The sequence below is a fragment of the Scytonema sp. NUACC21 genome (assembly GCF_054684315.1).
In genome coordinates this window covers 1-115,343 of sequence record NZ_BAAFZH010000080.1, presented here as the reverse complement: position 1 = coordinate 115,343, position 115,343 = coordinate 1, and the positions used below count along the sequence as shown (strand labels likewise).

Annotated in this window: 99 protein-coding genes and 14 pseudogenes (1 of these 113 running past the window's edge); 58 read left to right on the top strand and 55 right to left on the bottom strand. The window is 41.8% G+C overall.

Features of this window, described 5'->3' with window-relative positions; translation table 11 throughout:
* Positions 1–748, top strand: the end of a protein-coding gene (locus tag ACYRY3_RS18250; protein ID WP_460203024.1) for an FAD-dependent oxidoreductase. It extends 1,049 nt beyond the left edge of the window; 748 of the gene's 1,797 nt are visible here — the last part of the coding sequence; the start codon falls outside the window, past its left edge; its stop codon occupies positions 746–748.
* A gap of 108 nt (positions 749–856) precedes the next feature.
* Positions 857–1,093, top strand: coding sequence for a heterocyst-inhibiting protein PatX (patX, locus tag ACYRY3_RS18245; protein WP_460203023.1), 237 nt, complete (start codon positions 857–859; stop codon positions 1,091–1,093).
* A gap of 562 nt (positions 1,094–1,655) precedes the next feature.
* Here patX and ACYRY3_RS18240 read toward each other — a convergent pair.
* Positions 1,656–2,711, bottom strand: a complete 1,056-nt coding sequence (locus ACYRY3_RS18240; RefSeq protein ID WP_460203022.1) for a class I SAM-dependent methyltransferase — start codon at positions 2,709–2,711, stop codon at positions 1,656–1,658.
* Between the two features lie 820 nt (positions 2,712–3,531).
* Here ACYRY3_RS18240 and gifA point away from each other — a divergent pair.
* Entirely contained in the window at positions 3,532–3,732 is a 201-nt protein-coding gene (gene gifA / locus ACYRY3_RS18235) for a glutamine synthetase inactivation factor IF7A (RefSeq protein WP_460203021.1), read from the top strand.
* A 106-nt stretch (positions 3,733–3,838) separates the two neighbouring features.
* Here gifA and glnA read toward each other — a convergent pair.
* Positions 3,839–5,053 (bottom strand): annotated as a pseudogene (gene glnA / locus ACYRY3_RS18230) (type I glutamate--ammonia ligase); the annotation flags it as partial.
* On the opposite strand from glnA, the pseudogene ACYRY3_RS18225 reads away from it, so the two are divergent.
* The 3 genes and pseudogenes from ACYRY3_RS18225 to ACYRY3_RS18215 all read left to right on the top strand — a co-directional run.
* A pseudogene (locus ACYRY3_RS18225) lies at positions 5,052–5,615 on the top strand (AAA family ATPase); the annotation flags it as partial. The pseudogenes glnA and ACYRY3_RS18225 sit on opposite strands and share 2 nt — an antisense overlap.
* Positions 5,616–5,825: 210 nt before the next feature.
* Entirely contained in the window at positions 5,826–6,242 is a 417-nt protein-coding gene (locus ACYRY3_RS18220) for a XisH family protein (RefSeq protein WP_460203020.1), read from the top strand.
* Positions 6,230–6,571, top strand: a complete 342-nt coding sequence (locus ACYRY3_RS18215) for an element excision factor XisI family protein (RefSeq protein WP_460203019.1) — start codon at positions 6,230–6,232, stop codon at positions 6,569–6,571. Before ACYRY3_RS18220 ends, ACYRY3_RS18215 begins: the two co-directional genes overlap by 13 nt.
* A 21-nt stretch (positions 6,572–6,592) precedes the next feature.
* Here ACYRY3_RS18215 and ACYRY3_RS18210 read toward each other — a convergent pair whose 3' ends face one another.
* Positions 6,593–7,447, bottom strand: coding sequence for a phosphate/phosphite/phosphonate ABC transporter substrate-binding protein (locus ACYRY3_RS18210; protein ID WP_460203018.1), 855 nt, complete (start codon positions 7,445–7,447; stop codon positions 6,593–6,595).
* 427 nt (positions 7,448–7,874) lie between these two features.
* On the opposite strand from ACYRY3_RS18210, the gene ACYRY3_RS18205 reads away from it, so the two are divergent.
* From ACYRY3_RS18205 to ACYRY3_RS18195, 3 genes are all read left to right on the top strand, one after another.
* Positions 7,875–8,792 (top strand): Tll0287-like domain-containing protein, encoded by a 918-nt coding sequence (locus ACYRY3_RS18205; RefSeq protein ID WP_460203017.1) that lies wholly within the window; start codon positions 7,875–7,877, stop codon positions 8,790–8,792.
* Positions 8,793–8,991: 199 nt separating this feature from the next.
* On the top strand, positions 8,992–9,321 hold the full coding sequence (locus ACYRY3_RS18200) for a flavoredoxin (protein ID WP_460203016.1): 330 nt from the start codon (positions 8,992–8,994) through the stop codon (positions 9,319–9,321).
* A 13-nt stretch (positions 9,322–9,334) separates the two neighbouring features.
* Positions 9,335–9,595: a hypothetical protein gene (locus ACYRY3_RS18195; protein WP_460203015.1), complete on the top strand. Its 261-nt coding sequence runs from the start codon at positions 9,335–9,337 to the stop codon at positions 9,593–9,595.
* A gap of 44 nt (positions 9,596–9,639) precedes the next feature.
* Here ACYRY3_RS18195 and ACYRY3_RS18190 read toward each other — a convergent pair whose 3' ends face one another.
* Complete coding sequence (locus tag ACYRY3_RS18190) at positions 9,640–11,100, bottom strand: protein kinase domain-containing protein (RefSeq protein ID WP_460203014.1); 1,461 nt, start codon at positions 11,098–11,100, stop codon at positions 9,640–9,642.
* Positions 11,054–12,367: an NB-ARC domain-containing protein gene (locus ACYRY3_RS18185; protein WP_460203013.1), complete on the bottom strand. Its 1,314-nt coding sequence runs from the start codon at positions 12,365–12,367 to the stop codon at positions 11,054–11,056. The genes ACYRY3_RS18190 and ACYRY3_RS18185 overlap by 47 nt, the downstream gene beginning before the upstream one ends.
* Positions 12,368–13,013: 646 nt before the next feature.
* On the opposite strand from ACYRY3_RS18185, the gene lepB reads away from it, so the two are divergent.
* Positions 13,014–13,586 carry a signal peptidase I gene (lepB, locus tag ACYRY3_RS18180; RefSeq protein ID WP_460203012.1) on the top strand — a complete coding sequence of 191 codons (573 nt, stop codon included), beginning with the start codon at positions 13,014–13,016 and terminating at the stop codon, positions 13,584–13,586.
* Positions 13,587–13,646: 60 nt separating this feature from the next.
* On the opposite strand, the gene ACYRY3_RS18175 is transcribed toward lepB, so the two are convergent.
* From ACYRY3_RS18175 to ACYRY3_RS18165, 3 genes and pseudogenes are all read right to left on the bottom strand, one after another.
* A complete protein-coding gene (locus ACYRY3_RS18175; protein WP_460203011.1) occupies positions 13,647–14,183 on the bottom strand; it encodes a helix-hairpin-helix domain-containing protein in 537 nt (178 codons plus the stop codon).
* Positions 14,184–14,197: 14 nt separating this feature from the next.
* On the bottom strand, positions 14,198–14,569 hold the full coding sequence (locus ACYRY3_RS18170; RefSeq protein WP_460203010.1) for an NINE protein: 372 nt from the start codon (positions 14,567–14,569) through the stop codon (positions 14,198–14,200).
* A gap of 5 nt (positions 14,570–14,574) precedes the next feature.
* Positions 14,575–15,835 (bottom strand): annotated as a pseudogene (locus ACYRY3_RS18165) (RNA-guided endonuclease InsQ/TnpB family protein).
* Positions 15,836–16,283: 448 nt separating this feature from the next.
* On the opposite strand from ACYRY3_RS18165, the gene ACYRY3_RS18160 reads away from it, so the two are divergent.
* The 3 genes from ACYRY3_RS18160 to ACYRY3_RS18150 all read left to right on the top strand — a co-directional run bounded on the left by ACYRY3_RS18160 (position 16,284) and on the right by ACYRY3_RS18150 (position 19,677).
* Positions 16,284–17,213 (top strand): J domain-containing protein, encoded by a 930-nt coding sequence (locus tag ACYRY3_RS18160; RefSeq protein WP_460203009.1) that lies wholly within the window; start codon positions 16,284–16,286, stop codon positions 17,211–17,213.
* 686 nt (positions 17,214–17,899) lie between these two features.
* A complete protein-coding gene (locus ACYRY3_RS18155; protein WP_460203008.1) occupies positions 17,900–18,649 on the top strand; it encodes a transmembrane-type terpene cyclase in 750 nt (249 codons plus the stop codon).
* A 131-nt stretch (positions 18,650–18,780) separates the two neighbouring features.
* Positions 18,781–19,677, top strand: a complete 897-nt coding sequence (locus tag ACYRY3_RS18150) for a dimethylarginine dimethylaminohydrolase family protein (protein ID WP_460203007.1) — start codon at positions 18,781–18,783, stop codon at positions 19,675–19,677.
* Positions 19,678–20,072: 395 nt separating this feature from the next.
* On the opposite strand, the gene ispF is transcribed toward ACYRY3_RS18150, so the two are convergent.
* The 10 genes and pseudogenes from ispF to ACYRY3_RS18100 form a co-directional block, all read right to left on the bottom strand.
* Positions 20,073–20,555 carry a 2-C-methyl-D-erythritol 2,4-cyclodiphosphate synthase gene (gene ispF / locus ACYRY3_RS18145; protein WP_460203006.1) on the bottom strand — a complete coding sequence of 161 codons (483 nt, stop codon included), beginning with the start codon at positions 20,553–20,555 and terminating at the stop codon, positions 20,073–20,075.
* Between the two features lie 21 nt (positions 20,556–20,576).
* Entirely contained in the window at positions 20,577–21,764 is a 1,188-nt protein-coding gene (gene dxr, locus ACYRY3_RS18140) for a 1-deoxy-D-xylulose-5-phosphate reductoisomerase (RefSeq protein WP_460203005.1), read from the bottom strand.
* Between the two features lie 164 nt (positions 21,765–21,928).
* Complete coding sequence (locus tag ACYRY3_RS18135; protein ID WP_460203004.1) at positions 21,929–22,507, bottom strand: AAA family ATPase; 579 nt, start codon at positions 22,505–22,507, stop codon at positions 21,929–21,931.
* Positions 22,508–22,547: 40 nt separating this feature from the next.
* Complete coding sequence (gene ispE / locus ACYRY3_RS18130; protein WP_460203003.1) at positions 22,548–23,498, bottom strand: 4-(cytidine 5'-diphospho)-2-C-methyl-D-erythritol kinase; 951 nt, start codon at positions 23,496–23,498, stop codon at positions 22,548–22,550.
* 100 nt (positions 23,499–23,598) lie between these two features.
* On the bottom strand, positions 23,599–24,870 hold the full coding sequence (locus ACYRY3_RS18125; protein ID WP_460203002.1) for a 4-hydroxy-3-methylbut-2-enyl diphosphate reductase: 1,272 nt from the start codon (positions 24,868–24,870) through the stop codon (positions 23,599–23,601).
* A gap of 126 nt (positions 24,871–24,996) precedes the next feature.
* Positions 24,997–26,061, bottom strand: a complete 1,065-nt coding sequence (locus ACYRY3_RS18120) for a Rieske 2Fe-2S domain-containing protein (protein WP_460203001.1) — start codon at positions 26,059–26,061, stop codon at positions 24,997–24,999.
* 260 nt (positions 26,062–26,321) lie between these two features.
* Positions 26,322–27,347 carry a geranylgeranyl diphosphate synthase CrtE gene (crtE, locus tag ACYRY3_RS18115; protein ID WP_460203000.1) on the bottom strand — a complete coding sequence of 342 codons (1,026 nt, stop codon included), beginning with the start codon at positions 27,345–27,347 and terminating at the stop codon, positions 26,322–26,324.
* Between the two features lie 78 nt (positions 27,348–27,425).
* Positions 27,426–28,670 carry a (E)-4-hydroxy-3-methylbut-2-enyl-diphosphate synthase gene (gene ispG / locus ACYRY3_RS18110; protein WP_460202999.1) on the bottom strand — a complete coding sequence of 415 codons (1,245 nt, stop codon included), beginning with the start codon at positions 28,668–28,670 and terminating at the stop codon, positions 27,426–27,428.
* A gap of 278 nt (positions 28,671–28,948) precedes the next feature.
* A pseudogene (locus ACYRY3_RS18105) lies at positions 28,949–29,764 on the bottom strand (transketolase C-terminal domain-containing protein); the annotation flags it as partial.
* Between the two features lie 258 nt (positions 29,765–30,022).
* Entirely contained in the window at positions 30,023–30,190 is a 168-nt protein-coding gene (locus tag ACYRY3_RS18100) for a hypothetical protein (RefSeq protein WP_460202998.1), read from the bottom strand.
* A 529-nt stretch (positions 30,191–30,719) separates the two neighbouring features.
* On the opposite strand from ACYRY3_RS18100, the gene ACYRY3_RS18095 reads away from it, so the two are divergent.
* Together ACYRY3_RS18095 and ACYRY3_RS18090 are read left to right on the top strand one after the other, a co-directional pair.
* Positions 30,720–32,717, top strand: coding sequence for an AMP-dependent synthetase/ligase (locus ACYRY3_RS18095; protein ID WP_460202997.1), 1,998 nt, complete (start codon positions 30,720–30,722; stop codon positions 32,715–32,717).
* 40 nt (positions 32,718–32,757) lie between these two features.
* Positions 32,758–33,207, top strand: a complete 450-nt coding sequence (locus ACYRY3_RS18090) for a YlqD family protein (RefSeq protein WP_460202996.1) — start codon at positions 32,758–32,760, stop codon at positions 33,205–33,207.
* Between the two features lie 48 nt (positions 33,208–33,255).
* On the opposite strand, the gene ACYRY3_RS18085 is transcribed toward ACYRY3_RS18090, so the two are convergent.
* On the bottom strand, positions 33,256–33,783 hold the full coding sequence (locus ACYRY3_RS18085; protein ID WP_460202995.1) for a hypothetical protein: 528 nt from the start codon (positions 33,781–33,783) through the stop codon (positions 33,256–33,258).
* A gap of 244 nt (positions 33,784–34,027) precedes the next feature.
* Between ACYRY3_RS18085 and ACYRY3_RS18080 the strand changes: the two genes are divergently transcribed.
* Positions 34,028–35,359 (top strand): dihydrolipoamide acetyltransferase family protein, encoded by a 1,332-nt coding sequence (locus tag ACYRY3_RS18080; protein ID WP_460202994.1) that lies wholly within the window; start codon positions 34,028–34,030, stop codon positions 35,357–35,359.
* Between the two features lie 145 nt (positions 35,360–35,504).
* Here ACYRY3_RS18080 and ACYRY3_RS18075 read toward each other — a convergent pair whose 3' ends face one another.
* The 5 genes from ACYRY3_RS18075 to ACYRY3_RS18055 all read right to left on the bottom strand — a co-directional run bounded on the left by ACYRY3_RS18075 (position 35,505) and on the right by ACYRY3_RS18055 (position 39,629).
* Positions 35,505–35,906 (bottom strand): helix-turn-helix domain-containing protein, encoded by a 402-nt coding sequence (locus ACYRY3_RS18075; RefSeq protein WP_460202993.1) that lies wholly within the window; start codon positions 35,904–35,906, stop codon positions 35,505–35,507.
* Positions 35,907–35,946: 40 nt separating this feature from the next.
* Positions 35,947–36,537 carry a DUF4178 domain-containing protein gene (locus ACYRY3_RS18070; RefSeq protein WP_460202992.1) on the bottom strand — a complete coding sequence of 197 codons (591 nt, stop codon included), beginning with the start codon at positions 36,535–36,537 and terminating at the stop codon, positions 35,947–35,949.
* Between the two features lie 150 nt (positions 36,538–36,687).
* Positions 36,688–38,280 (bottom strand): polyamine aminopropyltransferase, encoded by a 1,593-nt coding sequence (locus tag ACYRY3_RS18065; protein WP_460202991.1) that lies wholly within the window; start codon positions 38,278–38,280, stop codon positions 36,688–36,690.
* 51 nt (positions 38,281–38,331) lie between these two features.
* Complete coding sequence (locus ACYRY3_RS18060) at positions 38,332–38,568, bottom strand: hypothetical protein (protein WP_460202990.1); 237 nt, start codon at positions 38,566–38,568, stop codon at positions 38,332–38,334.
* A gap of 71 nt (positions 38,569–38,639) precedes the next feature.
* Complete coding sequence (locus ACYRY3_RS18055) at positions 38,640–39,629, bottom strand: hypothetical protein (protein WP_460202989.1); 990 nt, start codon at positions 39,627–39,629, stop codon at positions 38,640–38,642.
* 537 nt (positions 39,630–40,166) lie between these two features.
* Between ACYRY3_RS18055 and ACYRY3_RS18050 the strand changes: the two genes are divergently transcribed.
* A complete protein-coding gene (locus ACYRY3_RS18050; RefSeq protein ID WP_460202988.1) occupies positions 40,167–40,757 on the top strand; it encodes an SMI1/KNR4 family protein in 591 nt (196 codons plus the stop codon).
* Between the two features lie 387 nt (positions 40,758–41,144).
* On the opposite strand, the gene ACYRY3_RS18045 is transcribed toward ACYRY3_RS18050, so the two are convergent.
* The 4 genes and pseudogenes from ACYRY3_RS18045 to ACYRY3_RS18030 form a co-directional block, all read right to left on the bottom strand.
* The gene (locus ACYRY3_RS18045) at positions 41,145–41,240 is read right to left on the bottom strand and encodes a hypothetical protein (RefSeq protein ID WP_460203032.1); all 96 of its coding nucleotides are present in this window, start codon (positions 41,238–41,240) and stop codon (positions 41,145–41,147) included.
* A gap of 32 nt (positions 41,241–41,272) precedes the next feature.
* Positions 41,273–41,989, bottom strand: a pseudogene (locus ACYRY3_RS18040) (ISAzo13-like element transposase-related protein); the annotation flags it as partial.
* Positions 41,990–42,073: 84 nt separating this feature from the next.
* Positions 42,074–43,045: pseudogene (locus ACYRY3_RS18035) on the bottom strand (DUF2330 domain-containing protein); the annotation flags it as partial.
* A complete protein-coding gene (locus tag ACYRY3_RS18030; protein WP_460202987.1) occupies positions 43,042–43,902 on the bottom strand; it encodes an RnfABCDGE type electron transport complex subunit D in 861 nt (286 codons plus the stop codon). The gene ACYRY3_RS18030 and the pseudogene ACYRY3_RS18035, both read right to left, overlap by 4 nt.
* Positions 43,903–44,069: 167 nt before the next feature.
* Here ACYRY3_RS18030 and ACYRY3_RS18025 point away from each other — a divergent pair, with 167 nt between their 5' ends.
* Positions 44,070–44,432 carry an ArsR/SmtB family transcription factor gene (locus ACYRY3_RS18025; protein WP_460202986.1) on the top strand — a complete coding sequence of 121 codons (363 nt, stop codon included), beginning with the start codon at positions 44,070–44,072 and terminating at the stop codon, positions 44,430–44,432.
* 329 nt (positions 44,433–44,761) lie between these two features.
* Positions 44,762–45,971 (top strand): annotated as a pseudogene (locus tag ACYRY3_RS18020) (RNA-guided endonuclease InsQ/TnpB family protein).
* Positions 45,972–46,110: 139 nt separating this feature from the next.
* Here the strand turns inward: ACYRY3_RS18020 and ACYRY3_RS18015 are convergent.
* The 6 genes and pseudogenes from ACYRY3_RS18015 to ACYRY3_RS17990 form a co-directional block, all read right to left on the bottom strand.
* Complete coding sequence (locus ACYRY3_RS18015; protein WP_460202985.1) at positions 46,111–46,935, bottom strand: class I SAM-dependent methyltransferase; 825 nt, start codon at positions 46,933–46,935, stop codon at positions 46,111–46,113.
* Positions 46,936–47,135: 200 nt separating this feature from the next.
* Positions 47,136–47,390, bottom strand: coding sequence for a hypothetical protein (locus tag ACYRY3_RS18010; protein ID WP_460202984.1), 255 nt, complete (start codon positions 47,388–47,390; stop codon positions 47,136–47,138).
* 111 nt (positions 47,391–47,501) lie between these two features.
* Positions 47,502–48,518 carry an iron-containing redox enzyme family protein gene (locus tag ACYRY3_RS18005; protein WP_460202983.1) on the bottom strand — a complete coding sequence of 339 codons (1,017 nt, stop codon included), beginning with the start codon at positions 48,516–48,518 and terminating at the stop codon, positions 47,502–47,504.
* Between the two features lie 279 nt (positions 48,519–48,797).
* On the bottom strand, positions 48,798–49,115 hold the full coding sequence (locus ACYRY3_RS18000; protein WP_460202982.1) for a hypothetical protein: 318 nt from the start codon (positions 49,113–49,115) through the stop codon (positions 48,798–48,800).
* Positions 49,116–49,249: 134 nt separating this feature from the next.
* Positions 49,250–49,408 (bottom strand): annotated as a pseudogene (locus ACYRY3_RS17995) (IS701 family transposase); the annotation flags it as partial.
* A gap of 248 nt (positions 49,409–49,656) precedes the next feature.
* A complete protein-coding gene (locus tag ACYRY3_RS17990; RefSeq protein ID WP_460202981.1) occupies positions 49,657–50,811 on the bottom strand; it encodes an RNA-guided endonuclease InsQ/TnpB family protein in 1,155 nt (384 codons plus the stop codon).
* Between the two features lie 63 nt (positions 50,812–50,874).
* Here ACYRY3_RS17990 and ACYRY3_RS17985 point away from each other — a divergent pair, with 63 nt between their 5' ends.
* On the top strand, positions 50,875–51,078 hold the full coding sequence (locus ACYRY3_RS17985) for a hypothetical protein (RefSeq protein WP_460202980.1): 204 nt from the start codon (positions 50,875–50,877) through the stop codon (positions 51,076–51,078).
* 576 nt (positions 51,079–51,654) lie between these two features.
* On the opposite strand, the gene dnaB is transcribed toward ACYRY3_RS17985, so the two are convergent.
* The 7 genes and pseudogenes from dnaB to ACYRY3_RS17950 form a co-directional block, all read right to left on the bottom strand.
* Positions 51,655–52,998 carry a replicative DNA helicase gene (dnaB, locus tag ACYRY3_RS17980; protein WP_460202979.1) on the bottom strand — a complete coding sequence of 448 codons (1,344 nt, stop codon included), beginning with the start codon at positions 52,996–52,998 and terminating at the stop codon, positions 51,655–51,657.
* The gene (locus ACYRY3_RS17975) at positions 52,991–53,629 is read right to left on the bottom strand and encodes a hypothetical protein (protein ID WP_460202978.1); all 639 of its coding nucleotides are present in this window, start codon (positions 53,627–53,629) and stop codon (positions 52,991–52,993) included. Before ACYRY3_RS17975 ends, dnaB begins: the two co-directional genes overlap by 8 nt.
* Before the next feature lie 167 nt (positions 53,630–53,796).
* Complete coding sequence (locus tag ACYRY3_RS17970) at positions 53,797–54,009, bottom strand: hypothetical protein (protein WP_460202977.1); 213 nt, start codon at positions 54,007–54,009, stop codon at positions 53,797–53,799.
* Positions 54,010–54,379: 370 nt separating this feature from the next.
* Positions 54,380–54,697 (bottom strand): annotated as a pseudogene (locus tag ACYRY3_RS17965) (IS630 family transposase); the annotation flags it as partial.
* A gap of 155 nt (positions 54,698–54,852) precedes the next feature.
* Positions 54,853–58,380 carry a WD40 domain-containing protein gene (locus ACYRY3_RS17960; RefSeq protein ID WP_460202976.1) on the bottom strand — a complete coding sequence of 1,176 codons (3,528 nt, stop codon included), beginning with the start codon at positions 58,378–58,380 and terminating at the stop codon, positions 54,853–54,855.
* 786 nt (positions 58,381–59,166) lie between these two features.
* Positions 59,167–59,520 carry a hypothetical protein gene (locus ACYRY3_RS17955; RefSeq protein ID WP_460202975.1) on the bottom strand — a complete coding sequence of 118 codons (354 nt, stop codon included), beginning with the start codon at positions 59,518–59,520 and terminating at the stop codon, positions 59,167–59,169.
* 39 nt (positions 59,521–59,559) lie between these two features.
* Entirely contained in the window at positions 59,560–59,832 is a 273-nt protein-coding gene (locus ACYRY3_RS17950; protein WP_460202974.1) for a hypothetical protein, read from the bottom strand.
* Positions 59,833–61,158: 1,326 nt separating this feature from the next.
* Here ACYRY3_RS17950 and ACYRY3_RS17945 point away from each other — a divergent pair.
* From ACYRY3_RS17945 to ACYRY3_RS17905, 9 genes and pseudogenes are all read left to right on the top strand, one after another.
* On the top strand, positions 61,159–61,575 hold the full coding sequence (locus ACYRY3_RS17945) for a carboxymuconolactone decarboxylase family protein (protein WP_460202973.1): 417 nt from the start codon (positions 61,159–61,161) through the stop codon (positions 61,573–61,575).
* Between the two features lie 569 nt (positions 61,576–62,144).
* The gene (locus tag ACYRY3_RS17940) at positions 62,145–62,711 is read left to right on the top strand and encodes a hypothetical protein (protein ID WP_460202972.1); all 567 of its coding nucleotides are present in this window, start codon (positions 62,145–62,147) and stop codon (positions 62,709–62,711) included.
* Positions 62,712–62,784: 73 nt separating this feature from the next.
* Positions 62,785–63,414, top strand: coding sequence for a DJ-1/PfpI family protein (locus ACYRY3_RS17935; protein WP_460202971.1), 630 nt, complete (start codon positions 62,785–62,787; stop codon positions 63,412–63,414).
* A 150-nt stretch (positions 63,415–63,564) separates the two neighbouring features.
* Positions 63,565–63,816, top strand: a pseudogene (locus tag ACYRY3_RS17930) (DUF1830 domain-containing protein); the annotation flags it as partial.
* Positions 63,817–63,923: 107 nt separating this feature from the next.
* A complete protein-coding gene (gene glgX / locus ACYRY3_RS17925) occupies positions 63,924–66,044 on the top strand; it encodes a glycogen debranching protein GlgX (RefSeq protein WP_460202970.1) in 2,121 nt (706 codons plus the stop codon).
* 37 nt (positions 66,045–66,081) lie between these two features.
* Complete coding sequence (locus ACYRY3_RS17920) at positions 66,082–66,624, top strand: hypothetical protein (RefSeq protein WP_460202969.1); 543 nt, start codon at positions 66,082–66,084, stop codon at positions 66,622–66,624.
* Positions 66,608–66,850 (top strand): zinc ribbon domain-containing protein, encoded by a 243-nt coding sequence (locus tag ACYRY3_RS17915; protein WP_460202968.1) that lies wholly within the window; start codon positions 66,608–66,610, stop codon positions 66,848–66,850. The genes ACYRY3_RS17920 and ACYRY3_RS17915 overlap by 17 nt, the downstream gene beginning before the upstream one ends.
* A gap of 346 nt (positions 66,851–67,196) precedes the next feature.
* A pseudogene (locus ACYRY3_RS17910) lies at positions 67,197–67,661 on the top strand (patatin-like phospholipase family protein); the annotation flags it as partial.
* Between the two features lie 21 nt (positions 67,662–67,682).
* Positions 67,683–67,886 (top strand): hypothetical protein, encoded by a 204-nt coding sequence (locus tag ACYRY3_RS17905; RefSeq protein ID WP_460203033.1) that lies wholly within the window; start codon positions 67,683–67,685, stop codon positions 67,884–67,886.
* Between the two features lie 372 nt (positions 67,887–68,258).
* Here the strand turns inward: ACYRY3_RS17905 and ACYRY3_RS17900 are convergent, their stop codons facing one another.
* Positions 68,259–68,990, bottom strand: a complete 732-nt coding sequence (locus tag ACYRY3_RS17900; RefSeq protein WP_460202967.1) for a carbonic anhydrase — start codon at positions 68,988–68,990, stop codon at positions 68,259–68,261.
* Between the two features lie 549 nt (positions 68,991–69,539).
* Entirely contained in the window at positions 69,540–70,529 is a 990-nt protein-coding gene (locus ACYRY3_RS17895) for an aspartate carbamoyltransferase catalytic subunit (RefSeq protein ID WP_460202966.1), read from the bottom strand.
* Positions 70,530–70,830: 301 nt separating this feature from the next.
* Here ACYRY3_RS17895 and ACYRY3_RS17890 point away from each other — a divergent pair, with 301 nt between their 5' ends.
* Positions 70,831–71,760 (top strand): CBS domain-containing protein, encoded by a 930-nt coding sequence (locus tag ACYRY3_RS17890; protein ID WP_460202965.1) that lies wholly within the window; start codon positions 70,831–70,833, stop codon positions 71,758–71,760.
* 91 nt (positions 71,761–71,851) lie between these two features.
* Here the strand turns inward: ACYRY3_RS17890 and ACYRY3_RS17885 are convergent, their stop codons facing one another.
* Positions 71,852–72,055: a hypothetical protein gene (locus ACYRY3_RS17885; protein ID WP_460202964.1), complete on the bottom strand. Its 204-nt coding sequence runs from the start codon at positions 72,053–72,055 to the stop codon at positions 71,852–71,854.
* Positions 72,056–72,206: 151 nt separating this feature from the next.
* Here ACYRY3_RS17885 and mnmE point away from each other — a divergent pair, with 151 nt between their 5' ends.
* The 4 genes from mnmE to ACYRY3_RS17865 all read left to right on the top strand — a co-directional run bounded on the left by mnmE (position 72,207) and on the right by ACYRY3_RS17865 (position 77,235).
* Complete coding sequence (mnmE, locus tag ACYRY3_RS17880) at positions 72,207–73,589, top strand: tRNA uridine-5-carboxymethylaminomethyl(34) synthesis GTPase MnmE (RefSeq protein ID WP_460202963.1); 1,383 nt, start codon at positions 72,207–72,209, stop codon at positions 73,587–73,589.
* A 125-nt stretch (positions 73,590–73,714) separates the two neighbouring features.
* Positions 73,715–74,485: an SDR family NAD(P)-dependent oxidoreductase gene (locus ACYRY3_RS17875; protein WP_460202962.1), complete on the top strand. Its 771-nt coding sequence runs from the start codon at positions 73,715–73,717 to the stop codon at positions 74,483–74,485.
* 847 nt (positions 74,486–75,332) lie between these two features.
* The gene (locus ACYRY3_RS17870) at positions 75,333–76,919 is read left to right on the top strand and encodes an alkaline phosphatase D family protein (protein ID WP_460202961.1); all 1,587 of its coding nucleotides are present in this window, start codon (positions 75,333–75,335) and stop codon (positions 76,917–76,919) included.
* 154 nt (positions 76,920–77,073) lie between these two features.
* Positions 77,074–77,235, top strand: a complete 162-nt coding sequence (locus ACYRY3_RS17865) for a hypothetical protein (RefSeq protein WP_460202960.1) — start codon at positions 77,074–77,076, stop codon at positions 77,233–77,235.
* Between the two features lie 139 nt (positions 77,236–77,374).
* On the opposite strand, the gene ACYRY3_RS17860 is transcribed toward ACYRY3_RS17865, so the two are convergent.
* Positions 77,375–78,628 carry a COR domain-containing protein gene (locus ACYRY3_RS17860; RefSeq protein WP_460203031.1) on the bottom strand — a complete coding sequence of 418 codons (1,254 nt, stop codon included), beginning with the start codon at positions 78,626–78,628 and terminating at the stop codon, positions 77,375–77,377.
* 197 nt (positions 78,629–78,825) lie between these two features.
* Here ACYRY3_RS17860 and radA point away from each other — a divergent pair.
* The 4 genes and pseudogenes from radA to ACYRY3_RS17840 form a co-directional block, all read left to right on the top strand.
* A pseudogene (gene radA / locus ACYRY3_RS17855) lies at positions 78,826–80,040 on the top strand (DNA repair protein RadA); the annotation flags it as partial.
* A 44-nt stretch (positions 80,041–80,084) separates the two neighbouring features.
* Entirely contained in the window at positions 80,085–80,813 is a 729-nt protein-coding gene (locus ACYRY3_RS17850) for a Uma2 family endonuclease (RefSeq protein ID WP_460203030.1), read from the top strand.
* Between the two features lie 105 nt (positions 80,814–80,918).
* The gene (locus ACYRY3_RS17845) at positions 80,919–81,812 is read left to right on the top strand and encodes a phosphate/phosphite/phosphonate ABC transporter substrate-binding protein (protein ID WP_460202959.1); all 894 of its coding nucleotides are present in this window, start codon (positions 80,919–80,921) and stop codon (positions 81,810–81,812) included.
* Positions 81,813–82,123: 311 nt separating this feature from the next.
* Positions 82,124–83,395: a protein kinase domain-containing protein gene (locus ACYRY3_RS17840; RefSeq protein WP_460202958.1), complete on the top strand. Its 1,272-nt coding sequence runs from the start codon at positions 82,124–82,126 to the stop codon at positions 83,393–83,395.
* Between the two features lie 104 nt (positions 83,396–83,499).
* Here ACYRY3_RS17840 and ACYRY3_RS17835 read toward each other — a convergent pair whose 3' ends face one another.
* Entirely contained in the window at positions 83,500–84,414 is a 915-nt protein-coding gene (locus ACYRY3_RS17835; protein WP_460202957.1) for a c-type heme family protein, read from the bottom strand.
* A 492-nt stretch (positions 84,415–84,906) separates the two neighbouring features.
* Here ACYRY3_RS17835 and ACYRY3_RS17830 point away from each other — a divergent pair, with 492 nt between their 5' ends.
* Complete coding sequence (locus ACYRY3_RS17830; protein ID WP_460202956.1) at positions 84,907–86,874, top strand: protein kinase domain-containing protein; 1,968 nt, start codon at positions 84,907–84,909, stop codon at positions 86,872–86,874.
* Positions 86,875–87,075: 201 nt separating this feature from the next.
* A complete protein-coding gene (locus tag ACYRY3_RS17825; RefSeq protein WP_460202955.1) occupies positions 87,076–87,972 on the top strand; it encodes an SDH family Clp fold serine proteinase in 897 nt (298 codons plus the stop codon).
* 146 nt (positions 87,973–88,118) lie between these two features.
* On the opposite strand, the gene ACYRY3_RS17820 is transcribed toward ACYRY3_RS17825, so the two are convergent.
* Positions 88,119–88,856, bottom strand: coding sequence for a peptidoglycan-binding domain-containing protein (locus ACYRY3_RS17820; protein WP_460203029.1), 738 nt, complete (start codon positions 88,854–88,856; stop codon positions 88,119–88,121).
* A 342-nt stretch (positions 88,857–89,198) separates the two neighbouring features.
* Here ACYRY3_RS17820 and ACYRY3_RS17815 point away from each other — a divergent pair, with 342 nt between their 5' ends.
* The 3 genes and pseudogenes from ACYRY3_RS17815 to ACYRY3_RS17805 all read left to right on the top strand — a co-directional run bounded on the left by ACYRY3_RS17815 (position 89,199) and on the right by ACYRY3_RS17805 (position 92,348).
* The gene (locus tag ACYRY3_RS17815) at positions 89,199–90,662 is read left to right on the top strand and encodes a hypothetical protein (RefSeq protein WP_460202954.1); all 1,464 of its coding nucleotides are present in this window, start codon (positions 89,199–89,201) and stop codon (positions 90,660–90,662) included.
* A gap of 362 nt (positions 90,663–91,024) precedes the next feature.
* A pseudogene (locus ACYRY3_RS17810) lies at positions 91,025–91,666 on the top strand (galactokinase); the annotation flags it as partial.
* 541 nt (positions 91,667–92,207) lie between these two features.
* Positions 92,208–92,348, top strand: coding sequence for a hypothetical protein (locus ACYRY3_RS17805; RefSeq protein WP_460202953.1), 141 nt, complete (start codon positions 92,208–92,210; stop codon positions 92,346–92,348).
* A 41-nt stretch (positions 92,349–92,389) separates the two neighbouring features.
* Here the strand turns inward: ACYRY3_RS17805 and ACYRY3_RS17800 are convergent, their stop codons facing one another.
* Positions 92,390–92,599 (bottom strand): hypothetical protein, encoded by a 210-nt coding sequence (locus ACYRY3_RS17800; protein WP_460202952.1) that lies wholly within the window; start codon positions 92,597–92,599, stop codon positions 92,390–92,392.
* A gap of 945 nt (positions 92,600–93,544) precedes the next feature.
* On the opposite strand from ACYRY3_RS17800, the gene ACYRY3_RS17795 reads away from it, so the two are divergent.
* The 6 genes from ACYRY3_RS17795 to ACYRY3_RS17770 all read left to right on the top strand — a co-directional run bounded on the left by ACYRY3_RS17795 (position 93,545) and on the right by ACYRY3_RS17770 (position 99,424).
* The gene (locus tag ACYRY3_RS17795; RefSeq protein WP_460202951.1) at positions 93,545–95,428 is read left to right on the top strand and encodes a glycoside hydrolase family 2 protein; all 1,884 of its coding nucleotides are present in this window, start codon (positions 93,545–93,547) and stop codon (positions 95,426–95,428) included.
* 139 nt (positions 95,429–95,567) lie between these two features.
* Complete coding sequence (locus tag ACYRY3_RS17790) at positions 95,568–95,870, top strand: hypothetical protein (protein WP_460202950.1); 303 nt, start codon at positions 95,568–95,570, stop codon at positions 95,868–95,870.
* Between the two features lie 133 nt (positions 95,871–96,003).
* Positions 96,004–96,867 (top strand): MBL fold metallo-hydrolase, encoded by an 864-nt coding sequence (locus tag ACYRY3_RS17785; RefSeq protein ID WP_460202949.1) that lies wholly within the window; start codon positions 96,004–96,006, stop codon positions 96,865–96,867.
* 202 nt (positions 96,868–97,069) lie between these two features.
* Positions 97,070–97,540, top strand: coding sequence for a hypothetical protein (locus ACYRY3_RS17780; protein WP_460202948.1), 471 nt, complete (start codon positions 97,070–97,072; stop codon positions 97,538–97,540).
* A gap of 246 nt (positions 97,541–97,786) precedes the next feature.
* Complete coding sequence (locus tag ACYRY3_RS17775; protein ID WP_460202947.1) at positions 97,787–98,179, top strand: hypothetical protein; 393 nt, start codon at positions 97,787–97,789, stop codon at positions 98,177–98,179.
* Positions 98,180–98,389: 210 nt separating this feature from the next.
* Complete coding sequence (locus ACYRY3_RS17770; protein WP_460202946.1) at positions 98,390–99,424, top strand: NADP-dependent oxidoreductase; 1,035 nt, start codon at positions 98,390–98,392, stop codon at positions 99,422–99,424.
* Here ACYRY3_RS17770 and ACYRY3_RS17765 read toward each other — a convergent pair.
* Positions 99,387–99,659, bottom strand: a complete 273-nt coding sequence (locus ACYRY3_RS17765) for a D-glutamate cyclase family protein (RefSeq protein WP_460202945.1) — start codon at positions 99,657–99,659, stop codon at positions 99,387–99,389. The genes ACYRY3_RS17770 and ACYRY3_RS17765 overlap by 38 nt on opposite strands.
* Before the next feature lie 641 nt (positions 99,660–100,300).
* Here ACYRY3_RS17765 and ACYRY3_RS17760 point away from each other — a divergent pair.
* Positions 100,301–101,260 carry an aldo/keto reductase family protein gene (locus tag ACYRY3_RS17760; protein WP_460202944.1) on the top strand — a complete coding sequence of 320 codons (960 nt, stop codon included), beginning with the start codon at positions 100,301–100,303 and terminating at the stop codon, positions 101,258–101,260.
* Positions 101,261–101,661: 401 nt separating this feature from the next.
* On the opposite strand, the gene ACYRY3_RS17755 is transcribed toward ACYRY3_RS17760, so the two are convergent.
* Together ACYRY3_RS17755 and ACYRY3_RS17750 are read right to left on the bottom strand one after the other, a co-directional pair.
* Positions 101,662–102,036 carry a hypothetical protein gene (locus ACYRY3_RS17755; RefSeq protein WP_460202943.1) on the bottom strand — a complete coding sequence of 125 codons (375 nt, stop codon included), beginning with the start codon at positions 102,034–102,036 and terminating at the stop codon, positions 101,662–101,664.
* Positions 102,037–102,155: 119 nt separating this feature from the next.
* Positions 102,156–103,199 (bottom strand): annotated as a pseudogene (locus ACYRY3_RS17750) (ABC1 kinase family protein); the annotation flags it as partial.
* 373 nt (positions 103,200–103,572) lie between these two features.
* Between ACYRY3_RS17750 and ACYRY3_RS17745 the strand changes: the two are divergent.
* Together ACYRY3_RS17745 and ACYRY3_RS17740 are read left to right on the top strand one after the other, a co-directional pair.
* On the top strand, positions 103,573–103,710 hold the full coding sequence (locus ACYRY3_RS17745) for a hypothetical protein (RefSeq protein ID WP_460202942.1): 138 nt from the start codon (positions 103,573–103,575) through the stop codon (positions 103,708–103,710).
* Positions 103,701–104,810, top strand: coding sequence for an RNA-guided endonuclease InsQ/TnpB family protein (locus ACYRY3_RS17740; protein ID WP_460202941.1), 1,110 nt, complete (start codon positions 103,701–103,703; stop codon positions 104,808–104,810). Before ACYRY3_RS17745 ends, ACYRY3_RS17740 begins: the two co-directional genes overlap by 10 nt.
* Before the next feature lie 178 nt (positions 104,811–104,988).
* Here ACYRY3_RS17740 and ACYRY3_RS17735 read toward each other — a convergent pair whose 3' ends face one another.
* From ACYRY3_RS17735 to ACYRY3_RS17725, 3 genes are all read right to left on the bottom strand, one after another.
* Complete coding sequence (locus ACYRY3_RS17735; RefSeq protein WP_460202940.1) at positions 104,989–105,291, bottom strand: hypothetical protein; 303 nt, start codon at positions 105,289–105,291, stop codon at positions 104,989–104,991.
* Positions 105,292–105,308: 17 nt separating this feature from the next.
* The gene (locus ACYRY3_RS17730; RefSeq protein WP_460202939.1) at positions 105,309–105,878 is read right to left on the bottom strand and encodes a helix-turn-helix domain-containing protein; all 570 of its coding nucleotides are present in this window, start codon (positions 105,876–105,878) and stop codon (positions 105,309–105,311) included.
* A 225-nt stretch (positions 105,879–106,103) separates the two neighbouring features.
* Positions 106,104–106,670: a hypothetical protein gene (locus tag ACYRY3_RS17725; protein ID WP_460202938.1), complete on the bottom strand. Its 567-nt coding sequence runs from the start codon at positions 106,668–106,670 to the stop codon at positions 106,104–106,106.
* A gap of 1,762 nt (positions 106,671–108,432) precedes the next feature.
* On the opposite strand from ACYRY3_RS17725, the gene ACYRY3_RS17720 reads away from it, so the two are divergent.
* The 3 genes from ACYRY3_RS17720 (at position 108,433) to ACYRY3_RS17710 (ending at position 112,022) form a co-directional block, all read left to right on the top strand.
* The gene (locus ACYRY3_RS17720; protein ID WP_460202937.1) at positions 108,433–110,328 is read left to right on the top strand and encodes a ScyA-related TPP-binding enzyme; all 1,896 of its coding nucleotides are present in this window, start codon (positions 108,433–108,435) and stop codon (positions 110,326–110,328) included.
* A gap of 13 nt (positions 110,329–110,341) precedes the next feature.
* On the top strand, positions 110,342–111,481 hold the full coding sequence (locus tag ACYRY3_RS17715) for a 3-oxoacyl-ACP synthase III family protein (RefSeq protein ID WP_460202936.1): 1,140 nt from the start codon (positions 110,342–110,344) through the stop codon (positions 111,479–111,481).
* 85 nt (positions 111,482–111,566) lie between these two features.
* Complete coding sequence (locus tag ACYRY3_RS17710) at positions 111,567–112,022, top strand: SGNH/GDSL hydrolase family protein (RefSeq protein WP_460202935.1); 456 nt, start codon at positions 111,567–111,569, stop codon at positions 112,020–112,022.
* A gap of 405 nt (positions 112,023–112,427) precedes the next feature.
* Here ACYRY3_RS17710 and ACYRY3_RS17705 read toward each other — a convergent pair whose 3' ends face one another.
* Positions 112,428–112,613 (bottom strand): ribbon-helix-helix domain-containing protein, encoded by a 186-nt coding sequence (locus ACYRY3_RS17705; RefSeq protein ID WP_460202934.1) that lies wholly within the window; start codon positions 112,611–112,613, stop codon positions 112,428–112,430.
* 307 nt (positions 112,614–112,920) lie between these two features.
* On the opposite strand from ACYRY3_RS17705, the gene ACYRY3_RS17700 reads away from it, so the two are divergent.
* The 3 genes from ACYRY3_RS17700 to ACYRY3_RS17690 are packed head-to-tail and all read left to right on the top strand — an operon-like array spanning position 112,921 to position 115,341.
* Positions 112,921–114,576: a hypothetical protein gene (locus tag ACYRY3_RS17700; RefSeq protein WP_460202933.1), complete on the top strand. Its 1,656-nt coding sequence runs from the start codon at positions 112,921–112,923 to the stop codon at positions 114,574–114,576.
* A gap of 20 nt (positions 114,577–114,596) precedes the next feature.
* Positions 114,597–114,899 (top strand): hypothetical protein, encoded by a 303-nt coding sequence (locus tag ACYRY3_RS17695; protein WP_460202932.1) that lies wholly within the window; start codon positions 114,597–114,599, stop codon positions 114,897–114,899.
* Complete coding sequence (locus ACYRY3_RS17690) at positions 114,862–115,341, top strand: TniQ family protein (protein WP_460202931.1); 480 nt, start codon at positions 114,862–114,864, stop codon at positions 115,339–115,341. Before ACYRY3_RS17695 ends, ACYRY3_RS17690 begins: the two co-directional genes overlap by 38 nt.
* Positions 115,342–115,343 lie beyond the last annotated feature (2 nt).

Below are 115,343 nucleotides of genomic sequence, written 5' to 3'. Positions count from 1 at the left end.
TGCACCGTTAAATGAGGATGCAATTGCTATTGGTAACTATGCCAACGATCATCATTATCCTGGTGTGAAATTTCAACTGCAACCCAAATCTATTCGTTGGGGAGGACGTTGGACGGGAACTCCTTTCACAATTCCCTATCGTTGTCTTATTCCTACAGAAACAGATGGTTTGTTGGTTTGTGAAAAAAATATTTCTGTTTCTCATATTGCAAATGGAGCTACTAGATTGCAACCTGTGGTGATGGGTATTGGTCAAGCAGCGGGTATGGCTGCTGCTTTGTGTGTGGAGTTGAATTTAAGCCCTCGACATTTACCTGTCAGAATTTTGCAAGAAGCACTACTCAACGATCGCTCCCCCGCAGCGCTCGTTCCTTTATTTAATTTGTTACCCAACTCTCCGGATTGGTTGCGTTGGCAACTGTATCATTTAGATGATCCAGAAACATATCCTTCCTGCGGGAATTGCCCTTACTTATCGCCTCCTCAGAACTATAACTGTTATGGCGGTACTGTAAGTTTGAAAAACATTAATTGTTTTACCGGGGTTTTTCACCGCATATCCGAGCAGGATTATCAATTCACCATCACTGAGCCAAGAGATCGTCAGGGGGAGACTTGGCAGATTGTGACATTGCGATCGCAAATTGACGAGCAGTTGCAAGCATCTTCTCACGGTCAACTGCTTAAAATTTGGGGTCGTTTTAACATTGCAGGACATTGGTTACTTGTTGAATATATTGACAGCTAACCAAGTATTTTTTTGCGGTAAAAAACAATACTATTCAACAAATTATCCGGATACACAAAAGAAAACTCAGTATCAGTGAAATGGAGAGTTCAAAAATAAACATTCACTATGCGTGCAGCTGTTTCACTTTTAATCGTGGGTTTTCTATGTGGCTCCTTTGCTATCAACAACCAAGCACCCAACATTTTCCTATCCAAATATGATTCACCACAATTGACTTTGGCGAAAACCAAGCAGCCAAAACCCGGAACTGGGAAGCCTGGTGGTCCCAAGAATCCTCCATATCGGGGTAGTGGACGTAGACTGTTGATGGAATATATTAGCACTACACAATCTGATGTCTAACAACTGCAAGTTCATGCCACTTCCTGGGGCGGCAGTGGTTCGTAGCAAGGGAATATAAGTACGGTAACCAGGGTGTTACATTAAATATCCGATACGCACCCTCCCATGCAAAAAACTTAACAGTTGAAATACAAGGCATTTAAGTAATAGTAGGGTATTCCATTAGTGATTCTGTATACGTAGCCAACAGTAAATCTTGCATTATATATCAAGTTAGTTGGCTGTCAGTATTGCAAGTATTGAAAGCTCCTCAAATAAGGATAGAAATCCCCATTGCAACTTTTTGGTTATATGGGAAGGTTGTCACCTAAACTATAAGTTGAGGTAAAAACATCCCCATAGGATTGTTAGTTCTGGTTTAAGAAATAGCTTGATAACCCTTTTCTACACATTTGGAGTTGACGCTATTTAGGTTGACCTTATTGAGATTTTTGAAAAAAAATAGGGTGGTTTACCACCCTAAGTCACAACAAGTAAAACGCAAACACTATAGTATCTTGCGATTATTTTCCATGCCTTTTAAACCAAGCAGCTTTAAGCCTATGAGTGAGAACTATGGTAGTTATGCAGCTTTACGAGCAATCAAATATTTGCTCATGAAGTGAACTTGCATATCAATACTCACAAAACCAGCTTTCTCCAAGCGCTCTACCAAATCATCAGTCATGTAATGCTTGTAGTAAGGTTCGTGGAAAGTTTCGTGGAAGCCTTCCATTAAAGTTTCCAGTTCTGGTGAATCGCTCATTTGAATAGAGTCACAGATTATGAAAACTCCACCTGGCTTTGTTACCCTAAAGCACTCTTCAATAACCCGTTGACGCACTGTCCCAGGTAACTCGTGGAAAAGAAAAACGGAGGTCACAGCATGGAAATAATTATCTACATAAGGTAACTCTTCGGCATTTGCCTGCAACAGTTGGGGCAATTCCCCTGGTATTTCAGACAAAAGCTCATTTGCTTTACGCAGATATGCTGGTGACAAATCTGTACCAAACAGAGATACCTGAGGTAAAGCGGCTCGAATCATCCTCAAAGTGCGAGCAGTACCGCAAGCTACATCTAAAACCCGTATTTGGCGTGGTGGGATGTCGCTGAAAACTTCTAGCCCCTTCTTCAAAGGAGCGAGAATACGACGTCGCATGGCATCTGCTGTACCGTTAAAAAGAATTTCCACCTGCAAATCATATAGATTGGCTGACAAATCGCTTAAGTAGCCATTTGTTTGGTGATGGAAATTCTGAACGTAGTAGCTGGGATAACCATTAATTTCCACCTCTGTGGAAAAATCTTGGTATTTCTTCTGTTTAGCTCGACCCCAAAGCTCAGGTAAATCAAGCCATACAAGAGGATAGTACCGGAAAACGTCTTCCCAAGGGTTATCGAACAACAAGCTCGTAGGGTACACACCTCTTTCTGCGTCTTGCCAATCCACTTCCTGCAGATTCTTCACCCTTTCTTGTATTTTCAGTAGAGCCTCAGGTGGTATGTTTCGAGATTGTGGTTCTCTAGGAAAGAGCATCTCCATGAGACGCGTACTTAGAATTTTGTGAGCAAGACCAAAATAACCTTTGCCTTGTTGAAAAGTTTCATAGGTCAGCTTAGTTAATGCGTCAGTCATGAGAGTTCCCTTTAATTATTTTTTAAAATATATCTTTACATATCTTAAGGATTTGTCACTATACAATTATTAATCTTAAGTAAGGTCTATTGCCTGCGGAGAGACAAAACTTGGGAAAGATGACATTGCTCTGTCTTTTCCATGTCTGACACACGCGTTCTGAAAAAAACTGTAGAAATACCTATTTGGTTTGTACATAGCTTGTCACAAATCAAGTTAACTAGTCACGGTTGTCCTTTGTCAGTTGTCATCTGTCTTTAGTCATACGTCAATTGTTGTTTACACGAGTTGAGTAGAATTTTGGCATTTCCCCACTTACGTGATTTTGTCTACGTGCTTTTTTGTTTATCTTGTGGAACCTTGTGGAACGGGCGTCCTCGCCCGTCCTGTATGAATGGTGTCCTGTATAAGTTGTGTCTTATATAAGCGGTGTCTTATATAAGCGGTGCCCTCTATGAGTGATGCCCTGTGTGAATGGTGGGCATTTTGTATGAAGTGCGGGCTAAAAGCGCGCACCACAAGAAATTTTGGGAGGTTTTTTTATTTGAAAGCGCCCCACAGGCGGCACACTACCCGTTATGAATGGAAGAAACACTTCCCTCCCTCACTCAGACACTCCCTCCCTCCAGAGTGTTTTTTAAGAGTCCCTGAGGGCGGAAAGGGAGTACTAGCAGTCTCATTTTCGGTTCCCATTATTAAGTTATATTAAAATTATTCATTCCGTAACTTAAGATACAGAATCTGTGTTATCTTAAAATTAATGAAATATGTCAGACAATATTGACATTAATAAATAAAAACCATTAAGGAGGATTTAGGTATGTCTACACAAGAAAAAGCACGTGCTCTAATGATGCGTCACTATCAGTTGATCAAGAATCGTCAACAATCCATGCTGGAGCGTGCAGGCGAAGAACTAGGTCTTCCTGGAGAAGTATCCCACTATTGGAACCCTACCCAAGGCAAAATTGACCCCAGTGCTCGCACGACCTACGATCGCAGCAATGCGTCTATGAGCTAGGGGTAAGAGATTGAGGGCTAAAAAAAGCCACCCATATTGGGTGGCTTAACTTATGTTCTTCCAATTAATGAATGATGAACCAGTAACCGATTATCATTGGTAACTGTTACACATCGTAATAAAGGGAAAATTCGTAGGGATGAGGACGTAACCGCATTGGGTTGACTTCGTTATCCAACTTGTAGGAGATCCAAGTGTTGATCAAGTCTTCAGTGAATACGCCAGGTTCAGTTAAGAACGCGTGGTCTTTCTCCAGTGCTTCCAAGGCGAGTTCAAGAGAACCTGGAGTTGAAGGAACTTTCGCCAATTCTTCAGGAGAAAGTTCGTAAATATTCCTATCCAAAGGTTGACCGGGGTCAATTTTGTTCTTGATACCATCTAGCCCAGCGCATAACATAGCAGCGAATGCCAGATATGGGTTGGAAGTCGCATCAGGACAGCGGAACTCCAAGCGCTTGGCTTTGGGATTGGTACCAGACAGAGGAATACGGATAGAAGCAGAACGGTTTCCTTGGGAGTAAGCCAAGTTAACTGGTGCTTCATAACCGGGAACCAAACGCTTGTAAGAGTTGGTTGTAGGATTGGTAATTGCTAGCAGTGCGGGTGCGTGCTTGAGAATACCCCCAATGTAGTGCAACGCCATTTCACTCAAGCCAGCATACTTGTCTCCAGCAAATAGCGGTTGACCATCCTTCCAAATGGATTGGTGGGTGTGCATACCAGATCCATTGTCTTGGAAGACTGGCTTGGGCATGAAGGTAACGGTTTTACCGTACTTCTTAGCAACGTTCTTGATGACGTACTTATAAGTCAACAACCAATCAGCTGCTTCAATCAACTTTCCGAAACGGAAACCCAATTCACACTGACCGCCAGTAGCAACTTCGTGGTGGTGTTTTTCAATAGGTACCCCACACTTTGCCATCGTCAGCAGCATTTCCGTCCGCATATCTTGCGAGGTATCCGTAGGAGCAACTGGGAAGTAACCCTCTTTTTAGCGGGGTTTGTAACCCAGGTTGGGTCCTTCCTCTTTGCCGGAATTCCAACGACCTTCAACGGAGTCTACGTAGTAGTAGCCTGAGTGTTGGTTTTGGTCAAAGCGGACATCATCAAAAATGAAAAATTCAGCTTCCGGACCAAAGAACGCTGTATCGCCAATACCAGTTTTAACAAGATAGTCAATTGCTTTCTGGGCGATAACGCGAGGACAACGGCTGTACCATTCACCCGTGCGAGGTTCCTTAATGCTGCAAATAATGCTTAGCGTTGGTTCTTGCATGAAAGGGTCGATCCAGGCAGTGTTTGGATCGAGTACCATAGATGGTCGCTTAACCGATGCCAAGGGTCGCACGGTAGACTTCAAGAATACTTTGCTGATTTTGACATCTAACATCGGTTCTAAGGTGATTGAGAAGAGCGGTAGCGGTTTCGGCTTCGACGTTGCTGAAGATGTATCTGAAGCACAGTACAACCGAATCAAGTCTTTGGTGAACGAAGAACTGAAACAATACTTCCGTCCAGAATTCCTCAACCGTCTGGATGAAATCATTGTCTTCCGTCAACTATCCAAAGAAGAGGTGTCGCAAATCTCCGACATCATGCTCAAGGAAGTCTTTGGTCGCCTTGGCGAAAAAGGCATCGCAATGGAAGTTACCCAACGCTTCAAAGACCGTCTCATCCAAGAAGGTTACAGCCCCAGCTACGGTGCAAGACCGTTACGTCGGGCTATTATGCGCCTGTTGGAAGACAGCCTTGCAGAAGAAATTCTCTCCGGTCGCATCAAGGAAGGCGATACAGCCATTGTTGATGTTGATGACAACGGTAATGTCACCGTTCGAGGCGAACAGCGTCGGGAATTGTTGACCCCCGTAGCTGATTCCTAAGTAGAAATACACAACTACACCTCCCACGCCCATGTGTGGGGTTATACCACCGAAGCCCGCCCACGCGGGCTTTTTTATTGAAATTAAAAACGTAGGTAGGGCTAAAGCCCACCAATTTTGATTCCTCAATTGATATAAAAATTTTTCTCTAAAATGAACTACTCTAGTTGTTATGTAATATAAACATTACAAAATTTATTTAGACTCACCGTGTCAGCCAAAGACATCTTCCACGATACAGTAAAAGCAGCCCTACAAAAGGATGGCTGGACAATTACTAACGACCCATTATACCTACGACTAGGTGATGACCAATTACGGATTGATTTAGGTGCTGAACGGCTGATTGTAGCAAACCGAGATAAAGAGCAAATTGCAGTAGAGGTTAAAAGTTTTCTTGCGCCTTCAGTAATATCAGAGTTTCATACAGCTTTAGGGCAATTTCTCAATTATCGAGCAGTTTTACAGTTGCAACAGCCACAGCGAAAGTTATATTTGGCAGTACCAGCAGATATTTATCGAGTTTTTTTCCGTCGAGATTTACCTCAACTAAGCATCCAAACCTATCAACTTAAGCTAATTGTATTTGACCAACTTGCTGAGGTGATTGTGCAATGGATAAATTAAATCACTACCGTCAACTTATTCGCCAGATACTTAACGAATATTCTCAAATGAAACCAAGCGCTACTAATGGAGAGATTGAAGTTTATACTTTCTGCGATCTCGAAGGCGACCATTACCAGATTTTCCATGCTGGTTGGGATGGTTTTCAACGAATATTTGGAGCATTAATTCATATGGACATTATAGGAGAAAAAATTTGGGTTCAGTATGATGGTACTGAGATAGGAGTTGCCAATGATTTAGTATCATTGGGTGTACCTAAAGAAGATATTGTTTTGGCTTATCATTCACCATATATGAGGCAATTTGATGGTTTTGCTGTTGGGTAAGTAGCAAAAAAATTGCCCTAATTAAAATAGGCGAACGGGTTTTTCATTAAGCTGTTTAGCGATGTTTCTAACTCTTTCTACGACAGAAATAATGTACTGGTAATCCGGTACTGATGCATTGGGAATGTAACCTGCATCTTGGGTGAGATTGCTTGAGGCAGCATTCATAATTTTATGAATTTGCTCTTGGCGATTGCGCTCTACAGTAGGTGAAATCAAAACCACGCCAAGTGGAACATTATGAGGGTCAGTATATAACACGCGGAATTGTGTCTGGTTTAATTGCGGGCTATAGAGATAGAATTCTGCCAACGAAAGAGCACCTGCAGAAGCCTTGCCTTGAGAAACCAATTCTAGAACAGTTTTGGGTGTAGGAGCAAAAAGTATTTCCGCTAGGGTTATGCCGTAAAGGTTGTAAATAGGAAAATAATATCCTGTCGCTGAGCCTACTTGACCTAAAGCGACTGTTTGCCCCTCTAACTGTTTCAACTCTTGGATGGGGCTGTCGTTACGAACAACTAAGATAGAACGTAAATGATTTAAACCTTGTAGGGGGAACAGGGGAAGGTATTGGTAGTCAGCAATTGCGATCGCGGCTATTCCTGGAGGAGCAAACACCAATGACCAAGCTTGGTTCTGAATACGCTCAAGAGCTTTCTTTTCATTAAAAGCAGGTTCTAGCTCAATCCGCATCCCTGTTTTTTCTGCTAAATATTTATTAAAATTGGCATATCGATTGATAATCTGTTGTCCTTCATCATAGCTAATTAAGCCGATGAGCAAATGACCGTCTAAACTTGGTTTTTGTCGGCATGCATTAGCTATCATATAAAGTAGTTGTACCATAAAAAACCGACGTGAAAACCTTAAGTACATAACTAGTTTTAGTTATCGGAATAAATGAGCTAAGAGGTTGTTTATAAAGGAAATCTCAAATTGCTGAATGTGTTGTATAGGTTGGATTTCGTTATTCAAACTAACATTGAATTGAATTGTTGGGTTTCGTTATTCAAACCAACATTGAATTGAATTGTTGGGTTTCGTTATTCAAACCAACATTGAATTGAATTGTTAGGTTGAGGAACGAAACCCAACCTACTAAGGTGACTTTTCGTAAAATAGGCTAATATCTAGCTAAGACTAGATTTAAACAGAATTACCTTGGAAAAAAGTTAATATTATTTACAATATTTAACATAATTGCCAAGTATTTACAGCATTTTTTAGGTAAAGGACGTACATGGGTAAAGGCGAAACGCCTTCCACCCTTACAACTGTTTCCGCAAAAAGTTGATTTAAAGTAATGTTTTTAACTAACTATTTTACAAATATCAAAATCGGTACTAAGTTTAATTGGTTTTTGGTGACTGTTTTTATAATTGGCATTTCATTAAGTGGTGCTGCTCTATCAAAAGTACTTGAGCAGAGAGCCGAACATGAAGTGACATTTCAAGCCCAGATCCTGATGGCAACGATAAACTCAGTGAGAAACTATACACAAGAACGTGTAAATCCACTGTTATTACCCAGATTGGAAACCGAATCAGCATTTATTCCAGAAGCCATACCAACCTTTTCCGTGAGAGAAGTGTTTGAGGATTTGCGTAAAAATGAAGAGTACAAAAATTTCTTTTTTAAAGATGCAGCACCAAATCCAACGAATTTACGGGATAAAGCTGACTACTTTGAAACCGAGCTTGTAAACTATTTTCGCACGCATCCAGACATTAAAGAACGTTCTGGTTTCCGCGACCTTCCCGAAGGCTCAGTATTTTACATTGCCAAACCATTTACTATTAAAGAACAAAAATGTCTACAATGCCATTCAACGCCAGAAATAGCTCCAAAAAGTTTACTAACTACTTATGGAGCCAACAATGGTTTTGGATGGAAACTTAATGACATTGTTGCTGTCCAAATTGTTTCTCTTCCTGCTGAAGAAGTTTTTGCTAGTGCTCGTCGCTCTTTTTCTTTAGTAATGGGGATTTTAATCGTTATCTTTACGATAGTTATTCTTTTAATTAATTTTTTGTTGAGGAAAACCGTACTTGAGCGAATCAAAAAAATAGCTAAGACTGCTCAAAAAGTTAGTACTGGGGATATGGATGCTAGTTTTGAAGAAAAATCTAACGATGAAATTGGTGCTCTAGCAACAGCATTCAGTCGGATGAAGTCTAGTTTGGAAATATCAATGAAGTTTCTTAACAAGCATAAAAAGTAATGCTTTTTCAGTACTTGTTATTTTAGTATAACAAGTACTGAAAAATCAAAGTAATTAGGTCGGTACGAATATTAATTTACTGATATCTTGCACGCCCGGAAGTGGGAGGTCTGGTGGATAATGCCCTGCTATAGCTCGTAGTTAGGCACTAATTTCTAGTAAAATATAGCGATAATTGGAGATAGATAAGCATACACTTGTGGAAAAAATTCCAGACGAAGCCTTAGTGGTTCGAGGAGGTCGCAATCGTCCAGAAGATATTAAACGTGCAACCGGAACCCACCCCAGTGGTATAACAGGAATTTCGGTTGAGTGTGCAGTAGAATTGTCAGTAGCACAGTTGGCAGTAAGCATTCCTCATGGACAGGTTGGAGTAACAACGGTGGGTGAAATTCGATCTCTAGGTGGAGATGTAGTTAGAACATCCGGCAGAAGTCCAAATCATGCCACCTTGACTGGTCTAACTCCAGAACAAATTAGCAGTGTCCTTACGCCCACAATTACTAATCCAGCAAGGCAAAAGTCATAATCGGAGGAATTACATGAGCAACCCCAAAGTTTTTGCAGATTTTCATAATGCTGATGTCCAAGGTCGGTTACGTCTAAACTGCATTGGCACTATTGAAGACTTGGCTAGCCAAAGTATTGAGTTGCAAGACGGTCAGTTACTCACGTTGTACAGCGAAGATTTGGAAGTAGATGGAGTCGTGAAATATTCTAATGAGGAAAGTATGTGGGTTGCTGTTATAGACTGGAATCAAATCAGGCAAGTGGAAGAGTTGGCAATTCAGACAAAGAGCTAAAGACTTTTTGAATGTTGAGAAGGAAACTAGAGAAACGAGTTTACCTATTCAATAGCAAGGCGTCGTTGAAATTCATCAGCCTTTTGTGGATCGGGAATTTCTGCTGCCAAGGCTTTCACCAATTCCTGTGGGGAAATTTGCGGACAAGATTCCAGAGTGTCTTGCACAATAAAAGCAGCTATTGGACCAATTAAATCAGTTAGCTCTTGCTGGCATAGCTGGACAAAGCTTTCGGTAACAACTGGGTTTTTGCCGTTCAATAAACTAGGTGGCGTTGGTGAAGGTTTTGCAGTTTCTTCTTGTAAAAGGAAGGTAACTTTTTTTTTGAACTCAAACCGTTTTTGGGGAGGCAGAAAAAGCAGCACATTCTCTACTAATTCCTTTGCGCTATGCACTTGTTCCCCCAATTGCTCTAAAAAAACAGGAGCTATAGGACCAATAAATTCCATAAGAATGACTTCTAGGCGTTCATAATCTTCTGGTGAAAGAATCCACCGGGTAGAAGTTTCTGTTCTAGATATAACAGGGTTTCTCAATTCAGAATTTTCTGATTTTTCCACCTGGGAAAAGGATTGTGGCGGCAAAAATTCAATTTTCTTGAGCCTTTGTAGTGTTATGTGCAACATAATTTGCTCTATCCTGCGTAGGATTTCTTTTGGATTTTGAGGTCTCATCGCTAAAGAAGGAGACATCAATTCATCAATAAAATCTGCTAGAGCCTCAGAGATGTGCGGTGCTTTGTCATGCCAAATCAATTCACCTGTTTGTAGGTCTCTATCCAAGGTGGTGGGATGCTGACCTGTTAGTAAATGGACTAGGGTACGTCCTAAAGAAAAAAAATCAGATTGAGGAATTGCTCTCCCTTCAAATTGTTCTGGAGCTGTATAGCCATGTGAGTAAACAACCGTAACTGTCTTACCATTCATGACTGTTTCCGTAATTTCCCTGGCTGTGCCAAAGTCAATTAATACAAGTTGTCCATTGGGCTTTTGTATAATATTAGACGGTTTTATATCCCGATGAAATAACCCATTTTGATGCAGATACAGCAGAATTTCTGCAATTTGTCTGAGCCAATCAATGGCTAGGTCTTGAGATATGGGTTCGCTGTCACTTTCATACAACAACTGCTCTAAATTATGCCCCCTAACTCTCTCCATAACCAAGCAATGCAATTCCCGACCATTGCTGGAGACAAAAGTGAAGAATTCATTGGGTTCTGCTTTTGGAATTCCCGGATGTCTTAAATGAGTTAATATATAAGCTTCTTGTTGAAAGAGTTCAATTAATTTAAGTCTGTTTTTTTTTAAAGACTTTAGAACCTTTATTTTCCCTCGATCGCTTACCTCAAAAATTTCAGTAGAATGTTCTGGTGATAATTGACGCAGAGGTTTGATTAATTGGTAGTAATTATTAATAAGCAACTCAGTACCGCAGGCTTGACAATATTGCAAGTCATCAGGGTTTTGACGCTTTGAGCAGTTGGGATTGATGCAATAGCTCATTTAAATTGACATCTAGCGGTAAATGATACTTGGTAACATATTTCATTACCACAGGCTGTAACGTGAAAAGAACTTCATTTTCATCTTTGTATTCATTTTTAGTTGTTTCAATTAACGAGCGATTTAATAAAGATTCCAAAACATTTATTAAGTCTGATTTTGATAATGATGATGGCAATTTATTTTGTAATTCTATAAATGAAACGGGTTGACGTTTTAATGCAATCCAACACATCACTTGATTTTCTAATTTAGACAAGCGTTCAAACTGTTCTTCTAAAACATCGTAAAACTTGCCAAGAACTAATGTTTGATACTGAATATATTCAGACACGCTGCCGTTAAATAACTCTTGAATTGTTGAAGAAATAAGTTTTAAGGCTAAGGGATTGCCTCTATACCTTTTAATCAATACTTCCCATGTATTCTCACCTGACAAACCTTTTGACATTAAGATTTTTCGTGCTTCTACCTCCTGTAAACCATTTACTTGTAAAGTACGAACAAGTGACGTTTGTGCTTGCAATAAGGCAATTTCTCCTGGATTTTCTTGACCAATTAACACCAAGCAACTCTGATGGCGCTCCTCTCCTATACGTCTAAAGAGTTCACCATAATCCTTGTATGCTTCTCGATAATATCCAGCGAAGTTACCGCTACTTAAAATCGCCTCCACGTTGTCTAAAATCAATAAACAGCGGTGGGCACGTAAATAGTCTAGCAGTATTGATATCTTATCGCCTACATCTTCTGGTAAATAACTCTCCTTAGAAGGGTTTTGCAAAGACAACAATTGAAACAAATTAGCCAATAGTTGATTCACAGATGGTCCATTACGGAGAGATCGCCAAATAAAATGCTCAAACTCGTTCTTAATTTGTTCTACACACTTTACCGCCAGAGCAGTTTTGCCAATTCCCGCCATCCCTGGTAGTGCTACCAAACGACAACGGTCTTTGACAATCCATTGTTCTAGCGTACTTAGTTCCTGAGTACGTCCGTAGAAAGCAGAAACTTCAGGTGCTTCGCCCCAATCTTCGCTTTTCAAGTTATCAACAATTTCTTGCCAATCAACTCCAAGAGCATGACAAATATCTATAAAAAATTGTGCTTGGATATTCTTTTTTTGCCAAAAACGCTTCAAAGTTGCTACCGAAACTTTTGCAGCATCAGCCCAAGCAATAGATTGACGATCCCAACCCTTCCTAATTCTTGCTCGCTCAACTATTTTCAGCCCTTCGGTAGAGGCTTTTAGTGAATTTGTCATCTTTGCCCTTTGGGGTGCATCTTAACCTTTACACCAAACACGTTTAACTACAAACTAAAACCGCAGTATTTCGGATTGAGATGCTTCGGTTATTTTGCAGCATTCTTTCTATATTTTGACACAACGGTAAAGGGAGTGAGCCGATAACTGAGCCAGCGCTACGCTGCCATTGATTGTAATAATAATTTACATATAAAGCATGGCGTAATTTCTCTTACAACCTTAAAACTGGAAGTGCATTATAAACAACTGAAAAATCATGCTCTCTTTTCTTGAAAAAAATGCCCTTCAATTTTTGACGTAAATCATAAATTTTTATATATAAAAAACCGACTGATTGTATGTCAATAGCAGTCGGCAACTAGCTTTCTTTTTTAGGAGGAGGAAGCAAAATAATACAAGTATTTTAGAACCTTGTTTTGAAATTTCTGTAACTTCGATGACTTTATTGAATCATTTTTCTCTTCTAAAGAAATTTTTTTTGAACTTATATGTTTGATATTTTTTGCTTATATTATAAGTGTTGCCAGACACTATACCAGTAGATTTACGGGGAAGTAACAGTAGTAAAAACTTTGCTTGCTTCTAAAGCTACTTTTAGCGTCACAATAGTCAAGGTATTTGTCTAATATCTTCATCCAACTCTATGACCCATCAGGAAAGTGATGCAAAAGAAACTCCACCGTCATCGCGAGTATGGCGCGGTTTGCAGGAAAATGTCACTCTGGTTGCAATAGCCTTATGTTTGGCAATCCTCATCCGAACCTTTGTTGCAGAACCTCGCTACATTCCCTCAGATTCCATGTTGCCCACCTTGCATAGGGGCGATCGCTTGGTGGTGGAAAAGATTTCTTACCTTTTTCACCTCCCAGAATTTCGTGATATCGTAGTCTTTCAGCCACCAGAAGAATTACAGCGTCGCGGGTATCCTAAAGACCAAGCTTTTATTAAACGTATCATTGGCAGACCGGAAGAGGTCGTGAGCATTGCTGGTGGCAAAGTCTATCTCAACGGTAAACCTTTACAAGAAGACTATATTGCTGAACCACCAGACCTACCAATGGAAAAACGGCAAGTTCCTGCAAATGAATTTTTTGTTATGGGAGATAATCGTAACGATAGTAACGATTCCCGTTATTGGGGTTTCTTGCCTAAAAAAAATATCATAGGTCGGGCAGTATTTCGCTTTTGGCCCCTTGACCGAATCGGGTTGATCTAAAATTGGATAGTGGTTATTAGTTAGTGGTTTTACTCTCTGCTAACTACTAACTACCAACTACTAACTAAACCTTAAATAGTACATCAGCTGGGCGATCGCATCACCGGCTAGATTCAGCCTTTGCTGGAAATCAGCCAAATTGCGGTAAGGTCCAGATGATAAGCGATTTTGTACAACTGCTTGCGCGAGAGATAAATCAATAAAAGGTACTTTCGCTAGAATCTCAACTGTTGCTGTGTTAGGGTTAACCATTTCACACCCAAGAGCTAGAGCTTCCCCGTCATAATAACTAAAATTCAAAATAGGCTTAAGCGGTTCAAGTCTCTGTACTGATAAACAAAGAGCTGCTGCAATATCTTCGATACAATAAAATTTCACTCCAGCACGAGAAAGTTCCACAAGCGATCGCGCTTGGTGAATGGATAAACCAGGTAGACGCAACCAATCATCTACAATTGCTTGATTGGCATCAATACGAATACCTAGGGACGCTGCGATCGCAATTTCTTCTCCTGATTGCAGTCGGTAGTAAGGGTCATTCATTAATTTTGAACGCAGTTTTTGCAGCCTGGGATTCCAAGATAACCAGTTTTCCATAAGTTTTTCTTAATTTACATTTGGTCTAGCAACTGACGGCGCTTTTGCTCAAATTCATACTCAGAAATCAGTCCTTCCTGACGCAAACGTTCCAACTCTCGCAAGCCTTCAGCAATTGCGCCTACCTGGTTGGTGACGTACTGAGAACTTTTAAGAGCTGATTTACCCATATTGAAATTACGGTCAAAAGCCTCTTCATCTTGAGCTAGGAACCAAACTCCTTCAATGGCGCAAGCAACTTTGGGGATAGGTGTCCAAGAAAGCAGTACGTACAACAGCCCCCACAGTGGTTGTCCCAAATAAAACTTGTGTAATCCTGAAATTGTCAACGTGCCAGAAAAAGCTAGTATTGCGGCGACACTTCTGCTTTTGCGTTGATTAAACATAGTTCTTATAACTTTACTACTCTTGACACTCTCCGTCCGTGCATGAGCGGAGATTCTTGGTTCAATGACTCGCCGTTAGACGACAGGGTTGCCCCAATCGCCCAAGAGGGCAAATCACGCCTGCGCGTAAGTTCCCGTGTGCCCCACGGTACTTAATCCCCATTTCAGGATATTGATGCTGGCATTGATATCTCTGTCTTCTACATACCCACAATGAGTACAAACATGGGTTCTTGTAGATAGAGACTTTTGAACTTTCTTGCCACAATTAGAACAATTCTGGCTGGTGTTGTGGGGAGGTACAGCAATTGTGACCTTCTTGTATTTATGACCAAAATATTCCAACCATGACCGGAAAGTTGACCAGCCAGCATCAGAGATAGATTTAGCTAGATGTCGATTGCGTACCATGCCTTTGACATTTAAGTCTTCATAGGCGACCAAATCATGAGATTGGATGACGGAATATGCTAACTTCTTGCAATACTCTTTTCGTTGCCTACTTACTCTTAAATGCTTGCGGGCATACCTATTTCTAGCTTTGTGGTAGTTGTTGGATTGCCGTTGTTTGTCCTTTTTCCTTTGTCGGCTGAACTTCTTGGATTTTTTCCGATTGGCTCGGTTTAATTGCTTTTCAGATTGGCGGTAGAACTTGGGTGGTTCTTCTACATTGCCTTTGCTATCGGCAATGAAATACTTCAACCCTAAGTCTAAACCTACTACTTGAAGAGTGGGTTGGATTTCAATCCGCAAGTCAACGTCAATAGCAAATTGAGCGTAATATCCATCGGCACGACGTACCAACCGGACACGCTTAATTTGTTTTAGTTGATAGGAATTTAAGTCATAGGTTTCTTTTAACTTAAGAGTTCCAATGCCTTTCTTGTCTAAAAAAGTAATGGCTTTCCGATTGAAAGAAAGTTTCCACCCCGATGTTTTATATTCAACGGAACGGCAATTTTTCTTAAATTTTGGAAACCCTTTTTTCCCTTTAACTTTCTGCTTGCAATTATCGTAAAACCGAGCTATCGCGCTCCAAGCACGTTCGGCGGCAGACTGTCTTGCCATTGAGTTGAGTTCCGAGGCAAAAGGAAATACGTCCGCTAATATAGCGCAATACTTGTTTAAGTCATACTTGCTGACTTTTTTGTTATCCATCCAAAACCTAATGCATTTGTTTTGAACAAACTGACTGGTACGAATAGCATCATCTATTGCACTATATTGCAAGTCTTTCCCTTTAACTTTGAACTCGTAAATTATCATTGGCTCGACCTAACCCACGCCATTTTTATGCTAACACGTTTTACATAAAGTCCCCCTAGAAGGGCGAGGTTTTTCACCCAAATTTCTGATAATAGCAATACAGCTTCACATTTTCTGAATTGCTGTTGAAGCTAACAAAAAGAAATTCTTTTTTAGGTTCGTAGTTGCGCTGTCTAGCCTGCGGCACGCAAGAGCGGCGAACGCATGCACCCCAACTACGAACCATCGTAGATTTTTTGAGTATAATTACTTATCATTTCCTCGATCCATACAAGGATTTATATTGTTATATTTATATCTTAAAAAGCCCAGTGTATATACATAAATTCAAGACTTCTTGTTCTCATATTAAAGATTATGTTAGGTAGCACTGACTGATTACCTAGTCTCTGGAATGAGATGATATAAGAAGCAATTATATAGTATTTTTATTGATGCTCTATTTACTGTGTCACAGACTTTATTACCACCAGAATGGTTAAAACAACTGTCAGATCCCTATGCTGTGCTGGGAATTTCTGTGACTGCTAGCGAACATCAGATTCTCAAACGCTACCACTCATTAGCTAAGCAACTCCATCCCGACCGTTTTATCAGAAGCAACGGTGCGGGTAAAGAATTAGCGAGGGCTGTGTTTACCTGCTTGATCAACCCAGCTTACGAACTCTTAAAACAAACCAATTCTCGTCAGCAGACAGTAGCAAGGCTGCGCTTAGAAGCAAGAGTCCCGCGATTACTGAAAGATTCGTCCTTACAAACTCCCTTAGCGCAAGAACTCATAGAAGTATCAGGGAGCGTGGCAGATATTTTTTACGAGCAGGCGATCGCTTCTCTAGGAGAAGGGCAATATAGATTGCTGACTGAATCTTATCAAATCACTCAGCAGTTAAGCGAACTCAATTTAGTTTATTGTTCTTTGCCTTCAGCTGATGCTCCAGTTCAACAAAACGCTACAGATTTTGTTAAGATTCCTGATGTTAAGTCAGTTGAATTGACAATATATGAAACTAAACCAGTTATGGTAAGCTATGCTCAACGGCACTACCAACGGGGAGTTGAGTATGTCAAACAAGCTAACTGGAAACTAGCCGTACAAGAATTGCGAGATGCCATCCAATTAGAACCGAATAACAGCAATTATCTTGCTTTACTGGGATTCGTATATCTCAAACAGAATCTTCTAGGTATGGCAAAAGTTTATCTACGTCAAGCATTAAGACTTAACCCAAAACAACCACTAGCTTTAAAATATGCTTCATCGCTCAAACTAGAACTGACGACGGCTGCAAATCCCAAATCAATGGCAAAAGCTCTTAGTATTGCTGCTTTACTAGGTTGGTTATCAGCCAAGAAACGTTCTGGGATCGAGCTCGGGTAAAGAGCCAAAAGTCAAGAGTCTAGAGGCAAGAGTTTTTACTATTGACCGTTGACCATTGACTTCGGGCAGGTCAAGTGTTGAAATTGCGGTAGAAAACTGCGATCTAACCGAAGCCTGTTTTTTAGATGAGTTACGTAGATTAGAATAAAGCTAAAATCACAAGTATAAGAGCTACTGGGTGTTATTGCTCGGTGGAGAGTGGGCAAGATGGGATTTTTTGACTCTGAGATGAAGATGGTTATCTCCAAAACAATTTTACAGATGCTGCCTCAAAGGTGCATTAGACCAAAAGGTAAGCAGAAGTTTGAACAAAAATGTTGAGTTCAGTCCCCACCTAAATGGCAAAAAGAGGTGGGTTCTTACTTTACCACCCCTCTCGGTTTTTGTAACACAACCGCACTTTGTGGTTAGTGAAGGGTAGAAAAGCTTAACTTCATTCTCATTCCCTCGAATTTCACTGGTGATAACGGTTTTGAATTGGCAAGCTAAACAAAGAAAGACAAATATTTAATTTCTTCTTAAAAGTCTTTCCCTGCAAGTCAACTTTTTCTAACGCAGAAACAAGGCAACGGCAAGTTCATAAATTGAAATCAAATGAACTTCTTAAGACATTTGATTTAGCAGATGTTGTTGAAAGATTTTTTCAACAATTTTGGTTTTAGTTGTTTATTTCATTGGTGGAAATTATGAATACAAATGAAATTATGAACTCTTTGTGGAGTATATGTGCCATTGGTAGTGGAGTGTTTTGGGTGTTAACATATGTCGCTATTATCTGGCGTGGTTTTAAAGATCGTTCATTTGGAATGCCCATAGTTGCTCTAAGTGCAAATATTTCATGGGAAGCCATTTATTCATTTATTTACATTCCTCCGGGTCAACTTTTACACTTTTCTAGTATTGCATGGTTTTTCTTTGATTTACCAATTGCTTTACAGTGTTTTCTTTATGGAGCAAATGATTTTAAATCCCCAATTATCAAGAAAAACTTTCATGCCATTTTTTTAGCAACGATAGCCATTTGTTTTGCTATCATTTTGGCAATTGTTTACGAATTCAACGATACAAGGGGAGTATACACTGGCTTTGGTCAAAACTTGATAATGTCAATCCTTTTTATTTGTATGCTTATCCGGCGTGATGACCTTTCCGGTCAATCTCTTTACATTGCATTCTTCAAATTTATGGGGACTCTTTTTGCCTTTTTATCATTGTTGTTTGTGTTTCCTGCAGATATTAATACCCCTTTAAGTCTTCAGGCAGCAATAACACAAATTATATCTAGCAATACCTATCCGTTAACCCCTCTAATCAAAATTGTGTATCTGGCTACGTTAATGTTTGATGTTCTTTATATCGTCCTTTTGTATCGCAATTGTAGGGAAAGAAAAATAAATCCTTGGACAAGGTTCTTATTAACTTCCAATCCTGCTTAAGACTACGTATTAGGAGTAGAGTGACTTTGCATTACATAAAGCAGTAAGTCACTACACCTCCTAACCGATTTAACTCAGCAGTAGCAGTTTTCTTCACTCATTCTAATGAAATTTTAAGAGATACCAAGAAAATGAATCAAGTTATAACTGATACAATTACAGTTAAGATTCCATCTGAAACAGCAACACTGAAAAAAGTGATAATGTGTTTCGCCAATCCTATGTCTGTCTTCTCTTTGGTACGATATGGAGCAATCGACAAAGCAGCAATTTATCAATTTTGGTACAATAAAGCTTCCTTATTTTATAACATAGAAAAAGTGCGCCAGCAACAACAAGCGTTTATGGAAGTCATGAAAGCGAATGGAGTTGAAGTGCTATTGGCAGATGAAATACCAGATTGTGCTTCACAACATTACACGCGGGATATAGGTTTTGCAATTGACAACACTTTTTTTTGTGCAAATCCAAGACGCTACTATAGGAAGCGAGAAATGGAAGGATTGCGAAATCTTCTCCCTCTCTTCTCCAAAGTAGTTCACTTAGAAAGTGGAACAATTGAAGGCGGCGATGTGATAGTAGATGAGCAATATATTATTGTTGGTCTTGGTGAAGAAACTGACCAAGAGGGAGTTGATTGTTTGCGAAAGAAACTAAAAGAATTAAAAATAGAGCGCGAAGTCGTCACCTTAGAGTTTACTCATAGGGGAATCATTCATTTGGATACAAAGTTCAACACTCCAGCCAAAGGAATTGGATTGATCCACCCTAAAAGTTTCAAACCAAAAAGTTTGAAATGGCTCGAGAATCATTTTGATTTGATAGAAGCAACAGATGAGGAAGCAGCCAACATTGAAATTAACACTTTTACAATTTCACCTCAAAAAGTCGTTATGCTTGAGCGAAGTAAACGCTTAGCTTCATTACTAGAGTCTAAAGGCATTGAGACTATTTTGGTTGATTATTCGGAAGTAACCAAACTACCTGGCTCATTTCGCTGCACTACTCTACCAATTGAAAGGATTTGACCGAATAATTCGTAATTCGTAATTAGAAAGCCATGAATTACGGATTAATTAATAATAGCGTGACTGTGCCAAAAGACAATTTTTGTACGAATCGCGAAAAACTTGAAATCCTGAAACGAGTTTCAGGGATTGTTAAAAGAAGGAAAAATTTTCGCATTCAGATCCTAATGTGGGGTGAAAAATCAAACAGAACTTTAAGCTGAAAATCTTTCCTGGCAGTACTTTTAACGATTAGTTGAAATTTTTAGCGTACAAAAATTCTTTTTCGGTACAGTCCTGTTGGGAGAACGTCATCGCCCCAAAATTCATCCTACACTGCCACTTCGCGGTCAGATGTGGGATAAATTTTGGTTTTAGCTAAAGCCAAACTTACCTTCTGGCAACGATTAGAAGATTCAGTTGGAAGATACCAACAAAACTACGGCGTAGGCAGCGATTCCCTCTTCTCGTCCGACAGGACCAAGCTTTTCATTGGTAGTTGCTTTAATACTTACTTGCGATGGTTCCAGTTCCAAAACATTTGCAATTTGGGCGCACATCGTCTGAATATGGGGCTTGAGTTTCGGTCGCTCTGCCACCACTACAGAGTCTATATTGCCGATTTGCCACCCCCGATCCCGTACCAAAGCCCGCACCTTAGCCAGCAAATCTAGACTTGATGCACCTGCCCACTGAGGGTCGGTGGGCGGAAAGTAATGACCAATATCTCCCAAGCTTAGGGCTCCCAGCATTGCATCCATAATCGCATGAGTTAGCACATCAGCATCACTGTGACCCAATAATCCAAATTCATGAGAAATTTCTAGCCCTGCTAAAATCAAAGGGCGGTTCACAACTAAGCGGTGTATATCGTAACCGTTGCCAATCCTAATATTCATAAAATTTGTTGAGAAAACTCCTCAAAAGCTTTTGCAATACAGTTCCAAGCTCTGACTCGCAGCTACCACTTCTTGTCTTGCCCATTTGTCTGCTGCAATGATATCATCGAGGGTTGGGGTAGAACAGTTATGAATATGGTAGCGATCGCATGCCCGTTCAATCAAACGCGGAATATCTAAAAACTGAATTCTTTCTTCCAAGAATAAAGCTACAGCCTGCTCGTTTGCAGCATTAAGCACTGCAGGCATGCAGCCTCCAGCTCGACCTGCAGCATACGCCAGCTGCATACAAGGATACTTCTGGTGGTTTGGGGCAAAAAAAGTTAGTTCTCCCACTTTCACCAAATCTAACTGTTGCCAATCAGTATAAATGCGCTCCGGCCAGGATAGAGCGTAGAGTAATGGTAGACGCATATCAGGCCAGCCTAATTGCGCTAGCACTGAAGTGTCTTGCAACTCAATAAGAGAATGGATAATGCTCTGGGGATGTATGACAATTTCGATATGGTCATAGTCAACACCGAAGAGCCAGTGAGCTTCGATAACCTCCAACCCTTTGTTCATAAGAGTGGCTGAATCTACCGTTATTTTGCGACCCATTGACCAGTTTGGGTGTCTCAAAGCATCCTTAACAGTGACTGTTGATAATTTCTCAACTGGCAAAGACCGGAATGCTCCCCCAGAAGCGGTCAATATCAGACGCCGCAGACCCCCACTAGGGACTCCCTGCAAACATTGAAAAATAGCCGAATGTTCTGAATCGGCGGGCAAAATCTTCACTCCATGCTTCTGCACCAAGGGCAAGACAACTGCTCCACCAGCAATCAGGGTTTCCTTATTTGCCAAAGCAATGTCTTTACCTGCTTCAATGGCAGCAATTGTGGGTAGTAGACCCGCACAACCTACAATACCAGTGACCACAACATCGGCGTCAGCGTAGCGGGCAACCTCAATTACCCCAGTTTCCCCCGCTAGTAGAATTGGTTGGGGGTCAAGGTCGGAGATCGCAGCTTGCAACTCGGGCAACTTCTGTGCATCGCCGATTGCTGCGATCTCAGGTCGAAACTCACGGATCTGTTGAGCCAGCAAGTCTACACTTCGCAGAGCTGCTAACCCCACAATCCGAAACTCATTCGGGCACTGGCTAACAATATCGAGAGTTTGGATACCGATAGAGCCTGTTGAGCCAAGGAGAGATATTGCTTTCATAATAATCGAATTCCAAATGCAATAATTGATGCGTATTTCTAACCAAATTTAACCTTTGCTTTTTTTATGAACTGCAACATAATATTATTTTTTAGTTGCAGTTTCATATTTTTTTAGTGTTCCCCTCTGCCTTTAAAAATTCACACCACAACTCCTAATCTTTATCACCTAGCTGCTGTAAGAGAAGGAACTTTTGGTAAGATTTCAGCCAGTAATGCTTCTAGTTTTCTATATAATACATACTGGTTTTCATCATTAATGAGAGTTACATCTGCTATAGCAATTGGCCCTCCTTTTTCAATTCTTTCAATTTCCATGAAATCTCTTTTCTCTGCTTCTGCAATTGTCAAAGGTCTTTCCTGTCTGAAAGTGAGCCGTTCATACCTAAGAGCCTTGGGAGTGAAAATTGCTAAAGTCAGCAATTCATCTTGAAACTCTTTTTTAAGAGTTTTATACTCACTAAAGCTATATAAACCATCAATTACAACTAATTCATTCTCCAATAACGTTGATTTAATAATTGGTAAGGACAATTTGCTACATACATCCATACCATATTTTTGGCGAATTTCTTCCCTGACAATTTGCTCGTTTTGTGGTGTGATAGCCAAACCACGTTTCTCTACTTCTCTGATAATAATTTCCCCGAAACGAATGATAGGAAAGCCATGATTTTTGAAATATTTAGCTACCACACTCTTTCCCGAACCGGGCATACCAACAATCGCAATTACCCTAACCATATGTTCTCCGCCTCAAAAGTGAAAATTTAAAGCTTAGTGCTCAGTTGTCAAAAGATAAAACACGAATACTGGCATTTGTAAATTGCGAAACCCATAGATCTAAATCGGGGTCAGGAATAGCATCTCTCATAGCTTCAAGAACTCGCTGCGCTTCAGCTTGAGATTTTGTTAAAGCAAACACGGTTGGACCAGAACCCGACATGATTCCAGGGCATCCCAAGCGTTGGAATTCCTCTCGCAGTTGCTGCACTTGAGGATATGTTGGCAGTACGACCCGTTCCAAATCATTGTGGAGCAATTGATAAATTTGCTTCTCATTCTGACAGGTGATAGCAGACACTAGTTGTCCTGCGTATGCTTGTTCCTCTCGATCTCCTACTGTAGAAGCATTAGACACATTGGAACACAGGTATTGATGACGGTATGTCTGGTAAGCCCAAGCTGTTGAAACCGAGAGACTGCGGTACTTTGCCAACACTACATAAAAATTATCTACTGCGGGCAAAGGAGTGAGGAATTCGCCCCGTCCTGTTGCCAACATTGTACCACCAGCAATACAGAAGGGGATATCCGATCCGAGTAAAGACCCCAAGTATTGCAATTGTTTTTGGTGCAATCCCAGATTCCACATCAAATTTAGCCCGACTAAAACTGCCGCAGCATTTGTAGAACCCCCAGCGAGCCCCGCTCCAACGGGAATCCGCTTGTGAATTTTAATATCAACACCGCCATATTTGGCAAAAGCGCTCGGAAAGTGCTTTGCCATGAGTGCTGCTGCTTTATAAGCAAGGTTACGATAGTCTTGAGGCACCTCTGGATGGTCGCAATATATGTGGAAAGTATCAGTTCCAATAGGGCGCAGGTCAATGCGATCTGCCAGGTCAATGCTTTGGAGTACCATTAACAGATCGTGGTATCCATCTGGGCGATCGCGAATAATTTCCAAATACAAATTGATTTTTGCTGATGCAATCAAAGAGTAAGAGCGCATAAGTTTGTCTTGTTATAGTTGTGATAACTGTGTTGTTAATGGGTGAAGAGGTCGTGCGGTGGGCAGGTAGAGTATTCACCGCACAAGCTCCTACACAAAATTACTGAGTTACCAAGCCTCTTAGTTGTATCAAATCTAGCTGAATTCCAGAACTCTCCTTAATTTCACACGTCATAGCCGCTTTGATGGCAAAAATCTTTTCAATCACATCAGAAACGACTTTGTCCGGTGTTGAAGCTCCAGAAGTAATTCCTACAACAATTGGGCCTGTCGGTAACCAATCTTCAAGCACTTCTATGTCTTGATGCAACTTTTTGTGTTGAATGCGGTTACCCGGTCCCAAACGCTCTGCACTGTCAATGTGGTAGGAGGGAATCCCGCGAGCGCTAGAAATTTCGGACAAGTGAGTTGTGTTAGAAGAGTTAAATCCACCAACAACTACCATCAGATCCAGCTTTTCTTTTACAAGCTTAAACATCGCATCCTGACGTTCTTGAGTGGCATCGCAGATTGTGTTGAAGCTGAGAAAACGATCGTTGATTTGGGCAGGACCATACTTACGCATGAGAGTGCGCTCAAAAAGCTTACCAATTTGCTCGGTTTCACCCTTTAGCATAGTAGTTTGATTGGCAATACCAACCCTTTCTAAATCTATGTCTGGATCAAACCCAAGAGAATAGGCATGAGCAAATTTGGCTAAAAATTCTTCACGGTCTCCACCATTGAGGATATAATTGCAAACGTACTCAGCTTCTGCCAAATTCAAAACTACCAAATACTTGTTTGCAAATGAATTGGTGGCTATAGTCTCTTCATGGTTGTACTTTCCGTGGATGATTGAAGTATAATTTCGTTTCTTGTGCTTTTCTACGCTATTCCATACTTTGGAAACCCACGGGCAAGTTGTATCCATAATTTTGCAGCCTTTTTTGTTTAATAACTGCATTTCCTGAACGCTGGCTCCAAAAGCGGGCAAAATTACCACATCTTCCCTTGCAACGACAGAAAAATCCTTTTGTTTGTGCTCATTAATCGGGATAAATTCAATTTGCATTTCCCTCAGATTTTGATTAACCGAGGGGTTGTGAATGATTTCGTTGGTAATCCAAATGCGTTCTGTGGGAAACTGCTGACGTGTTTCATAGGCTAGGGCTATTGCCCTCTCCACCCCCCAGCAAAATCCAAATGCTTCTGCCAGCCGAATTGTTACGTTGCCCTGTTTCAATATGTAGCCGTTTTCTCGGATCTGCTGAATTAAACCGCTCTGATACTTAGAATACAGCATTTCCGTCACTTCTGCTTCACGCCCAAATCCTTTGCGATAGTAGCCCTTAGAACTATGAAGTGAGCGTTTAAAGGCTTTTGTATCCATTTATCATTCCCCATGTTATAAGTGCAAGTACAATTGGCTTTTAGCTTTGAAAGAAACAATCAGCTAAGTGACACCTTTGGACTGTCAAACAATATGACAAACGAACTACTGAAATCGCCGTACATATCATCTTCGCTCAACTTTGTCAACCCATCTTTGATAGAATTCTCTAAACTTTAAGACTCCTAGATCGTTCTTGACGTAAGCCACTCCAAAGTTTTGATTTGAGTTGTCATAGATCGGCATATCATCCTTTGTACCAAGTCTGTTTTGTAAACTAAAAACAACATAATGAAATATGTCCAGCCAGAAATTGCCAGTTTTCTTTACCATGACCAAGATGTGCTGGATTGATTTTTTTTCAGCAATCGGAGTCATTCCTACCAACAACTTATACACTTCTTTACTATCTACGAAGGCCGTAACCCTCATTCCTGCAGGCCAACTATCTAACAGTATCGTAAAGTTTTTAGCATTAAACCCAAGCGCCCGAGCAGTTGGATCTAAAGCATGGATTGGGCATTCAACTTTGGCTAAAAACCTGGCTTCTTTTTGAATAGGTGGTTCAATCAGTTCTGCTGGATACTGGTCAGTAAGCAGAGTGAACTTTATGGGATCGGCAACTTTCATATCGTGTACTGTAACAATATGATAGTTGTCAAACCCGTTTTCAATCACGTGTCGCACCGTTGTTTTGGTTAAGTCTGCAAAACGGAAAGGCATATAGTTATGTTTCTCGTCTTCAGCTGCAGGAAACTCGGGCAAAGGGAACATAGGAGTCTCAGAGCCATACCATACCCAAATATAGCCATATCTTTCAACGGTGGGATAGTTAGCCTGACGAGCCTTTGGGGGAATTGTGTCTACTTCTGGTATGAAAACACATTGCCCAGAGCTATCAAAGTGCCAGTGATGGAAAGGACATTGAATACAACCGTTTACCACTTTACCAATCGCCAGACTAGCACCCATGTGTGAACAATAACGCTGCATGATTGCTGGGTAACCCCTTTGATCTCGCCAGGCAACTAAAGGCAGACCAAATAACTCTATCGCTTTTGGCTTGTTACCCAAAGCTTTAGAGGGCATAGCAACGTACCAACTGGCAGGAAAATTTATTACCCCTCTATCGACTTCCATTTCCAGTTGAGCTAACTCTGGTTTTTTGACTATTTCAAATTTGGTGTTCATTTGTTCCCTTTGGATACTTCATCTCATGTATTGTGTTCTAAAACTTTTTAAAAAATGTCCCACATTACGGCGGAAAAATTTTTTCCATACCACATTTAATTACTTCTCTGGCTAGCTACTTCCTACTTGGATGACTTGTGGGACATTTAGATGCTAAGGGGATTTTGTAGATTTTATCCTGCTTATCCCGCTATTTATGCTACCTGTTTGGCATTAAAAAAGTTAGCGAACGCACAACGCAAACTTTCTGTCAAGTATGCCTAGTAAGTTCGATCTGTGATGAAATCAGCTATTGCTATTAAAGGGATAGCTCTCTCCCCAAAAGGAGCCAGTTCAGCCTTTGCTGCTTCAACTAATTTTTTTGCCTTGTTTCTGGATTCTTCAATACCCCATAAACTGGGATAAGTTGCTTTCTGCGCCTTTTCATCTTTGCCAACAGTTTTACCTAAATCTTCCTTAGTTGCAGTAATGTCAAGCACATCATCAACTATTTGAAAGGCTAGACCAATATTGCGAGCATAACTAGAAAGCCGTTGCAAAACTTCATCATTGCCTCCCGCTAAAAGCGCTCCTGAGGTAACTGAAGCATTTAACAAAGTCCCGGTTTTGTGATAATGAATAAAATTGATGGTTTCTACATTAATATTCTGCGATCCCTCAGATTCAAGATCGGCAACTTGACCACCGACTAAACCCGTTGCTGCAATCGCATGGCCTAACTTGGCAACTATTTGCAACAACCTCTCAGCCGGAACTTTTTCTGTCTTTTTCACAATAAACTCAAAAGCATAGGCTAAAAGCGCATCACCTGCCAAAATAGCAATTTCTTCGCCATAAACCTTATGGTTCGTCAGCTTACCTCTCCGATAGTCATCGTTATCCATTGCAGGCAGGTCATCATGAATGAGAGACATGGTGTGAATCATTTCCAGGGCACAGGCAGTAGGCATAGCCATCTCTACTGTGCCTCCACATAACTCACAACTGGCGAGACAGAGAATTGGGCGTAAGCGTTTTCCCCCAGCCAGCAGGGAATACCGCATCGACTCATAGATTTTTTCTGGATAAACCACAGAAATCGAGCGATCGAGCGCTGCTTCAACTAGGGCTTTCCGTTCTGATAAATAGCTTGACAAGTCAAAGACAGTTTCTGTAAAACTGGTGTTAGCCTTAACCAAATGTAATGGTTGCTTCCAGGTGTTTACCACTTTGGTTTCACAAGCGAATTTTTGGCGCTCTTCTTGTTCGGAATGCTGAAATGACGGTTCAAAGACTTTAGTACTCATTTAACACTTGCCCTTAAGATTATAATGTTTATGTGTCATTAAAAAAGCTGGCTTATAGGAACTCTCAAGCAATCTGACTTAAGGATCGACCCAACGCCCATCTGCCTTAATCAGGTTAATCAACTCTTCGACACCTTGAGACTCAGGCACTTTTTTGATTTCTTCTTTGCCGCGATACAAAGAGATATAACCGGGCTGCTTACCAACATAACCGTAATCAGCATCTGCCATTTCTCCTGGTCCGTTAACAATGCACCCCATGACGGCAATATCTAAACCAGTAAGGTGCTTGGTTGCTTCCCGCACTTTATGCAGCACTTCTTCTAAATTAAACAAAGTACGACCGCAGGAAGGGCAAGCAACATACTCCACCATCGTTTTCCTTAAACCCAGTGCTTGCAGAATGCTGTAGCACACGGGAATTTCTTTTTCTGGTGCTTCCGTAAGCGATACCCGAATCGTATCCCCAATTCCTTCTGCAAGGAGTGTGGCAATCCCGGCTGTGGACTTGATACGTCCGTATTCGCCATCACCGGCTTCAGTTACACCTAAGTGTAGGGGATAATCCATACCCAGCTCATCCATGCGCTGTGCCATTAAGCGATAGGCAGCTAGCATCACTGGCACCCGTGACGCCTTGAGAGAGATGACTAGGTTGCGGAAGTCTAAAGATTCACAAATACGTATGAATTCTAGAGCAGATTCTACCATACCCTCTGGAGTATCGCCATATGTAAAAAGCATCCGCTCGGCAAGAGAACCGTGGTTAACACCAATCCGCATTGCTTTGCCCTGATCTCGCAGAGAAACCACGAGGGGTTCGAGGGTTTCACGAATTTTTTTACCAATTTCGTCAAACTCGGCTTGGGTGTAGTGGGTTCTGTCGGGTTTTGGCTTTTCAAATACATACAAACCCGGATTAATCCGCACGCTATCAACGTGCTTTGCCACTTCCAAAGCAATTTTCAAACCATTATGATGCACATCAGCCACCAGTGGCACGGGCAAGTAAGTTTCGGCTAATTTCTGTTTAATTTCAGCCAATGCTTTTGCATGAGCCAGACTGGGAACGGTAACACGGACAATTTCACAGCCAACTTTGTGAAGGCGAATAATAGCAGCGACTGAGGCTTCTACATCCAAAGTGTCCTCATTAATCATGGATTGTACCACTACAGGATAACCACCGCCAATAGTGGCATGACCAACACGAACAGGACGGGTTTTACGACGTTGGATAGTGGTATCAGTGGAAAACTGATAAGAAGGGACATTCAAAGTGTTGTTCGTATCGTGAGTAGCAGGAGATGGAATAGTATACATAGGTTATTGCCCTTGTGTATCAAAGTTTAGTTTTAAGGAACATGCAAAAAACAAGAAAGAATATTTGCCTCTCAGAAAATTTGAACTTGTTGCTTTATTAGAATTCACCAAACAAAGGGGTAAAAAGGATTAAGAAAAGTGCCCCTGAATGCGATCGCATTGCAGAAAGAAAAATTTGCGCTCGGAATACTTTAAGTGAACCAAAATTCTCTAAGTGGCAATCAAGAGGGGATTGTTTCCTGCTCCCCTTCTACCCCTACCTTTTGAAAACAGGATGATTAAGCGACAAGCCTTGTTTGCAATGGAAAGGTAAAAGCGCCTTGTATTTGCTCGGCAATTTGCGGACCTGTTAAGCCTAATTGTGCCTTAGATTCCTCCGGAGTTGCGTGTTCAACCAATTCATCGGGCACTCCAATCCGCTTTACTGGCACCAATACGCCACGATCTGACAATGCTTCTGTAACAGCCGCTCCAAAGCCCCCTATTAAGCAGCCCTCTTCTAAGGTAACGACACGACCAATTTGCTTGGCTAGAGGCACAATCAAATCAGTATCCAGAGGCTTAGCAAAACGGGCATTTATCACAGTTGCTTCAATGCCGTACTCGCTCAAAATCTCAGCTGCTTGCAAAGCTGGGTAAACCATTGAGCCAAAACCAATCATCAGGACGTCGTAACCGTACCGCAGGATTTCGCCTTTCCCAATAGGCAGAGGTTCCCACCCTTCTTCCATCAAGGGAACACCGTAGCCATTACCTCGCGGATACCGCATGGCGATTGGCCCATCTGTGTGTTTTATGCCAGTGACAAGCATTTGCTGAAGTTCTGCTTCATCTTTAGGAGCCATCAAAACCATGTTGGGAAGACAACGCAGATATGCTATGTCGTACATTCCCTGATGGGTGGGACCATCAGCACCGACGATTCCAGCTCTATCCAGACAGAAGAAGACAGGCAAGTTTTGAATGCAGACATCATGAGCGATCTGGTCATAAGCACGTTGCAAGAAGGTGGAATAGATGGTAGCAACAGGTCGCATACCTTCACAAGCAAGTCCGGCAGCAAGGGTAACGGCATGTTGTTCGGCGATGCCTGGCTGGCAGTGCCTACCCTACTACCGTGTCTGATGTTGGGTTTCGTTCCTCAACCCAACCTACGTAAATAATACGTAAATAAAAATTTATTCTATTGATAGGAAGTTTAGATGGTTTATGAAAAGACAATTTGGCTGCTAATGGCTTATTGCTTTCCGGCTGGGTAAGGTAGGCAATTAGCTATTAGCAGCCATGAGGTAACCTTTACAATTCAAAGAGATTTGCCCTTGCTGCATCTGTATTTCCTTTAAGCGGAAGATTTAAGACAGACTGGGTACTTGGGAACCTGTTTTATTTGCAGCTAATTTAGTCTGAGTTGATACAGTAGCTTTTGCTTTGGGAGCCGTAATCAAAGACAGTAGCTTGGGAAAAGCGATGCAGGCTACTGTATTGATAAGTGTTAGGAGTAAACCATCCATTAAGCTCATCGGTCATCTCTCCTTTTTGTTAGTGACGCATAATTTCTTATTGTGAAGCACAATTGCTCTGCATGAGGCAAAATAATAATTTGAATTTCTTTTGGTCTCTATAAGACTAATTTAATATAAGTATTTTTGAATATAACCATAGAAAGAATCTAGTCTAATTTCAGTATGAAGTAGGTTGCTAAATTCTTGAAATACCCCTATTTAAAATGGAGAGTTATTCCTTATTATTTCTGAGGTAGGGCTCTGCCCCACTATCCTCGGACTTCTGAACTTGCAAGATGTCAGGTTCTGCATTTCGCTAGCCGATCGCTGTTAAAAACACACTTTATGTTACAAAACATTATATATCTTTACTTTGCTTGTTCTTTAAATTTCTTAAAATAACTATAAAAAATTCAATATATTATATCTTTTAAATCTATAACCTGTTTGCAATAGACAGAAGTGAATGTGTCCCTAAAAGTAGGCAACTTAAGGCAAGTATCGGAATATGCTGTAAGTACTACAAATTTGTTATGGGTGATGTGCTATGTCAAAAAAATACGATAACTCTTGTTTCCTATCTAACATTACTGAGAAAGAACGTCAGGAATTAAAGGCTGTAGCAGATTATTTCAACGTAGAATCAATACCAGAAATTTGGCCCTTAGCAGCAAAGCAATTTGGTGATATTGTTGCCCTCCGCAATCCCCACGCTAAACCAGAACAAGTGTTTACTTACACTCAACTATCACAACAAATCCAACGTTTTGCATCTGGGTTGCAAGCGTTGGGGGTGAAAGCAGGCGATCGCGTGTCCCTAATAGCAGATAATTGTCCTCAGTGGTTAATTGCAGACCAAGGTATCATGGCTGCTGGGGCTGTAAATGCAGTGCGTAGTTCCCAGGCAGAACGGGAAGAAATTGTATACATTTTGACCAATAGTGGTAGTATAGCCCTAGTTGCCGAAGATGTCAAAACATTCAATAAACTCCGAGACCGAATTCAGGATTTGCCAATTCAACTGGTCGTTTTACTTACAGAGGAAACACCACCAACAGACACAAACCTGAAAATACTTAACTTTTCCCAATTGATGGAAATTGGGTCAAAGCACACCCTGACGCCAACAAAGCAAACTAGGGAAACTCTGGCGACTTTAATTTACACCTCAGGAACTACAGGTAAACCCAAAGGGGTGATGCTGACTCACGGTAATTTGCTACATCAAGTTTTAGTGCTGAGGTCAGTCGTGCAACCACAACCGGGAGACAGTGTACTGAGCATTTTACCTACTTGGCACAGTTACGAACGCAGTGGTGAGTACTTTTTACTTTCTCAAGGTTGCACTCAAGTTTATACAAACCTCCGGTCTGTCAAAGGGGATTTAAAAAAATTTCAACCCCGCTACATGATAGGCGTACCTCGGTTGTGGGAATCAATTTATGAAGCGGTGCAAAAACAGTTTCGCGAACAACCAGAGAACAAGCAACGCCTGATTAAGTTCTTTTTTGGAATGAGCGAGAAATATATTAAAGCACGGCGAATTGCCCGAGGGCTGGATTTGGAAAATTTGAACCCCTCCATATTTGAGCAACTAGCAGCTAACGCCCAAGCAATAGCCTTGTTTCCCCTTCATGCATTGGGTGAACGTATCGTTTATTCCAAAGTCCGGGAAGCAACGGGAGGTCATGTCAAGCAGATGATTAGCGGCGGTGGTGCGCTTCCGAAGCATATTGATGACTTTTTTGAGATTATCGGTGTGGAAATTTTGGTAGGTTATGGCTTGACGGAAACTGCTCCTGTCACCCATGCGCGTCGTCCCTGGAGTAATTTACGCGGTTCTGCTGGGTTGCCAATACCGGGAACAGAAGCAAAAATAGTCGATCCAGAAACTCGCAAGCCATTACCTAGAGGTGCAAGAGGGTTGGTGATGTTGCGGGGACCACAAGTGATGGAAGGGTATTACCAAAATCCCGAAGCCACTGCAAAGGCAATTGACGCTGAAGGTTGGTTTGATAGTGGGGATTTGGGGTGGATAACACCACAAAATGACTTGGTACTCACCGGACGGGCAAAAGATACTATTGTATTAACAAATGGAGAAAATATCGAGCCGCAACCGATAGAAGATGCGTGCTTGCGATCGCCCTACATAGATCAGATTATGCTGGTTGGGCAAGACCAACGCAGTCTCGGCGCGTTGATTGTGCCAAATTTGGAAGCCCTGGAAAAGTGGGCTAACCTTGAGAATCTGCATCTACGTTTACCGAATGAACTCGCCAAGGAAAACAGTACAACTCAAAATTCTGTATCTAAGACGGAAGTAAATCTAGAGAGTAAAATAGTTCAGGATTTATTTCGGCGAGAATTGAATCGGGAAGTGCAAAACCGTCCTGGCTATAGACCAGATGACCGCATTGGTCCATTCAAGCTGATTCTAGAGCCGTTTTCTATTGAAAATGGCATGATGACGCAAACACTAAAAACTAAGCGACACGTCGTGATGGAACGCTATCGCGATATTATTAACGGGATGTTTGCCTGATAATTCCAACTAAAAATGACAGAGTGAACGTGCAACATTTATGGATGTCTCCAAACCTCAATTGCTTCTAAAACGCGTTATTAACGTAAAAGCCATCGTGACTCCCCTTTGGAAAGACGAGGTTCAGCAGCAACTGCAAACTCAAATCAATCAAATTGACCAGCAGTTGCAACAGTTGGACGTTCAAGGACAAAGGGCAGTCGCAGAAATTCAAAAGCAGAGTCTACAACCCCCAGGTCCCCAGACACTGCAACAAATTGATAATATCCAAGGTCAGGTCAACCAAAAGAAGAGCGAGCTGCTAGAGCAGAAAAATCAAAGCCTGCAAAATCTCCAGCAAGTGCAATTTTTAGAACTGGACCAGGAAGTCAACCAATTCCAAATGGAAGGTTTTTTCCGTGTGGAACCTGGTGATAACCTGATTAGCAAATTGCAAGTGGAAATCGTGTTACGTGACGGCATTGTCGAAGAAATTCGCGGTGATATTTAAATTTGTCTGCTGTCCTTTGTCCTTTGTTTTACAGACAATGACAAATGACTACTGACAGTTTTGCTTCGAGGGTTGTTTGTGGCTACTCCCAGGAATGCATTTTTCCTGGGAACCAGCCCAAACGATTTGCCAGACACGGGGTGAACTTACAAAAAGCGATCGCCCGAAGGTAGTCAGTTCAACGCGGTACTTCATAGTCTTGACCGAAGCACTACCTTGACTTGTTTGGGCGATCGTCACTAGTGCTTGGTTGGGTTGAGGGTAAGAAACTTCTACCTTTCTAAGTCCTCTGCGTAACTCAGTGTCCCCTTCCAAGACATTGAGAGCGAGGTCTGCGGGGTCACTACCTTGCAGGGGAGAAGCGATGCTGTCCAACGGTATTGATTGATACTTGGCTCGTTCGGGGTTTGCTAGCATCTCCTCTTGGGGGTTCGCTGTAAAAAACAGCTGTGGTTGCCCATTGTTCATCTGAGGAGCCGCTGCTGATGGCTGACGTTGGGTCATATAAATTCCAGTAGCAGCAGTGGCAAAGATACTAGTAAGCACAATTAACAACAATTTCAACTTTGCCGACATAAAAGTTAAAGGTGGATACAAACAAGCGATCGGTCAATCTTGAATTTTAGATTGAGGTGCCACGATCCTTCGTCTAGCTACTGAAGTGGATCTTCAGATTTTGACTCTTCAGTGATAAGAAATACAAATTAATAGACATAATGGTCTTAATATAGTTCCTCACGTCCGAGGTCAAGATACAATTCGATCTGGCAATAGCTGTAATAAGTATTCAACAATAAGTATCAACTCGCCAAACCTCACTATGAGCATTTACGAAGTATTCATGCCGGCGCTTAGTTCCACGATGACCGAGGGAAAAATCGTCTCTTGGGTAAAATCACCAGGTGATAAAGTGGAAAAAGGCGAAACAGTGGTGGTTGTCGAGTCAGATAAGGCTGATATGGATGTAGAATCCTTTTATGAAGGATATCTGGCACATATCATAGTGCAAGCTGGTGATGCTGCTCCCGTAGGGGCGGCAATTGCCTTGTTAGCAGAAACCGAAGCTGAAATCGAAACTGTCATTGCTCAAGCTCAAGCCTCTGGCACCCAAAGCAAGGAAACAGTCACTGCGAGCATTTCTAGCAACCAAACAGCAGATGTAACCACAGTTGCAGCATCCACAACTGAATATCAAAATGGTAGCCCTTCCCGTCAGAATGGGCGGATTGTCGTCTCACCTCGCGCTCGTAAATTAGCGAAGGAACTGAAAGTTGATTTGAGCAATATTTCTGGCAGTGGTCCCCACGGTCGCATTGTGGCTGAGGATGTGGAAGCAGCTGCTGGAAAATCCAGTAAACAACCTACCACAGTTACCCCTGTAGTAGCGACTCCATCAGTACCAGCACCCACCCCAGTTACACCAGCACCAACAAGAACCGCACCAACACCAGCGCCTGTGCCAGTTGTGGCTGCGGTTCCGGGTCAGATAACTCCTTTGACCACTTTGCAAAAAGCTGTGGTGCGGAATATGGAAGCCAGCCTTTCCGTGCCGGTGTTCCGCGTTGGTTATACAATCACCACTGATGCACTCGACAAGCTATACAAACAAATTAAGTCTAAAGGCGTAACGATGACAGCCCTACTGGCAAAAGCTGTGGCTGTGACATTACAAAAACACCCACTACTTAATGCTAGCTACTCGGAACAGGGCATTGTAAACCACTCTAGCATTAACATCGCTGTGGCAGTTGCTATGGGTGATGGAGGATTGATTACACCAGTGTTGCAAAATGCAGACATGGTAGATATTTATTCTCTATCGCGCAATTGGAAATCTTTGGTAGAGCGTGCCAGAGCAAAACAATTGCAACCCGAGGAGTACAACACCGGCACCTTTACTGTATCTAACTTGGGGATGTTTGGTGTAGACAAATTTGACGCGATTTTGCCCCCCGGACAAGGTTCAATTCTGGCAATTGGGGCATCTCGTCCGCAAGTAGTCGCCACATCTGAAGGTCTGTTTGGTGTCAAACAACAAATGCAGGTGAACATTACCTGTGACCACCGGATTATCTACGGCGCTCATGCTGCTGCATTCTTGCAAGAATTGTCACAGTTGATTGAGACGAAACCTGACTCTTTGGTACTGTAGTCAAAAGTAGAGACGTGAATATTCACGTCTCTAATTACATGAGATGGTCGTATTACCACAAGAGTGTTATAAACCTAACCCAAAACCTAACCCCCCTGCCCCTTTCCCTACAAGGGAAGGGGGAGAAATCAAAGCCTCTCTCCTTTTAGTAAATAAACAGCTCTGGCGAGACATGGAAAAACTGTCCTAGTATCTTTGCTTGAGCTTTGCTTATTCCTCTTTTCCCATTAACAACTTCTGACACAACTCCTTTAGAACCAAGAATTCCAACTAAGTCAGATTGTTTGATTTCTCGTGCTTCCATCAAATGCTGAAGAATTTCATAAGGAGATGTCTCTCCCATTGGATAATTTTTGTTTTCATACTCCTCAATTAGAGTAACCAAAAGCTGTAATATAGCAGTTTGTTCTGGAGAGCGATTTTTCCAACTCATTAACTTTTCAGTTGCTTCCAAAGCAAACTCATATTCTTCTTCTGATGTGATTACCTTAGGTTGAAACTCAGCCAAGAGCTTTCCGTAAGTATCTTTGTCAAAAGTCAGAGCCATAATTATCAACACGCCCGTTACCGACGGCGACTCGTAGTTATTAAATTTCGTAAACCCTCTTCCCATCACCCGGTAAAATCAGCAGGGACTTAGGATTTATGAGTTCTCCAACAGTCACTTCCACTTCCCCATCCCAAATCTCTATAGAAAGCACGCGATTGTTAGAACCTTGGTAGTCGAAATATTTACAACGGGAAGCAGTCGGTTTTTTGATTGTTCCTTTGCGAGTCATCCTAGCTGTACCGGAGTCAACACGTCGAAAAGTCTCGCCTGCAAAATTTAACTGCTTTGGTGGTGTTTCGCTAATGTCCAGTTGATTGGTGGGTTCTAGCAGTGCAACCTCCACGAGATCGTCTTCCTCTACAGAAAGCCAGTTAATGCGATCGCCATCTTGTAACATGTACTCAGACCAGGTAAAATCCTTGACATTGTAAGTGAGATGTCCTTCAACAACCCAGTCGGTACCCATATATTGCACGATATCGCCAATTTGTAAATTAAATACCGTGCGATGTAGGGATGGTAGTTCCTGACGGTGACTACCAGTAAATATTTTTCCTTGTTGTTGAAGTACGAACAACACAACACCTACGGTTCCAATAAGAATAATTCCAAACCAAATCAATATCACGATAAACCTCTTTTAACTTAGGAGTTAGGAGTTAGGAGTTAGTAGTTAGTGGATAGTAGTTAGTAGAAAAATTGACAACTAACCACCAACTAGCAACTACCAACTACCAACCACCAACTACCAACCACCAACCACTAACCATTAACCTTCTTAATACGACACCCAACGAGAGTCCAATTGATAACGGACAATTACGGGGTGAGAAAGACGGTTGGGTTCCACACCTCCAAGTTGCACATCTTTTGGCAGTTCAAATAAGTGGTGCAAAATTTCAGGAGAGAGGAAACGTGTAGACACGGGAAGTTGCAATTTATCTGGTTCAAATGAATTACGCGAAGCCATAACAAAACCCCAAGGACCAAAGCTGGGGACGTCTACCACGTAGGGATGTACTGGTAACCCAGTTTGAGCTAGGGTGACAGCAACACAACCGATAACTTTGGGGGCAAAAAACGGGCTAGATGCTTGGGTAACTAACACACCAGTGTCTGCAAGCCGTCCTAACAAACGCCGATAAAAACCATCAGAATACAGTTTGGCAAGAGTTTCTTGGTCTGGGTCGGGAAAGTCAGCAATAATGACATCAAAGGTTTCATCCAAGGCTGGGGCTTTTGTAAAAGCATCGGCGTTGATGACTTCAACACGGGGGTCAGTCAAAGCCTTGTTATTAACCTGTACAAGTTGCGGATGACGACTAGCTAGCTTCACCACTGTTGGATCGAGTTCAATCAGCACCACGTGCTCGACCTCTCGCCACTTTAACACTTCCCGTACTGCCATACCATCTCCAGCCCCCAACACAAGTACCCGTTTCCTGTTGGGAGTTGCACTCATTGCTGGATGTACGAGTGCTTCGTGATAGCGATATTCATCTAGTGTAGAAAATTGCAAATCACCGTTGAGGAACAACCGCACGTCTTGTCCCTGTCTTGTCAGAACTATACGTTGATATGGTGTTTGAACACGCTTAATAATTGGTGCTTTATATAAGTTATTTTCTAGGTTGTTACTAATAGGCACGGCAATTGGTGCCAAGGTACAAAGCAGGACACCAACCATTAGCCCCAGGTAACCCCAGCGCCGCAGTTGGGGAAAAGTCCGCCCAATGGCGAAGACCATAAAAGCGGGAAATGCGCCGAGGATAAAAGCTGTGGGAAACATTCCCAACCAGGGTAACAGAAGGACTGGAAAAAGGAGCGAACCTATAAGTGCTCCTAGATAGTCTAGTGCTAAAACTCCAGCTAAGGCTTCACGTACTCCTTCTGATAGTTCTACAAGTCGTGTCAAGATAGGGACTTCCAGCCCTGATAGGAGCCCTAAGAGAATAGTAACTAGAACCAATCCCAACCAGATGGAACCATCAAGCACGAATAGGGCAAATAACCCTAAAGGTAACAGGGCTGTTAGAGGTGCGATCGCTAATTCTACCTGTACAAAAGCCAGTAGTAACTGATTTTGAAGAAAGCGACCTTCAACTTTAGCTGCAACAAATCGGCTGAGGTAAGAACCTGCACCCATCGCAGCCAGAAAGCCACCCACAGCGATACCGTAAGCAAGGGCTTGATTACCTACCAAGTAACTGGCAAGAGTTCCTAACAAAAGTTCTACAGCTAGCCCAGAAGCAGAGGATATTGCAGCCGCTGCTAGCAGTAATCTATGTTGTTTGTTGTTAAAAAAACTACTATTATCTTGAGTACTTTCCGCACCTGCAGAGAAATGAGTTCTTCCTATGTCTTGTTCCATGTACAGTTGACCGTTTGTTAATTGTGATGATTGGTCTTGAAGGAAATATTTTTACTTTCCATTACCAGGACCCCCACCTTGAAAATCACCATAATAACTCCGAGTTGTAGAAGTGTATATCCAAATTCCCCGATTGTCGTAAGAACCAGATAATTGAGTTCCATAGCGGGGTAAATAATTTTCCTGTTTTTCTTCCCGCAGCACAAAAGCTGACTTTTGAGTGTAGCTATCCGCGATCGCCATTAGAGCAAGTGCTACTGCTATTCCCGCAAAAATTTTTGCAAACATAAGTCTCCTAAGATTTGGAATTTTGAACCGCAAATGGATGAGGATGCCAGCCTGTTCTAATTGTTAGCTGGTCACTGATTGCTAATACGTATCGCATCGACAGGTAATAAAGTACGAGCACCATCGCGAACAATCAATGATGTCCTATCTACTGGTGCATCTGGCAAAACTTCTACGTGAAAACCGTAAGAAGCCCGCTGTTCGAGGATGAAAAACTTTTCTAAGTTTCCTCTAACCTTTTTAATTCTGCCGTTCTCTTTTGTAAAGACAAGTTGTACGGGAAAAGAACCAGCATAGACCTGTTCGCCATAGGCATCATTGATAGACAAGAAAACTTCTAATTCATCTGGCGATGTTTCATCAGATTCTATATCTAGGTTGAGCCGCACGAGGCGATTGGGACCACCAATCGTTTCACGACCATTTGGATCGCTATCGCTAACTTTTTTAGAAATTGCCTTTTTGCCAATGCGGCGAGTGGCAAACAATGCCATGACAGAGAAGAAAGTAGAAAAAATGACCCCTGACCAAAGAGGGCGTGTATCGATGACTCCATTTTCTACAGTCATTGTAAAGGGCACAGCCTCACCAAGTTCTTTGCCGTTAGTCTCTCCATATCCCAATACTGCCAGGGCAATGGTCACTTCTTCGTTCTTCTTGGCGCGAACATCTAGACCGGCGACTAAATCGTCCTCAGACCAAGTACCTGTTTCCCCTTCTTCAGACCAACTGCCAGATTCTTTCCAAGCTTCTTTCAGCCCGGAAGCCAAAACCTTACCTTGTTTGTCTAAAAGCTGAATCTCGTAAGTCACCCACCTGTTATCGGGTATTATTGCACTCACATCAATTCGCAAAGCACCAAACACTTGAGGTGACAATTGTAGTGATTTGACTTTAAAAGGCTCTTCTTCCTTAACTGCTACATCTTTATGAATAAGGGTTTTCTTGAAACCCGGAGCAGCCATCAACGAGAAAAACACCAGTACAGAAGCACCAAGAGCAGCATAAGCCCAAGGATTGAGAAAGCGTCCTGTACGTTGAGTATCAACAGTCACTGACATAAGGGTTTTGATAGTAACTTCCACAACTTGATGCCATATTAACCTCACTCCAACAGTTAGCAAGGTCAATCAAGCCTTGGAAACGAGCTAGATAAGGAATTTGAGGCGTTTTACCTTCTTCTGAAATGTATGCTATTTCAGCAAATACAAGCTACAGATGAATCCCCTGAATTTTCCCAATTTAAGTCTTAATTGTTACAAAATTTAATATCAAGTATAATTACTGAAGTTGAATGCGTGAAAATACTAAGGTGGCTGCTCTATAAGTTGACAATGCATCTATGGAAAGGCTACTGTGCTAATCTAGTATGGACTTTCATATTCAAGATTTCCAAGAGTTAACGCTAATTGTAAAGGAGTTAATTCCTCATATCCAGGTTGCTCTAAATTAACACCTTTGATGATTGTATTTTGAAGTTTTTCAAGGTCGCTATTTTTAATTGCTGAAAATAGGGTTTCATCAAATTCTTACAACATTAAACTCTACACCTTTCTGCTAGACTATTGACAACTTCATAAATTTGTAGATAGCTAATTATGAGTAATTTTAACTGGTATTCTTTCCTTAAAGAGGAGAGTCGAAAAGCAATTTTCAACTACGAATATGGGGAAATATATTGGACAGGAGTAGACTTTTCTGACTCAGCACTGGAATCAGAATGGTTGGGTTTTCCAGGAGCATCAGAAGAACAAATTACTGCTGCTGAAGCTCGCTTAAGTATAAAATTACCACTATCTTATCGAGAGTTCTTAAAGGTTACAAATGGCTGGTCTGGGTATCCAGGGGTTTTACAGTTACGTAGAACTGAAGAAATTGAGTGGTTTTGTACTGAAAATCAGGACTGGATTGACATATGGATAGCAAGCCATAAAAATTTATCACCCATCTCTGATGAACAATATTTGATATACGGAAAAAACTTAGAACAAGATATGCGTATGGAGTACCTACAAACAGCTCTACAAATTAGCGATAAGTTGGATGGTGAAGTTATTGTGCTTAACCCTAAGGTTAAGCACAATAGTGAATGGGAGGCTTGGTTGTTTAGTAATAATATTCCTGGTGCTAGACGATACCGTTCTTTTTGGGAAATGCTCACAATACGTGGAATGAGTGGGATACCTTAATTAATACATATGGGTCATGCAAATGTTTGATAACCCATTTTGAACATGAATTGTGTAGATGAATTGTACTTGCTTATCAAGCTGTTACGGATTACCTACTTGTTGCCATGAGCCATTTCGCCTAAAGTATCCTGATTGTCTCATTATGAATGGGGAGCCTATCACACCAAATCGACCAAAGAGCCGATTGCCGCGCCAAGGCGAGTTTGGTCCAAGATTAACGTTTGGATCATTGTAAAAGGCTGGATCGGTAATTCTTTGAGTCCCGCAATGAGGACAAATGTACGATGCGTGCCAAACAAGTTGTTTGTTGAAGACAAATTGATTAACGCATACTTTTACTTCTTTGCCGCAATTTCCACTACATTCGTAGATGAATGCCATACTTTAATCCCTCCAACCTCTCATCTTCTCGTACCAAGAAATAACCTCGTAAAACTTTTCCCCCTCAATATACTTGGTGGAATGATGAGGTGACGGTATTTCTTTTGCCCACCAACGATGGTGAAGTTCTTCATGAATAATTGCATTCCAAGCTCCGGAAGAAAGATACCGTAAGGAGTCACGGTGGTTTTTGGGTGAAAATCGTGGTCATCAGTTTCCGTCGGTACTCGATTTCTACCACCACGGTCAAATGAGCCAATGTTCACACGGGCTTTTGCATCCAGACTTAAGCGTAAAATACTTGGATCATCGGAAGCTTCTTGATTAACTATAGCTAACTGCTCAAAGATTGCGTCCGTTTCGGGAATTTTTTTTGAGGCTGAAATGAGCGCAACTCGCTCTTTGCTTATACCCCAAATCGTTCAGTTTTATACGAATTGTTTCTGAAGTTGGTAACTCTTCATCACTATAACCAAATTTCTCAATTAATAGCTTTCTTACTTCGCTAGCGCTTAAACGGGTGTATAGCCTTTGACTTTTAAAACTTGGGTCAGTTTGACTTTGTGAATCCACTAATTTTTGATATTTTCTAAGAGATTTGGTAGGCTTTCTTCTGCCTTAAAACGTCCTCTTTCTGAATAATTATCTACGCAATTAATTCCACTAATTAATTCTTTAATTCCTTTCCGGATAGTATTTCTATCCCATCCTAATTCTTTTTGAGCTAGTAGTTGCCCTCCGTAGCCTAAAGATATTACAGTTTGTGCTTGGAAACGCCGTCTAGCTGCACCTTTCAATTGAGTTGCTGTTTCTTTCAGTAAATTCTTCAGTGAGTCAGTTAATTCAATCGTCACTCAAAGACCCTCAAAAACTTAAGTTATACATAATTAAATTTACTACAAAAGGGGAGTCAGGGCTGCGTCAGCAGCCCGTTCTTCTCTGGTTAGAGGATCGGCAGAACAGGGATCGCAATTGCTCATATCCCAAGCATACTCAAGAAAAGCGACTTTTTTATCTTCTCGGGTGTATGTGGTTTGAAACATGGACTTATAGAAGTTACCGAAATCTTGTTTGACAAACAGGGGAATGTTTGCGTCTGAAGGGATTTTTACCGTGCGGTAATTGGTCAGTTCGGCTTGTCCTTTTGGTGATAATATATAGACAATTAAATCTTGCTCTGTCGTTGCATTAATCATGCCCAAACGAATTGGCAGCATAAATTTGGGCGATTGATAAGAGATTTGCAACGGACGCAGGAATTGATAACCAGTTTCCTCAAATTTATCTAGATTGACTTTCGCAACAAAAAACTTCATTTTTTGTCGTATGTAAGGCTGAAGTAATTGTTTTGCCCCTCTAGGGATTTTGTAGCCGTTACGATTGAGCCAAGTTTCTAATCCGCCGGATTCTTTGGCGCTGAGAATAACAATGTCGTACTCACCCACATTGAAACGAGCTTCAACAGTCACACCCAAACTTTCACTACGTTCTCTCCTAGATCCACCAGCACTTCTTGCTGCAGGTGCAGATGGTAAATTCATAACGCTTTCTGGGTAATTTCGGGCGCAAGGGTCAGAGTCAAAATACTCTACTAAACGCGGTGCGCTAAAAGCATCCAAACGTTCGAGAGTTTTGGGAATTGCCACCCGAACTTGGTCTTTTTGTACAACTGTAGGCACGGGTACGACAACTGCAAAATCTTTGACCTCCCCTTGGTAGTCGTTTGCCATTGTCAAAACGGTACGATCGCCACTGCGAGCGATCGCCACTTGGGAAGCCTTATTATACAGTTTTGCATCCGCTTTGGCAACATAAAATCCACAAAAAGCCCATGCAGGAGACACAAAGCAAACCGCAGCTACAACTGCAAGTAATAATGAAATGAGGCATCGATAGAGTTTCATGGAAGTAGTTGGTGGTTGGTGGTTAGTGGGGAAGAGGTACTAACTGTTTTTGGAGTTAACCAAGAAAAACGTGGTGCAGACCAAAAGATATCTATCAAGACAGTTAATGGTGCAAGGACAAACAGCGCCCAGAAAACTGCTGTGGAAATATAAAAATAATTCCGCAAAACAAAAGACAAGATGGCAATGCATACAGCCCAAACGATACGCCCGATTCGGGCATTGGGAATCGAGCGGGGATCGGTCACCATAAACAGGGCAAACAGCAGCAACGACCCACTCATCAGCCGATGCCACAAAACATCCCAAGTCCAACCCAGCCAGACATTGCGAATAGCTTCTAACCCCACATAAGCACCCAAAAAAGCTGCTGTGGTGTCCCAGCGACCAACTCGCTTGAGAATCATGCCTCCAGTTCCAGCAAATAGCAGCCCGTACCACCAGTCCTCACCCCATTGTCCGGGGGAAACCCAAGCGTCAGGCGTGAGTACTAAGGCAGAAATGATGCCAAAGTTGGCAGGATTAAAGAAATGCTTATCGCCAATTTTAAAGACAAATTTGCTAGCGATCGCACTCGCTGCAGCCAAAGCCATTGTCGTCCAGTGGTCAACCCTCAGCAGCAAGCTGAGACCGAGTGAGGTAATGAGGGCACTGCGGAGGTTTATCAAGTGTTCTTTGCCCTTAACACTTGACAAATGATTGATGACTAGTGACAAAAGCCATTGTGTTGTTACACTAGTAGCAATTGCTACTATAATTGACTCAATTTGTAATGTCCAGTCTCTTGTCCCTATTCCCAAAGCGAGAAACAAGGTGAGAAAAAGAATTTGATAGTCGCGTATATCTTTGAACAGCATTACCCGCTAGTACCGGGATTTCTCTTAGATGGTTATTCTAGATATAGACGAGAAAAGACCAAGATAGTGCCGTTGTTACAATTACGATATTATTAAATTTAATTGTCAATTAGTTATAATACTAATTAGTTATTAAGCAAGTATTGTGCTGACTATTAAATTTCCCCATGCCAAAAACTAAGCCACCCAAGACCGATCCAGCTGTTCTCGTGGCGGTTGCTGACTACTTCAAAGTTTTATCAGAGGTGAGCAGGTTACAGATTTTGACCTGTCTCAAGTCAGGACCAATGAATGTGATGGAAATTGCTGAGGCTACTAGCTTAGGGCAGGCAAATCTATCCAAGCATCTGAAAGTGTTAACTCAGGCAGGGGTTTTATCTCGTCAGCCCAAGGGCACTAGTGCCTATTACGAGATCGCCGACCCCATGATTTTTGACCTCTGTGAGTTAGTGTGCGATCGCATTAGCGAGCGCGTACAACAGCAGGCTGAACGTTTAAAAGTTCTTCGGAGCAAAACAGCAGTTTTTTGAACAGGTCAATTTTATAAGGAAGCAGGCTGAAAACCCTTGAGGGCTGTGGTTCGGAGCACGGCGAGAGCCACAGACGTGCTTCAGACAAGGGATGAAAGCCAGCGAGAGTCCTTTAGGAGTCAGTGACACTTGCTTTTTGTGGTTCCGGTAAGCTGTCAATTAACGCTTCAATAATTTGAGTCATAGTCTTATCAGATTCGACGGCATATAACCTTAACTTGTTTAAACGTCTGTCAGATAAACGTATTCTAATTGAATTGTTTTTCATTGGTATCACTATTGTTACTACATTCATGTTAACATAGATTCAGTAAGGAGGTGATAACGCAGTGCTGGTATTAGAGTACAAAGTAAAGGGCAAGCGACAGCAGTACTCAGCTATTGATGAGGCTATTCGTACTACTCAGTTCATCCGCAACAAAGCTATTCGCTATTGGATGGATGCTGCGAGGGAAGTAAATATCAATAAAGTTGCATTGAACAATTACTCTACAGCACTGCGTCAAGAATTCAAGTTTGTAGAAGAGTTAAATTCAATGGCTTGTCAGTCAGCAACTGAACGAGCATGGGCAGCAATTTCTAGATTCTACGAGAATTGCAAAAAGAAAAAACCAGGTAAAAAAGGATATCCAAAGTTTCAGAAAGATAACCGTTGGGTTGAATATAAAACCAGCGGTTGGTCATTGCATCCAACAAAAAGACGTATTACCTTTACCGACAACAAAGGTATTGGAGAACTCAAATTGTTGGGGAAATGGGATATTCACACCTATTCTGTTAAGTCCATCAAACGAGTCAGAATTGTTAAGCGTGCTGATGGATTCTACGTCCAATTCTGCTTGGATATAAATGTTAAGCCTGAAACTAGAATTGGGGATGGTGAGATTGGTCTAGATGTTGGTTTAGAGTATTTCTATTCCGATTCAAATGGGTATCATGAACCAAATCCTAAGTTTTTCAGGAAAGCTGAAAAATCAATCAAACACGCTCAACGCCAAATTTACAAAAAGGAAAAAGGTAAAAACCAACGACGGTTAGCGCGAGCCAGATCTGCTCGGAAACATTTAAGAGTAAATAGGCAACGGAATGAACACGCTCCCGAGAATTGCGCGGAACGTATGCAAGCTTAACAGCTTAGTCGCCTATGAAGATTTGAATGTGAAAGGCATGGGAAAAAATCATTGTCTAGCCAAGTCTATCAACGATGTGGCTTGGAGTCTATTTCGCCGTTGGTTGGAATATTTCGCTGCAAAGTTCATCACTACGGTTGTTGCTGTCAATCCGAAAATGACATCTCAAAAATGTTCGGATTGCGGTGCAATTGTGCAAAAATCTTTGTCAACGCGCACTCATAAATGTAGTTGTGGCTGTGAGTTGCAAAGAGACACTAATGCAGCAATAAATATTCTAAATCTTGCACGACAGACTAGGGATGGGCAGTCCCAAAGTAACGCTACAGGAGTCGGAACCTCTACTCTACTTGGTGAGAGCCTGGTAGAGCAAGTTTTGACGAGGAATGTAGAATCCCTGACCCTTTAGGGCAGGGAGTGTCAAAAACAGTTCTATGGTGAGTCATGGTGAAGTCAGTTAACCGAATTACTCGGTTTCACTACGAATTACTTCGTTTTGCCTACTTCTCTGAGGATGCTGGAAAACTAATTGTTTCGTGATACCCCGGCTAATGTGGTTTTTCACCACAAGCCAATAGCCAAAGCCCCATTATTAGAGGATCGTTAGCACCTAAGAACTTCTCGCAAGCAGCAATAAAATTTTGCCGTTCCAGTTCCGTTACAAAACCAGCTTTAATGTGACTTGAAAGCAAATCTGAGTCTAACTGCGCCAGAAATGGTTTAATACCTATCTCATCACTATGGAAAACAACTGCTTCTAAGTCAAGTTTCGTAAAACCTGCTTCTCGTAAAATACGCCACAGTTGACGACCTATGCATGCGTTACCACCTTGGCTAGCTCGTAATTGACTGTCTTTTTCTAACAAAGATGGAAGTTCTGGAATTTTTGGATATGCAGCCCACTGTATGTCTGCATCCTCGTCAATAATAACCAGCTTGCCCCCAGGCTTGAGGAGGTTTAAGATTTTTCTCGCTGCACCGATTGGATCGGGTAGATGTTGAAACAACAAGCGTGCGATCGCAAAATCAAAGCTGTTATTCGGTAACTCCATGTCCATGACTGAGGCTTCGACTGAGCGCAGGCGTTCTCTAAATTGATCCTGCATTAATTGCCTAGATTTCCGTACCAATAGTGGGTCAATTTCGACTGTGGTTACAGTAATATTCGGTAACCAAGTCAAAAGTTGTTGTGTAAAAAAGCCAGGTCCACTTCCCAATTCAAGGACAGACATACCGTCACACAACCCGAACCGTTCGAGAGTTACCGCTTCCTTTTGCCAACTTATAAGAACTTGAGCTTGTAAACGCTCGATTTCACTATTTAAATCACGATGTATAGTGCTTGCGTTGTACGATCCCGGAATTGTTTTCATTTGTTACTCTCCAGCTATTGCAAAAAATTGGCTATTGTCAAGTTAAGTTCTGTATACTGTAAGTTTGCAGGAAAATATCCTAAATATTTTCGTGCAGAAACGTTGTAGTAAAAGGGCAGCAAAGTGCTTCTAAATGCAAGCTTTTTAAAGGATTGCCCTAGATAACACGGTTAGAAGCTGTTCACTAATAAACTTAAAAGTTACGCTGCAGGAAACTCTGATTCCCAGATTTGAGATGCATTAGACTTTTCAGAAAATAAGCTTGAATTCCTTGTATTATCTACTTTGAAATCTAATTTCTGCATTTGTTTGTTAACTTCGCTGCTTTCAAATTCCTTACTTAAGATATCCATCAACTCAGGCTCGATATCATTTAAAACTTCTAACAAGGCTTGAAAGCCACATTTTGTCAGAAGAATGTTGATAGAATCCCATCTCAAAAAATCTTGTTTCATAAGAGTTATAACCGTCGGAAATTTTGGTTTTTTTATTGCTTGTTTTTTCCAGAATTGTTAAGAGCGTTCAAACAAGTTTTGGTTGTCGATTTTTTCCGCGACAATTAATAATTAGAATTTATCTATTGTTTTTTGCTCTAATGGTTTCAAAACATTATGCAGTTCTTCCTCTGATATGTAATCCTCATGAGGTGGTCTAAAGCAAAGCAATGCGGTTTCGTAACAAGCAGTGGCGATTTGAGTACGCTCCTCAGGCGTAAGCCCCCCTATCATCTCTACCGCCTCTTCCACGTGCTTCACATCATCACCAACACTACTGTGAGTTTTTAGAAAGCGATTTGCACGAGTATTTGATGGCATTACAGCCTCTACCGCCTGAATATACTCCTTTCCTCTGCATATTGCTAGACGTTCCATTGTATAAGCATAGCCAACACAACCAATTGGATCTGCTTTTCGCACACTATGAGTGCAATAATTTACTAAAGATACTGCAGCCGGAGGAACAAGTGCGTTTACAACAGCCTCAGCATCATATCCCATTAGCTGAATATCAAGCAGGGCAAGTTTGTCATGACCTCGTTCCTCTCTTGCTTTCTGTGTAGCCCACTGAGCCAGATTCCAACGTTTAGCTTCAGCAAAGATCTGAGCTGCTTCTTCTATCAATCGCGGATGGTAGTGAGCTAGATGGTAAGAACCTGCTAGTCGCCATACCCATCTTGCGCGGGTTAAGACAGGTGGTTTGCGGTGCGATTTTATAGTACTCCAGGCATATGCTATGGCTCCATCCAACAACTTTTGAGTTTTAGTTGTGCTGTTAGCGTCAACCTTTTTTCTAGGAGAAACAGTGCTGCTTTTCACAGAATTAAATCGACTCGCCCTAGAGTGTTTGGCTGTTTTCATCGCTACTTCATCAGACACAAAACGCATCGATTCAATATCAGTTGCCGATTGCAAGTTGCGTTCCACAGGTATAATATCTAACTGTCGATTTGAATTGACATCCCCAGTAAAAGAGTAGGTCAAAAGTGACTCAGATGGTAAGGTAACGAAAGACTCAGTTGCCTCTTCAAGATAGTCAAATTGTTTCATCGCATCTACTTTTGTGGTCTGGGATTGAGTGCTCATAGTAAGCAAATTAGTTCTATGTAGGTTAACAAACAGCTTTACTTATGTGGAGATTGTAGGATTTCCCAACAAATCTCCTCACTGTTAAATGCCAGATAAAGGACAGAAAGAATCTTTGATGCTACAATATACAAAATGTAAACATCAATAAAAGTTAAGGAACCGATCTCCAGTTTCAGTTATGACTTATGTCATAACAATGGATAAAACCTTTCTAAAATAAGGGCTTGGTTTTTTGCTGAACCAGCTTATCAAGACCTTATGTAGTTCAGTGTGCTATTAAAGAAAAACTTTGACAAGAAAAGATAATAAAGTTACCAAAGAAAGGCGGAGATAAAAGGCAATATTGTAAGTTCTAATACAAAACAAGTCCTCTATCCATTGGCCCAAACAGTTCAACAGCCCTCCAGGCAAGGCATGAGGCATATTGTAGGGTGCAGAGGAAAAGAAAAAGTTTTTAGCTATTCCCGCAAGGAGACCCGTAGGGGGAGTGTACGACCGCAGGCGCTTCAAGTCGGGGAACCCGCCCAACGCGCTGCCCGACTGAATACGGGGTAAAAACGAAACACCCTTGGCAAGGTGGAATTGTGGTGACATTGCAGCACATTTAGTGACACTAGGCATCGTACTGGAGTTTAGGTTTTCCCAATCCCAAAAATGGTCAGCATTCGAGACTAACTTTAGAAGAAGCAATTACCCAATATAACTAGGACTTACGCATTGACAGAAGATTAACTATGTGCATTTAACCCTATCTGTTGTTGCAAGTGTTCTAAAATAAAGTCACGAGCTACTTGAAGGGATAAATTTCTCTGAATTTCGTACCAGTTTTCAACTAACTCTTCGGCACGCATCAGTTCTAGTTGAGTAAAAGCTCGTATTGCAGTGAACTACCTACACTCCAGCAAGCTGTGAGTGTAGGCTTCTAGTATTCCTAAGAACTACTAGAACTTCCTTCGAGGTACTATTGGTAGTAGAGTCACCTACTACTGGATTCCCTTTACGGCGTTTTATTGTTGGGAACAGTCCCAGCCCAACACGCTTGAGATTGATAGCGGCATTCACGTCGCGATCAACCCAAAGCAATTCAAATTCATCCCAATACTCACGAATATCGCAATCTGTGAAGATAAATTCGTCACGGTACGCGAGTAATTGAGATGTGTATGCAGGTTTTACTGCTATTGTCCACACCCGGTGCTTTTGAAGCTATGTATTCTAGGATTTTGAAAAACTGTCCAAAAGCAGCATCTAACCAGGATTTATTTAACCCGGACTTAGCCGATTGACCATTAGGAAGATATTTACCGTCAGAGTCAAGTTTAGCTTTGTTCCGTTTAGACAAAGCTAAAAGATTTAAGTCTTCATGAATAAAAACTTTTTTATTTGTCCGAACTACTGCATGAGCCGTCTTAAATGCATGGTCAATCCTAGCCCTGGCTATACGTTGATGCTCTCGTGCTTCCCGGAGTGCTAGCTTACGTCTTGCCTTACTACCTTTTTTCTGAGCAGATTTACGCTTAGATACTTTAGCCAATCGTTTTTCAGACTTTCGGAATGATTTTAACGAGGGCAGCTTGGTATTCTCTGAAGTTGCCAAATAATCGTCTTCATGCAAAACTGCATCCAATCCCAAAGTCTTATCCCAAGTGGGCGTTATCGCATCGGCAGTAAAAACAGGTACATTCGGATCTTCTAGGCAAATCGTGATGTACCAGCCATCTGCTTTTTTGGTTAATAAAGCATTTTTCAGCTGCATTCCATTAGGCAAAGGTCGATGTAAGCGTACCTTTATCCAACCATCAAGCTTTGAAATTGACAAGAACAACCAATTGTTTTCAATTCGTTCAATCGTTATGGCTTGTCCCTCAATCCTCATGGTACGATATCGTGCCGCATTTTTAAAACGTGGTTTCCCGCTACGACGACCATTGCAGTCTCCTTGAATAAAACGAGAAAAAGCTTTATCTACTCGCTTGGAGACATCTTGCAATGTTTGCGAGGGAACGCGAGAAAAATCTATTAACTCTCCAGAATGACCTACTTTGAACAAATCTTCTTTAAGAGTAGGAAGTTGTTTCTTTTGAGAAAATAAATCTGGTTTATCTCGTAGTTGAGGCAATGGACAGCTGATTATTGAACAAGCGTCAATGCGACTCCGGTTATTCTCCCACCAATTAAATCTATCCCCTAGTTGCTTGTTGTACCAGTACCTACAAGTTCTCAACCATTCATTTAACTCAAGTTTTTGATTTGTATTTGGGTCAACTCGATACTGATAGTTAAGCAACATTTTTCCTCACCTCCTCTGTTCCACCTATGCTAGCATTTTTGTGACAACATTGGGTTAACAAATATGAAAACAACTAGATTAAATGTTCGGATGTCAGAGAGGAGATTAAATAAACTGCGATTGTATGCAGCTTCCAAAGATAAAACAGTCACCCAAATAGTTGAAGACTGGGTTGACCGTCTCCCTAATATAGAAGTTGGCAATCAGGTCACTGCCCTCACTCCCGCGTTGATCGACGGTCAACATAGGTCGGAGGACGTGACCTGATTGCCCCAAAATTCATCCCACACTGCCACGAAGTGGTCAGATGTGGGGCTTCTTTCGGATTTAGCTAAATTTATTTATGGGGATTCCCGAATGCCCTCTGCCCTCGATCGGGGCTGCCTTCTTAAGAAAACCAGTCTCCAAGCTGGATTTATCCCCTTTTCCTGCACCCTCTTGACAAATGTCCCTTAGAGAATGGTACAGGGTTATTGAGAAAAACTTTAAATGGTACCATTGTATTGTCAAGCTGTACCATTTAAGGTACCAACTGTACCATTTTGCTGATGTACTATACCAAAAATCCTCATGAAAAACGAAAAGAGTTTGAGAGAAAAATTTTTTAAAGCTTTCCATATTATGGCTTAAAAAAAAATAAATATTATTCGTCATGTGGTACACGCCTGTACCAAAGGTAGCGCAGTAATGTCTCGAAATATACTGGTAATTGAAAGGTGGAGAGGGAAAAAGTTGCCATAAGAGTTGCAATAAGCTATAAAATTTCTCAAGAATCTCAAGAATCAGTTGCAATAAAGAGCCATGCTGTACCAAATTCTGTACCAATAGAAACTTTCTGACCAATTAAGCTAAATTCCTGATAATTCCATAGGTTTTGTCAAAGAACGCTGTTGCCGTACCCGTGCTTCCATGTCGTGACTTAGCAACCAGGAGTTCTAGGATTCCTTGCAAATCCGTGTCGGGATTGTAGTACTCATCCCGGTAAGCGAGTATTATATTATCTGCCACCATCTCTAAAATTCCCGACTGGCTGAGGTCACTAATCATGGGGCGCTTGTTTTGCCTATTTTCCGGTGCTCTTGAGATTTGAGAAAGTGCTAGCACTGGAACATCCAATTCCCCTGCCATTTTGTAAAGACCCCTGGCTACATCTCCTAGTTCGTAACTGCGGTTACCTCCAGTGTCTTCTGCCATCATCTGGAGATAATCAACTACGACTAACCCCAGTTTTTCTTCTTTTGCCTTAACCTGTCGGCATTCGGAAGCAATCTGTGAAACTGTAATTCCTCTTGAATCATTTATGTAGAGCGGTAAATTTGCGGCTATGCGACTAATTTTGGCAATGCTAGCAAACTCCAACTCAGTTAACGGACAATCAAGAGAACGATGTCTGCGGATGCGATCGCATGGAAGGGGTACTAGATTTAAATGTTTGTAGGCAGTTGTAACGCTCATTAAACTCCACAGCCTGTATTCCAACTGCTTTTTTGTCATTTCCAATGAGAAGACAACAACAGGTAGGTTGTGGAGCAGTATCATCTGGAGAGCTAAGAATGAGGAGATAAAGCTTTTACCCATTGAAGGTCTGCCAGCAAGTATGGTAAGAGTTCCGGATTCAAACCCAACTATTAACTTATCCAACTTATGAATTCCCGTTCGATAGATAGGGCTAATGGACTCTATCTCCGAGTAAGCAGCGACGGTAATTGTGCTGTTGTGTTCTGTTTTTGAGTCAAACTTTTGGTTGGCAAGCCGAAATACCTTCTGCTCTGAGATGTTGAGGATCGAATCTAAATCAACGCTCGTTTCATACCCAAGCTGCACAATTTCACTGCCTGCTTTAATCACCTGACGCCGCAGGTATTTGTCCATTACCAGTTCTGCTAAGGCATCGATGTTCACAGCTGAAACTGTACGGTCTACAAGAGTCGCTAGTTTGTTTCTGCCGCCAACTTGCTTTATTAAGTCATGATCGGTGAGCCAGTTGACAACTGACAGCAAATCTGTTGGTTTGCCCTGATTGTACAACCGCAGCATAGCTTGATAGATAACTTTGTGAGCGCTGATGTAGAAAGCATCGGTAATTAAGCGATCGCATACTCTGGCAAGTGCCTCCGGATCGAGCAAAATGCCACCTAGGATTGCTTCTTCAGCTTCTATGCTTTGGGGAGGTAATTTATCAATCATATCCTACCTCCTGTTTCACTCCAACAGCATCTGGTGATTGTTGCCAAGCTTTTTCTGCTTGCTGCCGTTGCTGCTCGATTTCTTGTTGAAACTTTTTCATTTGGCTGTCATAGCTGGTTTTGGACTCCTTGGTTTGGATTTTTTGTTTAGCTAAGAATTTTTCATAATAAACTTCCCAACGGTTCTTCCCCGCTTTGGTCTTGTGTGCCAGCCATGCTTCAATGTCGTTTACTGATTGGCTGAGGTTTGAGGCAGCTTCCTTGCAGAACTTCAAAAAATTCGCTCGCTCGCTTTCTGAGAGAGAGTCTAAGAATTCTAAATAATATATATTGATCTTAGAAGCGCTGAAATCCTCTTCCTGCAAGGGTTCTGAGCAGCGATCGTTTCCTATAGGAAACTGTTGTTTCCTATAGGAAACTGTTGTTTCCTCTAGGAAACCGTCGTTTCCTATAGGAAACTGTTGTTTACTATAGGAAACACCATTTCCTTCTGGAAACTCCAAAACATTTGTTTTACTGGGCTTCAGCCGGATTTTGACTTTTACCAGCTCGGCATCAATAAGTTTCATTTGGTCTAAAACTTTAATGGCTTTTGAAACTGCACCCTTAGAAAGTCCTAATTCTGAAGCCATTTGGGTAACACTATAATCAAGTTCGCGATTACCAAAAGGGTCCAACGATCTTACGTAGTAAAGGACCTTGATTTCAGCACCAGTCAAGTCCTTCACAGTCTCAATCCATTCGGTGTAAGTAAGGGGGTAAAAAAGAGGTGACTTATTATTCTTCGTTTGGGACATCATTACACCTCTTTAAAAGTCACGGTAACATTGAATTCAGAGCAGGTAGCTTGAGCTAGTGCCAGTTTTGTCAAATCTGATTTTCCACACAGATGGATTCGCTTGCTGTGTTTTAGGATGAAAGCCGATGGTTTTAGTTTCCGCAAGGCTTTGAGCCATTCCTCATGCTGAAGAAGGTAAAACCCCTCTTGAATTCTGGAATTGTTCTGGGTCATAATTTACTTAGTAACTACAATCTTCCGTCCCTATCCTGCCAGATAGGGGCTAATCCTCTAACGTATTGGCTTTTAGCCGTTCTTTAGTGGCTACCTAAGACCCACTAAAGTTGCATCTTCAAAAGAGTCTTTGTGTAAGCCTGTAACACCTGATGTTTTGCCCTACTTCCTTATAGCTGATGTTATGTGTTCAGTAAGCATTGGCTTAGTATGGAAAGAGGAGATCCCTTGCTAATATTGAATTAGTCATATTTCCAAAACTCCTTGCTTAAGTTCTCTATAAATATCGCATACTATAACAACTAACTCATCCTATAATTTGGCTTGGCAATGCAAAATTTTGTAACAGAGGAAACTCCTCTTTACCATGCCAGAACTGTGCTTGCTGCATATCATCCACTAGAGGCTGTTTACCTTGGTTTAACTGCCTGCGATAAGCCGGAGGTTTAACGGCTGAAGCCTTATCGCCTAAGTATTCCAACCCTGATTCGTTGTATCTTTTTACCAATGCTTATATCCATGTTTTGCTGTAGCCCGTTATTTCCTCTACATATAGCCGTTTTTTTCCCTTGTGCTACTAACCAATAATCTGATACTGACGGCTTTCTATGCCATTTTTAGCTTGACGATAACGTTTTTCTAGCTCTTCAATACTTAAATGTTTAGCTACACTAATTCGTTTCGGCATGACTCATCCTTGCGCTTTCTGCTTTTATCGTAAGCTATTATCCGGACATGATATCAGTTATTGACTATGCAAAGACAAATTCTAGCAACAGGTTTTTTCCTGTTGTATTTCATGTTTCCGTGCAAACTTGCAGCATAAAATAAAGAGAATTGTTATTAGTCCTCTTTATATTCAACTGCCCCTAAATCTTTCAAAGCATTTTTTTCAGCTTCAGTTAAACCAATCACCCTACTAATATTCATGCCTTCGTAGGGTCTAGAGCTTTTCAGAGTTGTCAAGCACTCACCTGTCTTTACATCCCAAAGCTTTATCGTTTCATCTTCACTGCTACTAGCTAAAGTTTGACCGTTGGGACTAAAAGCTACTGACCAGACTAACTTGGAATGTCCCAACAAAGTTCTTACACAGCTAGCTGTACTAATATCCCAAAGTTTTACCGTCTGGTCACCACTACCACTTGCCAGCGTGCTAGCATCTCGAAAGAAAAGTGAGTATACGGAACTGGTATGTCCCTGCAAGGTTTCACGGCACTGACCTGTACTGACATCCCAAAGTTTCACAGTTTGGTCAGTGCTACCACTTGCTAGTATGCGACCATCAGGACTGAAAGCTAGCGACCAGATCCTGTCAGTATGACCGTACAGAGTCTTAAGGCAATGACCGGTACTGCTATCCCATAACCTTATTGTTTTGTCATGACAGCCGCTAGCAAGCATATGACCATCTGGACTAAAAGCAACTACCCATACCCAATGCGTATGACCCTGTAAAATACTCAAACACTGACTTGTTTTGACATCCCACAGCCTTACTGTTTGGTCTTGACATCCACTAGCCAGTATCTTACCATTTGGGCTGAAAGCAACTGATGTGAGCCGATTAGTATGTCCCCGTAAAGTTTTGAGGCAGAGACCTGTTGTGGCATCCCACAGTTTCACTGTTTGGTCTTCACTAGCACTAGCAAGCATCTGACCATCTGGGCTAAAGGACACTGATGTAACTCGATTATTATGTCCCTGCAAAGTTTTGATGCAGACACCTGTTATGGCATCCCACAGTTTCACCTTTTGGTCATTACTACCAGTAGCAAGAACAAAACCATTGGGGTTGAAGATGACCGACCATATCCCATTACAATAACCCTGCAAAGTCTTGAGCCATCCACTGGTACTAACACCCCAAAGGATTACTGTTTGATCCTCACTACCACTAGCTAGCATCTTTCCGTCTGGACTAAAGGCAACTGATGGCACCCTGCTACTATGTCCTTTAAGAGTGGTAAGGCAGAGACCAGTTCTAGTATCCCAAAGTTTCACCGTTTGATCGTCGCTGCTAGTTGCCAGTTTCTGACCATCGGGACTGAAGGCAATTGAATTGACGCAGTCATGATGACCATGCAGAATTTGAAGGCATTGACTGCGGCTGACATCCCATAACTTCACAGTTTGGTTATAACAACCACTAGCCAAAACAGTACCATCTGGGCTAAAGGCAACTGACCGATTTCCAGTGTCACTCTCCAAAGTTGCAAAGCATTCACCACTAGTAGTATCCCATAGCCTTATCGTTTGGTCATCACTGCCACTGGCTACCACACTGCTTTGAGGACTGAAGGCGACTGATGTGACCCGATTACTATGTCCTCGCAGAGTTTTGAAGCATTCTCCAATTCTCATATCCCACAGTTTCACTGTCTGATCCTCACTGCTAGTTGCAAGTAGATCCCCATCGGGACTGAAGGCAACTGACCATATACCACCGCTATGACCCTTTAAGGTTGCGAGGCATTGCCCACTGCTAGCATCCCACAGTTTCACTGTTTGGTCATCACTGCCACTGGCAAGAACTTGACCATCAGGACTAAAGGTAACCGGCCAGACAAAACCCGTGTGTCCCCTGCAGGTAAGCAGTTGTTTTCCATCCGCAACCTGATATAGGCGAATCTCATTATTAGTATCTCCCGTAGCCAGGAGTTTTCCACTAGGGCTAAATGCTACAGAATGAATACCGCCGAGAGTTTCAGCAAAAACAGACTTAGCTAGATTGGCGTTTTGAAAACTGACATTATGTAATTTCACATTCCGCAAGTCTGCCTGCCAAACATTTAGATGAGAAAAATCATAGCCAGTTAAATCCGTTTCCAGATGACAAAGCAGATTAAGGATGTTTCCTATCGTATAACTTTGTTCTAGCGGAGATGTTTCCCGCACAATTGCTGGAATTTGAGTTAGTCGATTTTCAACGAGTTTTTTGCTTTTAAAAACATTAAGTAACCCATCTATAACTGGTTTAAGAATAAGACGAATTTGAATTTCCCTCACGTAGTCTTTTGCCGTTGCCTTCATGAGAGCATGACATTTAAATAGATCGAGATTGAGCGTGACAAGCTCCTCGCAAACTCGCTCTATCAATCGCTGAGTAACATACTCCATCACTACAGATTGTAATGTGAATACCGATTCGCTTCTCTCGATTAGCGATCGCCTTACCAATGACTCCAAACATTCCAGTAATCTGTTTGCTGGTATTGGTGATACAATGTCTTCTTTCAAATCCGAGCGGGAAACTGGTTCGCGATTAATCGCCAGCCAGTACATTATGTCCTTTTCTAAATCTGACAAACGTGAAAATTGCTGTTCTAAAAGGTCGTGAATGCCACCAAAAACAGTTGTTTCCTCTTTTAAAAATTCAGTCAGACTACCATCAAAGACATCTTGAATAGCTGTAGCAACTACCTTCAAAGCTAAAGCGTTCCCTGCATAACGCTCTACCATTTTTCTAAATTCTGATTCAGAACCCGAAATTCCCTTGAGTTTCAAAATTTCCTGTCCGTCTACCGAACTCAGACCACCCAATTGGAATGAACGTACACATAACGTTTGTCCTTCTAGTGATGCTACATCTTGAGGTTTTTCTCGGCTTGTCAACACCAAGCAGCTTTGGTGAATTGTGTCTCCCACCCTTTTGAGCAGATCCCCGTATCCCTCATAGCCTTCCCGATAAAGCCCCGCTCGAGTACCTCCACGCAGAATCGACTCTATATTATCCAGTATCAGCAGACACCGTGAGGCTCGCAGATAATCAATCAGCCGCGTCACTCTGTCGCCTGCTTTTTCTGGTAAAGAAGCTTCTGTTTCTTGCTCGTCGGACAAAAACTGGATTAGGTTAGCCAGAATCGCTTCAACGGGCGGGGCTTCTCGCAGCGATCGCCATATGATATATTCAAAATTATTTTTAATCTGCTGTGCGAGCTTTACGGACAGAGCAGTTTTACCGATTCCCCCCATTCCCAAAACTGCCACTAACTTACACTGCTCATCAACGAGCAAATGCTCTAATTTGGCTATTTCTTCTGTACGTCCGTAAAAAACTGATACATTAGCTGCTTCTCCCCAATCCTCGCGCTGACATTGGGTTGAGTTTGTATAGTCATCTTTCTCCAACTCTAAATTAAAAGCTTGGAAAAAAAGCTCAAGTGTACGTTTGTCAACTCCGTCTTCACGAGACAGCACCTTGGAGATTGTAGCAGTATTGATTCCGATGCGTCCCCCTAAATCCTCCAGCGTGTATCTGTTTCCATAATTTTCATTCATTTCCGAAGCCAGCTTAGCCGACTGAAGTTTTTGCAACCCTTCTGGAGTCAGAATAATACCGCGTTTTCGTTTGTTCTTTGAAAGTTTCATTCAAACACCACCTTATATAGCACTATATATAACTTGTTAGCAGCTACTACAGCCTGAGGTATTCTAAAGGGCAATATTTGTGAGCAGCAAACTGTATTTGCTACTTGCTCGTTACCAATCTTGCGGACAAATGACCTAAAAATAGTATACTATTCCACACCAGATAGTATCACAGAAAAGCCTTAAAGACGCAAGTACTTATAATCTTTAGAAATTCTTAATAAGCCTGAAATCCATAAAATTTACCTCAATATCCATGAGTATCAGGTAAATACTGGTTGTCAGGGCATTCACTCTTTACAAACCGCTGCCTCAACTGTCGGTTCATTCATCACGCCTTGGGATCAAAAACCTGATTTCTATGCTTGAGACGAGCGATTTTTCGTTAACCTAAGTTTAACAACCGAGTGGCGTGGTATTACTGTATGGGGCTCTAGGAAATTAATTGTAACGCTCTTACTATGTTCTTTGTAAGCAGAGCGGCTAAAGGCATATGTTTTTACTTAGTTGTTACTTAATATACTGTGATTAGTTCTGGCTGCGATTGAAGACGCGCTCGGACACTCCCAGAGCGTCCTGGTTAAGGTGGCATGAGGGTAGCGTATGTAGCAAAAATTTAGTGAAATGGTATAAGCACTATAAATAAACAGTAAAAAAATACATAGCAGATTTCATGTAAATGAAGTACATGAGTAAACTAATACATATCACCAATCTTCTGGACTGGGCATTCCTAGAACTCAAACTGTACCTCTCTTTGATGAAACCTGCTGTAATATCTAATATTCAGCCAAACCAGTTAGAAGGAGCAAAACCTGGCTCAATGGCTCTTGGGATTTGGTGACTCATTTGTTCTTCCTTTTTCTGAAAAATTTTCTCAATTCCTTTATGAATTAAAGCTTCAATATACAATATTTCTTGGCTAAGCAATTGATGTGCGGACTTGAAAGATAGTTGTTGTTCCCCCGCGATGGCTACATAGTGATTGGATACTCGGCTCAAAACATAAGCAATCAATTCTTGACGTAAGTCAGGAATTAAGAGAACCTGTCGATAGGGATGATGAGGATAAGTGTCTAAAACATCCTCAATTGTTCCAATAACCACCGAATGTGTGAGATTAATAATTGTCTTAGTCATGGTTTAGGCTTTAAATCTGTTGTACCCCTTGAATTATCTTTATTCTTCAAAATGAATCAATTTTTTTTCCAAGCTAATAGTTGTCATAGAGGCGGATAATGAGTTATGGCTTTCTAAATTTAGCAACGGCATTTCTTGCCAACAGCTTCGGCAAAACCAGTAAACACGGTTATTACGAATATGCTGTAACAGCCGATGGGAACAGCAAGGACAATTTTTCTCCTGAACGGTTGCTTTCAAGCTAACCGCTAATGACTGGCTGCCTTGAGCTTTAATCGACGACTCACTCCTAGTAGGTGCGACCCAATGCATTGGTAAAACCTTCCTATTTCATGAACTATAAGTAGGTTGTACAAATAAACGTTGGTTTTTGAAGACAGCTAGCGCTCCTGATGATACAACAATTAAGCTATTTACGAATATACCTTCTCAAAAAAAATATGCTTTGCAAGAGCAAAGAGTAGAGGACACAGGATTAAGGAATAAAAAGGTGAAAAGACAATAAAAAATGAACTTTTCACCTTTTTCCATTATTGTGGTAATGGCATTAAAGAAAAGAGAAGTGTACTCAATATTATTTATCTTGACACCGATCTGCACCAGTTAAGATAAACACGTTAAAGCTGAACTTAGTGTGGCTAAGTAGGCAAGTGGGAATAAAAGTGACTGTGTGTTTTGGAGTGTAAAATGACTCAAACCCTTACAATTAATAGATTACAAATGACAAATGACTACCTTAATGAGGTGGCTTTATTTGTGCCGATCTACTTAGTGAAGTTTAAGCTGTAGGGCAAATAGACATTGGAATTGGTTCTCTGGTAGGTACTAAAGATCGATAATTTAAGGACAAACATAACTGCAATAGGGATATACCTTTGCACTGGGTTTATCCCCATAATCTCTACTCGCAACTGTTACATCTGGTTTTTTGTGACTGCTCTAAAAGCTGAGACTCTAGAGAGTATCTAAAAAAGGGTTATGCTTTTCGCTTTACCGGTGCCTTGTCGTCAAAACTGCCTTTAATTAAGGCTCTTACCTTTTGAACTCTTTATCCAATTCCTTAATATTGTTTTTATATATAAGTAGGTAAGCGAGAATAAACAATACTACGTAAATCAATGTAAAGTTCGTGAAATCGGTTTGCAGTAAGTTTTCAGCGTTAAAACGCAATTATCGAGTTTAGTCAGCGAAATCTCACTGTTCACAAGCAAGGTGCCGGGTTGTGTGGGATGACTGAACCGATGCTCTGGGCTTCTAGCCTAAGGGAATTTTAAGCGCAAGTTTACAAAGACTTGGTATAGGTGGAACCATAAAATGGCAATAAATTAGCTAAAAAGGCTCACATTATAGCGGAACAACTTAAATTGAGCGTTAACCTAAGGATTTTCGCTGGCTAAAACCTTCCACTCTTGAAAAACTAAAAGACGAAAAGGGTTCCATTTGTTACTAAAAAGTGCAGTAAAAAGAGCAATGAATTAAGCATAGCTGCACCTTTACTTATAATGGAAACCTAGACCAAGTTCTTTATCAAAGTTTTTAGGTTTACCACAAAAGCAGATCTCACTTAGCGGCTTTTTGTGCTTCAAAATAATCTTTGCGACAAAATGTCAAAACTCATGTAAGAGGTGGAGAGACACTATGAAACAGGATGATTTTAAGACTCTGGTTCAAGATGAAAATGCAATAGGATACAAAAATGCGGTTTTAGATGATAAACAACTTCAAGATGCTTTAAAATGCATCAATCCGAAGTTTGGAGATTTTTGTACCCGTGTAGCCGGCGAAGTATGGGGCCTTCCATTAATCGATCAAAAAACTAAGGCTCTAATAACAGTCGCTGTTGATGTTGCAAATCAAGATCATGTCGGACCCGGTAGCCCTTTTGCAGCACACGTGAATATGGCTATGCAACAAGGAGCCACACGTGCAGAAATTGAGGAGCTCCTTTTGTTTATGTGCGTTTACGCAGGTTTCAATAAGGCTGCGGGGTGCTTTGGTACCCTTAATGAGACTCTCGGTCCTTCAGAAGAAAGTTCTGAAGGCTTATGGAGTTGATGAATAGCAGAATAATTTAGTTTGAGCTTTGTGTTTGGACAGCAAGCCATCTTCTATTTTATTCATTACGTTTGTGATGCTACTCAGCACTATCTAGCTACAGCCGATTAGTGAAGGGGATTGGGATTGCAATCGAAAAATTTAGGATTTACGCACAACACAAACAGTCCATCATGTATGTTAATGCTCATTCGGTTGTTGCAACCTTTTGGCAACTATCCTCAAATAGGTAGTAGGCGATCGCTTATAATGAAAAAAACAAACTTTAATGCCTGAAAATTCTAGCCTCATACTTGATTGTTGCTGTTAATGCGTAATTCCTAAAATTATGGAAGGGGCTTCAATCCCAAACATATTTTGAAAAAATTCGCCAGTACCGAATACCAGAACGCCCATTCATAAGGGCGGCGTGTTCCTCTAGATTCCACCAGTTGGAGAGACTGCCTATCCTAATGCTTGTTAATCGCAGATATGTTGCACGAACGCATATAGCGGGGGCATTCTGGGCACGATCTGGTAAAGCCTACAGCCAAGCACTGCAATTTCTACTACTATCACAGAGGTTTCAGATGAAAACGCGAACCAACTACTACCAACAACTATCCGCAGATTATTCAAAGCCAGGGCTAGTTGACAAAGTGTTAGCAGAGAAACTGATCCAAGATGCTAAGGACTACATTTCTCTTCGTGAAAAAACTTTACCTGAAATAAATCTGCAATACAGCTTAGCGCAAATAGAAAAGGAAAATAGGGATTGGTGGCCAACTCACTGCGAAGCCCTGCGACAAGGAAGGGGAGACATTTTAGCAGAGGAATATGCGGATAATCTTGTCTACTTATGTGCTGATGGACCTTTTCTTGGCAGAACAGCTGGGACAGAGAGAGAAGTAAATTGGTGGGCAGTTATTGCCCAACCAAACGTAACCATGACTTGGCCCATCGTTTTGTTTCATGGTGAAGTCGTTTACTTTGAATGGTACTGTATGGATGACGAGACAAATGAAGTCATCGCTAAGGGAAACGTAACCTGGCTCCGACGCGGGCACAGAGGTGCATGTCACTTAAAATGCGAGCAGCTCACTTTTTATCGCGATGTTTTTGCACCAACTGAATTGCTGGAGTTGATCGAGCGTTGATAAAAAATGCCACAAGTTACTAGGCAGCAAATTGAAAACTTAGCAGCCCCAATCATCAGGGAAAAAGGACAACATGGCAACGACAACTTTTAAGAATAAGGGAAAAATAGGTGTACTCATTGAGGATCACTTTGACGAAATTGAGTTCCGCGCTTTCAACAAGTTTTTTCCTGCGAATGGATATGAAGTGGAGTACATATCCCATCTTTGGAACCAAAAACAATTGACCTTCAAGGGTATTGATTTAATAGAAGAAGTCACGGTTACGGTAGAAGTGAATGATATTGAGGCTACCGACTATGAAGGCATTCTTCTAATTGGTGCTTATGCTATGGATCGTCTTCGCTATGAAGAGCGTCATAAAAGGGGTCAACGTAACCAAGCTCCTGCCATTAGATTTCTCCGAAAAGCTGTCAAGGCTATGGATGCTGGCAAATTGAAAATTGGAGCTATTTGCCATAGCCTATGGCTATTTACTGCCGATAGAGAACTGCTGGAAAACCGTGAAGTGACTTGTGCCCATAACATCTTGTGTGATGTGGAAAACGCTGGAGGCATCATTGTCTTTGATGGTGATGGGACTAAAGACATACATATTGATGGCAATTTGATAACAGCCAAACATCCTAATGTAGTTGCCGAGTTCATGGATATATTTTTAAAAGCTATTAACGAGCAGCAATTGCAAGTAGTAGCTAAGTAAAAAGAAAACCAAGACTAAAGAACGAGCCTTTTTGGTAGGAAAGAAAAAGACCACTCCTTAGTTTTGTTTTAAAACCTGGGTTAACGCTTGAACTTGGGAGTGGCAATTAAGCAGAAGATTCAGCATTGCACCTGTACTTATGACTCAGGTATGACTCAAATACTTGATTCTCTACCTTCCGATGAGCCCGGTAAAATTCTTTGCAACTACGTTAATGCCACTGGTCAGATTCAAATTGCTCGGATCTCGAATGTTCCCAATTGGTACTTTGAGCGAGTTATTTTCCCAGGACAAAGTCTTTTGTTTCAAGCGCCGCCAAATGCCCAATTGGAAATTCATACGGGCACAAAGGTCTGTGCAATCTTATCAGATAAGATATTGTGCGACAACCTACTTATTAACTGAGGAAGCAGCTAACCAAACAACAATATCTTAGCAAAGCCTTAAAACGCCTCACTGAATTGGGGTAGATATCTAAATAGACACTCTAAAGTGAACAAACGAGCAAAATGACTGCAACAACACCTAAATTCCAGATACAATTAGCTCCAGCAAAGTACGAAATAGAAGTGGGACGCACACATCCCTTAGGTGCAACACCATGCATAGATGGCGTCAATTTCTCAATCTTTGCAGAACATGCGACATCTGTCGAACTCTTATTGTTTGAAGAGCCTAGTGACCCAGCACCTATCCAAACTATTAAATTAGACCCAAAAAGCAATAAAACCTTTCACTTTTGGCATGTTTACGTCAAAGGATTGAAACCTGGAGTTGGCTACGCTTATCGAGTTGACGGTCCTCAAGATTTACACAGGGCAGGGCACCGTTTTAACAAAAATAAGTTATTGCTCGATCCTTACTCTAGGGGAAACGACAATAGCCTTTGGAACCGCATTGATGCTTTGGGTTCAAAAGACAATCTGCTCACCTCAATGCGTAGTGTGGTCACCGATATATCGGATTATGACTGGGAAGGCGATCGTCCTCTCAATCGCCCGATGAGTGATACCATCATTTACGAGATGCATGTTGGCGGATTTACTAAGTCACCCACTTCTGGCTGCAAACATAAAGGAACTTTCTCTGGGGTCATTGAGAAAATTCCTTACTTAAAACAATTAGGCATAACTGCTGTTGAACTCTTGCCAGTATTTGACTTTGACGAAACGGAAATTGTCCGAGAAGTTAACGGTATACAGCTAAAAGACTACTGGGGATATAACCCCCACAGTTTCTTTGCCCTTGATTGCTCTTATTCTTCTTCTCCTAAGGAGAAAAACCCGATTAACGAGTTTCGGGATATGGTTAAGGCGTTGCACAAGGAAGGGATCGAGGTCATCCTAGACGTAGTCTTCAATCATACTAGCGAAGGTAACCATCAGGGTCCGACCATTAACTTAAAAGGTTTTGGAAATAGTACTTACTATCACCTTGTACCTTGGGATAAGCAGTACTATATGGACTACTCTGGCTGCGGAAACACATTCAACTGCAATCACCCAATTTCGGAAAAGTTAATTGTGGAGTGCCTGGAATTTTGGGTAAAAGAAATGCACGTTGATGGATTCCGGTTTGATGAAGGGTCTATTTTGTCCCGTGGGCAAGATGGAGTGCCTATGGTTCATCCATCGGTAGTCTGGCACATTGAAACATCTGCTGCGTTGGCTGAAACCAAAATCATTGCTGAGGCTTGGGATGCAGGTGGTCTCTATCTCATTGGATACTTCCCCGGATATCGTTGGGCAGAATGGAACGGGCGCTATCGAGACGACATTCGACGCTTTGTTAAAGGAGATCCAGGACTGGTTGGGTCAGTCGCTGCACGCCTTGCCGGAAGTGCCGATCTTTATCAAACGACCGGACATTTACCAATTAATAGCATTAATTTTATCACTTGCCATGATGGGTTTACCCTCAATGATTTGGTTTCTTATAACGAGAAACACAATGAAGCTAATGGTGAAAGAAACCAAGATGGCATTAGTGACAATTTGAGCTGGAATTGTGGGTTTGAAGGAGAAACTGAAGACCCAGAAATTGATGCATTGCGGCGGAAACAGATTAAGAATTTTGCAGCTATTCTTTTGCTTTCTCAGGGCGTTCCAATGATAGTGGCTGGCGATGAAGTCAGACGCACTCAAAAGGGCAATAACAACGCCTACTGTCAAGACAACGAAATTAATTGGTTTGACTGGAATCTTGTTGAGAATAACGCAGATATATTCAGATTCTTCAAGCAGATGATTGACTTCCGCAGCTGTTACTGCCATCCTGGCTTACGCCGCAGCCAATTCTTTACTGGCGAAGTTAATGAGCGCGGTCTAGCAGATATCTCTTGGCATGGTTGTAAGTTATTCGGCACGCCTTGGGATGACCCTCATGCTAGATCTCTGGCATACACTATGGGAGGCTTCAACGGTAACGCAGACATTCACGTCATGCTGAATATGTACTGGGAAGATATAGACTTTGAAATTCCTTATCTTGAAAATAGGAGATGGTATAAAGTTGTAGATACTGCTGAGCCTTCTCCTATGGACATTGTAGAAAGAGGCAAAGAGACTTTGGTTTCAGGGAATACATATGTCGTCAAAAACCGCAGTATTGTCGTTCTAATTTCCCAGTAATTTCAACTCATTCACTTCACTGGTAGGAGGAACTTTCATGGATAAGGTAGATTTTTCGTTTTCAGATATGCTGGCTGGGTATGTCACTGAGTTTGACCCACACCAAGGAGCTTACGGCAGTTTCGGTCTCAAAACATCAGACGGCAGGAACTTTAAGGTAGCATTAACCGCAACCACTTATGCTGAACTGGTACGCAATTTGGGAGAACCATACTACGATTGTACCAGCCAGATGAGAGCAATGTTTGTCCCAAATCGGTATCTTTTTGTGTATGGCATTTTCTATTTTGAGGCTCTTCAGCACAATTTTGAAGCCAAACACATAGTTTTTCTGGGCAGAACAGAAAAGGAATATGTCTTTGAGAAGCAAGATTGGTGGGTCAAGCAGATACAAAGCCTTGCCAATTTTTACCGAAAAGCCCAGTTTGAAGATGGCGAAATTGACTATCGTAATTATCGCACTGGTATCGGCTTGGTTGGTTCTAAAGAAGATAGTAATCGTCAAGAAACTGACACCATTTCTCGTCTGGTTTACGGTTTTGCGACAGCTTTCATGACGACAGTTGGAATACAAGTGTGAAAAGTTTGGTAGTCAATTAATTGTTGCAGACCAGTGGTACCCATCCAGCAAAACCTGTAGTTGTTGTGGGTTCAAGAAAGATCAATTATCCCTATCCGAGCGAGTGTTCGATTGCTCTAGTTGTGGCAGTTCTATCGATAGGGATTTAAACGCAGCAATTAACTTGAGCCAGTGCGTTGCGCTCTTTAAGCGCGTTGAAGCACAGCAGCGTATCGCGTTTGGCTAAAGCGTGAAAGCAAAGCTGAGGGATAACCGCTCCCATGCTCCCAATGAAGTAGGAAGTAAAGTCTAGATTTGTCTAGGTTTTATATAGCAGATGTGTGAATAGCCCCCTGCACGGATTTTGGATTTAGCATAATTTGATTGAGAAAAAATAGCCTCTTACTCAAAAAATTCACAAATTGCTTTCTGGGATCGTCTTTATAGTGTAGAGACGAAAATGGAAAGAGGATATTTTTATGCCTGATGTTGTTAAAATCCTATCAATTGATGGTGGTGGTATTCGCGGTATTTTACCTGCCAAGATACTTCAAGCTATGGATAGCGAACTGAAAAATTTATAGCAAAAAGACATCGCTAGTACCTTTGACCTTATTGGTGGAACATCAACTGGTGGAATAATTGCTTTGGGACTTTGTGCAACACCAAAAATAGATAATAAAACTGTTCGCTATACTCCATCCGATCTTCTGGGGTTTTATACCAAAAACGCCAAAGATATTTTTCAGGTTCAAAGTATTCTTCCTCCAACATCAGGTCCTGGAATTAAAGCGGCACAATATAAAGCTGAAGCAATTGAAAATTTTTTGAAGTCTAAGTTTGGCAATTTGGCAATTTCAGAAGTAGAAAAACCGGTAGTTGTTTTTGCTTTTGACATCAGAAGTAATCAATTACAGTATATCAGTAACAAGAACTCTGATGGATTTAACTGTTTTGTGTAGGAAGCAGCGAGAGCAACATCTGCTGCTCCGACTTACTTTCCAGCAAAATCCATTCAGGATAAGGTTTTAGTTGATGGTGGAGTTTATATCAATAATCCATCTTTACAACTTCTATTTTTGGCTAAACAACAGTATCCTGATGCAAAGGAATACGTACTTGTTTCCCTTGGAACAGGGCGATCTCTTTTTTCCTATGAATCCTGTATTAATTCAGGGCTTTATGGATGGTTAGCATCGGGAGAAGGATTAATTTTTGATGGAAAGGGCGCTCTTTTCAATATCATGATGTGCGGTGCCGACTTGCAATACATAATCAGTTGAAATCTAGCCAGAAACAGGGCATTCTACCGCTTACTTACTATAGACTTCAACCGGAGTTAGGAAAAAAAGAAGTTCAGCTTGACAATATTGATAACAAAAATCTTGAGTTTTTGCAAACAACAGGAGATGATTATGTTAAACTAAACAAAACAAAAATAGAGGAAATTTGCAAATTACTCTGTTAGTAAAATATTTAGAAGCGCCTGGAAGGAGGTGAGCGTGCTTCTTTTTAGTTACAAGAAGGCGATCGCTTCCTCCTTAAGCATAAAATGAAGGATTGCGGACGGGTAATATTGTCTGGTTCCAACAAATGTAATAAGGTAAAAATTTCTACCTTATTAATACTTAGAAACAGACAAATTAAATTAAAAATTAAGTCAACAAAGTAACTTTACCACTAGCTAAATCATAACGACCAGCAGCAATGTTCAGTTTACCTTCTTTAATCAAACCTCTTAAAATGGTCGAGCTCTCTGCCAACCTTTCTGCCTGATATTGGGAATTAGCAATGATGGCATTTTCTTCTAGCTCGCCGGTTTTATTTCTTACCCTTTCTACAGCTGGTTTGATTTCTTCCACAAAAACGCCAATTCTCCCAGGCAATGGCTGACCTTTGGTAGCTGCTACAACTGCACCACATCTGGCATGACCTAAAACTACAATGAGTTGTGCGCCTAACACCGTTGTAGCAAATTCCAAGCTACCTATTGCAGTTTGGCTGGCGACATTGCCAGCAACCCTGACAACAAATAAATCACCTAATCCTTGGTCGAAAACGATTTCCGCAGGTACTCTCGAATCTGCACACCCAAGTATAGCGGCAAAGGGATATTGAGCTACAGCAGTTTCTTGCAATCGTAATTTTGATTGATTGGGATTAAGACGCTTACCTTCAACAAACCTGTTATTACCTTCAATTAACCTAGCTAAAGCCGCTTGAGGGTTAACTGGCTGGGGTCTTTGTGCCGTGGTAGCTTTTTGGGCAACAGCTGGCTCTTGTTGCCAAAGTACACTACTAACAGCACTAGCACCAATACCGACACTACCTACACCTGCTAATTTAAAAAAATTCCGCCGCCCAACAAACCCGTTAATCCTACTCATGATACGTACCTTATCTCAAACAGCACAATCTAACTAAGTTGCTATTAAAAAATCCACAAACATATACCCTAAATTGTTGTTAGTTAGATGGAAATAACAACTTTAGGGAAATGAAGAGTTTAAGAATTATGGCAACTCGCTAAATATTTAACTTTGTGATTGATTGGAATATACCAAAAGTATGTGGAACATTTAAACAAATCTATCATTTAATAAAACTATGCATACAAAAGCTTTTTACTTATGATCGGCTCTCAAGCCTTGCTACTGGAGTTCTTACCTCTGTCAATAATTTTTTATACTTCAATTCGTACATTTTCCAAGTTCACTCCAACAGAGGTAAGAAGTTCTGACGCTATCCCACTCCCTTCACCTATGAGTCTGTCAACACTAATATTTTGAGCGGTAAGTCGGTAAGACAAAACTTCACTAGTAAGGGTTTTAGATGTATTTACATTTTGTAACGTATTTTTGTTTATTCACACCGACTTAGTAAGTTAGTAGTTAGTGCTAAGTTGTTTTTAACCACTAACCACTAACCACTATCCACTATCCCTTACCACTTGCTATGAGATACAGCAAAGCCATGCGAATAGCAACCCCGCTAGTCACTTGGTTTTGAATAAGGCTAAACTCAGGATCGTCCATAACTTCAGAGCTAATTTCGACGCCACGGTTCACCGGACCGGGGTGTAAAATTTTGACATTAGGCTTGCAAAGTTGCAACCTAGAATGTGTAATACCATACATCTGATGATATTCTCGCAAAGAAGGCAGTAAATGAGCAGCCATCCGTTCCCTTTGCAAGCGTAAAGTCATAACAAAATCGGCGTCTTTTAAAGCAGGTTCGAGATTCCAGTGAAGAAACAATTTCCCCGGTCTGTCTTCCCCATAATCAGCAAACAATTTCGGCACAAGAGTGGGTGGTCCTGCTAGATGTACCTCAGCACCACTTGCGGTCAAGCTCCAGATATTTGAGCGAGCAACCCTTGAATGTACGATATCCCCAACGATCGCAATCTTTTTCCCCTTAAGTAATTCGATTTGCGGAGAGTTAGGATCGAGGAGAGTACAAAGAGTAAATAAGTCAAGCAGTGCCTGGGACGGATGCTCGTGTTGACCATCACCAGCATTGAGGACGTTAACTCTTACACCCAGACGATCCATTTCAGCCGCGATCGTATTAGGAACACCAGCCTCCTTATGGCGAATCACCATGATATCGGTTCCCATTGCTAGGTAAGTCTTCGCCGTATCGAGGATTGTTTCTCCTTTTGTCATGGAAGAAGTTGCGGAAGTAAAGTTCAGCGTATCTGCTGACAGACGCTTAGCAGCGAGTTCAAAACTACTGCGAGTGCGGGTAGATGGTTCAAAAAATAAATTTGCCACCACCTGTCCCTGCAAAGTTGGTACTTTCTTTGTACGCCGAGATAAGACCTCCACAAAACTGGCAGCCGTTAGCAAAACGGTATTGTATTCTGCGCTTGTGAAGTCAGCAAGGGAAAGAACGTGATGACGATTCCAATTGGTACTAGGCATAAATAGCTAACAAAGTTGTGCTTAAAGACGAAGAGCACAACCGACTGCACTACAAGAATACAAGCTTCTAGGTATGCTTGTCCTTTGTCCTTTGTCCTTTCTCATTGTAAGAACGGAGATGATTTTTACATTTCTTCACTTTTACATTTCTTTACTTAGTTAGTTTAATTGCTGGGAAGCGTTCACTCTCAAGAAAAATGACAAAAGTTACCAATCTAAACAAGAAATAAACAAATGAGGAATTCTGTTAAGTCTTGGTACATTATGAAACAGTGTTCCGTGATTTCCAGCTAAACTAGCCATGCAACTTGATGACATAAAGCTAAGTGAGCCAGCCATAGAAGCAGCAATAGATCGTAACCCACTCGTAGTCACGACTGAGACACGATTAGTAGATGTCATTGTTTTAATGAACCAAAAGCGGATTCACAGCTCGTCATCTGATGTCAACTTACAGTCAGATGTATTTTCTCCCTATGAGATAGGTTCTAGCTGTGTCTTAGTGATGCAGGGCACAGAGTTGCTGGGAATCTTTACAGAACGGGATATAGTGCGACTAACAGCCGCTGACATACCCTTTGCAAAAGTGACAATGGCTGAAGTCATGACAAAACCCGTGATTACTCTATCACAGGCTACTTTAAAAGATATTTTTGCTCCTCTATTTTTGTTTAGGCGCTACCGCATTCGCCATCTACCGATATTAGGGGAGAAAGGCGAACTCATTGGCGTTGTTTCTCATGAAAGTATTCGTAGCATTTTACGCCCCATTCATCTTTTAAAGCTGATGCGTGTGGGAGATGTCATGACAACCCAAGTCATTCGTGCTCCAATCACTGCCTCAGTGTTGAGCTTAGCTCAAGTCATGGCAGAATATAAAATTAGCTGTGTCGTCATCACCGAGCAATATCCCGAATTAGAACTGGGGCACTTTGTTCATATTCCTGTAGGAATTGTTACCGAGCGGGATATCGTACAGTTTCAGGCATTACAAATGAATTTAACAGAGGTTCAGGCACAGTCTGTCATGAGTACACCACTTTTTCTGCTAAGCCCTGAAGATTCTCTCTTGACTGCTCTTCGGGAGATGCAACGACGACATACACGAAGATTAGTTGTGTCTTGTGATGGCGGGAAAGAACTGGGACTTGTAACTCAAAGCAGTCTGCTGCGAGTTCTCGATCCAGTCCAGATGTATGGAGTCATAGAAACATTGCAAAAGAGTCAGTAGGTAAACTACCGCGACTTACCATTCGGTTGAAGTCGCGGTTTAATTGTAGCCCTGTACCAAATGAAATAAGCGAACTTGAGAGGTTCAAATCTTAAGTATCCTCTGGTAATATCCATTTGGGGGGTTGCGTAAGTTTCTTCATTCTTGCTATTTCAGCTATTTCTATCATTCTGTCTAAGGGAGTATCTTCAATAAACTTTGAAGCAGCCTCTCTGTACTCTATGTTGGGGCACTTATCTCCTAAAACACACCCATTAACGCAAGCTTCAGCGCAGTTAATTTTCGGCTGTTCCACAATAAACTCCTTTTTAATAAAGCATTTGTCAAGACATTATTACCCTTCAGATAAATATTATCGTGCCAGTTGGCATCTCATTTGTTTGAAAATCGGTACACTTGAACTAGAATAAGTTTGATTTTTATCGTTAAACCACAATTACAACTTAATGTCAGAAATCTTTGCGACCACTGGAACCATTGCCGCCATCGCTACTGCTGTTGTCCCCCAACAAGGTAGTGTGGGTATTGTGCGTGTATCTGGGGTGGAAGCAATGCACATTGCCCAAACTTTGTTTCATGCACCAGGGCGTCAACCTTGGGAAAGCCACCGTATTCTCTATGGTTACATCCGTCATCCACAGACAAAACAACTGGTGGATGAGGCACTTTTGCTGATTATGAAAGGGCCCCGTTCCTACACCCGTGAAGATGTGGTGGAATTCCACTGTCATGGCGGAATTATGGCGGTGCAGCAGGTCTTGCAACTATGCTTGGAAAATGGGGCAAGACTGGGACAACCAGGGGAATTTACCTTGCGGGCGTTTTTAAATGGGCGACTGGATTTAACTCAGGCAGAAAGTATTGCGGACTTGGTGGGTGCGCGATCTCCCCAAGCAGCACAAGCAGCGTTAGCAGGATTACAGGGAAAATTAGCCCATCCCATCCGTCAGTTACGGGCTCGCTGTTTGGATATCTTAGCTGAAATCGAAGCCCGAATAGATTTTGAGGAAGACTTGCCGCCCTTAGATGAAAACAGCATCATCTCAGAAATCGAAAGCGTCACCGCAGAAATATCCAAGATTTTAGCAACCGCTGACAAGGGGGAACTGCTCCGCACGGGGTTAAAAGTCGCGATTGTTGGGCGTCCTAACGTAGGTAAGTCAAGTTTGTTAAACGCTTGGAGTCGGAGCGATCGCGCCATTGTGACCGATTTACCCGGAACAACCCGCGATGTTGTAGAATCGCAGTTGGTTGTAGGTGGAATTCCCGTGCAGGTGCTAGATACTGCAGGGATTCGGGAAACAGAAGACCAAGTAGAAAAGATTGGAGTAGAACGTTCCCGTCGTGCTGCAAGTGCTGCAGATTTAGTCCTGTTAACCGTAGATGCTTCAGCAGGTTGGACAGATGCAGATGGAGAAATCTACGCACAAGTGCAACACCGTCCCTTAATTTTGGTTATTAATAAAATTGACCTAGCACTAGCAGAAGAAGTGCAATATCCAAAGAGTATCACTCAGGTTGTCAAAACAGCAGTAGCTCGCAACGAGGGTATTGATGCTCTAGAAACAGCGATTTTGGAAAAGGTCAGAGTAGGTAAAGTACAAGCCGCAGACCTAGATTTAGCCATCAACCAAAGACAAGCAGCCGCACTGGTTAAAGCGAAAACATCATTGGAACAAGTACAAGCCACAATCACCCAACAATTACCTCTCGATTTTTGGTCAATTGACCTGCGTGGTGCTATTTATTTTCTTGGGGAAATTACCGGGGAGGAAGTTACAGAATCTGTATTAGATAGGATTTTTAGCAGATTTTGTATTGGGAAATGAGCCATATTGCCACACGTTCGATGATGGTGAGCAATGCCCACCCTACAAAAATCGGAAATTTGATAGTGATTGTGAAATATTATTTTATAGTTGATAATTTTTAACAAAGTTGGTAAGTTAAAAAAATGTATTTTCTTCAAAGCATTAATAATGCTCATGCACTAATTGTAGGAGCTAGCCAAGGGATTGGTCTTGGTTTTGTAAGAAGATTGCTGCAAGAGGATGGAATTAACAAAGTTTATGCAACCTATCGTCAACTAGAATCCGCTTCTGAGTTATTAACTCTTGCAAGGGAACATGGCGATCGCTTAACCTGTCTGTCAATGGATATTACCGAGGAAGTACGGATTATAGAAGTTATCCAAAATATCCGTGCAGAAGTCAACAAGCTTCACTTAGTAGTTAACTGTGTGGGAATATTGCATGAGGCTTCGTTACAACCAGAGAAAAGCTTGCGACAGATTAACCCAGAAAATTTGATGCGCTATTTCCAAGTTAATAGTATTGGCTCTGTCCTGCTTGCCAAACACCTGTTACCCCTATTCCGACATAATGAACGCAGCATTTTTGCCAGTATTTCTGCAAAACTAGGTAGCATAGGTGATAACCAGCTAGGAGGATGGTATGGTTATCGAGCCTCTAAGGCTGCTCTCAATATGTTTATGCGAACAGTAGCGATTGAATATGGCAGAACTAGCCCTAAGACTTTAGTGGTGACTTTACATCCCGGTACAACAGATACTCGCCTTTCCCAACCATTTCAAGCAAATGTACCCGATGACAAATTGTTTTCAGTTGAGCGAACAGTAAATCAATTACTGGCTGTTATCGAACAACTTGAAGAAGGGGACAGCGGAAAGTTTTTTTCCTGGGATGGTAGCCAATTGCCTTGGTAGAGTTCCCAAGCAAATTATTGGTCAAATTCATCGGACTTCTGCTTTTCTGTTTCTACCCATACCCTAGCCATAGAAAATAAAACTAGAATTGGACAAAGACCAAGTATTGCGATCGCGATTGTAAGTAGCATTTTAGGAATTTGAATAAGTAGATATGCTTAAATAATATTAACAAGTTAAGGCTGTCATTTGTCATTTGTCCTTTGTATGGGTTTGGATATTGTTTACATTTCTTAATATACTTAATTTTATTTTCTCCAGTGTAGTTAATTTGTTGGTTAAATCACAATAAGCACTAAATCATTATACTAAAGTTAAGATAACAGAAAAAATTGTTTAAATAAAATTGAATTTGGGCGATCGCGCCAGTGGAACCAATCTTTGTTGCAATTCTTTATATCTTTTTATTTAGTTTATTTTGATACAAAAAAAACCGTAGTAATTAGTGCTGATAGGTTTAATTAGAAGAATTCAACAAATAAAAAAAGCGTATTATTTTTTACACACTAGCGAGCGCATTGACATATATATAACCATTTCAGGTCAAGCTCAATGTATAAATGGTAAACGCATTATTGACAACTCAATACACCATTGGGTAAGTTTCAAAGTGTCAACTAAAGGATGACGTTTGAAGGATGAAGGATAAAATACCTTATAGATAAATTTAGGGGCTTGAAATCAGAATAAATCTTGTTCTTTCACCTCATTAAATTGAGAAACTCCATCCCTTTTTGTAGCTCAATTCAAATTTCATCCTTCAGCCTTTATCCTTCATACTTCATATTTGCTGTATATTCGTGCTTCATTTCTGTTGAATTTCAGGTAGCATTCTAACCAAATTCTTATGAACTCAAATTCTCCACAAAAGCTCAACCGCCGCCAGTTCTTAATACGTTCAGCTATTACAAGCGGTGGAATCATTGCCACAAATGTTCTATCAAAATCACAAGTTTTTGGTCAAGCACCTGCCATCATCAAATCTAACCGTCCCACCATACCTTATGGTGTAGCTAGTGGCGATATCAGTGGCAATAGGGCAGTCATCTGGAGTCGCAGTGACAAGCCTGCCAAGCTGATTGTGGAATATAGCCTTGATGAAACTCTCCGCAATGCACAACGCGTTACCGGACCAAATGCCTTAGAAGTTAGCGACTATACAGCAAAGGTTTATCTTAAGAACCTGCCATCAGCTCAAAAGATATTCTACCGGGTCATTTTCCAAGATTTAGATGATACGAGTAAATATAGCGAACCTGCGATCGGTTCTTTCCGAACTCCTCCTGCATACAAACAAGATATCTTTTTTGCATGGTCGGGAGATACTGCCGGTCAAGGATGGGGTATCAATCCCGAGTTTGGCGGTATGAAGATTTACGAAACAATCCGAAGCCTCAATCCAGACTTTTTTATTCATTCTGGAGATACTATTTATGCTGATAATCCCATCCAAGCAGAAGTTAGGTTGGATGATGGCAGCATCTGGAAGAATATTACGACAGAGGCAAAGTCAAAAGTTGCAGAAACCTTAGACGAGTTTCGCGGTAACTACATTTATAATTTGCTGGATGAAAACGTCCGTCGCTTCAATGCGGAGGTACCCATACTAGCCCAGTGGGATGACCACGAGACGACTAACAACTGGTATCCCGGTGAGATTCTTGATGATAACCGCTACACAGTCAAAGACGTTTCCTTGTTGGCAAAGCGGGCAAATCAAGCTTTCTTAGAATATTTCCCTATAGACATTAATAGTAAAGACCCAAGCAGAATCTATCGCTCCTTCAATTATGGTCCATCGCTGGACATTTTTATGATTGACAAGCGCAGCTATCGGGGACCAAACACACCCAATAACCAAACAGAACGAAGTGCAGAAACGGAATTTCTAGGCAGTGGCCAAATACGGTGGTTGAAAAATCGATTGCGGCGATCGACAGCAACCTGGAAAATTATAGCAAGTGATATGCCCATTGGATTGGTAGTTCCAGATGGTCCTACTAACTTTGAAAACCTAGCTAATGGAGATGGTCCGGCTTTGGGGCGCGAACTCGAACTTGCCGAATTACTGCGATTTATCCAACGCAACAACATCAAAAACGTCGTGTGGTTAACCGCAGACGTACACTACTCAGCAGCCCACTATTACGACCCCAACCAAGCACAGTTTACCGACTTCAAACCCTTCTGGGAATTTGTTGCAGGTCCTATCAACTCAGGTACATTTGGTCCTAACAGGTTGGACAATACTTTTGGTCCACAGTTGAAATTTCTCAGCATACCCACTGATTTGAGAGCAAATCGACCCCCAAGCGATGGCTTTCAATTCTTTGGTACTGTCAAAATTGACGGTAATACAGAAGTGATGACAGTCGGATTTGTTAACTTGGAAGGCAAAAATCTCTACAGTGTAGATTTGCAGCCAGAAAAGTAAAGAAAAGTATGAAGTATAAAGGATGAAGGATGAATGTAGGTTGGGTTGAGTCACGAAACCCAACATTTCAAGTATCAAGGATGAACGTAGGTTGGGTTGAGAAACGAAACCCAACATTTAAAGTATGAAGGATGAAGGATGAACGTAGGTTGGGTTGAGGAACGAAACCCAACAAACCATCAATTATGCTTCAAACACCTCAGCGATCGCACAATCAGATTGCGTAGGTTGGGTTGAGGAACGAAACCCAACAAACCATCAATTTTATTTCAAACACCTCAGCGATCGCACAATCAGATTGCGTAGGTTGGGTTGAGGAACGAAACCCAACAAACCATCAATTATGCTTCAAACACCTCAGCGATCGCAAAATTAGATTGAAGGAACCAAACCCAACCTACTGCCACCTTGCTTCTTTTTAGCGTGGAAGACCGTCAACTCGAAATTCAGTCAAATTACAACCCACTCAAAAATTCTTGAGCAATAGCTTTTAACTCTGAGTTTCCAGGATTTGATTCAGATGCAGTACGAACTAGGTCTAAAAGCCATCCCTGAGAGTTCGCTGTTCGTATTAACTCAAAGACAATTGTATCTAGATTGCTTTCTTGAGTGATTTGGGTTAAGTTTTTATCTAGCTCGTAATCTAAAAATTGCTCAAGTGATGAACGATTGGGAAAAGCATTGATGAAAGCAGAGTGTACTTTTTTGCGATGTTGGTGAGTTACTTTTTGATTTTGGAATGACTTATCTCTCTCCTGAGACAGTTCCTGTTGTAATTGTACAGATTGGCGGTTTAGTTCCTGTTTCGATCCCATCGGTTGCAAATTGACATCATCAATTAGTCTGCGGACATCAACCATTTTATAGCTCTTATCGCACTCAATTTGATAACGACCAGCTTTCCAACGCTTTTTCAAGTTGTCTAGAGTGTAGAAATGAGGTTCTTGACTTCCTTCACATTCAGTGCAATTGCAAGGAACAAGAGTGGCATACTGCAAACGTTCAAAAGACTGATGAATTTTTTCGAGCTCGTGAGTGACAACAGCCAGCAATTCTTTCTTGTGGTTACCCACGACACGAATTTTTATTTCTTTTTGATTGTAGTGTTCGATGACTTCGGCACGGGTTTGGTCTTTATTAAGAACAACTCCGCTTCTCCAAACAAGTTTTTGTTCTTCAATCCAAGGATGTGTTTCAACAATGAAGCGGGTAAGAATACCTTTGGGCATGAACTCATATTTATAGCGTAAAATTAAGTTATTTGTCTCGTCCCAATTTTCCCTGTAGTCAGGTTGGTTGATATCTAGTAATTGAGGTGCAATATATTTACCGGGATGATTGGGAATTGGATAGCAAAGCTTGAAGCGCATCATGAGTTGCAGCAGTTCATCCCGCATATCAGCGTATTCGTTATCGCTCCAGATATTTTTAAGCTCATCCTGAGTAAAACATCCTAAATTTTTCGTGATTTTTTCATTGTCTAACACTTTATAAACAGCTGCTGTACCCCATTCTGGTTTTAGAATGACGTAATTTCTAAGTATAGGATCGTCTTGGAAGTGCAGGAAAACGCCGAGGTCGTGCAGATAACGACTCAGTAATAGCATATCTTTACGGTCAGTTAAATGATTCATTCGGCAAAGGTTCTCGTATTCGTAGAAGCTAATGTAATTACGGGAATAGTTTTCTAAAGCGGCTCTAACTCTCACCCAGAGTTTTGGTAAAGGGTCTCCAACATGGGGGAGCCTGCTGATATATTGCTCAATAGCGTCTTTAATCTCTGCTAAACCGCGATTTGTGGCTAAGTTAGTTGCTAAAACTTTTTCCAGATTGGTGAATTCTCCTCGCAATGAGCGTTCATTGACTTCGCACAGACGGTCTTGTTTTTCATTTTTAACAATCAGATGGTGGCGATCCAGGACTTGGAAAATCAACACTGCTGCTGCAAGTATCTAGTGAATTAGCGCAGAGATACCGGATTTTATATGTTTCTGGGGAAGAATCAGGACAACAGGTAAAATTGAGAGCCTCTCGTTTGGGAGTGACAAACTCTTTAAGTTTAGTAAAAGATGAAAATGGGAATGGGAATGGGGAAGTAGCAAAAGAAGTAACTCCTAAAGAACCAGCATCGTCAGAAGCGCTGGGAGCAGATTTGTATGTTTTGCCAGAAACAGATTTGGAAGAAATTTTGAAGGAGATGGACTCCCTGAGACCAAATGTGGCAATTATTGACAGTATTCAAACGGTGTTCTTTCCCGCTCTAACTTCTGCACCCGGTTCTGTTGCTCAGGTACGTGAGTGTACCGCAGCTTTGATGAAGGTGGCAAAGCACGAGGATATCACAATGTTAATAGTGGGGCACGTCACCAAAGAAGGAGCGATCGCCGGACCAAAAGTGTTGGAACATTTAGTAGATACGGTCTTGTATTTTGAGGGCGATCGATTTGCATCCCATCGATTATTACGAACAGTAAAAAACCGCTTTGGGGCAACACACGAAATCGGTATCTTTGAAATGGTAGACAACGGGCTCAGAGAAGTCCCAAATCCTTCAGAGCTATTTTTGGGAAATCGCGATGACCCTGCTCCCGGTACTGCCTTGGTTGTCGCTTGCGAAGGAACACGCCCGATTGTTGTTGAGCTACAAGCTTTGGTAAGTCCTACGAGCTACCCTTCTCCTCGTCGCGCAGGTACAGGTATAGATTATAACCGTTTAGTACAAATTCTAGCGGTGCTGGAAAAACGGGTAGGGATTCCCATGTCGAAATTAGATTCATACGTTGCTTCCGCAGGCGGGTTGAACGTGGAAGAACCAGCAGTGGATCTGGGTATAGCAATAGCAATCGTTGCGAGTTTTCGCGATCGCATTGTTGACCCCCGTACTGTACTTATTGGGGAAGTTGGGTTAGGAGGACAAGTCCGCCCAGTATCGCAGATGGAACTCAGGTTAAAAGAAGCAGCAAAACTAGGATTTAAACGAGCGATCGTCCCTAAAGGACAAAAATACCCCAATTATGATATTGAGATATTACCAGTGTCAAAGGTAATAGATGCGATTATTGCAGCAATACCGCAACAGGGGTTAACAGAAGCTGACTTGGCACCCGATGATGAGGAGTGAAAAATTTACTACCAACACCAAAAAAATTTAGAGGACAACCTATCATGATAGCCATTGCCAACCAAGACAAAATTACTTGGCAAAAATTACCAGATGACTATGTACTGCCGGATGACCCTGTGGATAACATTAACCAACCTCCCCTTGCTGCAGCTTTAACCGAAAGTTTAGAAATTAACGGCAAACTACCTGAAAATGCTCTAACTCCCACTAATTACGGTATCTGTGCCACCGTAAACGAGAAAATTGCCCTCAAAGCTCCGGATTGGACATATATACCTAATATCTCTGTAACGCGAGAAGAGGTGAAGCGGAGTTACACACCAAAGTTGCAGGGAGATTTACCTGTTGTTGTCATGGAGTTTATCTCAGACACGGATGGTACGGAGTATTCTATTAAACCAACTTATCCACCGGGGAAATGGTTTTTCTACGAGCGTATCTTAAAAGTACTGAACTACATCATCTTTGAACCAGATACAGGCAGACTAGAAGTTTATCGCTTGGATGACGCAGGACGATATGCACTGCAAGAACCTGACGAAAATAACCGTTACCACATACCAGAAATGAATCTCTATCTTGGTATTTGGCAAGGAACCCGTGGAAATCGTACAGGTTATTGGTTGCGCTGGTGGGATGGACAAGGACAAATGCTGCTTTGGGGTTCTGAATTAGCCGAACAAGAACGGCAACGTGCTGAACAAGAACGGCAACGTGCTGAACGACTTGCAGCACAGTTAAGAGCAGCGGGGATAGAACCAGACCTTTGATTTCAAGGGGGAGGGTTAGGGAGGGGTAAAATTATAGCTATTGCCAGAGTCTGTTAGCGATCTTCAAGACATCCCAAGGTAAAGTCTATTTTTTTGTCAATCTTTATGAAAACTATTATCTGGCGGCATTTTCTACTCATCCAGTTAAGTGTGCTTGTGAGTCTACTGGGAGTAGGATGCGGTTCAACCAAAGAAACTTTGAGTTCAGAGAGACTCACAGTAGGAGTAGTCAGCTATGGAGAGCAAGCAGTTTCCTTAGAGAAGTACGAGCAATTCAAAAATTATCTGGCAGCACAAACTCAGTCAATTGTAGAATTGGAACCCGCTTATAACGAATTGCAAGCTTTTGAGCAAATTCAACGCCAAAACTGGGAAATTGTATTTGCACCTCCTGGTTTAGCAGCCATTGCCATGAGCAAAGGACAATACATTCCTTTATTTTCAATGGAAGGAGCTAACGGTAGGCAGCGTTCCATATTAGTGGTTCGAGACGATAAACCTATCAGAAACATAGCAGACCTGACAAATAAAACCGTTGCTCTGGGACACGTAGGTTCTGCTGCGGGTTACTATGTTCCTCTTTATGATTTGTATGGATTAACTCTTGCTGACATCCGTTTTGCCCCGACTCCTAAAACTGTACTTGAGTGGCTCAATGAAGATAGTGTAGATGCTGGTGCAATGTCTGAGCAAGATTTTGAGCTTTACCAACGACAATTTAGTACAACTAAGTTTAGAATTTTACACACTAGCCGATGGATTCCTTCACCAGTTGTACTGCTAGCACCTACTGTAGAGCGCAATCGGCAGCAACAGATTCAAAAAGCAATGGAGCAAGCTCCAGGATATATAATATCTGACGCAGGTTATGTTCCTGCTGCTAAAATACCTAAATACGAGCAGTTTATTAAATTAGTGGAAAAAGTTAAACCTCTTGAGGCTCAGCTCGAGCAAACACCTGTTGTCCTACTGAATCCTGAGTCTGCAAAATCAGAGTAACTACAGTAAAACACTCAATTTCTATGACTTCATAAAACTTAATAAATAATTTGCGTATTTTTTGAGAAATCAACGGATTAACTATTAGATTCTCAAAAAATTTAGATTTGTAAGGATGCATTGTTATGCTTGAAGAGTATATTTTATAACTAACTTTAGTTAAGAAAACAAAGGCTATGGCTGTGGCTTTGCCTTTTAGAACTCAAGCTTTCTAGTTAGTAACAGTTTCTACCTGTTACGATTTCTAATTGTTAGATTATCAAATTATTTCTATAAAAATTATAGTAAGGATAGGTAGGAGTGTGTTTAATATGTCTCAGTCCCCCCTAATTAGACCAGAAATACCATCTGGAACTTTTATAGATAACCGCTACATTATACAAAGGCTCTTAGGACAGGGGGGATTGGGAAGAACTTATCTAGCCTTTGATACCCGTCGCTTTAATGAACCGTGTGTTCTCAAAGAGTTTGCACCCAGTGGTTCGGGAGAGAGTTCACTGGAACAATGCCGTAATTTGTTCAAAAGAGAAGCAAAAATTCTCCATCAGCTAGAACATCCTCAAATTCCCCGTTTTTTAGCTTGTTTTGAAGGTGATAGTCGGCTGTTCCTAGTACAGGAATATGTTAACGGTAAAACATACTCAGCACTTCTACGAGAACGGCAACAATTAGGACAAGCTTTTTCGGAAGATGAAGTTGTACAGTGGCTTAAATACCTACTGCCCGTTCTAGATTATATCCATGCACATAATATTATCCACAGAGATATTTCTCCTGATAACATAATGTTGCCTCAAGGTAAGGATTTGCCAGTACTGATTGATTTTGGAGTAGGAAAGCAGATAGCCGATTTGAATGAAGCCACGAGATCTAGTCATATGACATTTGTTGGCAAAATGTCGCTTGTTGGTAAAGTAGGATATGCTCCCCGCGAACAGATTAGCTTGGGAATGTGTTCTCCTAGCAGTGACCTTTATGCTTTAGGCGTCACCGCAATTGTCTTGTTAACAGGAAAAGATCCTGCCTTTTTAATGGATCAGTATTCTTTGGAGTGGCGGTGGCATCAATTTATCAATATTAGCCATACGTTTGCTCAAGTACTTCATAAATTATTGGCAGATACTCCAAAACAAAGGTATCAAAACTCAAAGGAAGTCCTGACGGATTTAGCAAATATTGGAAAAACTCGATTGCTATCAGAACGGCAGAACCCTAATTTGCCACCTACTATTGTCAATTATGAATTTTTGCCCGGAACAACAAATCGGCAATTTCACAACCAGTATCCAGAAGCTAATCCTAGTTCATACCCCAACCAGCAACCTTTTGAAATTCAGCAACAATTCTCATCTCCTCAGCCACAAACCCCTTCCTATCAACCACAATCCTCACTAAGTTTAGAGTTTCTGGAGCGTTGTCGGCAAGAACTGGCATATTATATTGGCCCGATGGCAAGTTTTATAGTAGAAGAGACGCTAGATGAAAACGCTTACGCCTCACCCTATCAATTTGTGGAACTTTTAGCTAGGGAAATTTCCGATACACAAGCGGCTTTTGAGTTTAGACAACGCTTATTTTCATAATTGTTTAAAAAAAGTTAGTAGATAGTAGTTAGTTGTTGTTCTACTAACCACTAACCAAGAATACCATTTCACTTTAAATGTTGGGTTTCGTTCCCCAGCCCAACCTATGAAAAACTACCCGTATTCCCATGAGTACGTTTGATTCTTTTCATCGCCATATCTAAACTTAGCTTCATCCGTTTGAATGCCTTGGCAAGATTGCCAATCTCATCATTACTTACCTGCTCAAAGTCAACATCCATATGCCCGGTGCTGACTTCTTCTGCAACACGGGTTATGCGCTTGAGAGGCAGAATAACTTCCTTATTTAAAAACAAATTGACTATAAAAATAACAGCCAAAAAAACAGTAGAAACAAGCCCTACCATGAGGAGGAGAGACTGATTGGCTTTCTCAATCACTTTACTAGCTGGCAATGAAACTATTTGAGCAGCTACAATTTCATTCAAATGCCAATGAAATCCGCTCACCGCGCCATAACGTTCAATCATAGTTTTAGGGGCAGCTTCGGGTGCGCCGTGGCAAACAAGACAACTTTCTTTAGAAACAGCAAGCGGACGAGCAATATAAAATACATCTCCACCAGGGAGCGATCGAAATCCACTTTTCTGTTTTAAACTTTTGTCTTTTCTAAAGCTCTCTACAAGTTGAGTTTCAAAACCGTCAGCTTTATCCCGAAGATTGGTAGGATTAAGTGTTGCTTCTTTATAGAAGAAGTCACGATACTCTGCTTTTTTCCGCAAAATTTCAAAGACTTCTCTCGCTGAATAAGCTGCTACAGTTTGCGGTAAAAATCTCTCTGTTAATTCATCCGTGAGTTCCGGAGTAATTTGAGTAATTGTATACTCGCGTACAGAACTGATAGTATCAATAAGGGATAAAGCAGTGGAGGTAATTTCATCCCTAGCATTTCGTCCCAATATTGTCGAAAGAACAATGCCACTGAGACTTACGCCTGTAACAAGGATAACAATAAGTAAGATTGTAAATTTTTGTTTTAATTTTAAATTTTTAAGCATTATCATCACTCATCCAATTCACTGATATGTAGATACAATAATTATCAGCTTTAATTTTATACTGATTTATACTGAGATTGTTATGAGCATTGACTTTTATTTATTAATTAAATCTTTAAGTACTCAGTTGAGCAACTAAATTAAGCAGGTCGGGACGAATAAAGTTAGCCATTTAAGTAGTTCTTTGTTACAGGATTTTCCTGGTAAATGAAGTACATAGGTAGGGGTGCAAGTCCGCCACGCCCTTACAACTGTGTTTGACGTTATTTATGTTGACCTACTTATTTTCTGCTATCTGCTAGTTTTTAAAGAATTGGTAAAGAGGGCAGCCATAGAGGGTCAGTAAACTGTTTGTTATTACCCGAGTGCCTTTCCTTCCTTTTATTTTGCTCGAGCGTTGTAGATAAAGGTAAGAATAGATCTTATTTACCCTACTCAATCTCAATTTCTCAAATGTGGCAGAATAAATACAGAATTTAACAATTATTACCAATGGTCTGGAATCCAGGACAACGGTTGTTTGGGGGACGATACATTATTGAAAGAAAACTAGGTGAAGGAGGAATTGGGATTACCTACCTCGCTAGAAATGAACAGGAAGAACTGCGGGTTATTAAAACTCTGAGAGAAGAAATCCTTAACAATTCTGCCTGGAAACCTCACCAAATAAAATTGAAGCAAGATTTTCGCGATGAAACGGTTCGGCTTGCCGTATGCCGCCATCCTCATGTAGTCCAAATAGAAAATATTTTCGATGAAGATAATTTACCTTGCATGGTGATGGAGTACATAGAGGGGGAAGATTTGGCTAGCCGAGTCCGACGCCAGGGAATATTATCAGAAACCGAAGCACTATTGTATGTTCGACAAATCGGTGATGCTTTAAAAGTTATTCATAGCAAAGGTTTGTTGCATAGAGACATTAAACCACGCAATATTATGATTCGGGATTGTAAGTTGGAAGCAGTACTGATCGATTTTGGTATTGCTCGAGAGTTTATCCCCAATGTTGTCCAAAGGCACACAGTTTACCGTACTCCTGGATTTGCTCCTCCCGAACAATATGAATTGGAAGCACCACGGGGAGAGTATATTGATGTCTATGCTCTAGCCGCTACTTTGTATAATATGTTAACGGGCATAGTACCCAGAACCGCTGATGACAGACGCCATAATATCCCGTTAGTCTCACCACAAAATTATAATCCCAATATTAGTAATCAGGTTAACCAAGCAATTTTACGGGGAATGGATTTACAGCCGTATCACCGCCCCCAATCCGTACAGGAATGGCTTGAATTATTGCCTTGTGGAGATGAGGAAGTTCCTCCCACACAGGTGATAGGAACTATTCCTCAAGCACAACCCCCCATGCCCCAATCCCATACGGGTGGACGTGCTTCTTACCCCCCATACCCCAGCCCCCAAAACAACTTACCACAACAGGGTAAACCCCCCGAAGTCCCAAGTACAGGCAATCTCCTTCCTGACTCCCTATTGCAACGCAGTGGTTCCTCCTCAGAAACCTCTTTGCAATGGCAGTGCATACGGACTCTGATCGGTCATTCCAGTATGGTTCATACCGTTGCCATTAGCCCGGATGGTCAGGCGATCGCGAGTGGAAGCCATGACAACACAGTAAAATTGTGGCAAATGAGTACTGGAAAACTAGTACGTACTTTAGGTCGTTGGTTTTCCGGTCATTGCAATATAGTCAACGCCGTTGCCTTCAGCCCTGATGGGCGGTTCCTTGTAAGTGGGAGTTCGGATGAAACAATCAAATTGTGGGACATAAGTACGGGCAAAGAGGTTCGCACATTCAGCGGTCATGCCAGTTGGGTAAATTCTGTTGCTTTTAGTCCCAGCCCTTTAAATCCCTCTTATAAACAGGGATTCGGGCGAATGCTAGCAAGTGGCGGTGCTGATGGCACCATTAGGCTGTGGCTGGCAAGTACACCCTTAGAAGTCCGCGTTTTCAGAGGACATACCGACTCAGTCTGGTCAATTGCCTTTAGCCCAGACGGTCAACTTTTGGTCAGCGGTAGTGCGGATTGTTCGATCAAACTTTGGCAAGTCAGTACCGGTAGAGAAATATTTACTTTCACAAGGCATTCCTTTTTTGTCAATGCCGTCGCTTTTAGCCCTGATGGTCAACTTATAGCTAGTGGTTGTGCTGACAGCACAATTAAGCTTTGGCACATTAACACAAGCAAAGAAATAACAACTTTTATAGGTCATTCTAATTCGGTTTGGTCAGTGACCTTTAGCCCCAACGGTCAACTTTTAGCCAGTGCTAGTTGGGATAACACTATAAAAATCTGGCAAGTCAGTACAGGTACTGAAATTGCCACTCTTTCAGGTCATACCAGCTATGTCAGATCCGTTGCCTTCAGCCCTGATGGCAGGACTATAGTAAGTGGTAGCGATGACGACACTATTAAACTTTGGCGGCAAGGCTAAGATGTTTTGTGTCCTTTGTCCTTTGTCGTTGGTCATTTGTTATTTGTCATTTGTAAAGCACGGAATGTAATTGGCTTTACAATGTACCGCCAGCTTGATGTCCTCTGCGGTTCGAGTCTTCTAACTCTCCAGATAGACCAGGAAATTTCCAAAAATTGTGACAATAAGGACGGTAACCCTTAGTTTTTTACAATCAATCCTATGGGCTTCGGTATAGGTGATTTATTCTGGATTTTTCTCCTTCTTTCTTCTCTGCAACCTATATGGCAGAAACGTCAGATAGAGTACCGTCGCGTCCGCGCCCTCCAGGAATTTCAGCAGCAACGTAAAAGCCGAGTCATATTGCTCATTCATCGGCAAGAATCTATTAGCTTTTTGGGAATTCCCGTATCACGCTACATCACTATCGAAGACTCAGAACAAATTCTGCGAGCAATTCGCCTGACTCCACCAGAAGTGCCAATTGACTTGATTTTACACACTCCCGGAGGCTTGGTTCTAGCGACAGAACAAATTGCCAGAGCATTAATTCGCCATCCCTCAAAGGTAACTGTCTTTGTACCCCATTATGCTATGAGTGGCGGTACAATGCTTGCTCTAGCAGCTGATGAAATTGTGATGGACGCCAACGCCGTACTTGGACCAGTAGACCCCCAACTTGGTAACTTCCCAGCCGCCAGCATCATTAAAGTTGTTGAACACAAACCAATTGGTGACGTTGACGACCAAACCTTAATTATGGCTGACCTCTCGCGCAAAGCCATCAACCAAGTACAGCGCTTTGTGCGGACTCTGCTAAAAGATACTACTCCTAAAGAGAAAGTCAAGCCAGAAAACATTGAAAATATTGTTGATGCACTGACAACTGGGCGTGTCACTCACGATTACCCAATCACGGTTGAGGAAGCAACAGAGATGGGGCTGCCCATAACTGTCGGGCTTCCCCGTGTTATTTACGATCTCATGGATCTGTATCCTCAACCACAAGGGGGGCGTCCAAGTGTTCAGTATATCCCCATGCCCTATGATAATGGTCGCCCAATTCTACCGTCTCCTAAGGGTAGACCCTTAGAAGAACCAGCTCCAAGCCAGACTTAAAAAGTAGAAAGTAAAAAGTAAAAAGAACTCTTTTACAAGAAATAGTGGGAAGTTTGAAAGCCCACCAATAACGTCGTGAAAATCACCTCAATTCTCACGACGTTATGTCCTTTAGGGGTGGGATGAAAAACTTTTCTACTTTTTATTTATTGGTTGAGGGTAGAAGTCGGGGCGGGCGTTGGTGATTGTGTCGCTTCAGGTGTCGGTGTTGCCGTTGGCGAGACTTCAGGTGTAGAGGTCGGTGTCGGTGTAGGTGAAGTCCGGGGGACAGGTGCCGGTCTTCTAGTAGGTGCTGGTTTAGGCGTTGGTGAAGTTGTAGGTGTTGGTTTAGATGTTGGTGAAGTTGTAGGTGTTGGTTTAGATGTTGGTGAAGTTGTAGGTGTTGGTTCAGACGTTGAGTCTGGTTCTGTCTTATTTAGAAGGGCTTTTGCCTCTTGGTCAAGTCTTTGCCTGAGGGCTAAGTCAGCTACTCCTGTTTCCTTCAAACCAAGTTTTTTCTGATACTCCCTAACTGCCGCTTCTGTCTGAGGACCATAATATTGATTGCGGGGTAGAGGCGGATTGGGTTTAACTACCAAGTTCAAGTTTGCCTGTAATATTTCAATAATACCTGCTGCAAAATCTTGGGTTTTCGCTCCTACAACTCCGTCAGCAGGTTTTAGCTTATATCCTTTTTGAAATGCTAAAATCGCGTTCCTCGCATCTGTATTCGTTAAAGGAGCATTAGATACTTTGACATTGTAACCCAATCCCCGTAAAACAGAACGAAATTGCTGGGCGGTATATGTTCTAGCCGCAAAGGTTATGTCTGTAATTGCTACACCAGCTGCAATCGCGCAAACTGTAGCAATAGTCATACCTGGTTTTTTAAACCCACACCACATGGACAAAACTCCTCGTTGTAAAATCAGCATGATTGTGACGTTAATGGCTAAATTAATGTTTCTTTAACGTCTTTTTGGCTGGTAATTTCCAGTTTTCGATAAGTTTAATTGATGTTTAAGAAAGTTTTTTATTTTTAATATACCTATTTTTGGCATCTCTCCAAATATATATATTTTAAAATAGACACAAGATACAACCCAAGATACTATAGTGGTTTTCAATTAGGTGCAATAATATACCAAAACTAGGGTGTGGGGTGCGATCTTCGAGAAATAATTCATTGCTGTTTACAATAATTTTCATCTGCTTATCAAATGACCTCACAACTTATATACCAATAAATGACTAATGTAAAAGATATAACACCGCGAAATTTATGGTTTGAGCGGTTAATGGCACTTCTGGCTTCAGCAAATTTAATCTTAGTTCTGTTTGATTTGAGTTATGTTCCTTGGCGAAATTTTTATTTAGCAAGACTTCCCAAGATAACTCAGATCTACGATCCAGTTAAAGGGATTGAAGCCCATCGCGAAACAGCTGCCTATCTAAAAACAGTAGATGCACTTATAGAACAGGTTAGTCAAACTGGTTTACAATCAACTCAAGTAGAAACAAAGCTAGCGGAACTCCGCAGTCTTAGTACTGAAATGATTGATAGCAATCCCTTTTCAGGGATCGGAAAGAGCGGTACCCTAGAAAAAATAAAAAATCGAATGCGATCGCGCATTAACGTAGAATCATCGAAAAAAGCTTTTTCTACTTTTTGGACTCAAGGGTATTTATCACAACGAGGCTGGAGACAAGAAATTAGTTTTTTCAACAATAGCATTCGACCTGCAATTGCATCCAATTACTACCGTCGCATAGGAGAAGATGGTGAATTTATTAATAATTTTTGGATAATTGACTTACCATTTCTCGTAATATTTGCTGTAGAGTTGCTAGCAAGGAGCTACTATATCAAACGCAGTCATCCTGGTTTTAGCTGGTTCAATGCAGTTTTGTGGCGCTGGTACGACTTATTTTTACTGTTACCTTTCTGGAGATGGTTAAGAATTATATCAGTATTAATACGTTTGGACCAAGCTAAGTTAGCAAACCTTCAACCAATACGCCAGCAAATTCATCAAGGAATTGTAGCCAATTTTGCGGAAGAACTCACGGAAATCGTGGTGGTGAGGGTAATCAACCAGATTCAAGGGTCTATAGAGCGGGGCGAACTCAGACGATGGCTACAGCAAAAAGGGAACCTACGCCCTTACATAGATATTAATAACGTTAATGAAGTCGAAGCCATTGGAGCGATCCTTGTACAAATACTTGTTTACCAGGTATTACCGAAAATTCAGCCAGAGATAACTGCTATTGTGCGCCACACTATAAATAGTGCCCTCAAACAAGCTCCTGTTTCTCGGAACTTGCAAAATTTTCCCGGAATGGAACAAATACAAACTCAACTTGGCGAGGAACTAGCAACTCTAATTACGACTAACCTTTATGGCGCGATCGTGAGTGCAGCAGAAGACCCTATTGGGGCGAAACTCTCGGGTCAACTGATAGCGGGATTTACCGACGCCTTTGGAGCAGAATTGCAAAAAAAACAGGTACTGTCTGAAGTTCAGAACTTGTTATTGGATTTTTTAGAAGAAGTCAAGCTCAACTACGTTCAGCAATTATCACGTGAGGACATGACTCAAGTGTTGGAGCAAACCCGACAGCTGAGAACAAAACCCTCAGTTCAACCTACAGCAAAGCACAAAAGCGCTCACCGTTCTGTAATGCTGAGCCCCAAGGAAAAGAATTAATTATAAATTCTTATTAAATTTTCCCGGAAAACAAAGGGAGTGGAAAAGTGTATAATAGTAGCCTCAGGGTTGTGAACAATAATGAATGATTGACTGTGTAAAGCTCAAACCATTGACAACTTAGAGAGTTGGGTAAGCTTAACCTAAGTTTCAGAGAAAAGACGGTTTGAAACAAGTGTTGGCACGCGATCTCAGAAAAAATGCGCTAAACTAGGGTTAAGAGTGAACCTAATTTTTAGGTTCGCTTCAAGACTTCTTGGAAGATATCCCTATCGCAGGAAGTGGGCAATGACCCACTTTTTTTGTTGGAATAGCTGCATGACTCACCCTATAGTCCCACAAATTATTGAATTGGCGACACCAGTGGCGTGCAATGCGGCATTATGGATCAGATGGCTTCGAGCCTCGCTGACACCGAGCATATGCTGTTTCTGGATACTCGTACCTTAGAACGTCGCCTGTTGGCTTTCCCTAGAGGAGCAGAGATTGTGGTAGTAGATAGCGGTGTGCCTCGTACTCTTGCAACCACCGGCTACAACCAACGTCGTGCCGAGTGTGAAGAGGCGGCGCGATTATTGGGGGTGAAGGCGCTACGAGATATTACTGACAGTAGCACAACAGAGGGATTACCCGAACCACTGCGACGTCGTGCCCGTCACGTGGTTACTGAAAATAACCGCGTTTTAGAAGTTGTGCAAATGGTGGAGACCCAAGATACTGCTTCTCTACAGCGCTTTGGTGAATTGATGAACGCATCCCACGCTAGTTTACGGGACGATTACGAAGTTTCTGTACCCGCATTGGATACATTGGTAGAAATGCTGCAAAAAACCCCTGGAGTTTTTGGTGCAAGGCTTACAGGTGCTGGTTTTGGAGGAGCTTGCGTTGCTTTGGTTGCAGCCAAAGAGGCAAGTGCGATCGCTTATCAGGTTCTCGAACAATACAACCAAGCAGGTTACAACGGAAGAATTTTGGTTCCGGCTGTCGCTCCGACAGGAGATTAAGGGACTTCCAGATAAAAAAATATCCAACTTTCTCTTGTGGGACGGGCGTCCTCGCCCGTGCTATGCGAGTATTGTGTAGGTAGGGCTGAAGCCCACCAGTATTGCTGCCAACATTGAACCCTTATTATTGGGTTTCGTTCCTCAACCCAACCTACCTCTAAAACCCTTACCAATGACAAATAACAAATGACTGAGGACGACCCTTACCAGTTACGTTTTTTCTTACCGACCTACTTACGTTCTGGCTTTGTATCTCTGCTCACTGAAAAACTTAACATAAAATTCTTCCTTTGACAGAAAAACAAAAAGAGTCTGAAGAGTTAACCTAAGCGAGAAGAACAACATTAACATTGTAAAAAGTTTCTAGTTCGTTAGATGGCTAGAAACTTTTTCCGTATCGGCTGATTTATCCGTATCTTGGAGTTTTGTCATGGAAACTAAGTAATTGAAGTTGATAAAAAGCTTGAATTAAAGGAGTCAGATTAAAACAAAATTCTATTAATTCTCCATAAAGTTGATCGCCCATTTTAAACCAGCATTTATGTTATCAACCAATCCGGCTCCTATCAGTCTATTACCAGACTTCACCATTCCCAATACTCTTACTGGTAGAATTCAGCATTGTGGTACAACACCGACCGGAGTTGCTATTCCCTTAGCTGCAATAATGCCTGTTACATGAGTCCCATGACCAACTTCGTCATCAGGATGGCGATCGTAACCCTAGTGCTTGCCGATAAATTGTCCAGCCTCATCAATAATATGAACAAAGTCATTTCCTGGCAGCAAAGAATCTGTTAATTCAGGATGATCTGACTCTACACCTGTATCAAGAACTGCAATAGTAATGTTTGGATCGCCACGAGTAAAGAAGCGGTGAGCAATATTTAAACCAGTTCCTTGCCGAGCATAGCACGTTTCTGTCAAGCTCATCTGACCAACATACATATCTGGCAAGTGAGAGAATTCTTCTTCATGCTCTTATTTTAGCAACGGTGTTGTAAAGTAATTGACATTAGTACTTTAATGCCTCGCTATGTATTACAAGGCAGTAATACTAACTCTAGGCTTGTCGAAAACTTTTTGTTTTACTGACACCCACTTGATGTAGCAACAATATAAATGATTTTAATATTGTTGTCATGGTTGCAAAGAAAACAAACCAATATCTGTGGTACAGCCAGGGTAGCTATACCAGAGTGAATTCTATCCAAACAAATGGATAGATATTTATGAATCTAAGCTTATGCCTTTTAACTTAAAAATGTATACCTATAGACTGACAAAGATAATACACAATACGAATGTACTTATCATACTGTTGAAAAGTTTTAATTATCAGTTTGTATAGGCTAAATAAACTATAACCTAAGATAGATATATGTCAAGTTTTTTAGAAGGAATCTGACTAAGAAAACGTGAACCTCTTACTGGGACTGGGTGTAGGGGAGGCAGTGCATTGCGGGGATCTCCCCCTAACCCCACTTCATGAGAAGCCCAAAGCCCCCCGTTGTAGCAACTGCCGTTGTAGGAAAAAATTAAGAACCTTAAATATAAGTACGGACACGCTACGCGATCGCACTCGTATTCTGAGTCCAAATGCTTAGCCAAGGGAAAACACATTCTGCGCGTCAAACATTTCTACTAACAAGACGATTTTGTAATAATTTTAAAATTCAAAAATACCTAAACAAATTCCTATTAAAATAGTATAAAATAGGAATTAGAAGAGGGTATGAGCATGTGTTTCTAAAAGATAATGTAGTTAGAGGTAAGTGACAAAATATAGGCGGTCGTAAAAAGAATATTCAACGAAAGATTTGAAAAAGGCGAGTTGTCAAAAATTAATTTTTTAGAAGAGTTAGGATGTAGATTGAGATGGACGTGTTGGAGTCGGAAAATCGTGAGGTTAAACTAAGCTGTTATGCTGATATGCGTTTCGGCACGATGAACACAGCATACCCGCGTCCCCAGTTGCAGCGATCGCATTGGCAAAGTCTAAACGGTATGTGGAGGTTCGCATTTGATGACGAGGGGAAATGCACTGACCCTGGTGATGTTAGCCAGTGGACACATTGTATAGAAGTTCCCTTTGCGCCTGAATCTGCAAGAAGTGGTATAGGGGATATGGGATTTCACTCGAACTGTTGGTATGAGCGAGAATTTGAAATACCACCAGGTGATGGTAGATTGCTACTACATTTTGGTGCTGTGGACTATCGGGCTCGTGTCTGGGTAAACGACCGCTACATGGGTGAGCATGAAGGCGGACATACTCCTTTTACTATCGATATTACCCCTGTCTTAAAGGGGTGCGCGATCTGCCCAAAGGGCAGGAGCGAAGCTATCGCGAAAGTAACCGTTTGGGCGCAGGACGACCCTCAAGACCTTGCCAAGCCAAGGGGGAAGCAAGATTGGCAGCTTGAACCCCACAGTCTTTGGTATCCTCGTACTACAGGTATTTGGCAGACAGTCTGGATTGAGCGTGTAGGTGCGACTTATATCGATCGCATTTGCTGGACTCCCGACTTCGAGCGGTGGGAAATTGGTTGTTACGCTGCGATTGCGGGTGATGCTCCTGCTTCGGGGGTACAAATAAAGGTAAAACTGTCTGTTGGCGATAAGGTGCTAGCGAACGATACCTATGAAGTATTCAACGGGGAGGTTAACCGCCGCATCACCCTTTCCGACCCTGGTATCGATGACTACCGCAACGAATTACTGTGGAGCCCGGAAAAGCCAACCTTAATCAATGCTGATATTCAATTGTGGTACAAAGACCAACTGGTAGATGAAGTTAAATCTTACACTGCGCTGCGGACAGTAAGCATACAGCGCGATCGCTTTATGCTCAACGGTCGTCCCTACTATTTACGCCTGGTGCTTGACCAAGGCTACTGGTTCGATAGCCTCATGACTGCACCCGATGACGGGGCGCTGCGACGCGATGTAGAACTCGTAAAAGCAATGGGTTTTAATGGCGTCCGCAAACATCAAAAAATTGAAGACCCTCGCTTTTTATATTGGGCAGACGTGCTGGGGCTGTTAGTCTGGGAAGAGATGCCTAGTGCCTATCGCTTTACGGCTAAAGCTGTGGAGCGAATGACCCACGAGTGGACTGCAGTTATTAAGCGTGATATCAATCACCCCTGTATTGTGGCTTGGGTACCTTTTAATGAATCTTGGGGAGTTCCAAATCTGGTTGAGACGGCGGCTCACCGGAACTACGTTTTGGCAATATATCACTTGACCAAGACCCTCGATCCAACTCGCCCAGTGATTGGCAATGATGGCTGGGAAAGTACAGATACAGATATTCTCGCTATCCATGACTACGACACCAATCCGCAACACTTGGCTCGTCGTTATGGATCTGAAGTAAAGCTATCAGATTTATTCGATCGTCGGCGTCCTGGAGGGCGTGTTCTCACCCTCGACGGTTATCCTCATCAAGGACAGCCAGTTATGCTGAGCGAGTTTGGAGGTATCGCCTATGCCCCTGACGACCGACCTGAAACCCATAAAGCTTGGGGATACCAGCACAGCTCGAATATTTCGGAGTTAGAAATGAAATACACCGCCTTGCTGGAAACGGTCAATAATATTGAGTTATTTAGCGGATTTTGTTACACGCAGTTTACAGATACCTTCCAAGAAGCCAATGGGTTGTTATATATGGATCGCACGCCGAAAATTCCACTGGAAGCGATCCGGGCTGCAACTCTTTCAGGAGAAGGATTGTGTACTCCCACACACTGTTAACGGGCATCGGCGTAAGTCCCCCACTATACTCGGTACTCCGGGTTAGTGGTGGGTAGTTCACGTCATTCTTTTAGCGGAAGCTTGCGAAATTAGAAACATTTACAGTAAAACCTTTATATCGTGTTGAGGATTTTTTGCTGTGATATCGCCTTGGCAGTGTCCACTTCCGGTAAAAGAGTATAAAAAAATACGAGTGATTGTTTACGCCTATGATGGAACCTGGAACGTATTAATGTCCTGCCATTTAGCACAAGCGATCGCACTCTACAGCCAGGTACTAATGGAAAATAGAGAAATTTTTATTTTTCCCTGTGATTTGAACCCCGATCGATTCCAAGATGGTCTTAATTCAACTGTGTTGGTTCAGCCTGAAGCAACAAAAGTTCCTGATTCTCTCGATATTGCTGTAGAAGTTAACTTTTGGTTGTCGTGCCTATGCTAACTAGTCAATAAGAGGTTCTTTTTCATCAACCTATGGTTTAGATAAGATTGCACGAGTTCGCAACCTAGGTTGGAATAACAAGCTTAGACAGACTTGTTAGGATTAATTCTAATCTCCATAAAACCATTTATTCATGCACATTCATCATCTCAATTGCGGCTGTATGTGCCCAATTGGTGGACCGCTTTTCGATGGCTTTAGCCGCAGCCTAACAGCCCATCTCGTTTGCCATTGCCTGCTTGTCGAGACAAACCAGGGGCTTGTGCTCATTGATACAGGTTTCGGACAGCGTGATATTAAGGAACGTAGCTCGCGGATTAGCCCGTTTTTCATTCATTTCAATGGCGTTCAGTTCGAGCGAAAATACACGGCAATCCATCAAATCGAGCAGCTTGGCTTTAGTCCACGCGACGTGCGTCACATTGTGCTTACCCACCTCGATTTCGATCATGCCGGTGGTCTGGAGGATTTTCCCGAAGCAACTGTGCATGTCATGCAGGCTGAGATTGAAGCTGCCCAGGAGCGGCGCGGTTTCATTGCCAGTCAACGCTATTGTCCGAATCAGTGGGACGAGGTCAAACGCTGGAAATTCTATTCAGCTGGGGGCGATCCTTGGTTCGGCTTTGAGGCAGTACGCGACCTGGACGGGCTACCACCAGAGATTCTCCTCATTCCACTTGCCGGTCATACACGGGGTCATGCCGGAATCGCCATCAAGACAGCAGAGGGTTGGCTCTTACACGCAGGTGACGCCTACTTTTACCGACATGAAATGGGCTCTCCCAAACGACGCTGTACGCCCGGTTTGCGTTTTTACCAGTCGATGATGGAGGTAGACCGCAAAGCTCGGCTTTACAATCAAGACCGACTCCGTAACTTATCCCTCGATCGCTCTAATGGCGTGCGCCTCTTCTGCAGTCACGACGCTATTGAGTTCAAAGCATTCACCAACGAGTCAAACTCTGTTGAAAATTCCGGTATTGTTCATCACAGTTGAAGTTAAACTGAGTTCTCCCTTCAGGAGAATTAGAATTAGCTGTATGGAAGAGGTTCCAGTATTAAAGTTGTTTTTGAATGTTCAATAGAGACGGGTTATACCAATTCTCTTTATCCTTGCTACAGATTTCAATCCCCTCAACCCTCTTAATTTAAGGGGGCTAGAGGGGCATTTGTAGCAAATACGAGCGTGAATTTGAACTATGAGAAAAGCGCTTTTCTTAATACTGCCTATTACCTTAACTCTCTTCCCCAATTTTGGAGCCCAAGCCCAAAGAGTAGACTATTCTGGTGAGCCTGCTTACTTGGCGTTAGTTAAAGGTGACACTCCTAATAATTGTAGTTTTATTTCCGCCGATTACCTAGAACGAGTGGCGGACATAGTTGAGGATTTGTTATTTGTCCGTCCTGGGGACTCACCAGAGTGGGTCAGAAATAAAGTACGCTTCATTCCCGACCAAGATGATGGGCGTAATGCGTTGGAATGGACGGCACTTGCAGGAGGAAACTATACGAAGGCTGTTGTCAATTTCCGCGACAACAGTGTCCGGTCACGAACTTTTACAATGGCGATTAATTACAATCGACCAAATGAAAAACGGTGCCAGTGGGAGGTACGAGAAGTACAACAGAATATTCAATCGAGTTCTCCAACTTCATCTCTAGGACAGTGAGAGTTGATGAAAACAGCAACTCGGAATACCCAGCACCTTTTTGGTTTCTGGTGATAGGGTTGTCATGCCAGTAGAACTGACATCTTGCACCTTCTCAATAAGGGAGTGTGCGGCATAGCCCTACCTACGATCGGGATCGGCTTTTTGGGGTTTGATTTTTGCAATAAGGTGATGGTGCAAGATATGAGAGAAGGAAAGATATTGAGCCGACAGTAAGTGTTTAGCATATCTAAGGAGAAATGAGAAATGAATGACGCATCTATGCCCAATCAAGCAACAGAGCCAGATAAAAATGTTGCCTCATCTCAACAGGCTCAAGTTTATGCACCACCCAATGCAGGTGGAAGTGCTCTTTTAGACGCAAACACAGCAGCCGGGGACAGCACAAACTCACAAGGAGAAGCGATCGCCAATCCCATTGCCACCAATTTCTCATCCGGAACCGGAACAGGTGATGCCAAAACTGCTGAAGTTTCAACTGTTGCAGGACCATACTCGGCAGATCCAGAGCAGTCGGAGAAAGGTTCTGTTCATCTTCAAAACAATCCAGACGTACCTGATACTAACGTTCAAGGAACACTACCAAATACTGACCAAATTGGACTTCCAATTAATCCTGATGTCAATCTTGTAGAGTAATTCATATCTTGCACCACCATCTCCTAATCGAAAAACATAGCCAGAAAAGCTTATCCCGATCGTAGGGTGGGCGGGACCCACCTTTCCTTTATTGGGAAGTTACAAGATGTCAGGTAAAAAGCTTACATCAAGCTTTGCTATTGTATAGGTAGTCTACTACTACTTGTGGCATCGATAGAAAACAATTGAGCAAACAGGCAGGATTAGTAAATGTCTAGTTCAATTAACCAACAAATCGTACTTAAAAGCCGCCCGGTTGGAGAACCAAAAGAGAACGATTTCGCCATTGTCGAAACACCAATTCTAGAACCAGGGGAGGGTGAAGTACTCAACCGTATTATATACCTGTCCCTTGACCCCTATATGCGCGGTCGCATGAGCGATCGCGAGTCTTATGCCGCTCCTGTGGAGTTAAATTCTGTCATGGTGGGTGGCACAGTTAGCCAAGTGATGAAATCTAACCATCCCCAATTCTCAGAAGGTGATTTTGTTCTAAGTTATAACGGTTGGCAAGCTTATGGGGTATCGAAAGGTGAAACTTTGCGTAAGCTTGACCCAAATCAAGCTCCCATATCCTATGCTTTGGGCGTAACGGGTATGCCGGGAATGACAGCGTATTTTGCACTACTTGATATTGGGCAACCTCAGGCAGGCGAAACAGTTGTTGTTTCTGCGGCAACTGGTGCAGTGGGTTCTGTAGCAGGTCAAATTGCCAAAATTAAAGGCTGTCGGGTAGTGGGCGTGGCTGGAAGTGATGCGAAATGCGATTACGCGGTGAAAGAATTAGGTTTTGATGCGTGTATTAACCACAAAACTCAAGAATTGAGTTCAGCACTGAAAGCAGCTTGTCCTAACGGGATAGATGTTTACTTTGACAATACTGCTGGTGCAATTTTAGAAGCAGCTTTGCAGCATATTAGTCTTAGGGCAAGAATACCATTGGTAGGTTTGATTTCACAATATAACGCAGAAAATTCTCCTCCTGGTCCTAATTTGTTGCCACTGTTGGTTAAACGTGCTTTGATCAAAGGTTTTCTTGTGAGTGATTACCAACATCGTCAAACAGAGTTCTTAAACGATGTTTCTCAGTGGTTGCGGGAAGGTAAGCTCAAGTATAAAGAAGACATTGTAGAGGGTTTGGAAAACGCGCCCCAAGCCTTCATCGGTTTACTGCAAGGGAAAAACTTTGGCAAATTGATTGTTAAGGTCAGTGACGATCCGACATATGCCCAGGAGCGTGAGTAATTGCGAATTCAGGCTTTGCTTGAAGAATTGCCGTTTGAGTTGTTACTCCGCACGCCCAAAAAACAGGAACTTCATCATCACGGAGCGTGACAGCATCTCCATAATCCAGGTTTTCTAAGGTGCTAATGCCGATTGCATCTGGGCTGCCAATATGAATTGGAGACCCATATGCTTTGTAATAGCGACTGGTTACTTCAACAGTTCGAACGACTTGCCTCCGTGGAAGGCGACGCATGGAAACAACTAATGAACAATCAAGCACTTAAAGTTTAATATCAATTTACATTGAAGCTGCATAGAAAAGAGCTTCGAGAATAAAGTCATAAGAAGTCAAAGATATAACACGGTCCGATGTCATTTTACTGAGAAGCTCGTTTAGGCGATCGCGAAGTTCACTAATATGGGTTTTTAAAAAAGCTCTTGCTCTAAACAATAGAAAAAACTGTTTTCTTATTTATTAGTTGCAACAGCATATATAAAAACATAATAACAAAAACATACGTGGAGCTTGTGTATTAATAATTGCATTTAATTTAAATAAATATTCATACTTTAGACAGAGCAATGTCTAAGCTGTAATTCTCTCTCAGAAAGAAGAAAAAATAATTACACTATTTTTGAATTTAAATGTTAAAAAACTGGAAGCTCTGACAATTCCAAAAGGAACCAGAATGATGAAGCTTTTTAATTTATCCAAAATTGTTTAATATAGTAATCTGGTTCTTCTGAGTTTAGCCATTGATTGCACCGCTGAATTGAACCACAATGTAGAATGGGCAAAACTTAATGGATAGAGTTGATCTGGGCAGTTATTATCGAAAAGTATGGAACTCTAGAATTCTTACAACAAACTAACGATTGAAGGAAGACCTAACGATGAAGTATCGACAACTTGGCACTAGCGCTCTTAATGTTTCTGAAATCAGTTTAGGCTCTTGGTTAACTTACGGTGGTGGAGTCGAACGACAACAAGCAGAAGCTTGCATTCACAAAGCTTTTGATGTCGGCATTAATTTTATCGACACCGCTAATGTCTATGGGCGTGGTGCAGCAGAATCTTTGTTAGGTGAAGTTTTGCAGGGTATCGATCGCACCTCTTACATCTTGGCAACCAAAGTTTACTTTCCGATGTCGGACACTGACAAAGGATTATCTGCTGCCCAAATTTCCAAGCAAATCGATGCCTCATTGCAGCGACTGCGTACAGATTATGTCGATCTCTATCAGTGCCATCGCTATGACGTGAATACCCCACTAGAAGAAACAATGACAGCATTGACCGATGTTGTCCGGCAAGGAAAGGCTCGTTACATTGGCTTTAGTGAGTGGAGCCCAGCACAGATTCAAGCGGCGTTGAATCTTCCTAATGTTGAACAATTCGTATCTAGCCAGCCGCAATACTCAATGCTATGGCGTAAACCTGAAGCTGAAGTATTTCCATTGTGTGCGGCTAATGGCATAACTCAAATTGTCTGGTCTCCCCTAGCGCAAGGTGTTCTGACTGGAAAATATCAACCAGGCGTTGTACCACCTCAAGATTCCCGTGCGGCAAATGAGCAGATGAATGGGTTTATGGGAGAGTTGCGTAGCGATCTCGTTCTGGCTGCCGTGCAAAACCTCAAGCCAATCGCACAGCGATTAAATATCTCAATGCCTCAACTGGCGTTAGCATGGGTGTTACGAGATGGGCAGGTGTCCTCTGCCATCATTGGTGCAAGCCGTCCCGAACAAGTAGTAGATAATGCAGGCGCATCAGGTATCAACTTAAGCGATGACGTGTTGCGCGAGATTGATGGCGTGCTTGCACCTGCTTTACCTTACACAGCCGCTCGTTAGCTAGGAGAGAACTAATTTTGATTCCCATCTCGAAACGAGCCGGAAAGTCAGAAACCCCACGGCTTTAGCTGTGGGCTTGAAAAAGCCCATCTGACCAGCCTAAGTCTTAACTGACTACGTTAGAGGCAAGAGTTAAAGACCTACCAGGGGATGCGTAGCTAGTCCCCCGATCTAGAACCAAATTGTTAAACATCTGTACAAGGGTGATATAAAGACAATTTGGGGGCGTTAGCGTAGCTTGCCGACAAAGGAGGCATACGGTTGTTCGCCCTCTTACGTGTTATGTCAAATATTCTTATGGTCATAACAACATAGAATCAACAGTTCTATGCTGAGTCTGGTGAAGTCAGTTAACTGAATTACTCCAATTAACTACGAATTACTTCGTTTTGCCTACTTCTCTATCTTAAAGAATCTAAATCTAGAGATTGCATTCCTTGGCGTTCCACATAAGCCAGCATACTTCCTAACTGGAACCAAACAAGCAAGCAAGTTAGAAAGGTAACTGGCACACCAACTGCATAAGCAAGAAAGGGTGGAAAACCAAATATTTCAAAACCCGCACAGAGAAACAGACATACACCAGCTGTTATCCCCAGAAATGGTAGAGACAATTGTCTAACCGACATTCGAGAACCAGAAGTTTCTGCACCATCATTCTGCCATTTCTGTACAATTAATTTCAATGTTCCGGCTAAAGCTACACCAGAAGCTAGTGCCGCAAAAAGTCCAACCACTAACAAAACGTAAGGTGGTTCTTGAGGATAGTAGTACATGAAAACTCCTGATGGGTATTGGGTAAATAAACGGTTAACAGTTAAAAGTTAACAGTTAAAGAAAGTCATAAAGAAAAACTTACCATTGATAACTGACAACTGATAACTGAAACCTGAATTCAGGGTTTGCTACCAAAAGCTGCAGCAGATTTTGGTAAAATAGCAGCTACACTTTCTCTTGATAACTCTGTTAACAGTTCAATTGCCACGTCTAATAAGCGAGCGGGTTTTATATCGTCTTTAACCAAATTCCACAGGCGTTGGACTTCTTCGGTGTGAAGGCGGTCATCTTCGGTAAGAGCAAGCACCAACTGTCTTCGGAGAAATTTGCCTTCCTCAGATACCAGGTATTGGAAACCTAACTGGGCTGTGGGCAAAACATCAAAGTTACTGTCTGTGCGGGCGATCGCAACTAAACTTTCCAATCTTTGCCACTGGAACTTGCCATTCTTGAAAAGGATATTGAGCAACCGTCGCCGGAATTGGGGAGTTTCCCCTGTCAGCAATCGTCTTGCCACGTAGGGATAGGCGACCTCAACAATTTTGAAATTTGGATTAAGGCTGAGGGCAATACCTTCTTGGGTCACCAAAGAACGTATAATCAAAGCAAATTGTGCGGGAACTCGGAAAGGATACTCATACATCAGTTCTGAGAACTTGTCTGTAATAGTTTTAAAGTTAAAGTCCCCCACATTTTTGCTAATTGCATCCCCTAAGACCGCTTCTAGTGCTGGTATTATGGGGCGAATATCTGTATCTGGTGTGAGAAAACCTAACTTTACATAATCCTCAGCCAAGTCACCATAGTCTTTGTTGACAAGATGCACGATTGCATCCACTAAAGTTTCTTTGGTAGTTTCACTCAACTGATCCATCATGCCGAAGTCAATGTAAGCCATACGACCATCGGGCAAAGCAAATAAATTGCCTGGATGGGGGTCAGCATGAAAGAATCCATGTTCTAAGAGCTGTTGCAAACCGGATGTAACACCAATCTGGATTATTCCCTCTGGATCTAAACCTGCTTCACGAATGCGCTTAGTATCCGTAAGTTTAAAGCCGTTAATCCATTCTAAGGTCAGAACGGTGGTGTTGGTATAGCGCCAATAGATAGCTGGTACTTTTACCCGCAGGTCATTGCGGAAGTTAGTAGCAAATTTTTCTAAGAGAACCCCGAATAAATCGTTGCTACGCATTTCTATACTGGTTTCGCTAACCCTACCTAAACTTCCTTATAGGTAGGGACTGCGCTCAACATCTTTGTTCAAAAAAGAAGCGGTTGAGCCTGAGATTAGTTGCTTGGCTACTCCCCCAACTTTTCTTGCCCCCGTAGCCAATCTACCACTTCATTAATATCCTGGGTAGAAACTTCTGCATTGGAAGAACCTGTGGGGCTAGTAACTGCAACTTAATTACTGGACATAGTTACCCGCTTTTGCCCAAAATTGGGTAACTTGTTCGGTTTATGCAGTAATTTACCCACTTACTATATGGGTAAATATTGGGTATTTTCTAACCATAGAGTGACACGAATTCATGCCAAATAGAGAGAAATGGTTCAAGGTTTTGTTAACACAGCAAGAGTTTGAAAAACTCCAGGCTTATGCTGAGTTTCAAGGTTGGAATATGTCTCAAGCGTTTAGAGAATGGATTAAAGAATTGCCATGCTCTTAGGATTTAAAACAGAATTGAAATTAAACAACCAACAGCGTACAGAGCTACTAAAACATTGTGGTGTAGCGCGTCACGCTTGGAATTGGGGTTTAGACTTAACCAAGCAAATCCTCGCTCACAACGCTCGCCACCCTAATGACAAAATAAAGTTTCCTACTGCTATCGACTTGCATAAATGGTTAGTCGCGCTAGTAAAGCCTGAATGCCCTTGGTATTACGAGTGCTCTAAATCCGCGCCACAATTCGCTTTGAGAGCTTTACGCTTGGCTTGGAAGCATTGCTTTGAGAAGAAAAAAAGTGCTCCTAGATTCAAGAAAAAGGGCAAGCGTGACTCATTCACTTTAGAAGGAGCGGTGAAAATCCTTGGAAACAACAAAATTCAAGTACCTAAGATAGGCGTATTGAGAACCTATGAACGCTTACCACAAGTCCAAGTGAAATCGGTGACTATTAGCCGTGAAGCAAACAAATGGCTTATATCATTTAGGTTTGACCCTTCAGCACCAAAAGTTGAACATGAGGATACTTGGTTTTTCCCCGTTGTAGGCGTAGATTTAGGCGTCTTAAATTTAGCAACTTTGTCCACTGGAGAAATTGTTGAAGGAGCTAAATCTTACAAAAGGTTTAAAGCTAAGCTATCCAGGCTTCAATGGTTAAACCGTCATAAAGTAATAGGATCTGCTAACTGGAAAAAAGCTCAGCGACAAATAGCTAGGCTGCACACAAAGATCGCCAATATTCGGAAAGATACGTTGCATAAGTTGACTGCACTACTAGCTAAAAACCACGGCGTAGTAGTTATTGAAGACTTGAATGTATCTGGTATGATGGCTAATCACAAGCTAGCCGCTTCCGTTGCTGACATGGGATTTTTTGAGTTTCGCAGACAATTAACCTATAAGTGCGAGTTCTACGGAACTAAACTTGTCATTGCTGACAGGTGGTTTCCTAGCTCTAAAACTTGCTCTAATTGCGGAACAGTTAAAGAAAAACTTTCATTAAAAGTCAGAACTTTTAATTGTGAATGCGGTTTTAGCATTAACCGAGACCTGAATGCCGCTATCAACCTGGAAAACTATTCGTCCGTCACCGCCAGTTAGGTGGAGTGAGCCTGTGGACTGGTAAGTCCAGTCCTGAAGGAGGGTTTCCCTCCGTAGGGAACTGGCGAACCCGTAAGGGAGGGTGCCGACACCACCAGAGTGAAGCAGGAAATGAGCATCAAGGTTCGGTTAGGCTGATGACGAAGAATGTCTAACCTTGGGTAACTTTGGGTAAGCCTTATGTAACGGTAAATGTGGAACACGTTTCTCCCCGTACCAAGGGAGTGATAGAGAGGCGATAACCACAGCGAGCGGTAATTTGCTTTAGTTCGGCATAGTAGTCATCTTGGTTATGTCCTTCTTTTTGTTTTCTAACTGCCTCATCCACCAGTGGGGCAGCAGTACCATTGGGTGTAGACAAATCTGTAGACAATGATGTAAATTCACCAGAGTCAGCAACCAGTTCAGCAATGAAAGCGTTCAACACTTGCTGCAACCTCTCTCGACTCTCCGCCCTTTTCGCCACACGCCAGTTTTTCAAAACGCGATTGCAGAGCGTCAAGAGGCAGCCTGGTTGTAAAGAATTGTAGCGATTTCTTGCAAGCAGACTTGTAGCCTTTCAGTTTCTGTGGCAGTCATAGTTTTAGTTCTTTGGTTGATGAGGTGGGTTGATATTTCTTCTATCGGCGAAACAGAAGCACTGCAGCCTCGGTATGTTTCGCGCCACGATTGCGGCGTCGTCCCATGTAACTTAGAAAACAGGCGACTGAAATGGCGTCTATTGACATAGCCCACAGCTTCAGCAATCTGCTCGATTTTTTGGCTAGTTTTAAGGAGTAAGCGGCGTGCTTCTGCCATACGGCGCTCAGTAATCCACATCAACACAGTTTTACCGGTTTCTTGCCGTACCAGATCCGTGAGGTAAGATGGGGAGCGATCCACTGCCTTAGCTACTTCCCGAAGGCTAATTGAATTTTGGTAATTTTCCTCGATAAAATGGAAGACCTTGAGCAGCAGAGGTTGGGAATGAAGAAACCACTTTTGAAGTCCTATTGTCAATCCCGTAGTGTTAAAGAGTGAGTCAATGTTGGGGTCTTGGGGTTGGGTGTGATTAAGTAAGTAATTCATCTGTTCACTCTCCTTAATTAAATGAAACAGCCTGTAGTTCTTTTACCAGATGCACTTGAACTAGAAACAAATCCAAAAAAGACTTAAGTGGGCGAATTGTAGCTAATCCTTATTTTTTAGAAAAAGCGTCTAGTCATGGATTTAGGCATCATATATATAAGTGATAGTTGTAGTAGGGCAATCTTTCCTTAAACACTTGCAGTTGAGAAATCACCAAATTTGCTGTTAACGTCTAAGCCAATGCAACAGATTCTCAGAGGCATAAACATCACGAAAAAAGCTAAGTTGCTCGGATTTGAAGTAGCATCCTCCTCGATGTCCGCGTCGCACAAAAGTTGCGTTGCCTCTGACAATGATTTCCTTTGTGTCATTGTCGGCACAATTCAACTCGCAGTAGACAAACTCATCATTGAACATAACAATAGGCCAAACTGTCGTGACATCTGGTTGAGAGAGAATTGCCAACCAATGAATTTCTCTATTCATCGCTGTAGCTTTTTCATAAAAAGGTCCATCAGCACAGAAATAGACAAGATTATTGGTGTACTCACCTGTTAAGATATCTGCCCGTCCTTGTCGTACTGCTTCGCAGTGGGTTGGCCACCATTCTTTGTTTTCCTGTTCTATTTGTGATAAGTTATAGTCTGGTGTTATTTCTGGTAAGATATATTCCCTACGGGAGATGTATGTTTCTCCATCTCTTAGCAGTTTTACTGCCAGTTCATTAGAAACTCGTTCTGGTATTGAATAATCTGCAGATAGGTCGCTGTAGTAGCTCGTTCGCTTTGTCATCTTAAGGTTTTACCGAAATATAAGTAAAACTCAAATACTAAAGTAGCATTAGTCTATTTAGATCGAGTTCCTAAAAGCGACGCATTTTATCTACAAAAGTTTAAGAGATGGAGAGGGAAGAAATAGCAAATGACCAAGTTAACTTTCTTTTTTAGAGTAGAGTTCAAAAGAATAAGTCAAAATTGTCTTGGTTATAAAATCTATACCCAAAAGGGGTTGTCAAAAGGTACAATGATATACTGTGTAGGACTCGTAGAGTCACTAAGGAGATAGGTTTTACGGTTGTGGTACTCATGCTTATGCCTAAGATGGAAGTATCCAATTAAAGATTTTCAATCCTAAGGAAAACTCTGAAAGGCAAAAGTTAGGTAGGAAAGGTTCCTGGGCTGTGTTTTGGGGAATGAGCACAGCGTTAATTGTGGAACCCAGAGAGCGGATGTTTTTCTTAGGTTGATAAGTCTGATTTTCGACACTAAAAGAAACTTTATCCAGTAATTATAGATGACTTAAGAAAGAAAACTTAAGCAAAATTTTAGTAATATTACCCAAAACCGCAACTGACGAGCCTTCCAGGAACTAAAAAATTAAGAGATTAGGTGGAATTTATTTTTAGTTCCAATTAACGTGCGACAACTTGCACAGCTAGGCGACGCTTTTGCTCGTCTTAACGAAGCTACAGCAAGAAAATCATAAATTTTAGCCGGACACGGTCTGACTTTAGGATGATACTTCCTAACTATTGGAATATTACTATTTTACATTTGCTTTCTATCTATGGTATGATGAAATTACAATTTTCGCTAGTAGTTTGAAACTTTCAAGTAGTGCTGCAATGTAGTTAAGCGACAGTGAGATGCACTATAAGAGATTTCTTAAAGTTAGAAAAGTTTGTTAGGCAGAAAACGCGTATATCTTGTTTCCCGTGTCCAAAACTCTGAAACATATGATTCGCCGTCTTTTCAAGCGATATTTACATAAATAATTTCAGGCTAAAAAATTAAAATTTTTCTTAAGAGCTTATTTGGATTCCTTAAATTGCGTATATTGAGTTGCTAAGGTCGTGTAAAGTGAGCAAACTTAAGGGCAAGCTAATAGATTGACGAGGGGATATGACGAGACTCACAACTCACATTCTGCATCAAGAGAAATTGATGTTCTTTAATCACTCAATATAAAGCTGAATACCTTGATTTAGCGATAAAAGCCGTAAAAAGAAGGTAGCCTTATCGCGGTTCTTTGTACGTTGTCTGGGTTTGTACGGATAAGTGCAAGATATGAGACAAGCAATGCAGTCAAATTTCCAATTCTTCTACATTGCTGTGACACATAGCTGATAAACACAACTCTTGTAATGGTTCTACGACTACCACTGCACTCAAAAGACAGTTTAGTTTTATTTACACTATCAGAAAGACGCAGCAGTTGGGGGAGTTTTCAATCCTTGCTATACTATGCCAGCCGATGCAATGTAAAGGTTTTTTTTGGGCTGTATATAAGGTAGCAAACAGGAGTTCAAGAGTTCCAAACAGAAAAACACTTCGTCTAGAGCCATTTAGCATTGCGTCTTGAATCAGATTTATCACAAGTAAGCACTATGTAGTTTCCCATTTTCACTGTATGTAGTGAATGTACAAGAGAGTAGTGCAAAACACTTTGTTTGCCATTTGTGTAGCGCATGAAGGGGAAAGCCTTTTGTTAAATTCCCTAAACCTATTTTACAAGTAGAGCCACTTGTCAACCCATATGTATCTGTTTTGCCATTATGAGTGCTGAATCCTTTTCTACTAACAACATGAGTAAGGCTGACTATTTACAGCTAGATACTTGTAGTAAATTTAAGCCAGTTCAGACTGTGCTCTTTAACTATCAATATGGGTCTCAGATTTTTTCGCCATCTAAATCATCTTTGACCGTCTTACCTGTTGCTGATGTTGGACTAAAACCACAATTAGACATTGCGTCTCTTAAAACAAAAGAGCAAGTTGCACCTGTCTCTGTAGCGGAGGCGATCGTTAAGATGTTAGAAGACATGGGAGTGCAATATGCGTTTGGTGTTTCTGGGGGTGCGATCGCTCCTATGTGGCACGCACTGCAACACAGCTCAATCCAAGTGCTTCACTTTCGCCATGAAGCGGGAGCAGCTTTTGCAGCTACAGAGGCTTACTTTGCAAGTGGTCGTCCCGTCGTGGTGTTTACTACAACCGGACCAGGGATCACGAATGCACTGACCGGATTATTCGCTGCACGTTGGGAGGGTGCAAAGGTAATTTTCCTGTCAGCTTCCACCTCAACATCACAACGCGGACGGTGGGCATTTCAAGAAACCAGCGCTTACACCATGCCCAATGCCGGAATTTTTACATCCGAACCACTGTTCAATTACGCCTCCACTCTCGAATGTAGCGATGAACTTCCAGTGGTCTATCGACGGCTTGCGCTTGGCTTAGCCCGATCTGGTGGTTTTGTAGCACACTTGAGTGTTCCTACCAACATCCAAACAAGTTCAGTCAAGACATCTTTGGCACGAGTGAATCTCTCTGTTGCTCCCGCCGCCGCGAGTGAGAAAACGATTGCAGAATGTGCGCGGTTGTTATCAGAAGGACCATTTGCCATTTGGGTTGGCTTTGGTGCGCGGGATGCAGCAGCAGAAATTCGCCCGCTTGCTGAGAGAACGGGGGCTGCGGTGATGTGTTCGCCACGTGGTAAAGGAATTTTTCCCGAAGACCATCCTCAATTTGTGGGGATCACAGGCTTTGCCGGACATACGTCAGTTCTAAAGTATATGCAGGAACACCGTCCTTTGCGCGTGCTGGTGTTGGGAACACGTCTTAGTGAGTGGACTTCTTTCTGGAGTCCTACGATGGTTCCCTCACGAGGGTTCGTGCATATCGATATCGATCCAGAAGTCCCAGGAACTGCGTATTTATCTGCTGAGACGATCGCCATCCAGTCCGACGTGGGAATGTTTGTGAAGGCGCTGTTGAAGCATTTCCCGAAGCGTCAAAGTCGGTCAAAAATCCAGTCTTTGCCTCGATCCTACCGTGTAGCAATGAACCCACGTGCGGATGGTCCGGTGCGACCCGAAGTACTTATGAATGTAATGCAACGGCTAATAGTCGAGGGGAGCGATGCGGTAGTGATGGCTGAGGGGGGAAACTCGATGGCTTGGGGAATTCACCTATTGCGATTTGCCAAACCAAGTCGTTTCCGAGTCACCACCAGGTTTGCGTCTATGGGCCATTTCGTCACGGGTGTTGTAGGTGCCGCGTTGGCATACAACGGTAAGGCAGTTGCTATTGTTGGCGATGGTGCCATGCTTATGAACAATGAAGTGAGCACTGCTGTGAGATATAACATTTCTGCCGTTTGGATTGTACTCAACGACGGGCGTTATAATATGTGCGACCAAGGAATGGCTCTGCTAGGGCTTAAAGGTGTGGACGTAGACATTCCGCAGGCGGATTTCGTCAAGATTGCTTGTGGGATGGGAGCAGACGGCATCCGCGTTGAAAGGGAGTCAGACATTCAAGCAGCGCTGGAGAAAGCAATGGTCTCTCCAGTTCCATTTGTTGTTGATGTGATAATCGACCCGACCCGACCTGCACCAATTAAAAGTCATATTGACAATCTAATTTCGCAGAGTACTACAAATTGCTGAGAGGAAATTTTTCATGGTGTATCAGCCAGTAGGTATTCGCTCGCTTGCATTGAGCTTTCCGAGCATCAGACGTACGAATGATTACTACAGAGAAAAATACCCCGGTCTGGTTGCTCAATCTGAGCAAAAAAGTTTGGCAAGGCTGTTTTCGCTTCCTGGCTCCACCCCTAGTAATGAGTTTGACTTGGAGATGGGGCCTTATCTTAAGGACCCCTTTCGCGGCACTGTCGAACGGTGGGTGCTTGGACCTGGCGAGTCCTCGCTGACGCTTGAGTATCGTGCAGCAAAGGACGCCCTTGATGCGGCAAAACTTTCTCCTGACGATGTTGATCTCATGCTCGTCGCCTCGGTATGGTCTGAAAAAATCGGACTTGGCGATGCCGCGTTCCTTGCCCGTAAACTAGGTCTGCAAGGTGCGGCATGGAATCTTGATGCAACGTGCGGAAGTACCCCGGTCGCGCTTCAAACTGCCTGTGCCCTGGTACGAGCAGGAGAGTACCGCAATGTGCTGGTGGTTATCTCATGCACGTATTCTCGGTATTTCGACGAGGACGATACTATGTCGTGGTTTATGAGTGACGGTGCTGGAGCAATTGTTGTCAGTTCGCTCGAAACGAACCAGGGAATCCTCGGCACAAAGACCATTCATGCCGGTGCGTTGTGTGACGTGGTTTTTCCTAAACTAACTCTGGACGCGCTAGGGAATCCGCAAGTACGCATGAAGCTATGCAAGGAAGCGAACAAGGTAACTCGTGAAACGGCTGTGGGGCTTCTTCGTACGTGCTGTGAGGGTGCTATCGCCGCTGCTGGTGTTAGCTTCGAGCAAATCGACTTTTTTGTTTTCAATACAGCCACGGCTTGGTTCGCAAGCTTCTGCACCCGCGTATTGGGCATTGATCCAGAGCGCACAATCAACCTATATCCTCAGTATGCAAACATTGGACCGGTACTCACTGTGGTCAATCTGTACTACGCTGCACAGTTGGGCAAGATTCGCGAAAATGACTTAGTTCTTATCTATGGCTTTGGTGCTGCTGGTGCTGCCTCTGCAAGTGTAATGCGTTGGGGCAACGTGGCGCTAGCTTATGCTCCCCTCAACAAACCTGAGGAGCCAGTGAAAAGTTCCGCAAACAGGAGCCTCGTTTCTTGTTAAGAATATCTACTAACATTTAAACTATACCCAGTAATTGACGGTGCAAAAACAAATTTTAGGGACCTCATTTTTCTTGTTGTCTTTGATGTTTCCGCATAAGGTTACAGCACAGAACTATGACGAGATTTCTGTTTTTGGCGACAGCTTCTCCGATACTGGTAATGTTTTCAATAGCACGGCAGGAACCATTCCCCCAAGTCCAACCTACTTTAATGGACGTTTCTCCAATGGTCCAGTTTGGGTGGAATATCTTGCACTTGATCTGGGATTAACCTTCAATCCTCGCACCAACTTCGCTGTCGGTGGTGCTACCACAGGTTTCGATAACATCGGTCAAGCTGGTTTACCGAGATTACAGCAGGAACTCAATTCCTTTACGGCAGCTAATAAGTCTGCAGAGCCGAACGCCCTCTATATCCTGTGGGCTGGTACTAATGATTACCTCGATTACTTTTCTGGTGGCGTTCCTAATTCTAGCGAGATTGACGTTTGGTGCTTTAGGTGCAGTATTGCTACGAAAACACGAATAGCTATCGGTTAGTGCAATAACATGGGCTAGTATAACCAGACCCAAAAGTTGTCAGGGTCTGGAAGTATAAGCTCGGATTTCAGTGTCTGAAACCCTGATTAATACGTAAGTGATTTGCGTGCCAATTCCTAATAAGGAAGCATAATTTGTCCAAATCCACTTTGTGGAAGCATAAAAGTTGCTGTGAGTCAGAATATTTTTTGAGGTTGAATACTTCAGTTGAAGATTGTTTCGGGAGTTCTGGCTGACAGCCTAAGAGAGATATATCAAACTTTTCAGCATTCCAATGAAGCTGCTCTTCAAGTATTGTTGACTCGAATTTACAATCGTAAACTAGTTGCGTTGTATAGTGGAAGGTTAAGAAAAGATTATCAAAAAGAACCAAATAACTTTCACACAACGCCCAGGTCTGATTTTCTACTGTGACTTACGAGTTGTAACTGAGGACTTTTGGGGAAATTCACCGTTGTCCTTGGCTAATTTGATAGACATTTCAATCAAAAAAGCAGCAAGATTAGCCGTAGGGCGACCTTGATATGCAGCCCATACTTCTAAATCCTCTAAGACGCTATCCGGTAAAGTAACGTTAATTCTTTTGCTCACCTTAAATGCTACCAGTATATACGAATTAAGACCTCTACCAGTTTATCAGTCATGTTAAATTTAGATAATTTACATCTAATTTACATCACTGTAGAGATATACAAGATAGTAAAGCGCGATAACTTGTTGTGGAGCGCTGAGGGTAGGTGCAACCATGATGACACAAGAGGAATTTAACCGATGGTGCATAAGTCAAAGGCTGACGGATTCAGCTGTGATGGAGATTGAAAGGATTCGTAATACTTTGCCATCCCGTAGCGTAGGAAGTCGATGTAAAAACGTGTCGGGGCGTTATCCGAGCCGTAAGATGGGAGTAACAATTCAATTTGAATCTCACAAAGTAGAACTTCCTTTTATATATCAGTTGGAACATACAGAAGATGTTTTAGAATATTACGACCAACCACCTCCTTTTAAAATTCAGTATGTTTCAGCATCAGGGCGAAATCTAGGTGTAATAATTACTCCAGACTTTTTTGTGATTAGTTCTTTAGGAGCGGGATGGGTAGAGTGTAAAACAGAAAACGAATTAGAAAAATTAGCACAAAAAAGTCCTCATCGTTATCAACGTAGTAGTGATAATAAGTGGCAATCACCGCCCGGTTTAGAATATGCCAAGCAGTTTGGCTTTGACTTTCAACTGTGGTCTAGTGCCAAAATTAATTGGATATTGCAGCGGAATTTAGAATTTTTAGAGGATTACTATAAAAGTGATTTGTCACTAAGATTTCAAGAACAATACAACATAGTTACTTCATTGGTAGAAGCACACCCAGGAATTTCTATAGCTGAGTTATTAAACTACAAAGGCGTAGAGGCAGATAACATTTATAGTTTAGTAGCAACAGAAGAAATCTATACAGATTTAACATCACACGTTCTAGTAGAAGCTGAGAAATGTCGAGTTGTTAAATCTCGTGTGATAGAGGATTCTTTCAATGCAATTATCTGTACAGAAAAATCTGATAAAATTATGACCTCATCAGTAATCGAATTAATACCTGGTACGTCAGTATTTTATGATGGGGTTTGTTTAAATATTATTTTAGTTGGTCAAGATTATCTTTTACTGAGTGCCAAAGAGTTTGAAACTATAGAGTTCAAAATCTCTGAGTTTTCCGCTTTAGTAAAAGCCGGGAAAGTTACTATAAATCCCCTAAAAAATCAATCACTTATTTCTGAAAAAGCCCTGGAAATATTAAAGCAAGCTTCCACCGATGATTTAATTAACGCTAATCGTCGTTTCAGCCTATTAAAACCTTACTTGGACGAGCAATCAAGTATAACTGGTAAACCAAAAGAACGGTCATTAAGACGTTGGATTCGTAATTATCAGCAAGCAGAAGAGAAGTACGGTTATGGCTATCTGGGATTAATATCCTTAAATCATCATAAAGGGAATCGGAATCGAAAGCTACCTCAACACGTTCTCGAAACTTTAGAGAAATTTATTACTGAAGAATATGAGAATAAAAAGCAAAAAACCAAACAAGCTGTTTATGCTTCATTTGTAAGCAGTTGTCACAAATCTGGGATGAGCGATGACCAAATTCCTAGTTATAAAACCTTCATAGCCGAAATTAAAAAACGTCCAAAATATACAACAGTAGAAAAGCGTTCGGGAACTCGTGCTGCATATGAAATAGAAGCCTTTTATTGGGAATTAGAATTATCTACACCTCGACATGGTGATTTTCCCTTTCACATTGCTCACATTGACCATACTGAACTAGATATCGAACTGAGATGTTCCCAAACAGGAAAAGTTTTAGGAAAACCTTGGTTAAGTTTGTTAATGGATGCATTTACGAGAAGAATTTTAGCAATTTATATCAGTTATGACCAATACCAACAAGAGAACCCCCAGACTTTTTATCACATTGGGAATATTTATATTCCCGGAGTTTGGGATGTGTTGGTATCCTCAAAAATTGGTCTAGAAATGCTCTGGCAGAGGCCTTAAACGAAAATGCTTCTACTGTGATGCTTAAGCATTTAGAAAAAAGAGCTTTATCAGTTAGTCAATGTCGAAATATTCTCAAACATATTAAAGAAGGAGAAGCTAGATATGCTTCAATTGAAGGAAAAATTGAAGAGCTATATCAAGACTTAGGTTTACATTGTCCATCTATATCCAAACAAAATTACAGTTCAAATTCTGATTCAAAATCTCAAGTCATTCAGCCAAAAAAACGGAAGAACTCAGTGGGAATTCGTAACCCTACACGAGATTCAATAGGGACAGAAAATGCATCAGGACAAATTCACCTTATATCCCCATTATGATTTGCACACCCCGGAGCTAACAAAACGTAGTATTTTATATTACTTAGAGCCGATTGGTGTTGGAACTATTGACTGTGAAAGCTTAACAAGTTATCTCATCCGTTTAGCTGAAGTTCATTGTGTGACTCCAGAAAAATTAATTAAACATAAAATTTATCCGAATTTTTGGGGCCATGATGATTTACGTACATCGGATAAAGGGATTATTGGTAGAACTTTCAAAAATTCTTCTCATATCAAATTACTTAATTTTAGTGGTTGGTATACATCTAAACTAATAGAATCTTTAGAATTTCTCACAGAGCGTACTGATTTAACTTTTTTAACTATGATGCATTGGCACGAATTAATAACTCATGTTTATTTACTCACATCTTGCACCTGGAAATTTGAATGTCAAAACCACAACTACGTGCAAGGGGTGCTAAGCGTTCAATATTAAGT

Coding starts and splice junctions, on each gene's coding strand:
- patX (WP_460203023.1), top strand. CDS start 857: ATGCGTGCAGCTGTTTCACTTTTAATCGTGGGTTTTCTATGTGGCTCC.
- ACYRY3_RS18240 (WP_460203022.1), bottom strand. CDS start 2,711: ATGACTGACGCATTAACTAAGCTGACCTATGAAACTTTTCAACAAGGC.
- gifA (WP_460203021.1), top strand. CDS start 3,532: ATGTCTACACAAGAAAAAGCACGTGCTCTAATGATGCGTCACTATCAG.
- ACYRY3_RS18215 (WP_460203019.1), top strand. CDS start 6,230: ATGGATAAATTAAATCACTACCGTCAACTTATTCGCCAGATACTTAAC.
- ACYRY3_RS18210 (WP_460203018.1), bottom strand. CDS start 7,447: ATGTACTTAAGGTTTTCACGTCGGTTTTTTATGGTACAACTACTTTAT.
- ACYRY3_RS18205 (WP_460203017.1), top strand. CDS start 7,875: ATGTTTTTAACTAACTATTTTACAAATATCAAAATCGGTACTAAGTTT.
- ACYRY3_RS18195 (WP_460203015.1), top strand. CDS start 9,335: ATGAGCAACCCCAAAGTTTTTGCAGATTTTCATAATGCTGATGTCCAA.
- ACYRY3_RS18190 (WP_460203014.1), bottom strand. CDS start 11,100: ATGAGCTATTGCATCAATCCCAACTGCTCAAAGCGTCAAAACCCTGAT.
- ACYRY3_RS18185 (WP_460203013.1), bottom strand. CDS start 12,367: ATGACAAATTCACTAAAAGCCTCTACCGAAGGGCTGAAAATAGTTGAG.
- lepB (WP_460203012.1), top strand. CDS start 13,014: ATGACCCATCAGGAAAGTGATGCAAAAGAAACTCCACCGTCATCGCGA.
- ACYRY3_RS18175 (WP_460203011.1), bottom strand. CDS start 14,183: ATGGAAAACTGGTTATCTTGGAATCCCAGGCTGCAAAAACTGCGTTCA.
- ACYRY3_RS18170 (WP_460203010.1), bottom strand. CDS start 14,569: ATGTTTAATCAACGCAAAAGCAGAAGTGTCGCCGCAATACTAGCTTTT.
- ACYRY3_RS18155 (WP_460203008.1), top strand. CDS start 17,900: ATGAATACAAATGAAATTATGAACTCTTTGTGGAGTATATGTGCCATT.
- ACYRY3_RS18150 (WP_460203007.1), top strand. CDS start 18,781: ATGAATCAAGTTATAACTGATACAATTACAGTTAAGATTCCATCTGAA.
- ispF (WP_460203006.1), bottom strand. CDS start 20,555: ATGAATATTAGGATTGGCAACGGTTACGATATACACCGCTTAGTTGTG.
- dxr (WP_460203005.1), bottom strand. CDS start 21,764: ATGAAAGCAATATCTCTCCTTGGCTCAACAGGCTCTATCGGTATCCAA.
- ACYRY3_RS18135 (WP_460203004.1), bottom strand. CDS start 22,507: ATGGTTAGGGTAATTGCGATTGTTGGTATGCCCGGTTCGGGAAAGAGT.
- ispE (WP_460203003.1), bottom strand. CDS start 23,498: ATGCGCTCTTACTCTTTGATTGCATCAGCAAAAATCAATTTGTATTTG.
- ACYRY3_RS18125 (WP_460203002.1), bottom strand. CDS start 24,870: ATGGATACAAAAGCCTTTAAACGCTCACTTCATAGTTCTAAGGGCTAC.
- ACYRY3_RS18120 (WP_460203001.1), bottom strand. CDS start 26,061: ATGAACACCAAATTTGAAATAGTCAAAAAACCAGAGTTAGCTCAACTG.
- crtE (WP_460203000.1), bottom strand. CDS start 27,347: ATGAGTACTAAAGTCTTTGAACCGTCATTTCAGCATTCCGAACAAGAA.
- ispG (WP_460202999.1), bottom strand. CDS start 28,670: ATGTATACTATTCCATCTCCTGCTACTCACGATACGAACAACACTTTG.
- ACYRY3_RS18100 (WP_460202998.1), bottom strand. CDS start 30,190: ATGAGCTTAATGGATGGTTTACTCCTAACACTTATCAATACAGTAGCC.
- ACYRY3_RS18095 (WP_460202997.1), top strand. CDS start 30,720: ATGTCAAAAAAATACGATAACTCTTGTTTCCTATCTAACATTACTGAG.
- ACYRY3_RS18090 (WP_460202996.1), top strand. CDS start 32,758: ATGGATGTCTCCAAACCTCAATTGCTTCTAAAACGCGTTATTAACGTA.
- ACYRY3_RS18085 (WP_460202995.1), bottom strand. CDS start 33,783: ATGTCGGCAAAGTTGAAATTGTTGTTAATTGTGCTTACTAGTATCTTT.
- ACYRY3_RS18080 (WP_460202994.1), top strand. CDS start 34,028: ATGAGCATTTACGAAGTATTCATGCCGGCGCTTAGTTCCACGATGACC.
- ACYRY3_RS18075 (WP_460202993.1), bottom strand. CDS start 35,906: ATGGCTCTGACTTTTGACAAAGATACTTACGGAAAGCTCTTGGCTGAG.
- ACYRY3_RS18065 (WP_460202991.1), bottom strand. CDS start 38,280: ATGGAACAAGACATAGGAAGAACTCATTTCTCTGCAGGTGCGGAAAGT.
- ACYRY3_RS18060 (WP_460202990.1), bottom strand. CDS start 38,568: ATGTTTGCAAAAATTTTTGCGGGAATAGCAGTAGCACTTGCTCTAATG.
- ACYRY3_RS18055 (WP_460202989.1), bottom strand. CDS start 39,629: ATGTCAGTGACTGTTGATACTCAACGTACAGGACGCTTTCTCAATCCT.
- ACYRY3_RS18050 (WP_460202988.1), top strand. CDS start 40,167: ATGAGTAATTTTAACTGGTATTCTTTCCTTAAAGAGGAGAGTCGAAAA.
- ACYRY3_RS18030 (WP_460202987.1), bottom strand. CDS start 43,902: ATGCTGTTCAAAGATATACGCGACTATCAAATTCTTTTTCTCACCTTG.
- ACYRY3_RS18025 (WP_460202986.1), top strand. CDS start 44,070: ATGCCAAAAACTAAGCCACCCAAGACCGATCCAGCTGTTCTCGTGGCG.
- ACYRY3_RS18015 (WP_460202985.1), bottom strand. CDS start 46,935: ATGAAAACAATTCCGGGATCGTACAACGCAAGCACTATACATCGTGAT.
- ACYRY3_RS18010 (WP_460202984.1), bottom strand. CDS start 47,390: ATGAAACAAGATTTTTTGAGATGGGATTCTATCAACATTCTTCTGACA.
- ACYRY3_RS18005 (WP_460202983.1), bottom strand. CDS start 48,518: ATGAGCACTCAATCCCAGACCACAAAAGTAGATGCGATGAAACAATTT.
- ACYRY3_RS18000 (WP_460202982.1), bottom strand. CDS start 49,115: ATGTCACCACAATTCCACCTTGCCAAGGGTGTTTCGTTTTTACCCCGT.
- ACYRY3_RS17990 (WP_460202981.1), bottom strand. CDS start 50,811: ATGTTGCTTAACTATCAGTATCGAGTTGACCCAAATACAAATCAAAAA.
- ACYRY3_RS17985 (WP_460202980.1), top strand. CDS start 50,875: ATGAAAACAACTAGATTAAATGTTCGGATGTCAGAGAGGAGATTAAAT.
- dnaB (WP_460202979.1), bottom strand. CDS start 52,998: ATGATTGATAAATTACCTCCCCAAAGCATAGAAGCTGAAGAAGCAATC.
- ACYRY3_RS17975 (WP_460202978.1), bottom strand. CDS start 53,629: ATGGCTTCAGAATTAGGACTTTCTAAGGGTGCAGTTTCAAAAGCCATT.
- ACYRY3_RS17970 (WP_460202977.1), bottom strand. CDS start 54,009: ATGACCCAGAACAATTCCAGAATTCAAGAGGGGTTTTACCTTCTTCAG.
- ACYRY3_RS17960 (WP_460202976.1), bottom strand. CDS start 58,380: ATGAAACTTTCAAAGAACAAACGAAAACGCGGTATTATTCTGACTCCA.
- ACYRY3_RS17955 (WP_460202975.1), bottom strand. CDS start 59,520: ATGACTAAGACAATTATTAATCTCACACATTCGGTGGTTATTGGAACA.
- ACYRY3_RS17950 (WP_460202974.1), bottom strand. CDS start 59,832: ATGCATTGGGTCGCACCTACTAGGAGTGAGTCGTCGATTAAAGCTCAA.
- ACYRY3_RS17945 (WP_460202973.1), top strand. CDS start 61,159: ATGAAACAGGATGATTTTAAGACTCTGGTTCAAGATGAAAATGCAATA.
- ACYRY3_RS17940 (WP_460202972.1), top strand. CDS start 62,145: ATGAAAACGCGAACCAACTACTACCAACAACTATCCGCAGATTATTCA.
- ACYRY3_RS17935 (WP_460202971.1), top strand. CDS start 62,785: ATGGCAACGACAACTTTTAAGAATAAGGGAAAAATAGGTGTACTCATT.
- glgX (WP_460202970.1), top strand. CDS start 63,924: ATGACTGCAACAACACCTAAATTCCAGATACAATTAGCTCCAGCAAAG.
- ACYRY3_RS17920 (WP_460202969.1), top strand. CDS start 66,082: ATGGATAAGGTAGATTTTTCGTTTTCAGATATGCTGGCTGGGTATGTC.
- ACYRY3_RS17900 (WP_460202967.1), bottom strand. CDS start 68,990: ATGAGTAGGATTAACGGGTTTGTTGGGCGGCGGAATTTTTTTAAATTA.
- ACYRY3_RS17895 (WP_460202966.1), bottom strand. CDS start 70,529: ATGCCTAGTACCAATTGGAATCGTCATCACGTTCTTTCCCTTGCTGAC.
- ACYRY3_RS17890 (WP_460202965.1), top strand. CDS start 70,831: ATGCAACTTGATGACATAAAGCTAAGTGAGCCAGCCATAGAAGCAGCA.
- mnmE (WP_460202963.1), top strand. CDS start 72,207: ATGTCAGAAATCTTTGCGACCACTGGAACCATTGCCGCCATCGCTACT.
- ACYRY3_RS17875 (WP_460202962.1), top strand. CDS start 73,715: ATGTATTTTCTTCAAAGCATTAATAATGCTCATGCACTAATTGTAGGA.
- ACYRY3_RS17870 (WP_460202961.1), top strand. CDS start 75,333: ATGAACTCAAATTCTCCACAAAAGCTCAACCGCCGCCAGTTCTTAATA.
- ACYRY3_RS17850 (WP_460203030.1), top strand. CDS start 80,085: ATGATAGCCATTGCCAACCAAGACAAAATTACTTGGCAAAAATTACCA.
- ACYRY3_RS17845 (WP_460202959.1), top strand. CDS start 80,919: ATGAAAACTATTATCTGGCGGCATTTTCTACTCATCCAGTTAAGTGTG.
- ACYRY3_RS17840 (WP_460202958.1), top strand. CDS start 82,124: ATGTCTCAGTCCCCCCTAATTAGACCAGAAATACCATCTGGAACTTTT.
- ACYRY3_RS17835 (WP_460202957.1), bottom strand. CDS start 84,414: ATGCTTAAAAATTTAAAATTAAAACAAAAATTTACAATCTTACTTATT.
- ACYRY3_RS17830 (WP_460202956.1), top strand. CDS start 84,907: ATGGTCTGGAATCCAGGACAACGGTTGTTTGGGGGACGATACATTATT.
- ACYRY3_RS17825 (WP_460202955.1), top strand. CDS start 87,076: ATGGGCTTCGGTATAGGTGATTTATTCTGGATTTTTCTCCTTCTTTCT.
- ACYRY3_RS17820 (WP_460203029.1), bottom strand. CDS start 88,856: ATGTGGTGTGGGTTTAAAAAACCAGGTATGACTATTGCTACAGTTTGC.
- ACYRY3_RS17815 (WP_460202954.1), top strand. CDS start 89,199: ATGACTAATGTAAAAGATATAACACCGCGAAATTTATGGTTTGAGCGG.
- ACYRY3_RS17805 (WP_460202953.1), top strand. CDS start 92,208: ATGTTATCAACCAATCCGGCTCCTATCAGTCTATTACCAGACTTCACC.
- ACYRY3_RS17800 (WP_460202952.1), bottom strand. CDS start 92,599: ATGAGCTTGACAGAAACGTGCTATGCTCGGCAAGGAACTGGTTTAAAT.
- ACYRY3_RS17795 (WP_460202951.1), top strand. CDS start 93,545: ATGGACGTGTTGGAGTCGGAAAATCGTGAGGTTAAACTAAGCTGTTAT.
- ACYRY3_RS17785 (WP_460202949.1), top strand. CDS start 96,004: ATGCACATTCATCATCTCAATTGCGGCTGTATGTGCCCAATTGGTGGA.
- ACYRY3_RS17780 (WP_460202948.1), top strand. CDS start 97,070: ATGAGAAAAGCGCTTTTCTTAATACTGCCTATTACCTTAACTCTCTTC.
- ACYRY3_RS17775 (WP_460202947.1), top strand. CDS start 97,787: ATGAATGACGCATCTATGCCCAATCAAGCAACAGAGCCAGATAAAAAT.
- ACYRY3_RS17770 (WP_460202946.1), top strand. CDS start 98,390: ATGTCTAGTTCAATTAACCAACAAATCGTACTTAAAAGCCGCCCGGTT.
- ACYRY3_RS17765 (WP_460202945.1), bottom strand. CDS start 99,659: ATGCGTCGCCTTCCACGGAGGCAAGTCGTTCGAACTGTTGAAGTAACC.
- ACYRY3_RS17760 (WP_460202944.1), top strand. CDS start 100,301: ATGAAGTATCGACAACTTGGCACTAGCGCTCTTAATGTTTCTGAAATC.
- ACYRY3_RS17755 (WP_460202943.1), bottom strand. CDS start 102,036: ATGTACTACTATCCTCAAGAACCACCTTACGTTTTGTTAGTGGTTGGA.
- ACYRY3_RS17745 (WP_460202942.1), top strand. CDS start 103,573: ATGCCAAATAGAGAGAAATGGTTCAAGGTTTTGTTAACACAGCAAGAG.
- ACYRY3_RS17740 (WP_460202941.1), top strand. CDS start 103,701: ATGCTCTTAGGATTTAAAACAGAATTGAAATTAAACAACCAACAGCGT.
- ACYRY3_RS17730 (WP_460202939.1), bottom strand. CDS start 105,878: ATGAATTACTTACTTAATCACACCCAACCCCAAGACCCCAACATTGAC.
- ACYRY3_RS17725 (WP_460202938.1), bottom strand. CDS start 106,670: ATGACAAAGCGAACGAGCTACTACAGCGACCTATCTGCAGATTATTCA.
- ACYRY3_RS17720 (WP_460202937.1), top strand. CDS start 108,433: ATGAGTGCTGAATCCTTTTCTACTAACAACATGAGTAAGGCTGACTAT.
- ACYRY3_RS17715 (WP_460202936.1), top strand. CDS start 110,342: ATGGTGTATCAGCCAGTAGGTATTCGCTCGCTTGCATTGAGCTTTCCG.
- ACYRY3_RS17710 (WP_460202935.1), top strand. CDS start 111,567: ATGTTTCCGCATAAGGTTACAGCACAGAACTATGACGAGATTTCTGTT.
- ACYRY3_RS17700 (WP_460202933.1), top strand. CDS start 112,921: ATGGGAGTAACAATTCAATTTGAATCTCACAAAGTAGAACTTCCTTTT.
- ACYRY3_RS17695 (WP_460202932.1), top strand. CDS start 114,597: ATGCTTAAGCATTTAGAAAAAAGAGCTTTATCAGTTAGTCAATGTCGA.
- ACYRY3_RS17690 (WP_460202931.1), top strand. CDS start 114,862: ATGCATCAGGACAAATTCACCTTATATCCCCATTATGATTTGCACACC.